The following is an 82001-nucleotide window of genomic DNA, read 5'->3' on the forward strand; positions in this document are numbered from 1 at the left end:
GTGCTGCTGCGCGGCGTCGCTCGCGACGACGTGGAGCGCGGACAGGTGCTGGCCAAGCCGGGCAGCATCAAGCCGCACACCAAGTTCGAGGCCAGTGTGTATGTGCTGAGCAAGGACGAGGGTGGACGTCACAGCGCTTTCTTCGGCGGGTACCGTCCTCAGTTCTACTTCCGCACGACGGACGTGACGGGCGTGGTGGAGCTGCAAGAGGGCGTGGAGATGGTGATGCCCGGGGACAACGTGACCTTCACGGTGGACCTGATCAAGCCCATCGCCATGGAAGAAGGCCTGCGCTTCGCCATCCGTGAAGGCGGACGCACCGTCGGCGCCGGCGTCGTCACCAAGGTCCTGGAGTAAGCTCTAACCCCCACAGGGAGAAGGCCGATTGCGGCCTTCTCCTTCTTTTGTGGCCTGTGGGTGGACACTGCCCCCCGCACTGCCTATAATCCCAATGTTGCCCGCCCCAAGGCGGGCTTTTACCAGCGCCGCTTCCCCCGAGGGGCGGAGGGCTGGGAGCGCCAGTCCCGTAGGGGGCACGCGCGAAAGGAGCAGCATCATGGCGAAAGACGGACCGCGCATCATCGTGAAGATGGAAAGCACCGCTGGCACGGGCTTTTACTACACGACCACCAAGAACCGCCGCAACACGCAGGCCAAGATGGAGCTGCGCAAGTATGACCCCGTGGCGAAAAAGCACGTCGTGTTCAAGGAAAAGAAGGTCTGAGTCCCTGGCCGGGTCTGCCTCTTTCGGGGCAGTGCCCGGCCCTGGCTCTGACCCTTCGCCCCACGTCATGACGGGCAAGGTGAGCGCATGAATCTGATGCAGTATTTGCGGGATTCCCGCGCCGAACTCGCCAAGGTCACCTGGCCGACCCGCCAGGGAGTCATCGAGGGCACGCAGGCCGTGCTGATCTTTGTGGTGGCGCTGACCCTGATTGTGTTCGCGATGGACTCCCTGTTCGGCTTCCTCGTGCGGGCGGCGCTGCCATGAGCATTGAGTGGTACGCCGTTCACACCTACGTGGGTCAGGAAGACCGCGTGCAGCAGCACCTGCTGGAGCGTGCCCGCAAGCTGGGCATGCACCACACCAAGATCTTTCAGGTGCTGCAACCCACCGAAAAGGCTGTCGAGCTTCAGGAAGGCGGCAAAAAGGTCGAGGTCGAGCGTAAACTCTTTCCCGGCTACGTCTTCGTGCAGATGGATGTCGAGGACGACGACGCGCCCGGCGAACTCGGCGAGTCCTGGGAAGTTGTGCGCGGCACGAGCGGCGTGACCGGCTTTGTCGGCACCGCCACCCGCCCGGTGCCCCTTTCCCCCGAGGAAGTGCAGCGCCTGCTGGCCTCGGTCGGCGTGGCGGCCCAGGCCCCGGAAGAGGCGGCCCCCCGCATCAAGGTCGACCTGAAACCCGGCGACATGGTCCGGGTCACGGGCGGTCCTTTCGCCGACTTCAGCGGCGTGGTGAGCGAGGTCAACGCTCCGCAGGCCAAGGTCAAGGTACTGGTCAGCATCTTCGGGCGCGAAACGCCGGTCGAACTCGACTTCGCGCAGGTCAGCAAGTAAGTCCCTGGGGCGCGGGGCTTGGCAGACAAGCCCCGCGCCCTGTACACTGCCAAAGTTGCTGTCCGGCGGCCCCCCAGGGCTGATGAGCAGCGCTTAGCGCCAGCACCCCGCCGATCCGCGTGACCGGCCGGGGGAGCTAAGGAGGACACATGAAGAAAGTCACTGGGCTTGTCAAGCTCCAACTGCCCGCGGGCAAGGCCACTCCGGCCCCCCCCGTCGGCCCTGCGCTGGGTCAGTACGGCGCGAACATCATGGAGTTCACGAAGGCGTTCAACGCGCAGACGGCCGACAAGGGGGACGCGATCATCCCCGTCGAGATCACCATCTACGCCGACCGCTCGTTTACCTTCATCACCAAGACCCCCCCGATGAGCTACCTGATCCGCAAGGCGGCGGGACTCCAGAAGGGCAGCGCGACCCCCAACAAGGCCAAGGTCGGCAAGCTGAACTGGGATCAGGTCCTGGAAATCGCCAAGACCAAGATGCCCGACCTCAATGCGGGCAGCGTGGAAGCTGCCGCGCAGACGGTGGCCGGAACCGCCCGCTCCATGGGCGTGACCATTGAGGGGGCTCCCAATGCCTAAGCACGGCAAGCGCTACCGCGCCCTGGTCGAGAAGGTCGACCGTAACAAGCAGTACACCATCGACGAGGCCGCCGCGCTCGTGAAGGAACTGGCGACTGCCAAGTTCGACGAGACGGTGGAAGTGCACTTCCGCCTCGGCATTGACCCCCGCAAGAGCGACCAGAACGTGCGCGGTACGGTCGCCCTTCCTCACGGCACCGGCCGCAGCGTGCGCGTGGCCGTGATTACCAAGGGGGACAACGTGGCCGCTGCAGAGGCGGCGGGCGCCGACGTGGTCGGCAGCGACGAGCTGATCGAGCGCATCGCGGGCGGCTTCATGGAGTTCGACGCCGTCGTGGCGACGCCCGACATGATGGCGCAGGTCGGCCAGAAGCTCGCGCGTCTGCTGGGGCCGCGGGGCCTCTTGCCCAACCCCAAGAGCGGCACCGTCGGCCCCGACGTGGCGGGCATGGTGCGCGGCCTCAAGGCCGGACGTATCGAGTTCCGCAACGACAAGACCGGCGTGGTGCACGCGCCCATCGGCAAGGCCAGCTTCGAGCCGGGCAACCTCAGCGCCAACTATCAGGCGCTGGTGTCGGCCCTGGAAGCCGCCAAGCCGGGCAGTGCCAAGGGCGTGTACCTCCGCAGCGCGTACCTCACCAGCACGATGGGGCCGAGCATTCCCCTCACGCTGAGCACGCAGGCCCAGGCCTGATTCCCCCTGGGGAGGGGCGCGGTCCTCTCCCCCTGACTTCAGCACCCCGGTGCGCTCCTTGCACCTTCCTAATCTCGGCACCGTAGACAGCGGGGACCCTTGCCAGGTTTAAACATCCCGCCGAGTTGTCAGGGCGCGAGAGTGCGTACCTGGACTTGTTCACCACCAAGGAGGTTCCCAGTGGCGAACGCACGCAATCAGCAGAACCTGAGCAGCCTTCAGGAGAGCCTCACCGGGATCGAGACGTTCTACGTCGTCGATTACCAGGGGCTGACCGCCGGGCAGCTCAGCCGCCTGCGCAAGGACATCCGCGAGCGCGGTGGGCAGCTTATCGTCGCCAAGAACACCCTGATCCACCTCGCCCTGCAGGGCAGCGGTCAGGACTTCAGCGAAACCCTGCGCGGGCCGAGCGCCCTCGTGCTGGCCCAGGATGATCCCGCCGGGGTCGCCAAGGCCCTGAGCGACGCCGCCAAGGGCAACGACCGCGGTATTCCCGCCATGAAGGGCGGCCTCGTCGAGGGGCGCCGCGTGGACGTGGCGGTCATCGAGCGCCTGGCCAGCCTGGGCAGCAAGCAGAGCCTTCAGGGCGAATTCGTGGGTGTGCTCTCCAGCCACCTGTCGAGCTTTGTCGGCATCCTGGAAGCCTACCAGGAGAAGCTGGGCGGCGGCAGTAGCGCCGAAGCCCAGGGCTAAGCGCCCCTTTTTTCCCACCCCTTTTCACCAATCCATCCACCGGAGGACATCACCATGGCTTACGACAAGCAGGCTCTGATCGACCAGCTCAGCACCCTCACCATCATGGAACTCGCCGACCTCATCGACGGCCTCAAGGAAACCTGGGGCGTGACCGCAGCTGTGGCCGTCTCGGGTGGCGGCGCCGCCGCCGCTGCGCCCGTCGAGGAGAAGACCGAGTTTGACGTCGTGCTGATCGATGCGGGCTCCAGCAAGATCAACGTCATCAAGGAAATCCGCGCCATCACGGGCTTGGGGCTGAAGGAAGCCAAGGACCTCAGCGAGAAGGGCGGCGCCCTCAAGGAAGGCGTCAGCAAGGACGACGCCGAGAAGATGAAGGCGCAGCTCGAAGCCGCTGGCGCCCGCGTCGAGCTGAAGTAGTCCCTCTTTCCCACCGGGAGTGCAGCCCCCTGCGAGAGCGGGGGGTTTTCCTTTGCCCTCTACGTGATGGACATTACGATTCCTGGCAGGGTTCCGGGGCATAGTGGCCGAGTTGTTTTCCAGGCAGATTCCTCAGCGGGGCGCGGTAAACAGTGCGCGCTTCCGTTTCTGTCGGTTGGAAAGCAGCCAGGAGTCACCATGGCAGTAGGCAGAGTGAAGTGGTTTAACGCGGAAAAGGGTTACGGATTCATCGAGACGGAAGGCAGCGAGGACGTGTTCGCACACTTCAGCGCCATCCAGGCTCAGGGCTTCAAGAAGCTCAACGAGGGCGACGAGGTCGAGTTCGAAATCGAAGCTGGCCAGCGCGGCAAGGGTCCCCAGGCCAAGAACATCGTCGTGACGAAGGCCGCCCCGGCCCCCGCCTACGGCGACCGTCCGGCCCCCCGCCGCGACAACAACCGCTGGTAATTCGAGACTTATCCATTCAAGCCCCCAGCCGTGAGGTTGGGGGTTTTTGTTGCTCTGACCAGTTCCACCGGCCTGTGGGGGCCGTGCGTCCGGAAAGCTCCATTCCTCTCCTGCCCCGCTCGTTATGAGGTAAAACGCTCTCCAGTCCCCTAGTGAAAACCTACTGAGGGCCTGTTCATCCAGCGTTCGGTATGTTTCCGCCGCGTCCCGCACTAGCTCGGGCAGTGAATGGCCGAAGTGCAGTTCCGCGACACCCTCAGTTATACCGGCCGATGCGGGAGGCCTGGTAGAAAAGCGAGAGGATAACCTCGCCTTCGTCGTCGTGCTCGAATTTCAGTCACTCAGGAGCGTGTCCTTCCGTCCGGCGACTGACCGTCCTGCAGCGTCACTGCCTCCGGCTCACCGCAGCTCCCGGCGCAGCCCGGCAGCCATCTGGAACCATTCGCGCTCCTGCCGCTTGTACAGGGGCGTGGCGCGGCGTTCGGTCTTGTCCATCGCGTCGAGAAGGGCTGCGGCCTCCTCTCGTCTCCCCTGCCCCAGCAGGAAAGCGGCGTAGCGGGCGCGGGGTTCCTCGGTGGTCGCGGCGGTCATCGCCTCGCGGTAGGTCGCGTCGGCGTCCTGGGTCTTGCCCTGGGCGGCCTGGGCCTGAGCGAGCAGGGTGAGCGTGCGGGTGCGGGTGGCCGCGCTGGTGCGCAGGTCGACGCGTTCCAGCAGCGCCTCGGCGGCATCGGGTTTCCCACGGGCCAGGTCCAGCTCGGCGCTGGTCAGCAGCACGACCGGATCATCGGCATAGATGCCCGTCAGCAGCGGGTGGAGGGTGGCCTGCGCCTCCTCAGGGCGCCCGGCCCGCGCTTGCAAGGCGGCGAGATCGGTCCGGTGGGCGAGGGTGTCGCTCTCCGAGAGCCGGTCCTGCGCCTCGCGGATGCGGGTGTCGAGCGGCTTGATGGCCTCGACCCCACGGGCGACCGCCTGACCCGCGACCTGACCCCGGCCCCGCAGCCAGGGGATAAAGACCATAAAGGTGTACAGGACCGAGCCGAGCATCCCGAACAGGCTGCCGAACAAGGCCCCGAACGCCAGCAGGAACATCCAGAAGATCGGTTGCCGGGTCATGATGGCGTGGACGAGGCCCACCACCGCCAGGCCGCGAATCACGGTGTAGATCAGGGGAAGATACGGTTGCAGGACGTCCACCCGGCCATCCTAAAGCAGTGGCCCCGGCCAGGCGTCCCTGGTGGGGGGCAAGCGGGCATTGACCCGGTGTGCCCTGCCCCCCTATACTGGCCTGTGGCCGACCACGATGGGTTGGACAGGAGCGCTTTGCCCCGTAGCAGACTCCACAACTGAAGTTTCAACGCGGGAGCGCAGCCGACAAGAGAGGCTGTGGTCCCGGCTGCGCCTTTTACCCGCCCCGGAAGGCCGCAGCGTGCACGACCCAGGGTGCGCGAGGTGTGAATGACCCTGACGAACCAGAAACCGCGCATCGAGCGGTTCGGTGAGATCACCGAAGTGATCCCGCTGCCCGAACTGACCGAGGTGCAGGTCAACTCCTTCAAGGCCTTTTTGCAAGACGACCGCGCCCCCGATGGGCGCGACAACGCGGGGCTCCAGAGCGCTTTCCGCGAGGTCTTTCCCATCGACGAAACCGAGAAGGGCCGCTCGACGGGTCTGGTGCTGGACTTCTTGGAATACCGCCTCGGTGAAGCGCCCTACACCCCCGAGGAATGCCGCGAGAAGGACCTGACCTATCAGGCCCCGATGTACGCCAAGCTCCAGCTGATCCATAAGGACTCCGGGCTGATCAAGGAAGATCAGGTGTTCCTGGGCGACCTGCCGCTGATGACCGACGACGGTTCCTTCGTGATCAACGGGGCCGACCGCGTGGTGATCTCGCAGATCCACCGCTCGCCCGGCGTGTACTTCACGTCCTCCTACAAGGGGATCAAGAAGCTGTACACGGCGGCGATCATCCCCATGCCCAAGCGCGGCCCCTGGATCGAGCTGGAGTTCGCGGGCGGCGTGCTGGAGATGAAGGTCAACAAGCGCAAGTTCCCGGTGGCGATGCTGCTGCGGGTGCTGGGTTACGACGACGCCCAGCTGCGGGCGCTCTTCACCGAGTTCGACGCTGACCTCGAACTGCCCGAGGACAAGAGCGCGGGCATGAGCGCCGACGAGGCGCTGCTGCGCCTGTTCACCGTGCTGCGCCCCGGCGACCCGCCCAAGCGCGACAAGGCGATCCAGTACCTCTACGGCCTGCTGGCCGATCCCAAGCGCTATGACCTGGGCGACCCTGGCCGCTTCAAGATGAACACCAAGCTGGGCACCTCCCGGCAGGAGCGCACGCTGCTGACCTTCCAGGACGGCCGCTTCAGCGACGCCGGGCTGGTGGACACCATCCGCTACCTGATGGCGCTCCAGCACGGCCTGGAAGCGGTGACCATCGGGGCCGATGAGGACGGCGTGGCGAACGAAGTACCCGTTACCGAGGACGACATCGACCACCTCGGCAACCGCCGCGTGCGGACGGTGGGCGAGCTGCTCGCCGACCAGCTGCGCGTGGGCATGGGCCGGATGGCGCGGGGCGTGCGCGAGCGGATGCTGCTCGGGAACCCCGACGCGGCGACCCCCACCAAGCTGGTGAACAACCGCCCCATCGTGGCGGCGATGCGCGAGTTCTTCGGGCGCAGCCAGCTCTCGCAGTTCAAGGACCAGACCAACCCGCTCTCCGACCTGCGCCACAAGCGCCGCATCTCGGCCCTGGGGCCGGGGGGCCTGACGCGTGAACGCGCGGGCTTCGACGTGCGCGACGTGCACCGCACGCACTACGGGCGCATCTGCCCCATCGAGACGCCGGAAGGCGCGAACATCGGCCTGATCTCCTCGCTGTCCTCGTACTCGAAGGTCAACGAGCTGGGCTTTATCGAGGCGCCGTACCGCCGGGTCGAGAACGGGCGCGTCACCGACGACGTGGTCTACATGACCGCCGACATCGAGGACCGCTACACCATCGCGCAGGCGAACTCGCCGCTGAACGCGGACGGCACCTTCGCCGACGAGCGCGTGCTGGCCCGCCGCAAGGGCGACCCCCTCCTGTACACGCCCGACGAAGTGGACTTCATGGACGTGTCGCCCAAGCAGATCGTCTCCATCAACACCAGCCTGATTCCCTTCCTGGAACACGACGACGCCAACCGGGCGCTGATGGGCTCGAACATGCAGTCGCAGGCCGTGCCGCTCATCCGCGCCGACAGCCCCGCCGTGGGCACGGGCGTCGAGGAGCGCGTGGTGAGCGACTCCGGCACCAGCGTGATCAGCGACGTGAACGGTCGCGTGAGCTACGTGGACTCGCGCGTCATCCAGGTGACGCTGACCGAGGACGCGCCGCAGGCCGGAATGGTGACGGGCAACATCCGCACCTTCGAGCTCGTGCGCTTCACGCGGTCGAACCAGGGCACCAACCTCGACCAGCACCCCATCGTGAACGTGGGCGACGAGATCGTGCGCGGGCAGGTCATCGCGGACGGCCCGGCCTCCGACCTTGGGCGCCTCGCGCTCGGGCAGAACATCACCATCGCGATCATGCCCTTCGACGGCTTCAACTTCGAAGACGCGATCTGCATCTCCGAGGGGCTGGTCCGCAAGGACTTCTACACCTCGGTCCACATCGAGAAGGACGAGATCGAGGCCCGCGACACCAAGCTCGGCCCGGAGAAGATCACCCGCGACATCCCCGGCCTCAGTGAAGCGGCGCTGCGTGACCTTGACGAGGACGGCATCGTGCGCGTGGGGGCGGAAGTCAAGCCCGGCGACATCCTCGTCGGCAAGACCAGCTTCAAGGGCGAGTCCGAGCCGACCCCCGAAGAGCGGCTGCTGCGCTCGATCTTCGGCGAGAAGGCCCGCGAGGTGAAGGACACCTCCCTGCGCGTGCAGTCCGGTCAGGGCGGCATCGTGGTGAAGACCGTGCGCTTCCGCCGGGGCGACGAGGGTGTGGACCTCAAGCCCGGCGTGCGCGAGATGGTGCGCGTGTACGTGGCCCAGAAGCGCCAGCTTCAGGTCGGCGACAAGGTGGCGAACCGCCACGGGAACAAGGGCGTGGTCTCCAAGATCCTGCCCCCCGAGGACATGCCCTACCTGGAAGACGGGACCCCGGTGGACCTCGTTTTCAACCCGCTCGGCGTGCCCTCGCGCATGAACCTCGGTCAGATTCTGGAAACGCACCTCGGCGAGGTGGCTCGCCTGACCGGGCAGAAGTTCGTGACGCCCGTGTTCGACTCCGCGACCGAAGTGGCGATCAAGGAGATGCTGGAAGTCGCTGCCGCCGAACGCCTGCAACGGCGCAAGGACGAGGGCTTCGAGGTGGACAAGCGCGAGCAGGAAGTGCTGGAGCGTGCCGGGAAGCTGGGCGTGATCAACGCGCCGGGCGAGGACTACGAGCCTGCCCAGATGCAGCTCGCCCGCACCGGCAAGAGCATCCTGTTCGACGGGCGCACCGGCGAGCCGATCTCCGGCCCGGTCGTGGTGGGCACCATGTACGTCATGAAGCTCTACCACATGGTCGAGGACAAGCTGCACGCCCGCTCGACCGGCCCCTACAGCCTCATCACCCAGCAGCCGCTGGGCGGCAAGGCGCAGTTCGGCGGCCAGCGCTTCGGCGAGATGGAAGTGTGGGCACTCGAGGCCTACGGCGCGGCGCACACCCTGCAGGAGATGCTGACGATCAAGTCCGACGACATCGACGGACGCGACGCCGCCTACCAGAGCATCGTCAAGGGTGAAGAAGTCTCCGGCAGCACCATCCCCGAGTCCTTCAAGGTGCTTGTCAAGGAGCTGCACTCCCTCGGCCTCGATGTCGAGGTGCTCGACAACGGGGACCGTCCGGTGGACATCTTTGAAGGGATGATGCCGAAGCGCTGAGTACCTGATGAAGCGGCAAGTTGGCCTGACCTACCTCATCCTCGGCATCGTCATGCTGGTCGTCTGTTGGAATCAATGGAAGGCCAGCGCTGGATACGACCTTGGAGAAGTGAGCATCCTCCTCGTCCTCGTAACGATTATGGCCGTCGGCATCACATGGCTCGGCTGGCATTACCTAGGACGGGCAAACCAGGAACAGGCCAGCTCGCACAAGGCGACCGCTCTCAAGAAGCAGGAGCATGAATGAAAGATTTCAACAAGGTCCGTATCGCGATCGCCAGCCCCGCCCGCATCCGCGAGTGGAGCTTCGGCGAGGTCGAGAAGCCGGAAACCATCAACTACCGCACCCTGAAGCCTGAGCGCGAGGGCCTCTTCGACGAGCGCATCTTCGGGCCGATGAAGGATTACGAGTGCGCCTGCGGCAAGTACAAGCGCCAGCGCTACGAGGGCAAGGTCTGCGAGCGCTGCGGCGTCGAGGTGACGAGCAGCAAGGTGCGCCGCTACCGCATGGGCCATATCGACCTCGCCACGCCTGCCGCGCACATCTGGTACGTGAAGGACACGCCCAGCAAGATCGGCACTCTGCTCGACCTGTCGGCCGGGCAACTGGAAAAGGTTCTGTACTTCTCCTCCTTCCTGGTGACCGACCCCCGCAACGCGCAAAAGGACGGGCGCCCGCTCAAGCGCGGCGAACTGCTCAGCGACGACGAGTACCGCGAACTGCGCTTCGGGCGGCAGGAGACGTACACCATCCCCAACGGGCAGGAAGCCGTCATCCGTGACGGCGAGTACGTGACGCGTGGGCAGACCCTGGGCGGCAACGTGGTCTCCAAGATGGACGGCCTCGCGCAGTACCGCTTCCCCCGCCGCGCCGAGATCGCCTACGCCGAGCAGGTCGAGGCCTCGCTGCCCCTGCCCGCCGACGTGCTGGTCGAGCAGGAGACGTTCCGTGCGGGCGAGATTCTGGCCGAGCTGGAAGCGGACGTGACGATCACGGCGCCCGTGGACGGGACCGCTTTCCTGCACGACATGGGCGAGGACTCCGTGATGGTGGAGATCCGCGACACCACCACCGCCCCCGACGAGGACACCGCCGCGCCCCAGGGCGACGTGCTGGCCCGCGTGTATGTCCCGCACGGGATGAACGTGGCCGTGGCCGAAGGCGAGATCGTGGAAGCGGGCAGCGTCCTTGCGAGCGCCTCGGCGGGCGACCGCCTGCGCGTGAGCCGCGACAGCCGCCTTTCCGACGTCACCTTCCCCAAGAAGAAGGGGGACGTGAAGGTCACCGCGCACTGGACCCGCCGCGCCGAGTACCGCATCGAGCCGCAGATGCACGTGCTCGTCGGGGACGGCTCGGAGGTCCGCGCCGGGCAGAAGGTCGTCGGCGCGATCGACAAGGAAGAAGAGGTCATCGCGGAAGCCGACGGCGTGATCACCCTGCACGCCCCCGCTAGCATCATCGTCTCCAAGGCGAAGGTGTACGCCTACCAGGACGAGCCCCTCGTCGTGAACGGCGACCGGGTGGAGCCCGGCGATGAGCTGGCCGACTCCGGCAACCTGCGGAGCGAGATCAGCGGGCGCATCGAGATCGACCTCGTGCGCAAGCAGGTGCGGGTCATCGAGTCCTACGACTTCGAGGCCAAGATGGGCGCCGAGGCCGTCAAGGAGCTGCTCGACGACCTCGACCTCGACCAGCTTGAGGCCGAACTCGGCGAGGCGATGAAGGACAACAGCCGTCACAAGCGGGCCAAGGCCCGCAAGCGGCTGGAAGTCACCCGCGCATTCAAGCGCAGCGGCAACCACCCCTCGTGGATGGTGCTGGAGACGGTGCCGGTTATGCCGCCCGACCTCCGGCCGATGGTGCAGGTGGACGGTGGGCGCTTCGCCACCTCCGACCTCAACGACCTGTACCGCCGCCTGATCAACCGCAACAACCGCCTCAAGAAGCTGATGAGCCAGGGGGCGCCCGACATGATCATCCGCAACGAGAAGCGGATGCTTCAGGAAGCGGTAGACGCGCTGATCGACAACGGACGGCGCGGCTCTCCCGTCACCAACCCCGGCTCGGACCGCAGCCTGCGCTCGCTGACCGACCTGCTGGGCGGCAAGCAGGGCCGCTTCCGGCAGAACCTGCTGGGCAAGCGCGTGGACTACTCGGGCCGCTCGGTGATCGTGGTCGGGCCGCAGCTCAAGCTGCACCAGTGCGGGGTGCCCAAGCGCATGGCGCTGGAACTCTTCAAGCCCTTCCTCTTCAAGGTGCTGGAGGAAAAGGGCGAGGTCACCAACATCAAGCAGGCCCGCAAGATGCTGGAGCGCTACCGCGACACCCGCGACTCTGTCTGGGACGCGCTGGAAGAGGTCATCGAGGACAAGGTCGTGCTGCTCAACCGCGCCCCGACCCTGCACCGCCTCGGCATCCAGGCGTTCGAGCCGGTGCTGGTGGAAGGCCAGTCCATCCAGCTTCACCCGCTGGTCTGTGAGGCCTTCAACGCCGACTTCGACGGCGACCAGATGGCGATTCACGTGCCGCTGTCGGCCTACGCGCAGGCGGAAGCCCGTATCCAGATGCTCTCGGCGCACAACCTGCTCTCGCCCGCGAACGGCGAGCCCAACGTCAAGCCCAGCCGCGACATCATTCTCGGCATCTTCACGCTGACGCAACTCCGGCGCGACAACCTCGGCGCGGGCACGGAGTTCGGCAGCGAGCAGGACGCCCTGAGTGCGCTCAACGAGGGCCGGGTCGCGCTGAACACGCCGATCACGGTGAATGGGCAGGAAACCAGTCCCGGCCGCCTGAAGTACGTCTTCTCCAACCCCGACGAGGCGATCATGGCCGTCGAGCGCGGCGAGATCGACCACCAGGACCACGTGCGGATCATGCTGAACGGCACCCTGCACGAGACCTCGGCCGGGCGCGTGATGTTCCGCCGCCTGGTGCAGGAGGCGCTGGGGGCGCAGGCGCACCTCGTGGACACGCTGGTGAACCTGGAGACGGCCTACGAGAAGGACCACCTCAAGGACATGGTGATGGCCTGCTACAAGGAGCTGGGCGTGGAGGCCACCGCCGGGCTGCTGGACGCCTTGAAGGACAGCGGCTTCAAGCTGTCCACGACCTCGGGCATCACCATCGGCATCGACGACATCGTGCTGCCGCCCAACAAGGCGGAGCTGCTGGCCGAGGCGGACGGCAAGCTGCGCGAGATCGAGCAGAACTACGAGTTCGGCTTCATGACCGAAGAGGAGCGCTACAAGCAGGTCGTGCAGCTGTGGAACGACACCACCGACGAGGTGAAGAACGCGGTCTTCGAGAACTTCTCGCAGAATTACCCCTTCAACCCCCTCTGGATCATGTCGCAGTCGGGTGCTCGCGGGAACCCGCAGCAGATTCGCCAGCTCGCGGGGATGCGCGGTCTGATGGCCCGCCCCGACGGCTCGACCATCGAGGTGCCCATCAAGGCGTCCTTCCGCGAGGGCCTGACGGTGCTGGAGTACTTCATCTCCACCCACGGCGCCCGTAAGGGGGGTGCGGACACGGCGCTCCGTACCGCTGACTCGGGGTACCTCACCCGCAAGCTGGTCGACGTGGCCCACGAGGTCGTCGTGCGCGACGTGGACTGCGGCACCACCGACTACACGGTCATGCCCCTGGGCGCGACCGACGAGCGGACGGGCGAATGGCGTTCGCGCAAGGGCAGCGAGATCGAGACCTCAATCTATGGCCGCACGCTGACCGCTGACGTGGACCTCTCGGATGGCCGCGTGATCGAGGCGGGCGCGATGCTCAGCCTGGAGGACGTGAAGGCGATCACCCGCGACGCCAAGGCGCTGGGCGAGGTGTTTGTCCGCACCCCGCTGAACTGCCGCGTGAAGGCGGGCGTGTGCCAGAAGTGCTACGGCTACGACCTGTCGCAGGCCAAGCCCGTCAGCATGGGCGAAGCGGTCGGCGTGGTGGCCGCCGAGTCCATCGGCGAACCCGGCACGCAGCTCACCATGCGCACCTTCCACACCGGCGGCGTGGCGGGTGGCGGCGACATCACGATGGGTCTGCCCCGCGTGATCGAGCTGTTCGAGGCCCGCAAGCCCAAGACCCAGGCCGTGGTCGCCGACCGTGACGGCGTGGTCCGCATTGAGGAGGAGGAGGAACGGTACCTCGTCCGCATCGAGGCGGAAGACGAGCAGTACTCCTCCAAGACCGCGACCAAGATCAGCAAGGGCCTGCGCCTGATCGTGCGCGACGGCGACCGGGTGGAAGCCGGGCAGCCGCTCACGCGCGGGGCGATCAACCCGCACGACCTGCTGCTGTACAAGGACACCGACGCGGCCCAGCGCTACCTCGTGGAAGAAGTGCAGCGCGTGTACCGCTCGCAGGGCGTGAAGGTCCACGACAAGCACATCGAAGTCATCGTGCGGCAGATGCTGCGCTACGTGGAGATCACCGAGGGCGGCGACACCGACCTGCTCGAAGGCCAGACCGTGGAGCGCTGGGAGGTCGATCAGGCCAACGAGGCCCTTGCCGACGGCCAGACGCCCGCGAGCTGGAAGCCGGTGCTGCTGGGCATCACCAAGAGCAGCCTGACCACCAAGTCGTGGCTCTCGGCGGCGAGCTTCCAGCACACGACGCACGTGCTGACCGAGGCCTCCATGCGCGGCCAGGTCGACGAGCTGATCGGCCTCAAGGAAAACGTCATCCTGGGCAAGCTGATTCCGGCGGGCACGGGCCTGACCACCGTCCGCGAGATGCAGGTCGCCGACGACCGCACGCTGGAAAAGTACGGCGAGGCGGGCAGCAGCACCGACTCGGTGACGGGCACGGGCCGCTACGACGACACCCGCCCCGGCAGCGTGACCAACACCCCCAGCTACGGCGACTGAGCCAGGGCTGAGTCTCTCCTCCCCCACCCCGCGACGGGTGGGGGTTTTTTGTGCCTACTCCTCCCGGATGCGGTCGGTTTCGTCCTGATACAAGGTCGCGTAATGCTCGCCCAGCCGCACCAGAAATCCCATCTCCTCGCGGGTGGTGATGCCGCTGAGGGTGGCCTCGAAACTCAGCAGAAGCGCTCCGTAGGCGAGGCTCCCGGCCCCCAGCAGGGCGAGCAGCACCGGGGCCGCCCTGGTCGCCAGCCCCGAGAGTTCGCCCACGCCGATCAGCAGGCTGGTCCCCACCAGCAGCGCGACCGCCACGTAAAAGGCCCGCATCGCTCGCTGGAGGTAGCGGGTGCGGCGGGACAGGCGCGGAAGCTGACGCACGATCATCTGCTTTTCCTCGCGGGCGAGGGGCTCGCGCTGGCCTTCCTCGCCCACCAGGACCTTGAAGCGGGCGGTCAGCACCCGCACCCGGTCGGTGCTGCGGCCGAGGCGGTTGCTGGTGCTGAGCAGCAGGGTGCCCGCACCCGAGATCAGCACGGCGGGCGTGATCATGGCGGTCAGGGCGCCGAGGGTGGGTTCGGCCATAGGTCAGGGTAGGGCGTGGATGGGGCCAGCAGGTCAGGAAGACGTGCGCAGGTCCGCGGGGAACGTCAGCCCTGTTCCAGAGTGGAGGCAAAGAAGTTGCCCCCCCGTTCTTTTCCCGCCAGCCACAAGCGCACGGGCGACGGCATCAGCGCCCGGTCCTCCAGTTCGCTCACCGGGACCCAGGCGAAGGTCAGGTGCGGCTCTCTGGACATGACGGCCTGAAGCCGCGTCAGGCCCGGACTCGCCGCCGCGAAGAGGTGGTTCAGTTCGTGATGGCGGCCCCAGGACCCATCCTGCCACCCCTGCTCAATGACGCCCAGATACGCGCCGATCTCCACATGAAGGCCCATCTCCTCGGCCAGCTCCCGCGCGAGGCAGGTCCGCAACCCTTCCCCCGGTTCGACATGGCCGCCCGGCAGGAAGGTGTGCGCGTGGCCCTGGGCCTGGGCGAGCAGCACATGCCCGTCGTTCTCAATGACGGCGCGGGCGAGGAGATGGAGCTGGGGGGCAGTGGACATCCAAGTACCCTAGCGCGGCCCCAACCGTGCCTCCCTCCCACCCCGCCCACGCCCGACCCGCTAGACTTTTCTGATGCAGCTTCTCCTCGACCTTCACCCCGACGAATACCCGCTGGAGGGCTTCCGGCGGCGGCAACTGCTGGAGTGGGTGTTCGTGCAGGGCGTGGGCGAGTTTGAGGCGATGACCAACCTGCCCGCCCCCCTGCGCTCGGACCTCGCCGCCCGCTTCCGGCTCAACCCCTTCCGCGAAATTGAGACGGTCCGCAGCCACGACGGTTCGGCCAAGTACCTGTTCACGCTGCTGGACGGGCGGCAGATGGAAGCGGTGTACATGCCCTATCTCGACCGCAAGACGGTCTGCGTGTCCACGATGGTGGGCTGCCCGGCCCGCTGCGCCTTTTGCGCGACGGGGGCGATGGGCTTCGGGCGCAACCTGACCCCCGGCGAGATCGTGGGCCAGGTGCTCGCCGTGGCGGGGGGCGAGGGGCTGGAGCCGCGCGAGATTCGCAACCTCGTCTTCATGGGCATGGGCGAGGCGATGCTGAACTACGACCACACCATGAAAGCGGCCCGCATCCTGCTGCACCCGCAGGCACTGGGCATGAGCAAGCGCCGGGTGACCCTCTCAACCGTGGGCATCGCCAAGGGCATCCGGCGGCTGGCCGAGGAAGACGACCTCGGCCTCAAGCTGGCGATCAGCCTGCACGCCCCCGACGAGGAAACCCGGCAGAAGATCATCCCGACCGGGGCCGCCAACTCCATCGAGGAGATCATGGCCGCCGCCCGCGACTACCAGGCCGTGACCGGGCGCCGGGTGACGCTGGAATACACCATGCTGCGCGGCATCAACGATCACCTCTGGCAGGCCGAACTGCTCGCCGAGCGCCTGCGCGGGCTGGTGAGCCACGTCAACCTGATCCCGATGAATCCCTGGGACGGCTCGGGCTTCGAGTCGAGCACCGAGGAGCAGATTCAGGCCTTTTATGACGCGCTGGAGGAACGCGGTGTGGATGTCAGCGTGCGGCGCTCACGCGGGAAGGATGCGGGAGCGGCGTGCGGCCAGCTCGCGCTGCGGCGGCCTGGGGCGGCGACGGGCGCTCCGGCCTGATCCGGCCCTTCCGTCTGGCCTCCCCACTGGGGAGGTCTTTGCATGGAGCGCGGCACCAGATGAGAGAGGGCTTCATACCACCTTGGCCCTGGGGGCGTGAGAGAATCACGGCAGCCCACGCATTCCTTTTCCGCGTCAGGGTTACGCAAGACCTCCCCGCCTACGCTCTACCCACCATTTCCCCCGTTCAGGAGGCTCCTTCCGGTGACCCCAACGAGAACCACAGTGCTGCTCGGCCTGCTGCTGGCCGCCGTGCCCCACGCCGCCGCCCAGACCCTGCTCGACACTTCGGCGGCGGTATCTGTCCAGACCACGCTGCTCCAGACCCAGCCGGGGGGGGTGCCGGTCACCGTGCCCGCGGTGCCGACCCCCTCAGCTGCCCCCGCCGCTCCGGGCACGGCCGCTCCCAGCACCACCGCCGCCCCCACGCCCCCGACCCTTACCCCCGCGCAACAGCAGACGCTGGGGCAAGGCCGTGAGGCGCTGGGCGCGGGCGACCTCGTGCGGGCGCGGCGGCTGTTCGAGTCGCTCGTCGCGGCGCAGTACACGCACCCAGAAGGGCACTTCGGGCTGGGCCTGACGCTGCTGGCGCTGGGGGACCTGCGCGGCGCGGCCTTCGAGTTCAACCGGCTGCTCGAACTGGCCCCCGACCGCTTCGAGGCCCCCTACAACCTCGGCGTGATCGCTAGCCGCGAGGGCCGGTTCGCCGATGCGCGGCGGCTGTACGAGGAAGCGGCGACCCTCTCGCGCGGCAAGGCGGGACCCGCCGCCGAACGGCAGGTGCTCGAGGCGCTGGCGGGCGAGCAGCGGCGGGCGGGCGACTGGACGGCTCTGAGCGCGACACTCGCGCAGGCAGCGGCTCTCGATCCCTCGGACCGCGACCTCGCCTTCCGGCTGGCGCAGGCGCAGGTGCGGGCCGGGCAGGGGGTGGAGGCGCTGCCGGGCCTGTATGCCCTGCTCTCGCGCGAGCCGGGCCGGGTGGACGCGGCGCTGCTGCTCGCGGACATCTACGCGGGGCAGAACTTGCCGGAGCGGGCCGTGCGGGAACTCGACACCGTGCTGCCCCGCGTGACGAAGGCGAGCGACCGCGCCACCCTGAACCTGCGCAAGGCGGACGTGCTGGCCGCCGCCGGGGACACACGCGGAGCCGTCCTGGCCGCGCAGGAGGCCACCCGGCTGGACCCTGCCCGCCCCGCCGCGTTTGCCCGGCTGGGGGAGTTGCGGGCAGTGCGCGGTGACCGCGCAGGGGCGCAGGCCGCCTACGCGCAGGCCGCTCGCCTCGCGCCGAAGGACGCGGCGATTCGCACCGCCCTGGGGGCCACGCGGCTCGCGCTGGGGCTGAATGCCCAGGCGCGGCAGGACGCGGCGCAGGCGCTGGCCCTGAAGCCCGACGCCGCCACCCGTGCCCGCGCCCTGTACGTGCAGGGAGTCGCCGCCTACCGCCTGGGTGACCTCGCGGCGGCCCGCACCGCCCTGCGCCAGAGCACCCAAGCCGCCCCCAGCGCGGACGCCTACCTGTGGCTGGGACTGACCGCCTACGCGCAGAAGGACTACGCGGGCGCCGCCGGGGCGCTGACCACCAGCGTGAAGCTGGACCCCACCCCCACCGCCCGCCAGAACCTCGGCTCGGCGCTGCTGGCCGCCTCACGGTATGCGGAGGCCGAGGCGATCTTGCGCGGGCTGACGGGCGAGCAGCCGCGCAACGCGGAAGCCTGGTACCTGCTGGGCCTGAGCCTGCGCTCGCAGGGGCGTGAAGCCCAGGCCCGTCCTGCCCTGAAGACAGCCGCCGACCTCGGGCACCGCCGCGCGGCGGAGGCGCTGCGATGAGCCGCGCCCAGCGTCCGGGGTCGGCGCCCCGCTGGCCTGACCTGCTGATCGGCCTGCTGGTCGTGCTGCTGCTCGCGGGCTTCGCGGCCCTGCTGATCGGCCAGGGTCGCGGGGCAACCACCGCCGAAGCCCCCCCGCCCGCCGTGGTGGAGGAGGTGCCCGAGATTCCCGTCGCGCCGGGGACCGACCTCGCCCTGGACCCGGTGGAGGAGCCGACTCCCGCGCCGGAGGCCACCACGACGCCGGAGGAGACGGAACCCGCAACGGAGGCGACGGCACCCCGCGAGGAGACGCCTCCCGCACCAGCGGAGCCGGAAGCGGCAACGTCGACGCCCAGCGAACCCGCCGAGCAACCCGGCGAGCAGGCCGCTGAGCCCACCACCCCGGCGCCCGAGGCCAGCACCGCCAGGCCTCCCGCCGCAGGCACTGACCCCAACGTGGTCGCCGCGACGCCTATTCCGGCCGCCCCCCCAGCACCTCCCGTGCCTGAGGTGACGCTGCCCAAACCGGAAACGACCATTCCGCTCAATCCCCCAGCGAGCGCTTCCACCCCGGCGCCCGGCACCGAGGCCCCGGAGGGCACGTCGCCGGATGAAGCCACGGAGACGGCGTCTACCCCAGCGCCCCCGGCCCGGCCTGGGTCGGCCGTCACCCCCAGCGAGGAGCGCACGCCCCTGCGCAGCGACTACCGCATCAGCCTGGGCACCTTCGGGTCGGAGGCGGAAGCCCGCCGCGCCGCCTCGGGCGTGTCGGACGCTGGATACCCGGTCTACGTGATCGACCTCGGCGCCCAGGTCGTGGCCCAGGTCGGCCCCTATGCCGACGAGACGACCGCCCGCCGGGCGCTGGCCGACATCCAGCCCCGTGCTCCCCGCGCCGTCCTGTACGCCCCGCGTGGCCGCAACCTGAGCGGGGGTGGCAGCGAGACGACCGAGGCCCAGGCCCCGGCCGAGGCGCCCACCCCCGCTGCTCCCCCCGAGGCCGTGCCCGCCGAGCCGGACACCGCGCCCGCCGCACAGGCCCCCGCGCCAAGTGGCCCGGTCTACCTGCAAGTCGGGGCCTTCGACCGTCAGGAAAGCGCCGGGCGGCTCGTCGGGATGCTGCGCGACCTAGGCTTCTCGCCCACCGTGAACGCGCCGGAAAACCGCAAGGTGACCGTGCTCGTCGGCCCCTACAGCGGGGACGCGCTGCTGGAAGCCGAGCGCAAACTTGACGCGGGCGGCCACGACCACTTCAGGATTCGCTGATGACCGGCATCCCGACCGCGACCATCAGCCGCCTGGTGACCTACCTGCGCATTCTGGAAGGTCTGGAAGCGCACGAGATCAGCCGCACGAGCAGCAATGACCTCGCCGAGCGGGCCGGGGTGACGGCCTTTCAGGTGCGCAAGGACCTCGCCTACTTCGGGCGCTTCGGCACGCGCGGCATGGGGTACACCGTGCCCATCCTCAAGCGCGAACTCATGCGGGTGCTGGGCTTAAACCAGACCTGGAATGTGGTCGTCGTGGGGATGGGGCGGCTGGGGCAGGCCATCGCCAACTACCCCGGCGCGAGCGACTACCAGTTTCAGTATGTCGGCCTCTTTGACGTCAACCCCGACGTGGTGGGGCGCACGGTGCGCGGCCTGCCCGTCCGTCACATGGACGAGCTGCCCGAGTTCGTGCGCGGGCACAAGGTGGATATGGGCTTTCTGGCTGTGCCGCCCGACCACGCGCAGGACGCGGCGCAGGCACTTGCCGGGGCGGGCGTGCGCGGCATTCTCAACTTCGCGCCCACGGTGATTCAGCCCCGCATGCTGGAGCGGGCGGGACAGCAAGAAATCAGTGACGAGTGGCGTGCTGTGATTGTCGAGAACGTGGACTTCCTGGCCGGAATGAAGCGGCTCGCCTTTTACATCCTGAACCCACACCTGAACGCCGTGGACACGGAGGAGACTGAATGAAGAGACTATCCGCCCTCGCCCTGCTTGCTGGCCTCGCCCTCAGTGCGTGCGGAAGTGCGCCGGGGCAGCCTTCCGGGAACCGTGTTTCGGTGGGTGTCTATGCCGCCGATGCGGGCTCACAGGTGACCGTGACCCGAACCTACACCCCCGAAAAGATTGATGACAAGGGTAATGTTACCCCGGCCAGCGAGTCCTGGGCCGTAAGCGAGGCAGGACCCGTTGAATTTACCTTCATGTCGCGCCCGGGCTCGGACGCGATGTATATCACGGGCTGGCGCATCACCCGCTACGACTACAACGGCGAGGTGTCGGAGGAAGTCTCGGAATCCAACAAGGTGGACATCTTTGTGCCTTCCGGCTGGACCTGCCCGGAACGCGCGACGCTGCCGAGTTACCAGTCATGCCAGATGTACACGACAGACGGCAAGATTCGCAGTGACGTGCAACCCGCCAACGGCCTGCCAACCTCTCCCCTACGCCTGAACTTCGCTGGGGCGCTGGTAGGTGAGGTGCAGCGGACTCTGGCCGGAGCCTACAGCGAGGTCAATATCGAGTTCACTGGCTACAGCAGCAACAATGAACCCGTGGTCGTCAAAGCCCAGCCTGTGCTGAGCCGCGCTTACAAGGCAGGGAACTGATCAGACAGACGACAATATAAGGAGGCGGAGGCTGGCTTAGCCTCCGCCTCCTTTTGTTCTTCCCTCAGAACTTGATCGTGTACTCCGCGAACCCGTCCTCCCGCGTCCGCAGCAGCGTGGCTCCGGCGGGCAGCTCCTTTTGCGCGTTGGGGCTGCTGACGTACAGCAGGGTCGCGCCGGGGACAGGCGTGAGCTTCCAGTTGCCGTCGGCGGTGGGGTTCACCGTCTTTTGCTCGTTGAAGTACTTGACCAGCGCCTCGCGGGTCTCGTCGGGCGACTGGAGGACGATGTTCTTGCCGTCCAGACCGGGGAAGGAGCCGCCACCCGAGGCGCGGTAGTTGTTCGTGGCGATCACGAACTGCTGCGCGGGGTCGATGGGTTTGCCCCCGAACTGGAGGTTTTTGATGCGGCGGGCCTCCGGGTTCACCAGCTTGCCTGCGCGGTCGTAGCGGGCGGGCTGGGTCACGTCGATCTCGTAGGTCACGCCGTCCAGCACGTCGAAGTTGTAGGTGGGGAAGGTCTCGTCCACCAGGGCCTGCGGCTCGGTCTTGCTGGGGTCGATGCGGTTGAACTGCCCGGCGCTGCGCTCCAGCCACTCCTGCACCTGCGCCCCGTTCACGAGGACGGCCTGCACGGTGTTGGGGTAGACGTAGAGGTCGGCCACGTTCTTGATGGCGAGGGTCCCGGCAGGGATGTCGGTGTAGTAGCTCGCCCCGGCGCGGCCCCCGGCCTTGAAGGGCGCGGCGGCGGAGAGGACGGGCAGGTCCTTGTACTGGCCCCCGGCAAGCGCCGCCTTCACGTAGGCGAGCTGCGCGTTGGAGACGAGCTGCACGCTGGGATCGTCCTGCACCAGCGACCAGTAGGAGGTCACCGGGGCCGTCAGGTCGGCCACCTTGCCGCGCACGTAGGCCAGGGTGCCCTCGTGGGCCTGTTTCACCGCCGCGGCGATCACGGGGTCGGGCGTGACGAGGCTCTTTTTCGCCGTCTTGTCCCAGATGGGGCGGATGCTGCCCTGCGCGTCGGCGATGGTCCACTTCTGGGTCGCGCGGTTGTAGTTGAGCTTCAGGTCGGCCACGCCGAGGTTATTGCCCCAGAAGCCGGGCATCAGCACGACCTTGCCGTTGATGGTGCCCTTCTGGAGATTCACGCCCGCCACGTCCTTGTAGCCGGTGCCGGGGAACTCGAGGTGGCTGTGCCCGGTCAGCACCACGTCGATGCCCTCCACGTCGGTCAGGGCCGCGCCCGCCTGCTCGCCGCCGGGGGCGTAGGCGCCCTGGTTGATGCCGGTGTGCGCGAGCGCGACCACGATGTCGGCGCCCTGGGCCTTCATCTGAGGCACGAACCGGCGGGCGGCCTCCACGATGTCGAGCGCCTGCACCTTGCCGTCGAGGTGGGCGCGGTCCCAGTTCAGAATCTGGGGCGGCGTAAAGCCGATCACGCCGACGTTGATGAAGTACGGGCGGCCATCGGTGGAGTACACCAGCTTGCGCTGAATCACGTAGGGCGTGTACTTGTTCGTGCCGTCCATGTTCAGCACGTTGGCGTTCACGTAGGGCATCGGCGCCGAGGCGAGCACCCGGTCGAGGTAGTCCAGCCCGTAGTTGAACTCGTGGTTGCCCAGGGTCGCGCCGTCGTAGCGCAGGGTCCGCATGACCTGGTGCATGGGGTGCATCTGGCCGTCTTTCAGCGGCTGCACGCGGGCCGTGAAGTCGCCCAGCGGGTTGCCCTGAATCAGGTCACCGTTGTCAAAGAGCAGCGTGTTGCGCTTTTCCTCGCGGGCCTGCTTGATCAGGGTGGCGGTGTACTCCAGCCCGAACTCGCCGGTGGGCTTGTCCTGGTAGTAGTCGTAGCCCAGGGCGTTGGTGTGGAGGTCGGTCGTTTCGAGAATCCGCAGCTCGACGGTCTGGGCACTCGCTGCACCCAGCAGCAGGGCCATGGTCAGGGCAAATTTAGTCCGCACGCTCTCCAGAATACGGCGAAGGGTCAGGGGCGTGTGAAGGCGCCAGCGCCCCCGGTCCAAGATCGCGGGCCGCCCCCAGCCCCAGCAGGCCCAGCGTGAGGTCAAACTCGGCCAGCACGTTCCCCACGACCTCACGCACGCCCGCCTCTCCCGCTATGGCGAGCCCGTACACGTAGGGCCGCCCCAGCAGCACCGCCCGTGCCCCCAGCGCGAGGGCCTTCGCCACGTCCGACCCGGTGCGGACCCCGCTGTCGAGGAGCACCGGGAGGCCCCCCGCCGCCGCGACCACGCCGGGCAGGGCGTCCAGCGCCGCGACCTCGCCGTCAATCTGCCGCCCGCCGTGGTTGGACACGATCAGGCCGTCTACCCCGCGCCGGACGGCCTCCCGCGCGTCGTCGGGGTGAAGGATGCCCTTGAGGAGGATGGGCAGCCGGGTCCACTCGCGCAGGCGGCCCACGTCGTCCCAGGACAGGTCCGGGCGGGTGTAGGTGGCGGTGAAGCGGGCGGCGGCCGAGCGCATCTGGGCGGCACTCAGCCCGAAGGCGCGGCCCTTCGCGGCGAGGTCGGCCCCGGTACGCAGGAGCGCCGGGGTGCGCGGGGGCTGCACGGCGGGGGCGGGAAGCGGCGTGTCCAGCCGCGAGCGAAACACCGGGTCGCTGAGGTACTGCGCCAGTCCGCGCCCGCGCAGGAAGGGCAGGCTGCCGAGGTCCAGGTCGCGGGGCCGCCACCCCAGCAGCGTGGTATCCAGCGTGAGGACGACGGCCGCTGCCCCGCACGCCTCGGCCCGGCGCACGAAGGAGCGGGTCACCTCGTCGTCGGTGCCCCAGTAGAGCTGGAAGAAGCGGGGCGCGTCACCCATCGCCTTCGCGCACGTCTCCATCGGGACCGAGGCCTGCGACGAGAAGACGAAGGGGACGCGCTCGGCGGCGGCGGCGCGGGCGACGGCGAGGTCCGCCTGCGGGTGCGCGGCCTCCAGCACGCCGATGGGGGCGAGCAGCAGCGGCGAGGGGAGCGAGAGGCCCAGCAATTCCACCCCGAGGTCGCGTTCGCGGGTTCCACTGAGACGCCGGGGCATCAGCCGCACCCGCTCGAAGGCGGCGAGGTTGGCTCGCATGGTCCGCTCGGCCCCGGCGCCGCCCGCGACATAGGCGAAGTCGGCCGCGCTCATCTTGGCCTTGGCCGCCGCCTGAAGGCGTTCGGGAATCACGGGGACGGCGGGGCGCTCGCCGCCGAGGCCGCGGACATAGAGGCGCGTCTGCCGGGTGCGGCCCGGTCCGGCTGGGGGGTTCGTCGTCATGGGAGTGCCTCCGGGGGGATGTAGGGCAAAGCATAGCCGCCGGTGAAGGTGAGACGGGCCGACAATCCCTTCGCCCTGCCTATGCTGGGCCAAGTTCCCCACATCCCTGCCCCATCTCCCGGAGGCCCCATGCCCCCCAAGACCCCCCAGACCCGCCGCCCCGACCCCTCCCCCGCTACCTCCGTGCAGACCCTGGGCCTGGCCGCCGTGCTGACCATGCTGGGCGCGGTCGTGGTGGCCCGCTCCCGCGTGCGCCCCAGCGAGGAGGTGCTGCTGGGGGCGGCCCGGCGGGTGCTGAGCGCCGTTCTGCCCCCCGAGCGCCCCTTTGCCGTGCAGTTTTGGAACGGGGAGGACCTACCCGCCGGGGTGCCCGACCCCACCGCCTGCCTGATCCTGAACTCGCCCGAGGCGCTGGGGCGGATGCTGAACCTACCGCTCGATGTGGCGCTGGGGGAGGCGTACCTGCGCGGCGACTTCGACATCGAGGGGGACTTCGGGGCGGTCGTGGGGCTGGCGGACACGCTGAATCCGCAGTTCACGCCCGCGCAGGTGGCTGGGCTGCTGCGCGACGTGGCCCTGCTGCGCCGGGGGGTGGGGGCAAGGCCGCCCAAGCCGCTCGCCCAACTGCACGGCGAGACGCACAGCCGCGAGCGCGACAAACAGGCGGTGCAGGCCCACTACGACGTGTCCAACGACTTCTACAAGCTGTGGCTGGACGAGCGGATGGTGTACTCCTGCGCCTACTTCCCCACGGGCGCGGAGACGCTGGACGCGGCGCAGGAGGCCAAACTGGAGCTGATCTGCCGCAAGCTGCGGCTGAGGCCGGGGGAGCGCCTGCTGGACATCGGCTGCGGTTGGGGTGGGCTGGCGATCTACGCGGCGCAGAACTACGGCGTCTCGGTGCTGGGGGTGACCCTCTCGGAGGCGCAGTTGCACGAGGGGCAGGCGCGGGTGAGGGCCGCCGGGCTGGAGCACCTCGTCACGCTGGAGCTGCGGGACTACCGGGACGTGACGGGCGAGTTTGACAAGATCAGCAGCGTCGGCATGGCCGAGCACGTGGGCCGCCGCAACATGGCCGAGTATTTCGCCACCGCCCACCGGGTGCTGAAGCCGGGCGGCCTCATGATGAACCACGCGATCAGCGACGGGCTGGGGCAGGCGCGGGTGCCGATGGTGATCCAGTCGGGCAATTTCGCCCGGCGCTACGTCTTTCCCGACGGCGAGTTGCTGCCGATCTGGGAAACACTGAAATACGCCGACGCCGCCCTTTTTGAAGTGCGCGACGTGGAGAACCTGCGCGAGCACTACGCCCGCACGACGGCCGAGTGGGCGCGGGGGCTGGAGGCGCGGGAGGATGAGGCCCTGGCCGCACTGGGCGAGGAACGTTACCGCCTGTGGCGCATCTACCTCAACGCCTGCGGGTACTACTTCGCGCACGGGCACCTGAGCATCTTCCAGACGCTGCTCGCCAAACCGGACGGGCAGCGTCGGGTGCCGATTCCGCCGAGCCGGGCGGACATCTACGCGGACGGGCGGGTCTAGCTAGAGCGCCGCCACCAGCTGGGCGAACAGGGCGGGCATCGGCGGCACGCCAGTCCCATTCACCCACCCGAAGCGGCGGTCCCGCAGGGTCGCCCCCTCCCCCACCCCCATCCCACCGGGGAAACGGGGGCGGAGGTCGCTGAAGCCGGAAAGCTCGCGGGCACCGGGCAGCACCGCGAGCGCCCGCTCGACCTCCCGCGCGTGGCCGAAATGGAAGAGGTGGACCTCGCCGCCGTCCTCCCAGGCGAACCGGGCGGTCAGGTGGCTCAACGTGTCCAGCGAGCCGGGGGCCGCCACGTGGCGGGCCACCAGGCCGGGCCGCAGCCGCAGCGTGACCTCCAACGCCTCGCCCAGCGCCCCGAAACTGCCCACAAAGGGGCGGGTCAGGTCGTAGCCCTGCACGTTCTTGACGGTGCGTCCGCCCGCCCGCACCACCCGGCCGGAGGGTGCCCGGAAGGTCACGCCCAGCACGTCGGAGGCGAAGGGGAAGGTCTGTCCGAATCCCCCACGTGAGACGAGGCCACCCACGCCGCCGGGCAGCTCCACCGGGGGGAACGGCGGATAGAGGCCGGGGGGCAGAGCGGCATAGACCTCCAGCAGCCCCGTGTCGCCGCTCACTGTGACCGTCTGGTCGCCGGGCGAGAGGTCAAGGATGGGCATGGGTCTCCCTTTCCTCGTCGGGGAGAATCTTGCCGGGGTTGAGACGGCCCGCCGGGTCCAGCGCCCGCTTCACGTCCCGCAGTGCTCCCAGCGTCACGGAGTCCAGCGCCTCGCGCATGAAGGGCCGTTTTATGGTGCCGATGCCGTGCTCGCCGCTCAGGACGCCGCCGTGCCGCAGGGCGACGAGGGCGATGGCGTGCGCGAGGGCGTGCACCGCCTCCGGCGACTCGCGGCGGGGGTCGTAGAGGATGTTGGGGTGCAGGTTGCCGTCCCCGATGTGCCCGAACTGCACGACGGGCAGCCCGGAGGCGTCCCCCAGCGTCCGGATCTCGCGCACGACCTCCGGCAGCACCGAGCGCGGCACCACGATGTCCTCGTTCATGCGCTGCGGGCGGATGCGGCCCAGCGCGGGGCTGACGCTGCGGCGGGCCTGCCACAGGGCGGCGGCTTCGGCATCGGTGGCGGCCCGGCGCACGGTGCCCCCGGCCTCCCGGCAGGCGGCCTCCACCAGCGTCCGCTCCTCCTCCACCGTGTCCAGGTCGTCGCCGTCGGTGTCCACCAGCAGCACGGCCCCGGCATCACGCGGCAGTCCCAGGGCGAGGTAATCCTCCACCGCGTTCGTGCAGGCCTGATCCATGAATTCCAGCTTGGCGGGCACGGCCCCGGCAGCGATCGCCCGACTCACCGCCTCGGCGCACTCGCCCACCTCCGCGAAGCTCGCCAGCAAGGTGCGGGTGTACTTCGGTGGCGGGCTGAGGCGCAGGGTGGCTTCCGTGATGAGGCCCAGCGTCCCCTCCGAGCCGATCAGCAGCCCGGCGAGGTCGTAGGCGTCGCGGGTGAGGTCATGCACCTCGCCGTCGGCGTCCACGAACTGCAAGCCGCGCACGTAATCGCCCGTCACCCCGTACTTGAAGCACAGCGGCCCGCCCGCGTTCTCGCCCAGGTTGCCGCCGATGGTGCTGGTGCGGAAGCTGGCCGGGTCGGGGGGGTAGATCAGGCCGTGGGGCCGCGCCGCCTCGGTCACGCTGAGGGTGACCACGCCCGCCTGCGCCCGCGCCTCGCGCCACTCGGGAAACACTTCCAGCCGGGTCATCCGGGTGAAGGAGAGGACGAGGCCAGTTTGCATCGGCACCGCCCCGCCACTCAATCCACTCGCCGCCCCACGCCCCACGATGGGCACGCCCGCCGCCCGCGCCGCCCGCACCGCCATCACCACGTCCGCCGTGCTCTCGGGCAGGACGACGGCCAGCGGCGTTTCCCCGAATTGAATGGCGTCGTAGCGGTAGTTCCGGCGCTCGGAGAGGGTGGAGAGGACCTTCGTGGGGCCGAGGACGCGGGTTAGCTCAGCGGCCAGAGGATTGTCCGGCGTGCCGCCAGAGCGCGGCTTGGGAGCGCGGGAACCGGGGGTGAAGGCGGTTTTGCGGGGCGAGAAGCTCACAGCTCCCCCCGATAAGCCAAGTCCAGCACTTCCACCGTATGCAGCACCGGCACCCGACTTCCCTGCCGCCGGGTATGACTCCCAACCTGCGTATGGCAGCCGATATTCCCGCTGGCGATCAGGTCGGGAGTGGTGGACAGGATGTTCCGCGCCTTGCGGACGCCGAGTTCGTTCGCCAGTTCCGGCTGTTCGAGGTTATACGTCCCCGCCGACCCGCAGCACAGGTCACCCTCGGGGACCTCCACGACCGTCACGCCGGGAATGGCCCGCAGCAACTCGCGGGGCGCGGCGCGGACGCCCTGCGCGTGGGCGAGGTGGCAGGCATCGTGATAGGTCACCGTGAGGGGGCGGGACGTGGGGAGGAACGGCTCCAGTTCCCCGGCGTGCAGCAGCCCCGCCAGGAACTCGGAAATGTCCTGCACCTTCGCCGCGAAGGCCCGCGCCTGCACCTCGTCCGGGAGGCCGTGCAGCACCACCGGGTACTCCTTGAGGCCCGCCCCGCACCCCGCCGCGTTGGAGAGAATGGCGTCGTAGTCGTCGGGATTGAAGGCGGCGAGGTTCTGGCGAACCAGCCGCAGCGCCTCGTCCCGCGCCCCGGTGTGCAGGGCAGCGGCCCCGCAACAGCCCTGCCCCTCGGGGATCACGACCTCGAAGCCGTTGCGGGCCAGGACTCGGAGTGTGGCGGCGTTGAAATTGGGGGTCAGCGCCTGCTGAGCGCACCCCGCGAGAAAGGCGACCCGGCCCCGCCGCTTTCCTCGGGCCGGGGTGACCGGAGGCTGCGGCCGCATGGCGGGCACCCGCTCCGGCAGCAGGTCAAGGGGCGCACGCAGGGCGGCAGGCAGCAGCGGCGCGAACGGTTTGGCGTACTGGCCCACCCTCGCGGCCACACTGAAGACCTTTGGCGCCGGGAGAATCTTCAGGATGCCCGCCCGCTTTGCCCGGTCGAGCGGCGAGCGCTCCCGCCCCGGCTCGGACCAGCCGCGAAAGCTGGTGATGAGTTCGCCGTAGGGCACCCCGCTGGGGCAGGCGGTCACGCACGCCTGGCACCCCAGGCAGCGGTCGAGGTGAGGGGCGGCGTCCGCGAGGGACAGCGTGCCTTCCAGCACTTCTTTCATCAGCACGATGCGCCCGCGCGGGGAGTCCATCTCGTCCCCGAGTAGCGCGTAGGTGGGGCAGGCGGGCAGGCAGAAGCCGCAATGCACGCAGGCGTCCACCGCGTGCGCCATCACCTCGCCCTGCGGCCCCAGGGCGGGGACGGGGATGTCGTGCTGCATGGAGGGAAGGTAGCAGCTTTCAGCCGTCAGCACTCAGCCCCAGAACGCCCAAGCGTACCGCCTGAGCTGCTCAGGGCTGACTGCGCAACGCTGACGGCTGGCCCCTCCCCTACCCCCGCCGCACCTGCGCCAGAATCCCCGCCGCGATCTCCTCCACGCTGGCGGAGGTGGTGTCGCGCACCGGAATGCCCACGCGGGAAAAGAGGCGCTCTGCCCGCCGGACCTCGTGCTCGCACTGCTCGAGGCTGGCGTAGCGGCTCCCGGCCTTGCGCTGGGTGCGGATGGCGTGCAGGCGGCGGGGGTCGATGGTCAGGCCGTGCAGCTTGGCGCGGTGGGCTTCCAGCGGCCGGGGCAGCGACTCGCGCTCGAAGTCGTCTTCCGCGAGGGGGTAATTACTCGCGCGGACTCCGTGCTGGAGGGCCAGGAAGAGGCTGGTGGGCGTCTTTCCGGCCCGCGAGACGCCGACCAGAATCACGTCCGAGAGGCCGTACTGCTTGTCGCCCACCCCGTCGTCGGTGGCGAGGGCGAAGTCGAGGGCGTCCATCCGGGCGAGGTAGCTCGTCTGATCGTGCATGTCGTGGTAGCGGCCCACGCTGCGGGCGGCGTTCACGCCGAATTCCTCCTCCAGCGCTGTAAGGCCCGGCCCCAGCAGGTCGAACAGCCGGGCGGGTGCGGCCTCCAGTTCGCGCAGCACGGCGGCCTCGGTGATGGTGGTGAAGATCAGCGGGCGCTCGCCCCGCTCGGCCAGGGCCGCCACCTCCCGCGTGACCTCCCGTGCCAGCGCCAGGGTAGAGACGAAGGAGCGCTGCACGTACCGCAGCGGCTGGTCCGGAAAGTGGGCCAGCAGCGCCCGCGCGGTGGTCTCGGCAGTCAGTCCGGTGTGGTCGGAAACGATCAGGACGGTTCGGGAGGAGGTCATGGGGGCAGCGTGACACGCCGGGCGGGGGACCGTGTCACCCCAGATGGAACGCCCCGCCGGGGGCGGGCGGGGTAAGCTGGGAAGGTTCCACAACACCAACCCCCGCCGCTTCCACGCCGGGGCGCCCTACCAGAACGGAGAACGCGCATGGACATGATTCGCTGGTTCCAGACACTAAGGATGACCGACGTGGAGGTCGTGGGCGGCAAGAACGCCTCTATCGGCGAGATGATTCAGGGCCTCGCGGGGGCCGGGGTGCGGGTGCCCGGCGGCTTTGCCACCACCGCCGACGCCTTCCGCGCCTTCCTGACGCAGAACGGGATAGAGGAGCGCATCAACGCCCGCCTCTCCGCGCTGGACGTGAACGACGTGGTCGCCCTCGCGGACGCCGGGCGCGAGATTCGCGGCTGGGTGGAGGGCGGCGAACTGCCCGCCGAGCTGGAAGCGGCGATCCGCGACGGTTACGCGCAGATGACCGCCGAAGCGGGCGGCACCGAACCCGACGTGGCCGTGCGGTCCAGCGCGACGGCGGAGGACCTGCCGGAAGCCAGCTTCGCCGGGCAGCAGGAAACCTTCCTGAATGTGCGCGGCATCGACTCGGTGCTGCACCACGTCCGGCTCGTCTTCGCCAGCCTGTACAACGACCGAGCGATCTCCTACCGCGTTCACCACAACTTCGAGCACGCGGACGTGGCGCTCTCAGCGGGCGTGCAGCGGATGGTGCGGACCGACCTGGGCGTGTCGGGCGTGGCCTTTACCCTGGACACCGAGAGCGGCTACCGGGACGCGGTGCTGGTGACGGCGGCGTACGGCCTGGGCGAACTCGTCGTGCAGGGGGCCGTGAACCCCGACGAGTACTTCGTGTACAAGCCCGCGCTGAAGGCCGGAAAGCGGGCGGTCCTCCGGCGGACGCTGGGCAGCAAGGCCCGCAAAATGATCTACGCCGAGGGCGGCGGTGTGGCATCGGTGGACGTGCCCGAGGCCGAGCAGCGGCGCTTCTGCCTTAGCGACGACGACCTCACCGAACTCGCCCGGCAGTGCGTGACCATCGAGGAACACTACGGCCGCCCGATGGACATCGAGTGGGGCAAGGACGGGCGCGACGGGCAGATTTACATCCTCCAGGCGCGGCCCGAGACCGTGCAGAGCCGCACCGGGCGCACGCTGGAGCGCTTCGAGCTGGGCGGGACGGGCGACGTGCTCGTCGAGGGCCGCGCGGTCGGCAACCGCATCGGCGCGGGCGTGGTGCGGGTGGTGCGCGACGTGGCGCAGATGGACCAGGTGCGCGACGGCGACATTCTCGTCGCGGACATGACCGACCCTGACTGGGAACCGGTCATGAAGCGGGCCTCGGCCATCGTGACCAACCGGGGCGGGCGCACCTGCCACGCGGCGATCATCGCGCGGGAGCTGGGAATTCCGGCGGTTGTGGGCACCGGCAACGCGACCCGCGAGCTGGAGAGCGGCGCCCAGGTCACCGTCTCCTGCGCCGAGGGCGATACCGGCTACGTCTACGCGGGCGAGTTGCCCTACCGGGTCAACCGCGTCGAGCTGGACGCTATGCCCCCCGTCGCCATGAAGATCATGATGAACGTGGCCTCGCCCGACCGCGCCTTCTCCTTTGCCGCGCTGCCGAACGAGGGCGTGGGGCTGGCCCGCGTCGAGTTCGTGATCTCCAACGTGATCGGGATTCACCCCCGCGCCCTGCTGGATTATCCGAACGTGCCCGACGACGTGCGGGCGCAGATCGAGGCGAAGACGGCCGGGTACGCCACCCCCCGCGACTTCTTCCGCGAGAAGCTGGCCGAGGGCGTGGCGACCATCGCGGCGGCCTTCGCGCCCAAGCCGGTGATCGTGCGTCTCTCGGATTTCAAGAGCAACGAATACGCCCACCTGATCGGCGGCCCGGCGTACGAACCGCACGAGGAAAACCCGATGATCGGCTTCCGGGGCGCCTCCCGCTACCGCTCGCCCGACTTCGCCGCCGCCTTCGCGCTGGAGTGCGAGGCGATTCGGGAGGTGCGCGACGGCATGGGCCTGACCAACGTGCAGGTCATGATCCCCTTCGTCCGCACGGTGGGCGAGGCACAGGCCGTGACCGAGGTGCTGGAGCGCAACGGCCTGAGGCGTGGCGAGAACGGCCTCAAGGTCATCATGATGTGCGAGATCCCCTCGAACGCGATCCTGGCAGAGCAGTTCCTCGAACACTTCGACGGCTTCTCCATCGGGTCGAACGACCTGACGCAGCTCACGCTGGCGCTCGACCGCGACTCCGGGCTGGTGGCCGACCTCTTCGACGAGCAGAACGAGGCGGTGCTCGCGCTGATGAGCCAGGCCATCGCCGCCGCGAAGCGGGCCGGGAAGTACATCGGCATCTGCGGACAGGGACCGAGCGACCACCCGGCGCTGGCGCAGTGGTTGATGGATCAGGGCATCGACTCGGTGAGCCTGAACCCGGACTCGGTGCTGTCCACCTGGCTCTCGCTGGCGGGCGAGCCGGAGGCGGCGCGGGCCTGAGCACGGCCGCCTGAACCGCACTCTTGAGCCGAGGCCCTACCAGAGATGACGGGGCCTCGAACTACGTCACAAGTAGAGGCGGCTTGGCAAGGACGCGCCCCGCCTACTTCAGGTTCTCGGCGTTCACAATCTGAACCTTGGCGACCCGGGGCTGGAGCACGTCGTCGAAGCGCATGATCAGCACGCGCGAGTTCATCCGTTCGCCGGTGTCCGAAAAGGCCACCGCGCCGGTGATGGTCGCGCAGCGGTCCTTGTCTGCCGCGAAGCACGCCGGGAGGTTGACCTTGCGGACGGCGGCGCTGACCTGTGCCCGGGTCGGGAGGGTCCGGGACGTGGAGGTCGCCTTGATCGCGTCCAGTAGCGCATTTGTCGCGTCATAGGCGTAGAGGGCCACGCCGCTCGGCTTGGTCTTGTAGGCCGTCTGGTAGCGGCCAGCGAAGGTCGGCGCATTGGAAAAGGCGCTGAGCGGTCCAAAGACGGTGCTGTACACGACGCCCGCGCCCGCGATGCCGGTGCGCTGAAGGAAACTCGGCGAGTCGAGGCCGTCGCCACCCATGAACGTCGCCGTGACACCTGCCGCCCGCAGCGCCTTGACGAGTTGCGATCCGGTATCGTCGGTGCCCCCGAAGTACACGACGGGGGCTCCACTGGCCTTGACCCTCTTGACCACCTCGGCAATCTGGGTAGGGGTCGAGGCCCCGGCGTAGGCGGCCACGTTCACCTTGCGCTTCTTGAGGTTGCTCATCAGCGCCCGCGTCAGGCCGTTGCCGTAAGCCGTGTTGTCGGAGATCACGTACACCGACCCAGCCTTCAGCTCGTCGTCGATAAAGGCCGCCGCTGCGACGCCCTGCGCGGCATCCGGGGCCACCACCCGGTTGAAATGGGTCCAGGCATTCTGGGTGAGTTGATCGCCCGTGCTCGCGGGCGAGATCATCGCCAGCCGCGCGGGGCCGAACGCCTGCGCGACCACGTTGGTCACGCTGGAATTCAGTGCCCCGACCACCCCCAGCACGCTCCGGTCGGCCACGATGCTCCGGGCGATCTGCGGGGCGAGCGACGCTGACGCCTGATCGTCGTAGGGCACCAGCACGAGGTTGTGTCCCAGCGCCTGAAACGCCTTAACCTGCTCCTGCACGGCCAGTTCTGCCCCGCGCTTGACCTCGGTGCCGATGGGAGTGAGACTGCCACTCAGCGGGCTGATGGTCGCGATCTTGATGGTCGCGGCCTCCGCCCCTCCAACCAGCAGCATCCCAGAAACGAAGGCGACTTCGAACCGCTTCCTGCTCCTTGCTTTGGGCATGTCTCACAGTAAGTCCCCCGGATCACACCGCTCTTACACCGGGACACCCCCCGTCAGGGTGCCTCTCCTGCACCCAACTCCCCGAACAGCGTCGGGGGCGGCTCGGTGGGCGGCCCCAGCCCGGAAGCAGTAATGCCCACGAGCCGCACGCCCCGCCCACCGATCAGCTCAGCGGTCACGAGGCGAGCGGCGGTGCGGGCGAGCGTGGCCCCGTCGCGCACCGCATAGGGCAGGGTCACCCGGCGGGTCACCACCGAGCGGTCGTCGAGCTTGAGCTTGAGGACGACGACCCGCCCGGCTAGGCCCGCCCGCGCGAGCCGCTCCTCGACCGCCCGCGCCAGGGGCGGCAGGACGGCGCGGACGGCCTCGACGCCGCGCAGGTCGTCCGCGTAGGTTTCCTCGGTGCCGACCGACACCGGGGCGCGGTCCGGCTCGACCGGGCGGTCGTCCTCGCCCCGGGCGATGCGGGCGAAGTGTTCCCCCACCCGCCCGAACCACGCGGCGAGGTGGGCAGGAGGCGTGCGCCGCAGGTCGGCCCCGGTGTGGATGCCGTGGGCGGCGAGTTTGGCGGCGGTGGCCGGGCCGATGCCGTGGAAGGCGGAGGTCGGCAGCGAGGCCAGCAGTGTGTCCGCCTGCGCGGGCAGCAGCACAGTCAGGCCGTCGGGCTTGTTCAGGCCGCTCGCGAGCTTGGCGAGGAACTTGTTCACGCTGACACCCGCCGTGGCGGTCAACCCGGTGGCCGCCCGAATCTCGGCGCGGATGCCCTGGGCGATGCGGGTCGCACTCGGTCCACCCCGCAGCGGCGCGGTCACGTCGAGGTAAGCCTCGTCCAGCGCGAGCGGCTCGACTAGGGGGGTGTAGCCCCGGAACACCTCACGGACCTGGGCGCTCACCTCGCGGTAGGCGTCGAACCTCGGCTCCACGACGACCAGCCCCGGACAGCGTTCCAGCGCCCGGTACAGCGGCATCGCGCTGCGGACCCCGAAGGGGCGTGCCTCGTAGCTCGCCGTCAGGACCACGCTGCGTTTGCCGCCCCAGGCGACCGCGACGGGTTGAGCACGCAGCCGGGGATCGTCACGCTGCTCCACGGACGCGTAAAAGGCGTCCATGTCCACGTGGATGATCTTGCGCGGCGGCTCTCCCACGCCCCCGAGTCTAGGCTCAGGGTTCAAGCTGGAGGAAGATCGCCTTGAGGTACTCGGCCTCCGGGAAGGAAGCGTGGTGGTCGGGCGCGTGGCGGCTGGTCCGCAACTCGCGCCAGCGGCGGCCACTGTGCCGCGCCGCACCCCGCACCGCCTCGAAGAATTCCTCGGCGCTGACGTGGGCCGAGCACGACGCGCTGACCAGAATCCCGCCGGGCGCGAGGCGGCGTATCCCGTCCCCGGCGAGCTTCCCGTAAGCGCGGATCGCCCCCTCCCGCTCCGCCTCCCGCCGCGCCAGCGAGGGCGGGTCGAGGATGGTCAGGTCGAACTCGCGCCGCGTTTCTTTCAACCACTCGAACACGTCGGCCTGCACCGTCTCATGCTTGGCGCCCAGGCCAGGATTGAGGGCGAAGTTCCGCTCCGCACCCGCCAGCGCGTGGGCGCTGATATCCAGGCTGACCACCTCCCGCGCCCCACCTCTGGCCGCGTACAGCGAAAAGCCCCCGGAGAAGGAAAAGGCGTTCAGCACCCGCCGTCCCCTGGCGAGCCCCTCCACCCGGCGGCGGTTCTCGCGCTGGTCGAGGAAAAAGCCCGTCTTCTGGCCCCTCACCACATCGGCCTCGAACTTCAGCCCTGTCTCCCGGAAGATGACCGGGCCGCCGGGCTCGGTGCCCACCACGATCAGGCCGTCGCCCAGTCCGACCCCCTCTGCCAATTCCCCGATGTTGCGGCTGAGGCGCAGGACCACCCGGAAGCCGGGGAAGCGGTCCTCCAGCAACTTCAGCAGCAGCGGCAGGTGGGGAAACCACGCCGCCGTGTACAGCTTCAGGACCAGCGTGTCCGCGTAGCGGTCGATCACCGCACCCGCAAACCCGTCCGACTCGCCGTTCACGACCCGGTAGCCGTCGGTGTCGGGGCCGAAGAGGGCCGCGCGGCGGTGCAGAGCGGCGTCGAGCCGGGCCGCCCACCACGCCTCGTCCACGGTGACGGGTAGCCCCGTGTGCAACACCCGCAACCGCAGCGGCGAATGCGGGTCGTACAGGCCGATGGCGAGAAAGCGGTCGCGGCGGTCGTAGATCACGGCGAGTTCCCCGGCCTCGCCCTCGCGGTTTTGCTCGCGCACGCTGCCCTCGTAGAGCCAGGGATGCCCGGCCCGCAGGTGCGCCTCGGCGGGGGCCGAGACACGCAGGCGGAGGCGCGGGCGTGGGGAGACAGGGGGCTGCGACATCGGGAGGCAGGGTAGCGCAGGGGGGGTGAGGGGAATGGGAGCGCCCCACCACCCCGCGCAAATGCGCCACATGAGAGCGGGCTTTCCCCTAGGCTCGGGGGGTGAAGACCAACTTCTGTCTGCCTCTCCTGGGTTCTGCCCTGCTGCTTGCCTCGTGCGGCGGAGGAACTCCGCAACCTGCCACAGACCGCACGGCGCCCACCGTCAGCCTCAATGCCGCCCAGAGCGGCACGACCGTCAATCTCACGGCCAGCGCCAGCGATAACGTCGGCGTGACGCGGGTGGAGTTCTACCGGGGCGAGACCCTGATTTACACGGACACCGACGCGCCATACACCTCTAGCTTCGCTGTCACCAGCAGCGACAACGGCCAGCTCAACGTGAGTGCGCGGGCCTACGACGCGGCCGGTAACCAGGGCTGGGCCGTGGCAGATAGCAGCACCGGGCAGATCATTCAGGGGGGAGCCATGATCCTCTTTGACGAGTTGCAAAACTCGGGCCGCACGGTGGCGATTGGCGCCTACACCAACGACGCGCAGACCCAGACGGGAGCGAGCCTACTCGGCCCCATCACGGCAGCGGGCGAACTGGAGACCTTCTTCTCCTACGATCTGAATGCCGATGATCCGCGTGCCTATCTGGTGGCGAGCGACGACGACGGGCGCCTGGAAAACTACGAGGGCGACCCCACCTTCTTCGGCGCAGGTGCCCTTGTTGACCGGGTCACCCAGCAGCCTAACCGAGCAGTCTATGTCGCCCTCGTGCAGGTGAGCAGCGATGTACCCAACGAGCTGACCGCACAGGCTGCCGCCAAGACGGACGCCCGCGCCCTGGCCGCCCAGACTGTTCAGCGCCAGTTCCGCACTGGGGCGAACCTCCAGGCCCAGGCTTTGGAGGTGTCCGGCATCCGGCAGCAAGCCCTGAACCTCCTCGAACGCCGCTAAGTTTCAGCGAAGAGGGCGACTCCGTGCGTGGAGTCGCCCTCTTGCCATTCTCCAACCTCAGTCGGCCGCCTGCTCGCCTTCCGCCCCCTCCGGATAGACCTCGATCACGCCCGCCGCGCCCATGCCGCCGCCGATGCACATGGTGATCAACGCCTTGCCGCCGCCCCGGCGCCGCAGCTCGTAGATCGCGGTCGCCGTGAGCTTGGCGCCCGAGCAGCCCAGCGGGTGCCCCAGCGCGATGGCGCCGCCGTTCACGTTCATCTTCTCCTCGTCGAAGCCCAGCTCGCGGGCCACGGCGAGGCTCTGGGCCGCAAACGCCTCGTTCAGCTCGATCAGGTCGATGTCGTCCAGGGTCAGGCCCGTCTGCGCGAGCACCTTCGGCACGGCCTTCACGGGGCCGATGCCCATGAGTTCCGGCTCCACGCCCGCCACCGCGAAGCCGAGGAACTTCGCCAGCGGCTTCACGCCGAGTTCCTGCGCCTTTTCCGCGCTCATCACGAGGACGGCGGCGGCCCCGTCGCTGAAGGGGCTGGAGTTGGCGGCACTCACCGAGCCGGTCGCCTTGAAGGCCGGGCGGACTTTTGCCATGTCCTCCAGGTTGGCGTCGCGGCGGATCAGCTCGTCCTTGTCGAAGGTAACGGTCTCGGACTTGATCTTGGTGCCCTTCACCCTGTCTACCTGCACGGGCACGGGGATGATCTCGGCGTCGAACCGGCCGGAGTCCTGCGCGGCGGCGGCCCGCTGGTGGCTGCGGAGGGCAAAGGCGTCCTGGTCCTCGCGGCTCACGCCGTATTTGGCGGCCACGTTCTCGGCGGTCAGGCCCATGCCGATGTAGGCGCCGGGGCGCTCGTCCACGAGGTCGGGGTTGGGGCTGGGGTTGTGGCCGGTCATGGGCACCATGCTCATGCTCTCCACGCCGCCTGCGAGCATCACGTCCGCCTGCCCGGTCTGGATCGCCGCCGCCGCCATGGCGATGGTCTGGAGGCCGCTGGAGCAGAAGCGGTTGATCGTCACGCCGCCCACCGAGTCGGGCATTCCGGCCCGCAGCGCGGCCATGCGGGCCACGTTCAGGCCCTGCTCGGCCTCGGGGATGGCGCAGCCCATGTACACGTCCTCCACGATGGAGGGGTCCACGCCCGCACGCTTCACGGCCTCGGAGAGCACGAGGGCGGCGAGGTCGTCGGGGCGGGTGTTGGCGAGGGTGCCTTTGACGCCGCGCCCCACGGGGGTACGAACGGCAGAAACGATAACAGCATCACGCATAGGCATAGTTATTACTCCTTACTTCGGTTACTCTAGCTCTCCGGCAGGTGTTTCGATAGGACTTGGCTCATATTCAGGATTGAATGCGACGGAACAACAACGTCAAATTCAACAAACTTAGTACTTTCAATGTGTTCTGATCCTATATCTGCATCGTCATCAATAAGAACTAAAGCTCCGTAGAAGTCAAATATTCTTACGTAGATAGCCTTGGCTGGTTGCCCTATGATGGCTATCAGATGGTCGGATTTCACGAAGTCGAAGATGTCCCTAAACTTGCTTAAAAAGTCCATCTGCCCTCGCAGCTTGAGTTCAGCAAGGTCGCTTAAGTTAGCTGAGGGATTCATAATAAATTTTCTGAGGCGCTTACTGCTTTCCGATTGTATGTAATCGCTACCAAGTTCCTCAGAAGCGATTTCGTACACTATTTTGAGAACCGCTTGGTCTATACCTATCAAATTTATGGTGTGGGTAAAACTAACCTCGGGATTCTCCGTCGATCTGTGTATAGGTGTGACACTTGCTGGGTCCATTTCAAGACCCTTTTTCAGCATTCTAGCGGCAATCTTTTCCAGAATTTCGGGAAGCTCAACTTCTTTGGTTGCATCAAGAGATATGGCAACACGCTGAGCGCCATTTTCATCTGTGTAGTATTTGACGTTTGTATCGAGAATAAGCTTCCCTGGCGCCTCTTCCCCAATCTCCCACTTGATACCTACGTTTGGATCACTCACTAACTTTCCATATGAGAGGGGGTGCTTCAGGTTTTTTCTTCTGCCGGTCAAACCTTTCTGGAAGCGAACGATCTCCACCAGAAAGTTTGAGACAAGGTGGACATCAACCTTTGAACCAAGATAGCTGTTACAATCTTTGCAAACACGCCTAATCACCAAGCTGCCACCAATAGCATCAGGAATTATATGCTCATCAGTAAGTTCTTGGAAAAAGTTTAGGCAAAAAATGCACTGCTGCCCAGGTGGGGAATCTGTCATACCTTCACCTCCTCCAACACAAGCGCCACAAACCTCTCCAACGCCGCGTCGTACCCCGCCGGGTCGAGGTTCCAGCAGCGGATGTGCTTGGCTCCCTCGACCCGGTGGTACTCCACCAGATCGGGGCGGGCGGCGGCGAGGGCGTCGGCCTGCCCCACCGGAATGGTGCGGTCGCGGGTGCCGTGCCACAGGAGGATGGGCACCTTGAAACCAGGGGCGGCCCTGATCTGGTCCACCGCGTCGAAGTCCTGCCCGGAGCGGCGGGTGACGACGTACTGCACGAAGGTCGCCACATGCCGCGCCACGAAGGGCGGCAGGCCGTACCGCTGCCCCTGCCAGCGGATGGTCGCTCGCCAGTCGAGCACCGGGCAGTCGAGCATCACGCCCAGGACGGGGAGGGGGAACGGCTCGTGCTTGTCACGCAACACGCTCAGGACGATGTTGCCGCCCATCGAAAAGCCGTACAGCACCGCCCGCCGGTAGCCCGCTTCCTTCGCCCACTCCAGGGCAGCGAGCACGTCCTCGGCCTCCTCGTCGCCCAGGGTGTGATAGCCGTTCCCGGAGCGCGGGGCACCGAAGGCATTGCGGAAGGTGACGAAGAGGGACCCCGCGCCTGTGCGCCGCAACGCCGGAAGCATCCTGAGCGCCTGCGAACGCTGGCCGCCGTGCCCGTGGACGACGATCACGATGGCGTCGCGCTCGCCCGAGACAGGCGGGATGTGCCAGGCGGGCATGTCTCCCAGCGGCGTGCTGATGGCCGTGTTCTCGTACTCCACGCCCAGTTGCGCCGGGGTGCCGTTGTAGACGAAGGAGGACACCCACGCGAGGGCGCCGTTCGGCAGCACGCCGCGCTCCTCCTGAACCTCGCGCCGCACGAGCGTCCCCGCGATCTTCGCCGGACCCAGGATCGCGTGCCCCCGGTTGGGCCGCAGCGGCACGATGCCGATGACCCCGCGTGAGAGGGTTTCCGGCGAGGCGGGCAGGTAGACCGAGTTCCCCCGCCGCCCCACCGGCACGAACGCCCCCTTCACCCAGCGCGTCTTGGACCGCAGGGTGATCTCGGCGCCGACGAAGGCCCCGACCGCCAGCAGGGCGGCGTAGCCCAGGGCGGCCCAGGCGGCGACACGGCGCTTGCGGACGTGGCGCAGACGGTCAGGGATAGAGAAACGTCGTTGCATCACTGGTCCTGTAGACAGGCGAATGGGGGAAGGGGCATGAGTTCTCTCGATATTCCCCTCCTTGTGGGGGACTCGCAGAGCTGCTTGCAGAGGGACGGGGAGGGGCCGGACGCCAGAGGCAACCACGCTGTTTTACCGAGGAAGTGGCCTTCGACGCCGTGCCCGTTCACCCCCTCCCAGCCTCCCCCCTCGAGGGGGAGGAGCAAAAGACCTCGACCTCCCTCTGCCCGACCATCAGTTCCTCAGCGGCTTGCCGGTCTTGAGCATGTGCTCGATGCGCTGCTGGGTGCCCTTCTTGCCCAGCAGGGTCAGGAACGCCTCGCGCTCCAGGTCGAGGAGATGCCCCTCGCTGACCTTCGCATTCCGGTTGTTGCCGGTGCCGCCGGAGAGGACGCGGGCGAGTTGCGTGCCCACCTCGGCATCGTACTTGGAGGCGTACCCACCCTCGGTCATCCCGTAAAGGGCCAGCTTGACGGCGGCGATGGCGGCGTCACCCATCACGGGAATGTCCTGGCGCGGCGTGGGCTGGATGTAGCCGGGGGCGAGGGCCAGCACCATCCGCTTGGCCTCCTCGATGATGTGGTTCCTGTTCATGACCACCGTGTCGTGGTCGCGCAGGAAGCCGAGCTTGCGGGCGTCGAGAGCGCTGGTGGACACCTTCGCCGTGGCGATCAGCTCGAAGGCACGTTGAACGGCGGGCAGCAGAGGCTGATTGGGCTGAAGCTGGTCGGTGAAGCGCAGCAGCATTTCCTTGGTGCCGCCGCCGCCGGGGATGAGGCCGACGCCCACCTCCACCAGCCCCATGTACGTCTCCGCGCTGGCGACGATGTGGTCGGCGTGGATGGAGAACTCGCACCCGCCGCCCAGCGCCATGCCGAAGGGGGCCGCGACCGTGGGGTGAGGCGAGAAGCGCATGGAGGTCGAGACCTGCTGGAACTGCTTGATCGCGTCGTCCAGCTCGTCCCACTCCTCCGCCTGCGCCTGCGAGAGGATCAGCGGGAGGTTGGCCCCGGCCGAGAAGTTCTCGCCCTGGTTGCCGAGGACGAGGCCCGCGTAACCCATCTCCCCCACCAGCTTGTGCGCGTCCTGCACGGCGCGGAGCTGGTCTTCCCCGAGCGCGTTCATCTTGGCGTGCCACTCAACGAGCAGCACCCCGTCGCCCAGGTCCACGATGCTCGCGCCCGCCCGCTTCTTGACGACCTTCGTGGCGTCCTTTTTCAGGTCCGCGATGATGAAATACGGCGCCTCGTACTTCGTCGGCTCGCCCGTCGGCGTGACGGTCGTGTCGCCCTCGTAGAAGCGCTCGCGGCCTGATTCCTTCATCGCCTGTAACAGGGGCGGGAGGGTGCGGCCCTCGGCCTCCAGGTTGGCGATCACAGTCTGGACGCCCAGGGTGTCCATCGTCTCGAAGGGGCCTTCCTCCCAGCCGAAGCCCCACTTCAGCGCGTTGTCGATGTTTTGAAGGCGGTTCGAGACGTGCCCGGCCATCTTCGCCGCGTACCAGAAGCCGTCGTTCATCACGCCGCGCAGGAAGTCGCCCTCCTTGCCCTCGGCGCCGTACAGCGCCTTCACGCGGGCGGCAAGGGGCTGGCTCTTGACCGCTTCCACGGCGGGCACCTTGACCTTGCCCCGGTCCTCGTACTCCAGCGTGTCGAGGTTCAGGCTCAGAATCTTGGTCTTGCCCTTCTCGTCCTTGGTCTTCTTGTAGAAGCCGCTGCCGGTCTTGTCGCCCAGGAACTTCTTCTCCTCGACGATCCGCCTGAAGGTGTCCGTGAGGGTGAAGTCCTCGTCGTCCGGCGTGGCCTTCCCGAGGTCGTTGGCGACGTGGTAAATGATGTCGAGGCCGCTCAGGTCGGCGGTGCGGAAGGTCGCACTCTTGGCGCGGCCCAGCGCGGGGCCGGTGAGCTGATCCACCTCGTCAGGGGTCAGGCCGGTGCGCTCCATGTGCTGCATCGCGCGGATGATGCCGTAGACGCCGATGCGGTTGGCGACGAAGCCCGGCACGTCGTTGGCGACCACGATGCCCTTGCCCAGCACGTTCTCGCCGAACTCGGAAAAGGCCTCCAGCACGGCGGGGTCGGTCTTGGGCGTGGGGATGACTTCGAGGAGGTGCAGGTAGCGCGGCGGGTTGAAGAAGTGGGCGCCCACGAAGCGGCGCTGGAAGTCCTCCGAGCGGCCCTCGATCTGGAGGTGCATGGGGATACCGGAAGAGTTCGACGAGATGATCGCCGTCTTCTTGGCGACGCCCTCCACCCGCGCCCACAGGTCGCGCTTGGCGTCCAGTTTCTCGATGATCGCTTCCAGAATCCAGTCGGCGTCCTTGAGCTTCTTCAGGTCGTCTTCGAGGTTGCCCGGCGTGATGAGGGCGGCGCGGGCCGGGTCCATGAAGGCGGCGGGGCGGGCCTTGAGCGCCCGCTGGATGCCCTGCTTGGCGAGGAAGTTGCGGTCGGGGTTGTCCGGCAGCACGATGTCGAGCAGCGTGACGGGAATCCCGGCGTTGGCGAGCTGCGCGGCGATGGCGGCGCCCATCACGCCCGCGCCGATCACGGCGGCCTTCTGAATACGGTAGGGCTGAGTCTGCATGTGACCTCCTGCGGTGAGGCTCGAAATTCTTGAACTCGGTCCAAAGGTTAGGGGCCGCCGGGGCGTTTGTCCACCGCCGGGGCCACAGAGCGAAAGGTGGGTTAACGCGCCGCCAGCCACGCCCGCGCCGCCGTCTCCAACGCGGCGAAGGAGGCGAAGCCCACAGCACGGGCCGCCCGGTCCCGGTCCCCCGTCTGAGCGAGGGCCTGCGCGAGCCGCCAGGGAGCGTCCCCGCCCTGCCGCGCCGCCAGGAACTCCACCACGCCGAGGCCCTGACGGTAGGCGTTGTCCCAGCGGTTTTCGGGCACAGCGGGAAAGTCGGCCAGCTCGGCCAGGGGCACCCACCCGGCGCGGGCGTAGGCGTTCACGCGGGCCTGCCCAGACTGCCAGCTCGACTCGGCGGTAAAGGTGCGGGCGGCGAAGTTCGCCAGCCCCTCGTGCAGCCACCAGGGAATGCGCTTGTCCCCGGCGGCTCCCCCGGCCTGGGCCGCCGCCACCCCCACGGCGAGGTGGGTGAACTCGTGCGTCAGCACCCGCAGCGCGGACGCCTCGGCCTGGGCCGGGGAGCCGCCGGGCAGCACCAGCTTGATCGCCTCGCCGGGTTCGTTCCAGCCGGAGACAGGTTGCAGCGAGGGGTAGACGGTGGCGCTGAGGCGTTCGGCGTCGGGGTAGACCTTGACCACGGCCCCCGGCGGGACGGTCAGGCCCAGCACCCGCTCGACCTCGCGGGCGGCGCGGGGCAGCAGGGGCGCGAGGAACGTGGCCTTCTGCGCCAGCTCCGGCACGCTCAGGGCGAGGAGGCTATCCGTCCCGGTTTTCACGGGGGTCAGGGCCTCGCCCGCGTAGCGCCAGACCTCGCCCACCCGGACCAGTTGCACGGGGAGGCTAACCCGGCGCACCTCGCCCGGCACCCGCGTCCAGACGAGGTCGAGGGTGGCCGTCGCTCCGGCTCCCTCTTGCCGCACGTCGCTGAAGCGGTAGGTCACGTCGGCAGGCACTCTGCGGGCGAGGTCGGCGGCGAAGTTGGCCCCCTCCACCGTGAAGGTGCCGCCGGGAGCGAGCAGGGCGCGGTAGGCGGCGGCGTCGCCCGCACGGGCCGCCGTCTGAAGGGCCGCCGCCAGCTCCGGCGGCGTGCGCTGGGCCAGGGCGGGGGAACACAGCATCAGTCCCGCGAGGAGGGCGGCGCGAAGGGTCATGGCTCAGCTTAAGGGCCGCCTGTGGTCGGCGCAGGACCGGAAGCCACTCTTCCCACTTCGCCTAGCAGAAGAAGGGCGACATGAAGCGCAGCGCCGCCGCCACGCCCACCAGAAACAGGGCCAGGGGTGTCCAGAACGAGCGGCGCGGGGAGTCCAGCAGCGCGAGCAGAAGGGAGAGGGCCGCGAGCCCGATGGCGAACAGCGCCCGCCTGTCGAAGGCCCGCAGCGTCTCACCACAGTTGTGCAGGGGGTGTGCCCAGTGCAGGCTGAACAGCAGCAGGCCGAGCAAGGAGGCCAGCAATAGGGCGAGGAGTACCCTCTGTCCGCGTTGTTCAGCGTTCCCAGTCGTCACGGCACCTCGCCTGGCCTCGGGCGACCCTTTAACCCGGCAGGAACTCTTTGACCACGAACACGACAACCAGCCCCGCGAGCGCCGAGAGCGCGGCGACACTCAGGCGGCGGTCCCGGTTCCACGCAGTCACGGCGACCCACACGGCCGCCAGCACGGGCACCAGCCCCACCCAGCCCACCGCGAGGGCGGCCAGTCGGGGGAACAGCACGCCCAGCGCCAGCAGGCCAACGGCCACCCAAAAGCCCAGCGGATAGAGCCACTCCGGCAGGCCCGCGAGTTCGGTGTCGGGCTTCTTCTCCGGCGTCATGCCTGCCCCCAGTATTTCCACAGCAGTTGCCCCGCCGTGAAGATCAGGAGCACGCTGAAAAAGAGCTTGAGTTGCGCGGCCGGAATGCGGCTTTGCAGCCCCGCGCCCGCCCGCGCCCCGATTAGCACGCCCAGGGCAACCCCGGCGGCCAGCCGCAGGTCCAGCAGCCCTCCCGCGTGGTACACCAGCGCGTTCCCCACGGCGGTCAGGCCCATGATGAAGGTCGAGGTGGCGATGGCCTGCCGGATGGGCACCCCTGCGAGGAGGTTCAGCACCGGCACCTGCACCGTCCCGCCGCCGATGCCCAGCAGGCCGCTCATGATGCCCGCGAAGGTCATCGCGGGGGGCACCAGGCGGCTGGGGGGGCGCTCGACCTCCACCCGCTTGAGGCCGCGCAACAGGTTGTAGGCCGAGTACAGCAGCAGGGCCGCGAACACCGTCGCCACCGCGCGGGCGGGCAGCACCAGCCCCAGGAAGGAGCCGACCGCCCCGCCCAGGATGGTGAAGGGAGAGAGCAGGTAGCCCGTCCGCGCCCGCACCAGCCCCTGTTGCAGATAACTCGCCGCCCCGCTCAGGCCCACCGCGAGCACCCCGATCTGCGACACGGCGACCGCCTGCGCGATGGTAATGTCGCGCCCGAACAGTGGCAGCACGAACTCCAGCGCGGGCACGACGACCACGCCGCCACCGAGGCCCAGGATCGCGCCCAGCACTCCGGCGAGCAGACCGACGGCAATCACGGCGAGGGTCAAGGTTGGATCACGGCAAGGAGGCTAACACGGCTCTCCCTCACCGCACGTAGGAGGCTCCGTTCAGGTCCAGCGTCGCCCCGGTCATGTGGCGGGCCAGCCCGGAGGCGAGAAAAGCGATGGTATGCGCGACCTCCTCGGGCGGGACCACGTCGCCCATCGGGATGTCGCGGGCAATATCGGCGGCGTGCTCGCGCAGGTAGCCCTCCGCCATGTCGGTGCGGACCCAGCCCGGCGCGACCGCGTAGGCCAGGATGCCCTCTCGGGCGTACCCCCGCGCGATGGAACGGGTCAGGGCGATCACGCCCCCCTTGGAGGCCGCATAGTGCATCGCGTCCGGATTGTCGCCCCGGAAGGCCGCCCGGCTCGCCACGTTGATAATGGTCCCGCCGCCCCGCGTCCGGAAGTGCAGGATCGCCTCCCGGCACAGGTCGGCCACCGCGACCAGATTGACCTGGAGGGTCTGCGCCCAGGTGTCCGCCCAGGCGTCGTCCGGGGCGTCCACCGTCACCGTCGGAGCGATCCCCGCATTGTTCACCAGCACGTCCACCCGCCCGCGCCACGTCAGCGCCTCCCGGAAGATGACCGCTCCCGCCTCCGGCTGGGCCAGGTCAGCGCCCAATGCGGTGGCCCGCTCCTCCCCCACCTCGGCCACCAGCGAGCGGGCCTCGTCCTCTCCGCGTCCGTAGTGCACGAGCACGTCGGCCCCCGCCGCCGCCAGCGTGCGTACCGTCGCCGCGCCGATGCCGCGCGAGCCGCCGGTCACCAGCACCACCTTGCCTGTCAGGTCGAGCATGGGGGCATTAGACCGCCTGGGGAGGGTCCGGGAGAGGCCGAGGCCCCGCGTGAAGCAACTCTCTAGCCCCACCGGACGAAAAGGCCGGGGGTCTTCTGCGACGCTGGGAACTGTTCGCAGGGCTTGACCGACAAAGGAGGCAGACATATGGATGCACAGCAAGTGGCGAGGGGACTCGGCTGGTTCAGCCTGGGGCTGGGCGTCGCCGAGCTTCTGATGCCGGGCCAGATCAGCCGTCTGGTGGGCGTGCGCGACGGCGAGCAGGACGGGCTGGTGCGCTCCTACGGGGTGCGGGAAGTGGTGGCCGGGGTCGGCCTGCTGACCCACCCGGCCGCCGCCGCGACCTGGGTGTGGGGCCGGGCCGTCGGGGACGTGCTGGACATTGCCACGGTGGGCCACGCGGGGCCGAACGACCCGCACGGGCGCAAGCGCATGGCGAACAGCCTGCTGATGCTCTCGGGCGTGCTGGTCGTGGACGTGCTGACCGCGCGGGCGCTGAGCATGAACCCGCCCCGCCGCATGAAAGGAGGGCGACCATGACCCGCAAGGACTACGAGGAACGGCCCCAGAGCGGCCGGAATTCCAGCCCCGCCGAGCGCGTGCTGTTCGGCAGCATCGGCGCGGGGCTGATCGCCCTGAGCCTGGGCCAACGCGGACAGGTGGGGACCCTGCTCGCCACCGGGGGCGCCCTCCTCGTCGCGGGCGCGGCGATGGGCCAGGGCCTCGGCGAGACGGTCACGGGCGTGCGCCGCACCGAAGACGACCAGATCAAGGTGGAAAAGGCGATCACGGTCGGGATGGGCGCCGACGAGCTGTACACCTTCTGGCGCAACTTTGAGAACCTGCCGCGCTTTATGGACCACCTGGAATCGGTAAAGGTGCAGGATGGGGACGGCCAGCGCTCGCACTGGGTCGCCAAGGCTCCGGCGGGCACGAGCGTCGAGTGGGACGCCGAGATCACCGCTGACGAGCCGGGACGCCGCATCGCGTGGCGTTCGCTGGAGGGGGCGACGGTGCCCAACGAGGGTGCAGTAGAGTTCCGCCCCGCGCCCGGTGACCGGGGCACCGAGATCCACGTCTCGCTGACCTACCGCCCGCCGGGGGGCACCCTGGGGGCGACGGTCGCCCGGCTGCTGGGCGAGGACCCCAACGTGCAGATTGAACATGACCTGCGGCGGCTCAAGCGGCTGCTGGAGGTTGGGCATATTCCCACCACCGAGGGCCAGTCCAGTGGCCGCAAGGGTGCGCTGAAGGCGGAGGCCAGGATGTACGACAACCGGAGGACCTCGTGAAGGCCGTCGTGTGGCAGGGTGTCAACCGCGTCAGCGTGGAGACGGTTCCTGATCCTCAGATTCTGCAGCCCACTGACGCCATCGTGCGGGTGACCAAGACCGCGATTTGCGGCTCGGACCTGCACCTCCTCGACGGCTACGTGCCCTCCATGGTCCACGGCGACATCGTGGGGCACGAGTTCATGGGCGAGGTCGTGGAGGTCGGCTCCGAGGTCCGCAAGGTCAAGGTGGGCGACCGGGTGATCGTGCCCTTCCCCATCGCCTGCGGCAAGTGCTGGTACTGCCAGAAGGGGCTGACCTCGCTGTGCGACAACTCCAACCCCAATCCGGGGCTGGCCGAGAAGTTCTGGGGCTACTCGCCCGCCGGACTCTACGGCTACTCGCACATTACCGGCGGATACGCGGGCGGGCAGGCGCAGTTCGCCCGCACGGTCTACGCCGACGCCAACCTGTTCAAGGTGCCTGACGGCCTGACCGACGAACAGGTGCTGTTCCTCACCGACATCTTCCCGACCGGCTTCATGGGTGCCGAGAACTGCCAGATCGAGCCGGGCGACGTGGTGGCCGTGTTCGGGGCGGGGCCAGTGGGCCTGTTCGGCATTGCCAGCGCCTTCCTGCTGGGCGCCGAGCGCGTGATCGCCATTGACCGCTTTCCCGAGCGGCTGGAGATGGCCCGGACCTACGGCGCGGAGACGATCAACTACGAGGAGGAGAACGTCTTTGAACTCCTCAAGGAGATGACCGGCGGACGCGGCCCAGACAGCGTGATGGACGCGGTGGGGCTCGAAGCGCAGGCGCACGGCCTGCTGGGCGTGGCCGACGCGGTCAAGCAGACCACCCGCGTGCTGGAGAGTGACCGCCCCCACGCGCTGCGGGCCGCGATCATGGCCTGCCGCAAGGGCGGAACCGTCAGCGTGCCCGGCGTGTACGGCGGCCTGGCGGACAAGATTCCGCTGGGGGCCTTCATGAACAAGGGCCTGACCATGAAGACCGGGCAGACCCACGTCCACCGCTACCTCGACCGGCTGACCGGCTACATCCAGCGCGGCGAGATCGATCCGACCCGGATCATCACCCACCGCCTGACGCTGGACGAGGCGCCGCACGCCTACCACATCTTCAAGCACAAGCACGACGGCTGCATCAAGTGCGTCCTCGACCCCTGGGCCGACCCCAAGGATCACGAGCCGACGCCCGCGCCCCAGCCACAGGGCTGAGGAAGGGCGAGCACGGCGGGCCGGAGGGAAAAGTCCTCCGGCCCGCCGCTGTGGAGCGAGTCTCCGTTAACCGTGCCCCACCACCAGCCAGCGCCGTTCCGCTCCCGTCACCCGCCTGCCGTCCAGCCACACCAGCGCCGCCCGTGCACCGTCGCCCCACAGCACGGCGGCTTGCCCGAACGCGCTGCCCCACTCCGCCGCCTGCCAAAGCCGAGCCCCATGAATCAGCAGCGCGGCCTCGGCCCATTCGCCCTTGCCGTTGATGACAAGCATGGGGGTGAACCCGCCGTCCTGCACGAGGGTAAGGAGGGCCGCGTGGGCCTGCGCATTCGCCAGGTCGGACGCCCGCTTTCCAGCCGGATTCCACGCGGTGACGATGGCCCACGGTCCGTAAGCCCAGCTTGGTGGGCGGCCGGGCATGGGCGACAGGACACCCTGTTCCCCGGCGGGGCCGTAGCCTGTCCCCAGGAAGGCGGCCCGCAACCCTGCCCTCAAGGGCGCAGCATGACGGCCTCGGCGTTGAGCAGCGGCGCCTGCCGGAAGCGCAGGGCCACCCGCACGCGCTGACCTGGCCGGAAGTCCCCGGCGAGGACCACCCGGTAGGGCGTGCTCTCGCCCAGCAGCAGGGTGCCCGGCACTGGAATGCTCTCCACCATTTCGCAGCGGGGGGTGCAGCGCAGCAGCCGGGCGCGGCCTGCGCCGCTCCACACGCCCGTCAGCGCGTCGCCCCCGCCCACCGTCACCCGTCCCTGCAAGACCGCGCCGCCGAACGCAGGCCGCAGTCCCAGGTCGGCGGCGGGTAGCCGGGCGGCGAGGGCCACCCCCAGCCCGGCCAGCAGGAGGACCGCGCCGCGTCTCATTCCTCCTCCTCGGCCGCGTCCGGCTCGTCAGGGGCGTCCACGGCCGTCTTGGTCAGCTCACGCAGGACGCTGGTGGCGAAGCTGCCCTTCGGGAGCGTGAAGGCCACCGTGTACCCGTCCTCCTCGGGGCGCACCTCGGCCCCCTCGGGGAAAATGCGGGTGAGGCGGCGGTCGCCCCGGCGGGAGGCGAAGACCTCGGGCGTGAGGCCGAAGGCGGCCAAAGCCTCAGCCTCCAGCGCCCCTGCGTCCAGGGTCAGCGGCTTGACCTTGCGGCCAAACAGCGTGCCCGTGGCGCTGACCTCGCCGCGTTCGGCGCGGGGGGACTCGGCCGCCGCGTCCTCGACCAGAAAGACGCCCCCGGTATCGTGCTTTTTCGCCATATCCCCGGCGATCAGGCGGTCGAACAGACCGCGTGAGAGCCGCAGGTTCAGGAAGTGGTTGAACAGCAGGCTCTGCACGCTGGTCGTCAGGAAGCGCCGCACGCGGGGGTCGCGCACCCGCGACTCGCCGCGCAGGACGCGCAGGCCTTCTTCGGCATTCAGCCCGTGCAGGCCGAAGCGCTGCGGCCCGAAGTAGTTGGGCACGCCCCCCGCCGTCAGCAGGGCGAGGGTCGCCGCTGCCGTGTCGGCCATGCCCTCAGCGCCGCGCGCCCGCACCACGAAGCGGTTGCCGCGCAGGTGGCCCAGCCCCAGCTTGTTGCCGTGGCGAGTCACCTCCAGCACCCGCACGCCGTCCAGCGCGAATCCCTCCAGTCGGGCCTCGTACTTGGCGGGGAGGCTGATCCACTGGGTCGTGACGGCGTGGCGGTCCTTGAGCCCAGCGACCCCCACGTCGCGGTCGCGCACACCGAGTTGGGTGGTCAGTTCGCGCAGGACGTGGGCGGTGGTGTGCCCGGTCTTTTCCAGCCGCAGGTAGAGGTGCTCGCCCTCACCGGAAAGGGGATAGGCGGGGACCTCCTCCACCCGGAAATCCTCGGGCACGGTCCGCAGTCGGCCCCCCGTTCCGGGCGTCTCCGTCCGCGTGGCGAGCGCCGTCCAATCAAACACCAGACTCACGATCCGTCCACCCTACGCCCTGCGGCGGGCCTGCGGGGTGAGAGGGCGCCGGGGGGGAGTGGGCACGCTCCCTCAGTTCAGCACCCGTTCGCCTCCGCCCGGCGGCGTCCAGTCGGCCCGGAAGAGCTGCGACGGCCCCGGCCCCAGCTCCCGCACGTACCACACCCGCACGCCGCGCTCCCAGCCGCGCAGGGGCAGGACGGCGTGCCCGCCGCTGGGCAGCACGTTGAGCGGAGCGCCGCCCTCGTCACGCACCCGCAGCCAGGCGTTCGTGCCGCTGGGCGACCACCCGGCCAGCCACAGGGGGCCATCCGAGACGTTGGTGAGCCGGGCGCCGCGCCCGGTCAGCGCGAGGCTGAGGTCGGGCCACTCGGGAAGCTGGGTGGGGCCGAATCGCACCTCCAGCCCCGGCAGGCGCCGGGCCGGGGGGAGGGGACGAAACAGGGTGCGGGCGATCAGTCCTCCGGCCCCCGCCAGCAGCAGCCCCAGCGCGGCGGCCAGCGGCACGGCCAGGTCGCGCACCCGCCCGTCTCCCTGCGCGGCGAGCAGGGCCAGCAGCGCGAGGCCCAGCAGCACGCCCACCAGCGGCCACGCCCCACCGGGCCGGGTGCGGGTGGGCCGGAACGCCCCCGGCCAGAACTCGGCCAGCAGCAGCGCCGCCGCCCCCAGCCCGAAGAGGGCCGGAACCTCCAGCAGCGGCGCGAGCAGCAGCACGAGCCACCCCAGCACCGCCCACCACGCCACGCGCGGTTCGTGGCGGAGACGGGCCTCCCGCCCCACCCGCCACAGCCAGTAGCCCGCGATCAGGGCGAGGCACAGGGCGTAGAGGGGCGTCACGTAGGCGGCGAAGGTCACGCTTCCCTCTCCTCCGCCCCGCCCGGTTGCCCGTGCCGCCGGACCTCAAAGACGAGGTGACCGAGTTCGTCCCGCAAGAGGCCCTCCCAGGCGGTCTGCACCGCGCCCCGGCTGCCGGGGAGGGCGAACAGCAGCGTCTCTCCCGCCAGGCCGCCCACCGCCCGCGAGAGCATGGCGGCGGCGCCCACGTTGCGGTAGCTCAGCATCCGGAACAGTTCCCCGAAGCCAGGGAGCGGCTTGGTGAGCAGCGACTCCACGACTGGGACCGTCACGTCGCGCCCGGTGATCCCGGTGCCCCCGCTGGTGAGGACCACGTCGGCCCCCGCCATCAGCTCGGCCAGCGCTGCGCGGATCGCCCCTTCCTCGTCGCGGACGATGCGGGAGGCGGTGACCTCGTGGCCCGCCGCCCCCAACTCGGCCCGCAGGTAGGCGCCGCTGGTGTCGGTCGCCTGGGTACGGGTGTCGCTGATGGTGAGGACGGCGGCCCGCACCGCTTTGGGCGCGGCGGCGCGGTGTCCGGTGGGGCCAGAGGGCGGGGGGGCAGGGTCGGCCATGACGCCCGCACCATACGCCGGAGCGTGACCCGGCGGGCGGGGGCAGGCTCACGGTCAGGCGATGCTGGAGCGGGCGACGGCGGCCCTCCCCTATACTGGCCCGCGATGAAGCCCATCGGCCCCTACGTGGCCGCGCGTGACCTCGGCGGCGACCCCACGGCGGCGGTGCGGACGCTCCGCGCGACCGACCGCCTGACCGGGATGCCGGTGCTGCTGCACGTGCTGCCCCACGCGGCCCCGTTGCCCGAACTGCCCGACTCGCCCGCCCTGCTGCGCCCCTCCGAGGGCGGGATGGATGGCGAGACCGCCTATATCGTCACCGAGCTGCCGCCCCACGCGCACCCGGCCCGCGATCCCCTTCTCGCCGCACGGGGGGGGCTGGAGGGCCTCGCGGCGCTGCACGCGGCGGGCCTGACCCACGGGGGCGTGAGCGCCGCGCAACTGTGGAGCGTGGACGGGCAGGTCGCGCTGGCGGGGGCCGCGCTGCCCTGGGGGGGTGACCCCACGCCGGAGGAAGACGTGCGGACGCTGCTGGGGGCGCTGGAAACGTTGGGCGAGCTTCCGGCTTCCCTGCGGAACCTGCCCGAGGGCGCGACCGCCCAGGAACTCCTCGCCCGGCTGGACGCGCCCCAGGAGGCGCCGCCGCTGCGGACGAACTCTCCGGCCGAAGCCGAGGCGGAACCGGCGCCGGACCCTGCGCCCGCCGACGAGCCGGACGCCCGCTCATCCATCATCGTGACCGCCGCTCCGGCGGAGGTTGACCCGGAGCCTGCCCCCAAGAGCACTCCCGAGCCGTCCAGGGTCGCGCCCTCCCCCACCTCGCGGCGGCGGCTGGGTGAGGAGGTCCGCATCACCTGGAACCCGGACGGCACCCGGCGGGTGGTCAAGCCGGGGCAGGAGGCCACGCCCGCCCCCCGACGCGAGACCAGCCGCCCCGCGTGGCTGTGGCCCCTGCTGGCGCTGCTCGCGGTGCTGGCACTGGCAGCGGCGGTGTGGGCGTGGCGCTCGGGCAGTGGGGCGGACGCGCCGACCGCCACCCGGACAGCAGCTTCGGCCTCCGCCTGCTGCACCCTGACCTTTGCCGTGAATGGCGAGGCTCCCGGCCCGGTCCACCTCAGCGTGGTGCGGGCGCCCGCCGGAGCGAACCTGAAGGCGGGCACCGAGGTCGGCACCGCCCCCGGCGCAGTTCCCCTGCCCACGCCCGGCGAGTACGTGCTGCGGGTGGCCGCCGACGGGTACGCCCCCGCCCAGGTCACCGTGACGGCCCCCAGCGCGGTGCCGGTCACCATAGACCTCGCCCCGTAGGGCAGGAGCGGGGCGAGCGGCGTGGCTGGACACCCCCTCCCCGCCTCAGCGGGCGGCTGTGCCACAATCACGCCCGTGAGCCTCGTCATTCTGGACTTCGGCAGCCAGTTCACCCGCCTCATCGCGCGGCGCTTCCGCGAACTGGGGGCGTACAGCGTGATCCTGCCGGGCACCGCGAGCCTGGAGCGCATCGCGCAGGAGAACCCTCAGGGGATCGTCCTGTCGGGCGGCCCCAGCAGCGTCTACGATGCCGGAGCGCCGCGCCCCGCGCCCGGCGTGCTGGAGCTGGACGTGCCCATGCTGGGCGTGTGCTACGGCATGCAGTTTCTCGCGCACGAGGCAGGCGGCGAGGTCGCGCGGGCGGGCAAGCACGAGTACGGCAAGGCCGACCTGACCCGCTACGGGGGGCAACTCTTTCGCGGCATTCAGGGCGAGTTCGTCGCCTGGATGAGCCACGCCGACTCGGTGACCCGATTGCCGGAGGGCTACGAGGTCGTGGCCGAAACCGCCGACACGCCCGTCGCCGCCATCGAGAACCCGCTCACCCGCCGCTACGGGGTGCAATTCCACCCGGAGGTCGTCCACACGCCCAAGGGTGGGCAACTCCTCGCCAACTTCCTGGAGATCTGCGGCGTGGCCCGCGACTGGACCGCCGAGCACATCATCGACGACCTGATCGGGGGCGTGCGGGCACAGGTGGGCGATCAGGGGCGGGTGCTCCTCGCCATCAGTGGCGGGGTGGATTCCTCCACGCTGGGGCTGCTGCTGGCGCGAGCGATTGGGGAGCGGCTCACCGCCGTCTTTATCGACCACGGGCTGCTGCGCCTCGGGGAGCGCGAGCAGGTGGAGGCCGCGCTGAAGCCGCTGGGCGTCAACCTCGTGACGGTGGACGCCCGCGCGGAGTTCATGGGGGCGCTGGCGGGCGTTTCCGACCCCGAGGAGAAGCGCAAGATCATCGGCCGCGAGTTCATCCGGGCCTTCGAGCGCGAGGCCCGCGAGTACGGCCCCTTCGACTTCCTCGCCCAGGGCACCCTCTACCCCGACGTGATCGAGTCGGCGGGCGGCGGGCAAGGCGACAAGTCGGGCGCGGCCAACATCAAGAGCCACCACAACGTGGGCGGTCTGCCCGACGACCTCGCCTTCAAGCTGGTCGAACCGTTCCGCACCCTCTTCAAGGACGAGGTGCGCGAGATCGCCCGGCTGCTGGGCCTCCCCGACCATATCCGGATGCGCCACCCTTTTCCCGGCCCCGGCCTCGCCATCCGCTGCCTGGGGGCAATTTCCGAGGAGAAGCTGGACATCCTGCGGCGGGTGGACGACATCTTCATCTCGGGACTGCGGGAGTTCGGGTTGTATGACGGGTGCAGCCAAGCTCTGGCGGTGCTGACGCCCATCCAGTCGGTCGGCGTGATGGGCGACGGGCGCACCTACTCCTACACGGCAGCGCTGCGGGCCGTGACCACCGACGACTTCATGACGGCAGAATGGGCACGCCTGCCCTACGAGTTCCTGGCGACCATGAGCAACCGCATCGTGAACCAGGTCCACGAGGTCAACCGCGTGGTGTACGACATCACCGGGAAGCCGCCCGCGACGATCGAGTGGGAGTGAGAGGAGGCGGAGGTCAGGCCGGGCGTTGCTGTCCGGCCATGAGTCGGCCGTAGCCCAGCGACATCACGGCCCACAGCGCGATCAGCAGGAACACGGCGAGGGGTGTCACGGCCTCGTCTACGAGGTTGCCCCCGGTCATCATCGTGGCAGTGGGTAGCCCCCAACCCGCCGCCAGGAGCAGCGTCCGATCTGACAAGGGCTTTTCGGGCGTGGCTTGCCCCGTCAACCACCCGCCCAGAACGCCCAACGCTCCCGCCAGCACCGCCACTCCCCAGAACCACAGCGGCAACGCCTCCACCTTCCAGTCCACCTGCCAGAGGCCGAGGACCACCGTAATCAGCGCAAGAGCGAAGAAAGCCGCGAGGAAGGCGAGGGGCGAACGCTTCATCCCCCGAGGCTAGAGCATTTGACAGAAGAATGCGTGCTGTTCTGACCCTCTCCCCTCGTGGGAGAGGGCCTTGCGAAGCAAGGGGTCAGGGGGCGCCCAGACCAATTCGACGAACATCTTCTTTCGTCAAATGCTCTAGGCGGCAGGGCGGCCCGGCAAGGTGCCCACCGCCGCCTTCTGCACCTGCACCGCAAAAACCCCCCGCCCATCACATGCAGGGGGTCTTTCATTCAGGCTTCTGGGGTTCAGCGTCCGGCGGGCACGAACTCGCGGTCGGCGAAGTCCTCGCGGCGGGCCTCGCCCCGGTCACTGCCCCGGTCGTCGCGGCTCCAGCGGCCCTGACCGCCCCGGCCACCGCCCTGGTAGCCGCCGCCGTCACGCGAGCCGTAGCCCCCGCGTCCGCCGCCCTGGTAGCCGCCGCGCCCGCCGCGGGAGCCGCCCTCGTCGCGGTCGCGGTAGCCCCGGCCGCCGCCGTAACCGCCGCCCTGGCGGCCCTCACGGGCAGGCGCCTCGAACAGTTCGGGCAGCTCCTGGGCGACCTCAATCTGCACTTCGCCCTCCAGCGGGGAGGCGGCGAGCAGCTTGGCGATGAACTCGCTGGGCACGTCCGCCACGGTGCCGCCGCGCCACTGCCGGACCTTGCCCAGGCGGCGGGTGTCGAGGTCGCTGGCACGGGCCAGCAGCGCCACCGTGCGCGGCACGCTGAGGCGCTCGCCGTGCAGCACGACCGTGGTCAGGCCTTCCTCGCCGCTCAGCAGGCTGGCCGCCTTGGCAGGCTCGGTCACGCCGCTGATCTTGGCGAGGGCACGGGCCAGGGCTTCGAGGCCCAGTTCGCTGAACAGGCGCTCGGCCTCAGCCTGGAAGGTCCCAGCCACCGCTGCGTCCACCCGGCGCACCATCTCGGCGCTGGAGCGGGCGCTGGCCTCCTGCACTTCCCTGGGGGTGGGCAGGGGGCGTTCCTTGAACTGCACGCCAGTCCGGTATTCGAGGTTGCGCATCTCGCGGCCGTCGCGGTCGCCGTACATCACGATGGCGGTGCCGGTGCGTCCGGCGCGGCCGGTGCGGCCCGAGCGGTGCACGTAGCTTTCGGGGTCCTGCGGCAGGTGGTACTGCACCACGAGGTCCACCTCGGGGATGTCGAGGCCACGGGCGGCCACGTCAGTCGCCACCAGCACGCCCACGCGCCCGCTGCGGAAGGCCCCCAGCGCCCGCTCGCGCTGCGTCTGGGCGAGGTCGCCGTGCAGCGCCTCACTCTCGATGCCGCGGTGAATCAGCTCGTTCGCCAGTTCGTCGGCCTCGCGCTTGGTACGCGTGAAGACGATGGCCTTTTCGGGGTTGTAGACGGTCAGCAGGTCGGCCAGCACGCGGGTGCGGGTACGCCCCACCTTCACCTTGAGGTGCTCGACAGTCTGCGCGGCCTGGCTTTTGCCCTCGCCCACCATGTCCACGGTGACGGGCTCCTTGAGGTAGTTGCGGGCCAGGCGCTTGATGTCGGGGGTCAGGGTGGCGCTGAACAGCATGGTCTGCCGCTCGGCGGGCGTCTTCTGGAGAATCGTCTCGATGGCGTCCGCGAAGCCCACGCTGAGCATCTCGTCGGCCTCGTCGAGCACCGCGTACTCCACCGCGCTCAGGTCAAGGTTGCCGCGCTCGAGGTGGTCGATAATGCGGCCGGGCGTCCCCACGACCACGTCCACACCCCGGCGCAGGGCGTTTTCCTGCGGGCTGTAGGCGGCCCCGCCGTACACGGTGACGGTGGTCAGGTGCGCCCCGCTCTTGGAAAACTCCTCCGCGACCTGCTTGGCGAGTTCGCGGGTGGGGGCCAGCACGATGGCGCGGGGCAGGCGGCCGCGCTCGCGGCTGGGTTCGAGGTTCTGCACGATGGGCAGCGCAAAGGCGAGCGTCTTGCCCGTCCCGGTGCGGGCGCGGCCGATCAGGTCCTTCCCGGCGAGGGTCTGGGGCAGGCTCCCCTCCTGAATGGGGCTGGCTTCGGTGATGCCGCGCTCGGCAAGACGCGCCGCGAGTTCGGGCGCGATCAGTTGATCAAAGTTCATTTGTAGTCCTTTCGGGAGATTTCCCCTAAGAACTCCAAACGCCTTCAACCCTGAAAGCTCGTCCTTTGAGTGAGGGGCACTCTCCAGCCGCCGGGGGCATCCCGGTCGGCGCACGAAGAGAAAGTGTACACCACAGGCCGACGAAAGGCAAGGGGTTAGGCCCGCTCCGACGGCAGACTTTCCAGAGTGGCCGGAAGGATTCCCCCCAGCGCCACCCACGCCGAGAGCAGGTCGTCGGGCGCGGGGGCGTGAAGGTGCAGCGCCTCGCCCGTCGCGGGGTGGGGCAGCGTCAGGAAATGGGCGTGCAGGGCGTGTCGCCCGATGGCCTGACTCTCCCGCCCATAGACGGGGTCGCCCAGAATCGGACTGCCGAGGTGCGCGAGGTGGACGCGAATCTGATGGGTGCGGCCGGTGCGCGGCTGGGCACGGACGAGCGCCAGCGTGCGCCCGTGCCCGTCCGGATGGGCCTCCAGCGGGGTAAATCGGGTCTGCGCCTCGCGGGGATTGGCCCCGCCCACCGTCATCCGCTGCCGGGCGGTGGGATGGCGGCCGATGGGCGCACTCACGTTGACCGGCCCGTCCGCCTTCCACGTTCCGGCGGCAATCGCCAGGTAGGTCTTGCGGGTGTCGCGGTCCTTGAAGGCCGCCGCGAGCCGGGCGTGGGCCTCCACCGTCTTGGCGACCACGATCACGCCGCTGGTGTCTCTGTCCAGCCGGTGCACGATGCCGGGGCGGTAACCGTCGGGTCCCTCGGCGCCGGGCTGCTCGGGGAGGGTCATGCGGCCCAGCAGCGCGTTCACGAGCGTGCCAGAGGTGACGCCGGGGGCCGGGTGGGTCACCATGCCGGGTGGCTTGTTCACGGCGATGAGGAAGTCGTCCTCGTACAGCACGTCGAGGGGCACCGCTTCGGGGGCGACGGTCGCGTCGGGTGGAGGGGGTGGGCGCACGGTCAGGGCCTCGCCGCCCCTGAGCTTGAGGCTGGCTTTGGTCGCAGGTTGCCCCCCCACCGCCACATGCCCACCCGCGATCCACCCGGCGACCTGCGAGCGGCTGACCCCGGTGAGGTCGGCGAGCACCGCGTCGAGGCGGCCCGGCGCGGCGGTGAAGGAAAGCGGCTCGGTCACGCGGGGCAGTGTAAATCCTGGGGGAGCTAACCCTCGCGGGCCAGCGCCAGGGCTTCCAGCGCGTCGGCCAGCTCCGCGACAGACAGGCGGCCCGAATCCAGTTCGAGGTTGGCCCCGGCCCGCAGGAGGGGTTCGACCGTCTCCAGGTAGCCCAGCACCTCCGCCTGCTCCGCTTCGGTCTTGCCATAGGGATTGTCCGTGCGCGTCCGCAGCCGGGCGAGCAGCACGTCGGCCGGGGCGCTGAGAAGGACCACACGGTCGAAGCTGTCGTAAAAGGCGCCCTGATTGGACTTGCAGCCGCACACGAACAGGGGACGCGCCTCTTCAGCGAGCAGCGCCCGCATCGGCCCTTCGCGCCAGATCCAGTCGGGCTGGCCCTCGGCGTCGGTCGTCCACTCCGACCAGTCGTCGGTATCGGTGTCCACGGCTCGGAAGCCGCGCCGGGCGAGTTCGCGGACCACCGACGACTTGCCGGTGCCCGACATGCCCGTGATCAGGACGCGCCGCATGTGCCCGGCCACAAGGCAGCGAAGGAGACGCCCTTCACCGAGACTCGGCCTTGAGGGGCGGTACCCGCAGCCCGCCGCGCCCGTCCCAGCCCTTGAAAGCGTAGAAGCGGCCCGGCTCGCCCGTGCGGAGGTAGTCCAGCAGCGGCTCGCGCATGGGCGGGGACTCCAGCAGTTCCATCGCCTCGTCGGGGGTGCAGAAACGGGCCTCCACGATGAAGCCGTCGGGGTCGGCGGGGTTGAGAAGGCCCTCCCAGGTGGCCTCGAAGGCGACCGCAATGGCCCGCTCGCCCCGGCGCTCGTCCTCGATATGCACCGTGTAGACCATGTGCTTGATGCCGGTAAGCTTGAGGCCCGTCTCCTCCACGATCTCGCGGTAGAGGGCTTCGAGCAGCGTCTCGCCGGGTTCGACCACCCCGCCGGGCAGGGTGTGGCGCACCCGTCCGAGGCCCTGCCAGTCGTTGCCGACGAGCAGCACCCGCCCGAAGCGGTCTCGCAGCACCCCGGCGGCGACGAGGAGGTCACGCCGCGCCATCGGGGGCCTCCGCGAGGTCGAGCAACTGCCGCTCGCGCTCCTGCCGGGCCAGGGCCGCCACGACGGGTGCGAGCCCCCCCGCGACCACGCTGTCGAGGGCGAAATTCTTGACCTCCCCCTCCAGGCGGTGGTCGGTCACGCGGTTTTGCGGGTAGTTGTAGGTGCGAATCTTCTCGCTTCTCTCGCCCGTGCCGACCTGCGCGGCGCGGGTCTGACGTTCTTCCGCCTCACGCGCGGCCCGCTCACGCTCAGCGAGGCGAGCCGAGAGGACTTGCAGCGCCTTTTCGCGGTTCTTGATCTGCGAGCGGCCGTCCTGGCAGACGACCACGATCTCGTCGGGCGTTCCGGCACGGTACACCGCCCGCACCGCCGAGTCGGTGGTGTTCACGCCCTGCCCGCCCGCCCCCTGCGAGCGGAACACGTCGATGCGGACCTCCGAGAGGTCGAGGGTGACCTCGCCCGTTTCCACCTGTGGCAGCACGGCGACCGTCACCGTGCTCGTATGGATGCGGCCCTGCGACTCGGTGGCGGGGACGCGCTGGACCCGGTGGACACCGCGCTCCCACTTCAGGGCGCGGAAGGCGAACTCGCCCGTCACCTCCGCGACCACCCGGCTCGCCCCGCCCAGGTCGCTCTCGGAGGCCTCCAGCACGTTGAGTTTCAGACCCGCTCCCTCGGCGTAGCGGGTGTACATCCGCAGCAGGTCGACCGCGAAGAGGCCCGCCTCCGCGCCCCCGGCCCCGGCCCGCAGCTCCAGAATCACGTCGCGGGCGTCGTCGGGGTCGGTGGGAAGGAGGAGCACTTCCAGCTCGGCGTCCAGCTCGATCAGCCGCGCGGTGAGGCTCTCGACCTCCCCGGCGGCGAGTTCGCGCAGTTCGGGGTCGGCCAGCAGCTCGCGGGCCTGGGCGAGCGCCCCCGCCACTTCCGCCCGCTCGCGGTGCAGGGTCACGACCGGAGTCAGTTCGCGGTGACGGCGGGTCAGGCGGGTGTACTCGGCGGGGTTGGCGAGGACAGAGGGGTCGCCCATCGCCCGCTCGATATGAGAGAACTCGGCCGCCAGTTCCTCCAGGCGGCCGCCCTGGGCACCGCTTACCACGGCGGCCCAGCGCAGAACAGAACAGGGGTGGACACAGGCTTCATGGGGGCAGTCTACTGTCCGGCCCCCCGCGCGACCGGAAGGCAGGCAACAGGCCCGCAGCGTGCACACTGAAGCGGTGCAGACTGAAACAGCGAACAACGGGGGAACGCGGCGGGTGACGGTAGGGCTGCTGGGCTGCGGCACGGTGGGGCAAAACGTGCTGCGCCTGCTGGAGCGGCGGCGGGGCGTCTTCGCCTCCATGGGTGTGGAGGTCGAGGTCGCGGGCGTGCTCGTGCGCGACCTGACCCGAGAGCGGGACGTGCCGCCAGGAACGCCCCTGCGCGACGACCCCGCCTTCTTGCAGGAGTGCGCGGTCGTCATCGAGGCGCTGGGAGGCATCGAGGCGCCGCTGGCGCTGCTCTCACCCTACCTGCGAAGCGGGCGGCCCGTCATCACCGCGAACAAGGCGCTGCTCGCCGAACGCTGGGACGACCTCCGCGAGCACGCCCTCGCCGGACGGCTCTACTACGAGGCGGCGGTGATGGCCGGAACGCCCGTCATCGGCCCGATGAGCACGGTGCTGCGGGCGAGTACCTTCATCCGCCTTCAGGCCGTGCTGAATGGGACCTGCAACTATGTCCTCTCGCAGATGGAGGCCGGGAAGCCCTACGCCGACGCCCTCGCGCAGGCCCAGGCCCTCGGGTACGCGGAGGACCCGCCCACGCTGGATGTCGGCGGCTTTGACACCGCCCACAAGCTGACCGTACTGGCCCGCTTCTGTGCCCACGGGGACTTTCCGTATTCGGCGGTGGACATTCAGGGCATCGAGGGCGTGACGCTGGAGCACGTGCAGGAGGCGAAGGCCGCCGGGCAGCGCATCAAGCTGGTGGCCGAACTGAGCCCGGATGGGGACGGCTGGCACGCCCAGGTCGCGCCCCAGCGCCTGCCCATGACCCACCCCCTGTGCAACGAGGGAGCCAGCCGCAACGCGCTGGTGTACGAGGGCGAGGAATGCGGGCCGCTGATCTTCGCCGGGGGCGGGGCGGGTGGGATGGTCACCGCTTCGGCGATGGTGGGCGACCTGCTGGACTGGGTGATCGGCTTTCCGGGGCACGTGCCGCTGCACTGAGCGCGTGGGAAAGCGAACAGGACGCCGCATCAAAACGGCGTCCTGTTCATGGTGGTGGAGGCTAAGAGATTCGAACTCTTGACCCTCCGCTTGCAAAGTCTAAATAGGGGTGTTTCGGCCTGTTCTCCACTTTTCGTCCTGTCTCGTTTTATGCGTCCTGGCGCGGCTCCCTTGCCCGGTCAACTTTCCGCTTCGTTCATAGAATACCGCTGTATGCTTCCCCGTTTTGGGGATGTTTTGGGGATGAGGCGCAACGCCAGAGACAGAATGAAACGCAGTGGACATTACTGCCCCCTAGCGGGTAGGATGTGCCGCAATGAGCGCCAGGACACGCGGAGATAACACGGGGAACACGCTTGAGGCGTTTTCCCTTTCCGCTATTCCCGTATTCCATAAGGTCCGCCTTATGGAGCGGGGACACATCCGGCGGCGGATTGTGGCGGGGGACGGTCCCGGGAACCTCGAGGAAATCCAGCAGGAAGTCAGGACATTTACTTTCCCCGGTCCGGTGGGGGCCTGTTCCGCCGAGGGACTCGAGTTCCCGGACGCCGAGCAGGACCGGGCGCGAGTGCTGGCGCAGGTGAATGGCCCCACCCAGAGCGATAAGTTTTATTGGACCTGCAAACAGGTACGGGCGGCAATTCCCATTCCGACAAACGCCCGCGTGTGGGGCATGTGGCGTACTTCGCCCCGCCGAGCTGCTCGGAAGTGGAAGGCTCGAGCCTTCCCACTGTTTAACCGCCTCGAGGTGTCCACCGGGCTGCTGTTAGAGGCGGCAGACGCCCTCAAGCTGAGTAAGCAGGACCCCCAGGGGACAAACTCCCCAGCGGCTTATCTGGCCGCCTTCCCCGCAGAAGTCATGAACCGGGTTAGGGGAAACTCCCCCAGGTGGCGGGGGGCGCAGAATCACAAGCGCAGGAACTACGCCTATACGCGCCGCGCTATCAAAACTCCGCCCCGCCCCCGCCCGGTAGTAGTGGGGCGGGCACAGTCGCGGATTCGGCAGATATTGGGATGCGATTCGCCGGGGGCGTATGCCCGGGCGCACCTCACCCTTTCCCGCGCTGCGGTGGGTAAACATCGCACGCTGGCCCACCTTGCCACGGCATTTATCCGCCGGGTTCGGCAGCTTGCCCGAGTTGACCTAAACGCCCTCCGGGTTCTGCTCCGCACACTCCGGGAACTCCGCGCCGAGTTGGGTACGTTTGCTGGATACGTCGGGCAACTGTACGCGGAAACCTTCCGTATCTACCTTGAGGCTCTCTCTAAGCGGGAACCCCCCGCCGAGCAGGTCCCCCGCCCCCCGGACCTGCTCCCGCTCCCGCCCGCTGCTCCCCTAGCTCCCCCCGCCGCATAACTGGCGGTGGGCCTCCCGCCTCGAGCGCCTCCGGCTGCTCGGCGTGGCCCCATTAGCTCCCGGAAACGGGACGCCCTCTATTCCTTGCCCGCATGACGGGGAAGGGGGTCCCCCCTTTTTCTCGGCGCGGCTCAGAGAGGCGCAGTTATGACGATGACCCCCGCGTTTCGGGCCTTTGTTGCCCGCGAGTTTCACACCATTGACGAGGTTGCCGAGTTTGCCGGAATCGGCAGAGGGACCACCTATAAGGCGTTTCACGCCGGGGACCTCAAGGGCAAGCGGTACGGGCGGAGTATCAAAATCCGCACCCTTGACGCCCTGGCGTGGGCGGGGATTGACCCCGCCGAGCTGAGCAAAGTCGAGCGCCAGGACGCCGAGGAGCAGAAATGAAGCGGCCCCCGGTGAGGGGGGCGGCGCGGGATGACGTGGGCAGCGTCCCCGCCAGTGTACGGAACTCCAGCGGCATGCGGCCCCACGTCCGCTCTCGGCTCGGGTCGCTGGCTCGGGAGTGCGTCCGGAGCGCCGAGGCCGGGGAGCTGACCGGCGCGGCCCTGGCGTTGCTCTCCGCCCTGTCTGACCTCGGGGTGAGGTCGGGCGGGGTGGGCGCATGACCGGCGCGGGTGACGCGCTCCGGGCGGCGTATGGTGCCCCCGCAAACGCCCCCGCCGAGCTGCTCCGGCTGGCCTTCCCCGGGTGCGAGCCGAGGCCCGCCGGGGACGGTTCCGGGGTGATGTGTGACCCCCGGGGCGGGGAGCACGCCGAGCGCACGCCCTCCTTTACGTTCTGGCGCGGGGAGCAGGACGGCGGAGCCATGTTCCAGCGGAAGGGGACCGGCGAAACCTGGAACGCCCTGCAACTGCTCGAGCAGTTCGGAAACGGCGGCGCGGGCATGAGCCGGGCGGACGCGGCGGCCCTGCTGATTTCCCGGGCGGGCCTCGAGCGCCAGGACGCCGAGCAGGGAAACAGCTTCCGCCCCGGGGTCCGGGTGGGAGCGCCGAGCCTCGGGAAGCGCCTCCGGGAGCGCCAGGGGCAAGCGGTCCCCGTAGACGCACATAAGGCCCTGGTGGGGTGGGAACCGCTCAAGCGGTGGCACGCCGGGGAGGATGACCCCGGCCCCGCATGGAAGGCACTCGAGGGCCGGGGGCTGCTCCCCGCCCTGGCGCTCGGGTTCCTCGAGGCATTCCGCCGGGACCCCCGGGGGCGCGGGCAGGGTTCCCGCTTGCTGACCCCGGAGGCCCTGGCGTTTAAGATCCGGGGACCGGAGGCGGGCACGGTGGCCGCCGTGAAGTACCGGAATCACGGGAGCGCCGAGCAGCTCGGGGCGGCGGGCCTAGACCGCTACGTGTACGCCAAAGGCCACAAGGGGACCCCCGCCCACACGTCCCCAGGCCTGACGGCTCCCGGGACTTCCGCCGAGGTATGGACGGAAGGGGAGCTAAACGGCGTGGCCTTCATGCTGGCGCTCGAGGCGGCGGGCCTGTCCGGGAGTGTGGGCGTTCAGGGCATGGCGGGAGCAACCGGAAACCCTCACGTCCTGCATGACCTCACGGGCCGCCGGGTGTTCATTTATGCGGACCCGGACCCCGCCGGGGAGCAGGCCCGGACCCGGTGGGCGCGGCTGGCCGTCGAGGTGGGCGCGGTGCCGTACATGCTCCCACCCTTTACCCCCGGGGACCCGGGGGCGGACGCGGCGGACTTCCTCGGGCGGCTGTGGGACCCCGGAACACCGGAGGGGGAGCGGGCCGGAGCCGAGGTGCTCGGGGAATGGCTCTCCGCCCACATGCGGGACGCCGAGCCGTGGCAGGACCCCGAGGCGGGAGCCGGGAGCGGAGCCGAGTACGGGGAAGGGTTTCAGTCCTGGCCCTACAAAATCGAGGGCGGACAGGTCGGGAAGCTCAAGCGCAGTCAGGACAGCCCGGAGGACGCTTTTGAGTTCCGGCCCCTGCTCGGCTTCACGGCGCGGATTGTGGCGGAGGTGCTCCGGGACTCCGGGGACGGGAACCCCCTCCGGGTGTTTCAAATCGAGGGCCGGACCCCCGAGGGCCGCCCCCTCCCGGCGGTGGAAGTCCCCACGGGGAAGTTTTCCGCGATGGCGTGGCCTCTCGAGCATTGGGGCGCAGACGGTTTCGTTTACCCCGGCTCGAGCGTGAAGGATGAGGCGCGGGCGGCGCTGCTGAGCCTGTCGCGGGCCGCCGGGATGGACCGCCGGACCGTCTACACGCACACGGGATGGATCCACCTTCCGGAGCATGGCCCGGTGTTCCTGACCGCCGGGGCCTGTATCGGCTCGGCGGGCACGGTGCCCGGGGTGGGGGTGTCCCTGCTCGGGAAGTTGCGCCACTACGCCCTCCCGGACCCGCCGGAGGGGGACGCCGAGCGGGAAGCGGTCCGCTCCGCCCTTGAGCTGCTCGAGCTGGGGCCGCCCTTCCTGCTGTTCCCGCTGCTCGGCGGGGTGTTCCGCGCCCCGCTCGGGAACGTCCGGTTTTCCGAGTGGCTCGAGAGCCGGACCGGGTGGGGAAAGTCCACCCTGGCGGCGGTCCTCCAGAGTTTCTACGGGACCGCATGGATAGAGCACTTTCCCCCGGCGGACTTTCAGAGCACAGACAACGCCCTGACACTCGGCGCATTCCTGGCGCGGGACGTGCTGTATGTGGCCGATGATTTCAAGCCCGAGGGGAGCCGCTCCGATGTGGACCGGGCACACGCGGCCCTGTCGCGCTTCCTGTCCTCGGCGGGGAACGGCGCGGGCCGGGACCGTATGACGGCGGACGCCCTCACGGTCCGCCAGGGCTACTACCCCCGGGGACTGGTGCTGGCGACGGCGGAGCAGGGACCCCGCAAGCATTCCGACGTGGCCCGGACCGTGGCCCTCACGGTGCCCGGTCCCCTGTTTGGTCCCGGCGGACCGGCGGACGGCTCGGCGCGATTCGACGAGGCCCGGAGGAACGCCGAGGGAGGAACGTATGCCCGGGCTATGGCGGGGTTCCTCCGGTACGTGGCCGCCCACTTCCCGGCGGTCACGGGCGCGGCCCTGGCGGAGCGCGTGGCGCGGGCGGCGCGGGACTTTCCCGGCACCCACGGGCGGACCGCTCAGAATGCCGCCGAGCTGCTCGAGGGCTGGCGCGTGTTCCTGTCCTATGCCCGGGACTGCGGGGCGGTGTCGGAAGCGGAGGCGCTCTCCCTCGGGGAACAGGCGGCGGAGGCCCTCCGGGATACCTCGGCGGGGCAGGCGGCGGCCCTCGAGCATGTGGACCCCGTGACCCGCTTCCTCCCGCTGCTCTCGGGGCTGCTCCGCTCGGGAGCGGTGTTCCTCCGGGATGCGGACACGGGGGAAGCTCCTGGGTCGGACCTCGGGGCGGAGAGTCCGGACGCTCCGTCGGCGGGCTGGCGCTGGCGGCCCTACGGGGACCCCGCCGAGGGGAAAGGCACATGGGAGACACGCCCCGGCGCGGTTCCGGTGGGGTTCCTCGGGGAGTACGGCGGGCAGACATACGCGCTGCTCGAGGCGTCCGCCTATGCCCAGGTCAACCGGGCCGCCGAGGGGGAAGGTCACGGCCTCCCGGCTCCCCGGTCACTGTGGCAGGGCCTCCGGGACCGGCACGCGCCGAGCGGGGACATGGTGGCGGAGTCCGGGAAGGCCACTTACCGGCGGGGCGTGTATGGGTGCGGGCCAAAGGAACGCATTCCCTTTTATAACTTTCTGTGGCCCCTCCCACTCCAGAAAAGGGACGAAAGGGACACCGAGCAGGAAACGCCCTCCCACACGGGGAAAAGTGGTGTCCCTTTTCATCTCTTAGATAAGGGACACTTCTCTAGAAAAGGGACACCACTCCCGGATTCTCCCTCTAGCACGGCCTTTTCTGGTGTCCCTTTTCTCCCCTCGGCGGAAACAGCCGTCCCTGACGCGGAAACTTCCGAGGAAGCGGACGCCCTCGAGGTGTTCAGCGTATGAGGGCCGCCGAGGTTCCCGGCTTCCTGGCGGAGCTGGCGGCGCTCGGGGTGGCGGTTGAGCCGGACGGCCCGGACTCCCTCCGGGTCAAGGTCCCCCGGGCGGTGGTGAGTTCCGCCGAGATAGCGCGGCGGGTGCGGGCCGCTAAACCGGCCCTGCTCGAGCATTTTGCCCGGGCCGCTGCTCCCGCCGAGGGAGAAACGGGTGGGCGTGGCCTCTCCCCTGCTCGGCGTCCTGGCATTCCGGAGTGGGAAGGCTCCCCCGAGGTGTACGGCCCTGACGCCCTCCCCCGGAAGCACGCCCCACCCCCTGAGCAGGCCCCGGAGGACCGGCCCCACGTCTCTCCGGTGAAGCTGTGCGGCGGCTGCGCTAGGTGGTCCCCGGACGTTCCCGGAGCGGAGGGCGGGAGCTGCTCGGCGGGGTGGGCGGCGCATGACCTCCCGCCCATGCCGGAACTCGGGCCGCTTCCCGTGACCTCGAGGGGGTCCCGCTGTTGGGCATGGGGCGGGAAGGGCTGGCGGAAGGCGGTCCGGGCATGAGGGCGGCACGCTCCCGCCGAGCAGCTCCGGCAGTGGTCAAAACTGGTCATTTCCCGGACGCCCCCTCCCCCGCCGGGTACGTCCTGGCCCTGGCGCTGGCCCGCTCCCTCCCCATGCTGGCGGCCCTGCCGGTCCTGGCCTTCCTCCGCTCGGCGGAACCGGGTCCCCGGGAAGTCCGGGAGGCGCGGGCGGCCCTCGAGGGCGCGGGGTTGCTGCTTCCGGGCGGCAGTCTGACCGCCGAGGGAAGGGAAGCGGCGCGGGAGGCCCTTGCAACCCTGCTCCCGTAAACGGCAGTTTCGGGGAAGGTTTGGGCACGTTTGGGAAGGTTTTGGCACACGTCACACGCCCCGGAAGGCGTCCCCGAGCGGTCCGGGCAGCTCCCGGCCCCCGGGACCCCCCCCGGGTCAGAAAGGAAGGTGGGCAGAGTGAGCGGAAGGAAGCGCCGGAAGGCGGGCACAGTGGAGGAAGCGCGGCGGATTCTGTGGCGAGCACTCGAGCGGGCCGGGGCGCTGGCGGACGCCGAGGAACAGACGCCCGGAGACACGCTCCGGGTGCTTCATGCCGTGTCTCAGGGAGTGGCCGCTTACGTCCGGGTGTGTGAAGTGGCGGACCTCGAGGCCCGGCTAGAGGCTCTCGAGCGGGCCGCCGAACGGGAGCCGGAGGGCCAGGGCGGGGAGAAAACAGGTCCCCGGCTCGGGAAGGGGGCCGCGTGACTGCCTCCCGCCGGAAGCGGCTCGGGGTGCTTGAGCAGGCCCACGCCGAGCGGGAGGAAGCGCGGATAGAGGCCCTGTCCTCCCGAGCGGCTCAGTCCATGACCCCAGCGGAGCTGACGGCCCTGCTCGGGCACATGGACTGTATGGACACGCGGGAAGGGCGGGCGGCAGTGAGGCGGCTCCGGGCATGGGGTGAGACGGTCCCGGAGATACGGGACGCCCCGGACCTCGGGGAAGCGGGGCGGGCATGGTGGGAGAGGAACGTGAAGGCCCGCACCCCCCCGGACCTTCCTCCCTCGGCGGACGCCCTGGCGGACCTCGAGCGGTACGCGGGCCAGTGGCGGGAGGTGGCCGCCCGGGGGGACTGCCCCGAGCAGGACGCGGCGGAAGGGCTGGCGGCGCTATGGGCATGGTGGGCGGCCCTGGCCCGGGCGCTGCTCGGGGACCTGACGGCCCATGAGCAGACCGGGAAGGGTGGGGGATTGAATGACCTCGAGTGTTAACCCTAGAGTAAACAGTGTGCCGAGGGTGTTACAGGCCAAACGGTCCGGAGACACCTCAAGCATGGTGGTCCGGGACCTGCTAGAGATGCGCCGAAAGGGGCAACGGGAAGCGGTCACGGCAATCATTCGCATGGTGCGGGACCTGAAAGAGCACGGCAGAGAAAGCCGCTACGCGCTCCCCCTCAAGGGCACACCTGTGTGGGAACTCAAGACCCGCTCGAGGGGCGGAGAGAAGGGAGGGGCGCGGGTGTATTTCTTTTGGACACAGGACGGGGTGCCCACGCTCTGCGGCGCGGAGGTCAAGGAAGGCGATACCCCAAGCGCCGGACTGCTGAAAGAGGCCCTCCGCGCCGCCCTCGGCAACAGGAAGGGGGAGACATGAAAACGGCTCAGGAATGGAAAGACACCCTCAACCTTGATGACCTCCCAGACGCGGAACTGCTGGCCCTACTGAATGAGGCGGAGGGCATGGAAGCGGCCCCCCACACGGCAGATGAGGCGCTGGCGGCGGGGCTTGCCACTGAACTTGACCCCCACACCCTCGAGCAGCACATAGAGGAACTGCACACGGCGGAGACAGTGGGCGCGGCCCTGTCTGCCGCCCGGGGTGCTCGGCACCTCGCGGCCCGGGAAGTGGGGCGGCGGCTCGGGGTCAGTGGGGCGCGGATTGTCAAACTCGAGCGGGGCATCAACGCCGAGCTATTCACCGTGGGGCGCTACGCCGAGGCGGTGGGCTACCGGGCCTGCCTGACCCTGAAACCCCAGGAAGGCGGCGGTCCTGTCATCAGTGTTCCGCTAACTGCCCCCGGGGGGGTCAAAAAGCCCCCGCACCTCTGACCCACCCCGCTCCTCAACACTTTTCAACAGTTGCCCCCGCCCCCCCGGGCGGGTTTCGGCTTTTTTCGGCCTCCCGTCTCCTCTCGGCGGAGGGTGTCGGGAAACTCCCCGAGCAGGACCGGGGGACGCCCTCCCCGTGGGGGCCTTCCGGCACGGCGGGAGTGTCGGGAAACTGCCGGAAGAAACCCCCGCCGGGTGCCGTCAGAAACCCCACGCCCATCCGGGCGGCGAGCCGCTCCCACACGGCCCGGAGGCCGGGGTCTCCCTTCCGCCAGAAAGTTCCCGGGAGGTCCGGAAGAAACTCCCCCACGTCCTCCCTGACGCGGGCACGGTCCCGGCAGCACTTCACTCTCTGGCGTTTTTAGGGCCGCCGGACGCTCTCCCCATCCCTGACCCCGCTCCGGCCTCCGCTGGCCCATCCTGACCCCTTTCCGGAGCGGCGCGGGCTTGTCCCTCCCCCAGCAGTCCGCCGAGGGGGAAGGCGGCCCGAGTTTCCCCCCTTTTATGGGTGTCAATTCTGTCAGGTGCGCGGAGCGGTTTTTCTGTCCTGCTCGGCGTTCCCCGGTTTCTGACCGGAACACTTACGGAATACTGTTCAGCATGAGCAGAGGGCCGGGGCGGGTCATGGTGGCGTTACTCGAGACGCTCGAGCAGGATTGCTCCGGCATCTCCGGGGAGCTGGCGGCGCGGGTGGGGAGCAGCTCGGAAAGTACGCGCCGGGCGCTGCGGAAGCTGCGGGCTTCCGGGCGGGTTGCCCTGCTCGGCGTACAGGCGGACGGGGCGCGGGTGTGGTTTGTGCCGAGCGCGGCGCGGTTCCTGGCGCTGCTGTACCGGGACCGGCTCCGGCAACCCTGAGCGCGGCCCGGAACAGGCGAAAAGATACGAAAGTTTGCCCCCCATTCCGGGCAGTCGGGAGGTCGCGGAAGGCGTCCCCGTGGGGGTTCCCGGCCCCCGTTCAAGCTTTCACCCCCGGCCCCCTGAAACTGGCGACAGCTCGAGCACCCTCCCGCCCCCGCGTCCCCGTCCTGGCGCATGTCCCCACCCTCCGGAAGCTGTCGCGCCGGATTCTGCAAGGGGTTCCCGCCCGGGCGGATTCTGCAAGGGGTTCCCCGGCGGGGCGCTGAACTGTCATGGGGTCCCGCCGAGGTGTAGAACCTCCCCGGACGGTTCCCCCGGTTCCGGGACCTCCATAGGGTTCCGGGCGCTCTGGTTTCTTCATGGGGTCCCGCCGAGAGAGGGAAGGCCCTCCCCACCCCGGCCCCCGCCTGGGCTGCTCCCCCGTGGGCGGAAACCTTAGCCACTCTTAGCCACCTTCCGCCGGTCCCCCTCCCGGTGTCCTGGCGCTGCTCGGCAGTCCGGCCCCTACACGCGGGGAACCTCACTTTTCTCTAGCACCCGGAAGCAGGCACGGGGCGGGAGGGCTGCCGCGCCCACACGCGGGCGGTCTGAGGTTTGTCTAGTTTTTTCACCCTGGCACGGGTTAACACCCCGGGCACTTTTTGCCCCTAGCGCGGGCTAGCGTTCCGGGTATACGCCGAGCAGCAGAAGGCCCGCCGCACATGCTGCCCGCTTTGGGGCACGGGCGCGACATACTGACCCGCGTGACCCCCGAGCAGTTTGTCAAGACTTACGGCGCTCTGAGCGTGAATGAGCGGAGCGCGGCCCAATCGCACTTCATAGACCTCTGCGCCCTGCTCGGCGTCCCTAACCCAGTTCAGGGGGACCCGAGCGGGGAGACGTACCGCTTTGAAAAGCCCGTCAGCAAGATCACGGGGAAAAAGGGCTTTGCGGACGTGTGGAAGGCGGGCGCGTTCGGGTGGGAGTACAAGGGCAAGGGGGCGGACCTGAAACGGGCCTATGAGCAGCTCGTTTCCTACCGGGAGGACCTGCAAAACCCGCCCCTGCTTGTGGTGTCTGACATGCACACGGTAGAGGTCCATACCAACTTCACGGGGACCCTGAAGGCAGTCCGGCGGTACACGCTCGAGGACCTGTTAGACGAAAGCAAGCGGCTCGAGCTGCGGAAGGTGTGGACCGAGCCGGAAGCGTTTAACCCCTCGGCGCAAGCGGCGGACGTGACCGAGGCCGTTATGCGCGAGCTGGTACAGGTGGGGGACGCGCTCAAGGAACGCGGGGAGCAGCCGGACGACGTGGCGCATTTTCTGGTGAAGTGCGTGTTTACCCTGTTTGCCGAGGACGTGGGCCTGCTTCCCCGGAAAACATTCGCGCTGCTCCTCGAGGCCGCCGAGGAACGCCCGGAGGACTTCCGGGAGATGGCCGGGGAGCTGTTCCGGCTGATGAAGGGCGGCGGCTTGAGCGTGGTCGGGCGTATTCCCCACATCAACGGCGGCGTGTTCACGAATCCTGCCGCGCCGGACCTCCGGCTCCCGGATGTTCAGACCCTCCAGCGGGCCGCCCGGCGGGACTGGCGCAAGCTCGAGCCTGCCATTTTCGGGACCCTCTTTGAGCGCGTCATTGACCCGGACAAGCGGAGTCAACTCGGGGCGCACTACACGCCCCTGGCGGACATTGTGGACGTGGTAGAGCCGGTCATGCTGGCCCCGCTGCGGGCCGAGTGGGAGGCCCTCCGCGCCGAGCTGGTCCCGCTTATGGAGCTGGCGGAGGCTGCCGAGGCTGCCGCCGGGGGACTGTGGGAGGCCGCCGAGGGGAAGGAACGGGCGGCGGTGGTGGAAAAGCTCCGGGCCTTTCAGGACCGCCTGGCAGCGGTGACGGTGCTGGACCCCGCGTGTGGGAGCGGAAACTTTCTCTATACGGCGCTGCGGCTGCTGCTGGACCTCGAGGCGGAAGTCAGGGCCACCCTCCGGGGCCTGACCGGGCAGGCGCAGCCCGTGAAGGTGTCGCCCCGGCAGATGCGCGGCCTCGAGCGCTCCGAGTACGCGCATGAAATCGCGGGCATGGTGCTGTGGATTGGCTACCTTCAGTGGCTCTCAGAACATGGGGAGAACCTCCGGGACCGCTCCCCGGTGCTGGACGCCCTCCCCGGCCTCGAGAACCGGGACGCGGTGCTAGACGGGGACCGGGCGGCGGCGTGGCCTCCCGCCGAGTTCATCACGGGAAACCCGCCCTTCCTCGGCAATTACAAGATGCGGGAGGAACTCGGGGGCGAGTATGCCGAGACACTCCGGGCGGCCTACGCGGGCCGGGTGCCAGGGTTTGCGGACCTTGTGGCGTACTGGTTTGAAAAGGCCCGGGAGCAGATAGAGCAGGGGCACACGCGGCGGGCGGGCCTGATCGCTACGAATAGCATCCGGGGTGGGAAAAACCGGGTGGTGTTGGAACGGATCGCGGAAACGGGCAGCATTTTCCGGGCGTGGCCGGACCGGGTATGGATTCAGGACGGCGCGGCGGTCCGGACAAGCATTGTCTGTTTTGATGACGGCTCCGAGCAGGCGCGGGTGCTGCTGAGGCACACGGGGGATGAGGACCGGCCCGAGCAGCGCGGCACCGAGGCGCGGGAGGTGGCCGTGATTCACCCGGACCTGACCTCGGCGGCAGACTTGACGGCGGCGCGGCGGCTGAGGGAGAACGCCGGGAAATCCTTTGAGGGCGTGAAACCCGCCGGAAAGTTTGACCTTCCGGGCAGCGTGGCGCGGGAGTGGCTGGACCTTCCAAACCCCAGCGGCTTGAGCAATGCGGACGTGCTGAGGCCGTATGTGGGCGGGGATGACCTGACGGACCGGAATAAGGACCGCTACACGGTGGACTTTAATCAGATGCCGTTCGAGGTAGCGGAGCAGTACCGGCGGCCCATGCGCTATTTATCGGAAGAAGCAAAAGACAAGAACGGGAAGACGCCGAAAGATTCCAAGCGGGAGAAATGGTGGCTCTATGACCGGGCGCGGCCTGAGCTGAGGGCCGCCCTCGAGCCGCTTTCTCGATTCATCGCCACCCCACGCCATATGAAGCACCGTTCCTTTTCGTGGCTGACCCCCGGCTGCATTCCCGGTGATGCCCTGACGGTCATCGCCGCTGAGGATGACCTGACTTTCGGCGTCCTGAACAGTTCCCCGCATACGGCGTGGGCGCTCCGTATGGGAACCTCTCTCGAAGACCGCCCGCGCTACACGCCCACAACCTGTTTTGAAACCTTCCCCTTCCCCCGCCCCAGCCCCGAGCAGGCGGAGGCCATAGCGCAGGTGGCGCGGTTCCTTGAGACGGCGCGGGCCTTTCTGCGGACCAAACGGGACCCCAAACAGAAAGCGAACGCGGGGACCTCGGAACAGGACAAGACCCTGACCCTGACCGGGATGTATAACCTCCTCTCCGATTACCGGCAGACGGGGCAGGAAGTGGTGACGGGGCTGGCGACCCTGGCGGACGCCCACGACACCCTAGACCGGGCCGTGAGCGCGGCCTACGGGTGGGAGTGGCCTCTAGACGAGGATGAGATGCTCTCCCGGCTGCTGGCCCTGAACCTCGAGCGGCACGCGGCGGAGACGGCGGGGAGTGCCGAGGCAGGGCAGGCACGGGAGACGGCTCCCGCCTGAGCCACAAAAGGCCCCGCCTCCGGAGGGGGAAGCGGGGCCGCCGAGGGAAAGGGCTACGCTTCCGCTCTGCTCGGCGTGACCTGCCGGACCTCCCGCCGCATGACCGCCAGGGCCTCCCGGAGCCGCTCCCGGGAGCGGGTATCTGCCGGGTCCGCCAGGGCCTCTACCGCCAGAGAGAAGGCATGGTGAGCGCCGAGGAAGCAGGTCAGGGCGTGCAAGCTCGGGAAGCTGTTCAGCGCGGCCCCGGCGGTTTCCGGGGTCAGGGTCCCCGCGTCCGCCCCCTCGAGGAAGCTCCGGGCCTCGGGGGTTCCTTCCGCCATGTGGTCCCGCTGCGCGGCGGCGTAGGTGATGAACAGGACGGCGGCGCGGTGGGGGTCCTCCGGCTCATGCTCGAGCAGGAACAGCAACAGGACCCGGGACAGGCTGGCGCACGCGGCCCCGTACAGGAAGGCGGGGGACTCGGGCGCGTCCCGGGCGTCCCTGACTTCTCCCAGCGCGGCCCCGAGTAAATCGAGGGCGGCGTGTACCTCGGCGGGACTTCCGGCAGAAATGGGCATGTCCCGGAGCATGTTCCCAATGGTGGGCGCGTACCGCTCGGCGTGCTCCCGGGCGGCGCGGCGGTGGGCGGTGTCGGCTTGCTGCTCGGCGGTCAGGTAGGGGACGGTGTCTGTCTCGAGTGGGGTCATGGTGGGGCCGTCCTTTTTGGAGGGGAGTGCTGCCGAGTTCTGGAGCCGGAAAGGGGCCGCCGCGTTCCCAGCATTTTCCCGGCGGGAGGGTGAAAAGTCGCTCCCCGTGGGCCTTCCTTTCCCGGGAGTGTTCCCGGGTGAGGTCACGCCGAGGGAAGGAAGGCGGCCCTTTTTTAAGGGGGGATTTCTGTTTCCCCCCTGGCGGGGAGCGGCTCCGGCGGGCGGCAGTCACGCGGGCCGCCCGAGCGGGACGGGGAGCGGGACCCCCTCGAGCTGCTCGAGCGCCTCGAGCACTTCCCGCAGGACGCGCACCGTCCGGACCGGGAGCACGGCGGGCCTATACCCCTCGGCGGTCAGGGTGAGGGTGCTTCCCTCGAGAAAGGACGCCCCGGCGCGGCGCTCGAGCTGCTCGGCGTCCCGGAGGGAGAGGTCCGGCGCGTTCAGTTGCCAGTGTGTCCCCGGCGGGACCGCGTACACGCCCACCCGCCCCGCGTGGTACGCGCCGAGCATCAGGAAGCGCGGGAGGCCAGGGAGGGCCGCCGTTTTCACGGTGGACAGGTCCGCCCCGGTGGGGAGCAGGGCCGGGAGGCGTTTCGGGTTACGGACCCGGAGCAGCTCGGCAGGGGCGCTCATGCCTGCCCCCGGGTGCGGGAGAGCAGGACGCCGAGGGAGAGAAAGGCCAGGGCCGGACCGCACACAGCAGCGGCATACGCGGCGGGGGACTCGCTTCCCGCCAGGACGTAACAGGCGGCGGTGAGGGTGAGCAGCAACAGGGGGAACAGGTTCCGCATGGTATGACCTCGGCGCGACCTTCCGGAAGCAGGGGGAGGGACAGACCTCCCCCCTGCCCGGTCAGGCGCTCATTCCCCACTGGCCCCGGGCGTAGCTGCGGACCGTGTGGGCGTCTTCGGCGGAGAGCAAGGCCAGGGAGGGGACGGGGCGCTCGAGCACCTCGGCGGCGGTCGCGTAGTGATTCCGGAACCCGAGGCGGCCCAATTCCCGGTGAAGCTCCCGGGCGGCGGCCTTCCCGATGACCGGGGGCAGGGTGCGGGCAGCCTGTTGCATGGCCTCCCACGCGCTCACCCCCTCGGCGGTCAGGCGGGCAACCTCGGCGCGGCGCTCGGCACGGCGGGTCAGCAAGGGGGCGGTGGGGTCAGTGGCAGGGACTTCCGCCAGGACGGTCACGCGGTCCGCCCGCTTGAGGATGGCGAGCGCGTCCGCCAGGGGAGCCGCTTCCCCGTCCACTGCCGCCAGGATTCCGGCGGGGGTACGGGTGAGGGTTACGGTCCGGGTGACGGTGCCCCAGTTCTCCCCGTAGGGGCGGAGGTCGGCGGCGGCCTCGAGGGTGCGGGAGGCCAGGGGACGGGCGGGGCGTAGGGTGCTAGCGTGCATGGTGCTTCCTTTCGACTGCTCGGGGGGAGTCAGGGGGCGCTTTCTCTTGGCCGGGTGAGCGCCCTTCCTGCTATGAATATAGTAGGTGATTCATCTACTGGAAGTCAATAGATGAATCACCTACTATAAAACTATGACCACTCTTAACCCCACGGAGCAGAGGCTCAGAGAGCAGCTTGAGAAAGCACGCCAGCAACGGGGACTAACTCACGCGGCCATAGCAGAGAAATTGGGTATTAGACCGCCCTCAGTAACAGTCATCCTCACTCGTCGTAGTGGGAAAATTCCTCAGAGTCTTATAGACGTTTTGGATGCTCTAGGTCTGGAGTTAATCGCACAGCCGAAGGAGCGCGATGCGTAATGATGAATCGAGTACTTGTTGCAAGCTTTAAACAGGTGACTGATAATGCATGATGCGGAAAACCCAAATCAAGTGTTCTTGAGGCTAAATGGACTGCCTTCAGATCACGAACCCCCTCCCGATGAAACGTTTTTCTTTTTAGATGGCATGGGCCAATGGAAAATTCATGGCACAAACTTGGATGATCGTTTACAGTCAGTAGCCTCTGATATTCATATAGCTTTGGAAGCTATATTTTTAAATGATGCAAAAGCGTACCTAGTGTGGTCGAGTCTGCCGACATTCATTTTAGGTGGCGGCTTCCATGCAGACGTTGCTATATCAAGGGACTCTTTTACCAAAATGATAAATATCTACTTTGATTCCATTAACGATAACGAACAAATGAAATCATTTATTAACAGCTTTATGTATCTATCAGACCTCCAACGTTTAGTGTCGAACATTCAAGAATGCAACGATGAGATATCACAACTACGGGGAGAGTTTTACAGATCTTTAAACTTGGATGATTTGAGAACTGCCGCCAAAGACGGTGTTGTTTGGTTGAGAAATCCCACAACCACTAGAATACATGCTAATTTAGGTTTTATCTATATAAGAATGTATAGCTTGCTTGACTATATAACAAAGCTTATGTATGAAGTACAACACTTCCACAGTGACTTCTCAACTTATCCCGTAATGAAATCTACCAAAATACAATTTGGTGACAAGAAAAAGGTCGATATTGATCAAAAATATGGGACAGTGTTTGGCAAATCTGACACAATATCGGAAATAGAAACGTTGAGGCATCATCTCATACATGATGGTTTTTTTGATGAATTCCCAAGAGTCTATATAAGATTCGATAATTCGATACAGATAGAAAAGTTCATCTTAATGCCTGATATGATATCTGGCCGTTTGACCAAATTTAAGAATAGACGATTGTTTTACGGCTCAGAAGTGAAATGGAATCTTCGCTTACCAGCCCTAATCGCAGACTTTCAACTCTTACAAGTCAACACTCTCCTAATCATTCTAGAGAATTTACGTAATCTAGAGCAGACACTAGCTAGATCATCTAAATAATCGGAGAGACGTAGGCCCTTCCCGGTCCCCAGTCCACCCGCCCCCGGCCTTCCCGGGGGCCTTTCCATACCGGCGGGAATGTCAGGTTTTATCAGGTTTTGGCCCGCTCCCGCCTCGGCGTTTTTCCCGTGTGGGCGCGGCCCGGGGAGTCTCCGGAGCTGCGGGGGCTGCGTAGGGCCTGACCCTTTCGGAAAATAGAGAAACTAGCTCCGGGACCGCTCCGGAAATCCGGAAACCCTCCGCCGAGGGGAAAGCATGGTCCGCCTAGGATGCGGTCATGATGCGAGCCGCAGACTTTACCCCGGGGCGTTCTCCGGAGCCGGACGCCGAGGCGCAGGAATGGGAGGCGGCGGACCTGTCGCCCACGCTGGCCCCCTATGACTGGGGCGCGGCAGGGGAGCCGGACGGGGAAACGGTGCGGTACGTCCCCGGGGTGGGATTCGTGGGCGCTGACCCTTAGCGTTCCTGAGTGCTGTTCCCCCGGTCGGGACCCGGTTTTCTGTCCCTGGCCCGGGGGCCTCCGGGGTCCCGCTCCCGGCCATTTCGAGCTGTGTCCCGTTTCTTTTTGGCGGGTGTCCCTTTTCTCGGCAGCTTAGAAAAGGGACACCTGTTTTCCCTCTCCCATACGGCGAAAAGTGGCATTTTCGGGCCTTTCTGCTTCGGGAGAAACGGGACACCGTTTTTTGCCGTCCCACACGATGAAAAAGGGTCGGGTGTCCCGTTCGTCCCGTTTCTTTTGCGAAAAACAGGACCCCGATATTTTTTTGCCTCGTTTCGTTTCGCTTCCCCCCCCGGACCTGGGCACCCGGGGGTCGGGAGGGGCAGGGGCTAGTACGCTCAAGGCATGACTATGGAAGCGGGGAAGTACACGGCGCGGGTGACGTTCCGGGAGCTGCTCGAGGCGCGGGGGCTGACCGCGTACCGGGTCGCCACTGAGGGCCGGGGGACGGTTTCGCGGAATGCCGTGTATGCCCTGGCCCGGGGGGAGGCGGACCGGGTAGACCTCGGGACGCTCGGGAAGCTGGCGGACGTGCTCGAGCGGCTGACCGGGGACCGGGTGACGGTGGGGGACCTGCTGACCCTCGAGCGGACCCCATGACGGGGGGCAAGCCCCGCCGGAAGCACGGGGACGGGAGTTACCGGGTCCTCCCCTCCGGGCGGGTGGAGTGGCGCATTTCCGCCAAAGTGGGCGGGAAATCTAAGACGCTGACCGGCACGGCAGACACGGAACCCAAAGCGCGGGCGGTGGCTCGGAAGGCCAAAGTAGACGCCGAGGCGGGGAGGCTGGCCCTAAACCGGACCGTGACCCTCGGGGCGTACCTCGAGGGGTGGCTTAAGGGCCGGGATGGGATTTCCGAGAGCACCCGGCGGAAATACGATGACCTCTTACGGCTGCATGTTCTCCCGGAAGCGGGGGCGCTGAAACTGGCGGCAGTGAACGCGGCCACGCTCCGGGAGTTTTACGGGCTGCTCCGGGAGGGGGACCCGGCCCGGAAGCGGGGGGCGCTCGGGTATTCCTCCCGGCGGCAGATACACAACATTCTTCACGCGGCGCTCGGGCAGGCAGCGGCGGACGGCCTGATTCCCGGGAACCCGGCGGCGGTGCCCGGAGTGCGGCCCACTCAGGCGGCGCGGGAAGTGGAGCCGGTCCGGGCCTTCACGCCCCTTCAGGCGGCCCGCTTCCTGGCGGTAGCAGACGCCGAGGGGGAAAGGACCGGGCAAGTTCTGGCCTTCCTGCTGCTGACCGGCATGAGGCGCGGGGAGGTGCTCGGGCTGCGGTGGGAGCATGTCACCCTCGGCGGGAAGGTCCCGGCGCTCCGGGTGGTGATACAGCGGACCGTGAGCGGGTCCCGGGTTTTCGAGGGGCCGCCCAAAACGCGGCACGCTCGGCGGATGGTCCCCCTCTCCCCGGAGGCCGTGACACTGCTCGAGCGGGTCCGGGCCAGGACTGCCGAGGAACACGCGGCCCTGTACCCGGACGCCCCGGCGTCCCCTTACGTGTTCCCGTCCCTCCGGGGCGGCCCGTATGACCCCAGCAACTTCACGCGGGTCATGAAGCGGGTGTGTCAGGCGGCAAAGGTCCCCGTCCTGGCGGTGCATGACCTCCGGCATACCTTCGCGTCCCTGGCGGCCTTCCGGGGGATACGGGTGGAAGTCCTGTCCCGGATTCTCGGGCACAGTGACCCGGCCTTCACGCTCCGCCAGTACCGGCACCTCTACCCGGAGGAACTGGCCCCGGTGTCCCTCGAGCTGCCGCCGGTCCCGGAGGACGCCGAGGGGGAAGGCGGGGAGGCGCTCGGGGCGCTGCTTCCGCCGGAGGCCCCGGCCCTCGCGTCCCCAGCCCGGCGGAAACGGAAGGGCCTCGAGGCGTGAAGGGCGTCCCGGAGCGGCCCGAGCAGCTTCCGGAGCGTCCGCCCCGTCCCGTCCCGTTCACTGCATAACGCCCTGTTTTGGGGACGTTTTGGGGACGCGGGCCTTTTTTGGGGTGCGGGAGCGCGGGAGCCAAAAGAAGAAACGCCGTACTAGACGGCGTTTCTGTTGGTGGAGGCTAAGAGATTCGAACTCTTGACCCTCCGCTTGCAAAGCGGATGCTCTCCCGCTGAGCTAAGCCCCCTAGCGGACTTGAGGACTATAGCGTGGAGTGCTCCAGAGCGCAACTTTCCAGAGAACAGGCCTCTCACACGAATGGGAGGCCTGTGTCCAACGGGGATTTTGTCCAACGCCGTGTCCAATGGCTACGCCGCGTCACCCCCGACAGGCTTTTCTATTGGCAAAAGATCAGACAAGTTGACCGCTGCCTGCCGCCGCTCCTCGCTATGTACCGTCCGGTAGATGTACAGGGTGGTCGAGAGCTTGGAGTGCCCCAGATTTTTGGAGATGGCGTCCGCCTGATCCCGATTCCGCGCCAATGCCAGTGAAGCGAGGGTATGCCGGAGCCCGTGGACAGGTATGCGTCGAATCTGGGCCTCGTCGCAGTAGGCATCAAGGTAGCGCTTCAGGTTCTCCAAGTTCAGGCGGACACCTGACAAGCCCGTGAACACATGTCCCGTCTCCACCCACTTCCCTGCTCTTTCAGGGCCTGCTGCTGGGCCTAATGTTCCTCCAGAAACTTCCAGGATTCTTCGGACAGGGGTAGCACGCGGGCACCGGCGGTGGTCTTGGGCGGGCTCACGTGCAGCTTGCCCTTGATCGCTACTAAGGACTCCTCAACGACGATGTGAGGGTGATCCCCCTCCAAAACCACCTTGGCCCAGCGCAGCCCGCAAGCCTCGCCCCGGCGCAACCCGGTCTGAAGGATGAACAGGAAGATTTGACCGAAAGGGTGACGGCGCCACAGGCAGTAGGCGGGTTACCTCCTGTGGGGTGAGTGCCTTGCCCTGGGGGTGAGTCTTAGGCTTACGAATCGGCTCGGGCTTGATGATGTCGCATGGGTTCTGCCGGATGACCTACATGTACAGCGCCTCCTTTAACGCGCCGTTCAGAACGCAGTGAATCTGCCGCTGGAGCGACGCACCTACGTCCTTGGCATTCAAGAGCCTGTAGAAGACATGGAGGTCAAGGCGACGCACCTCTTGGAGTTGTTTCCGGGCCAGCGGTGCCGGACGAATGTGCTTCTCGAGCAGACCTCGCCAATTGGACACGCCGTTTAGGGATTGAGCGACACGGCCTCGGGCAGCGTGGAGACGCGAAAAAATGGAGATGGTATGGCTAGATACCGTCTCCGCCACAGTTTAGGTCGACGGACCGTCATCCGTCAGCTCCACCGCTGGGCCAAACGGCATTTCAGTGACCACAAGCGGTTCAAGCACCAGAAGCTCAGTGATGCGCTGCTGGTGGCCTTGCTGCTCAGCCGTCTCGTCTTCAAGCATCCGTTCCCGTCGATTTGGTGGCAGATGCTGAGGGAAGACCGCTGCGGTCTTCCCTCGTATACCCAGGCGTACACCCGTGGCCTCCGTCTCCTGGACCGCCTCGAAGCGGTCGTCAGCCCAGCCAGACGCTGCACAGAGGTCATCATCGACTCGATGCCGCTTCCGGTCTGCCGTCCTAAACGGGGGAAACGCTGCG

The 82001-nt window shown here is 68.6% G+C and carries 77 protein-coding genes, 1 tRNA gene and 1 pseudogene; 41 read left to right on the top strand and 38 right to left on the bottom strand.

Features of this window, described 5'->3' with window-relative positions; all coding sequences use genetic code 11:
* The 9 genes from F8S09_RS13840 to F8S09_RS13880 all read left to right on the top strand — a co-directional run.
* Window positions 1-357, top strand: a 357-nt coding sequence (locus F8S09_RS13840; RefSeq protein ID WP_456318707.1) for an EF-Tu C-terminal domain-related protein, incomplete at its 5' end; no start/stop codon positions are given.
* Between the two features lie 199 nt (window positions 358-556).
* Complete coding sequence (gene rpmG, locus F8S09_RS13845) at window positions 557-724, top strand: 50S ribosomal protein L33 (protein WP_012692576.1); 168 nt, start codon at window positions 557-559, stop codon at window positions 722-724.
* 87 nt (window positions 725-811) lie between these two features.
* The gene (gene secE, locus F8S09_RS13850) at window positions 812-991 is read left to right on the top strand and encodes a preprotein translocase subunit SecE (RefSeq protein WP_027459996.1); all 180 of its coding nucleotides are present in this window, start codon (window positions 812-814) and stop codon (window positions 989-991) included.
* The gene (nusG, locus tag F8S09_RS13855; protein WP_152872076.1) at window positions 988-1560 is read left to right on the top strand and encodes a transcription termination/antitermination protein NusG; all 573 of its coding nucleotides are present in this window, start codon (window positions 988-990) and stop codon (window positions 1558-1560) included. Before secE ends, nusG begins: the two co-directional genes overlap by 4 nt.
* Window positions 1561-1709: 149 nt before the next feature.
* The gene (rplK, locus tag F8S09_RS13860; protein WP_152872077.1) at window positions 1710-2144 is read left to right on the top strand and encodes a 50S ribosomal protein L11; all 435 of its coding nucleotides are present in this window, start codon (window positions 1710-1712) and stop codon (window positions 2142-2144) included.
* Entirely contained in the window at window positions 2137-2838 is a 702-nt protein-coding gene (gene rplA, locus F8S09_RS13865) for a 50S ribosomal protein L1 (RefSeq protein WP_152872078.1), read from the top strand. Before rplK ends, rplA begins: the two co-directional genes overlap by 8 nt.
* 180 nt (window positions 2839-3018) lie before the next feature.
* Window positions 3019-3531, top strand: coding sequence for a 50S ribosomal protein L10 (gene rplJ / locus F8S09_RS13870; RefSeq protein WP_322618836.1), 513 nt, complete (start codon window positions 3019-3021; stop codon window positions 3529-3531).
* Window positions 3532-3585: 54 nt separating this feature from the next.
* The gene (gene rplL / locus F8S09_RS13875; protein ID WP_152872080.1) at window positions 3586-3951 is read left to right on the top strand and encodes a 50S ribosomal protein L7/L12; all 366 of its coding nucleotides are present in this window, start codon (window positions 3586-3588) and stop codon (window positions 3949-3951) included.
* Between the two features lie 198 nt (window positions 3952-4149).
* Window positions 4150-4419 carry a cold-shock protein gene (locus F8S09_RS13880; protein ID WP_152872081.1) on the top strand — a complete coding sequence of 90 codons (270 nt, stop codon included), beginning with the start codon at window positions 4150-4152 and terminating at the stop codon, window positions 4417-4419.
* A 399-nt stretch (window positions 4420-4818) separates the two neighbouring features.
* Here F8S09_RS13880 and F8S09_RS13885 read toward each other — a convergent pair whose 3' ends face one another.
* A complete protein-coding gene (locus F8S09_RS13885) occupies window positions 4819-5613 on the bottom strand; it encodes a hypothetical protein (RefSeq protein WP_322618837.1) in 795 nt (264 codons plus the stop codon).
* 261 nt (window positions 5614-5874) lie between these two features.
* Between F8S09_RS13885 and rpoB the strand changes: the two genes are divergently transcribed.
* Genes rpoB through F8S09_RS13900 form a run of 3 tightly spaced genes read left to right on the top strand, consistent with a single transcriptional unit; the run spans window position 5875 to window position 14205 of the window.
* A complete protein-coding gene (gene rpoB, locus F8S09_RS13890; protein WP_152872082.1) occupies window positions 5875-9333 on the top strand; it encodes a DNA-directed RNA polymerase subunit beta in 3459 nt (1152 codons plus the stop codon).
* 7 nt (window positions 9334-9340) lie between these two features.
* Window positions 9341-9580 carry a hypothetical protein gene (locus tag F8S09_RS13895; RefSeq protein WP_152872083.1) on the top strand — a complete coding sequence of 80 codons (240 nt, stop codon included), beginning with the start codon at window positions 9341-9343 and terminating at the stop codon, window positions 9578-9580.
* Entirely contained in the window at window positions 9577-14205 is a 4629-nt protein-coding gene (locus F8S09_RS13900; RefSeq protein WP_152872084.1) for a DNA-directed RNA polymerase subunit beta', read from the top strand. The genes F8S09_RS13895 and F8S09_RS13900 overlap by 4 nt, the downstream gene beginning before the upstream one ends.
* 54 nt (window positions 14206-14259) lie before the next feature.
* Here the strand turns inward: F8S09_RS13900 and F8S09_RS13905 are convergent, their stop codons facing one another.
* Together F8S09_RS13905 and F8S09_RS13910 are read right to left on the bottom strand one after the other, a co-directional pair.
* The gene (locus F8S09_RS13905) at window positions 14260-14784 is read right to left on the bottom strand and encodes a DUF2721 domain-containing protein (protein WP_152872085.1); all 525 of its coding nucleotides are present in this window, start codon (window positions 14782-14784) and stop codon (window positions 14260-14262) included.
* A gap of 65 nt (window positions 14785-14849) precedes the next feature.
* Window positions 14850-15302: an NUDIX domain-containing protein gene (locus F8S09_RS13910; protein ID WP_152872086.1), complete on the bottom strand. Its 453-nt coding sequence runs from the start codon at window positions 15300-15302 to the stop codon at window positions 14850-14852.
* Window positions 15303-15375: 73 nt separating this feature from the next.
* On the opposite strand from F8S09_RS13910, the gene rlmN reads away from it, so the two are divergent.
* From rlmN to F8S09_RS13935, 5 genes are all read left to right on the top strand, one after another.
* Window positions 15376-16410: a 23S rRNA (adenine(2503)-C(2))-methyltransferase RlmN gene (gene rlmN / locus F8S09_RS13915; RefSeq protein WP_152872087.1), complete on the top strand. Its 1035-nt coding sequence runs from the start codon at window positions 15376-15378 to the stop codon at window positions 16408-16410.
* Between the two features lie 204 nt (window positions 16411-16614).
* The gene (locus F8S09_RS13920) at window positions 16615-18237 is read left to right on the top strand and encodes a tetratricopeptide repeat protein (protein ID WP_322618838.1); all 1623 of its coding nucleotides are present in this window, start codon (window positions 16615-16617) and stop codon (window positions 18235-18237) included.
* Window positions 18234-19484 (top strand): SPOR domain-containing protein, encoded by a 1251-nt coding sequence (locus F8S09_RS13925; RefSeq protein ID WP_152872088.1) that lies wholly within the window; start codon window positions 18234-18236, stop codon window positions 19482-19484. Before F8S09_RS13920 ends, F8S09_RS13925 begins: the two co-directional genes overlap by 4 nt.
* Window positions 19484-20179 (top strand): redox-sensing transcriptional repressor Rex, encoded by a 696-nt coding sequence (locus F8S09_RS13930; protein ID WP_152872089.1) that lies wholly within the window; start codon window positions 19484-19486, stop codon window positions 20177-20179. The genes F8S09_RS13925 and F8S09_RS13930 overlap by 1 nt, the downstream gene beginning before the upstream one ends.
* Window positions 20180-20412: 233 nt before the next feature.
* Window positions 20413-20817: a hypothetical protein gene (locus tag F8S09_RS13935; protein ID WP_152872090.1), complete on the top strand. Its 405-nt coding sequence runs from the start codon at window positions 20413-20415 to the stop codon at window positions 20815-20817.
* Window positions 20818-20881: 64 nt separating this feature from the next.
* Here the strand turns inward: F8S09_RS13935 and cpdB are convergent, their stop codons facing one another.
* Window positions 20882-22753 carry a 2',3'-cyclic-nucleotide 2'-phosphodiesterase gene (cpdB, locus tag F8S09_RS13940; protein ID WP_152872139.1) on the bottom strand — a complete coding sequence of 624 codons (1872 nt, stop codon included), beginning with the start codon at window positions 22751-22753 and terminating at the stop codon, window positions 20882-20884.
* Between the two features lie 13 nt (window positions 22754-22766).
* Window positions 22767-24074: an alpha-hydroxy-acid oxidizing protein gene (locus tag F8S09_RS13945; protein WP_152872091.1), complete on the bottom strand. Its 1308-nt coding sequence runs from the start codon at window positions 24072-24074 to the stop codon at window positions 22767-22769.
* Window positions 24075-24203: 129 nt separating this feature from the next.
* Here F8S09_RS13945 and F8S09_RS13950 point away from each other — a divergent pair, with 129 nt between their 5' ends.
* Window positions 24204-25616, top strand: a complete 1413-nt coding sequence (locus F8S09_RS13950; RefSeq protein ID WP_227978705.1) for an SAM-dependent methyltransferase — start codon at window positions 24204-24206, stop codon at window positions 25614-25616.
* Here the strand turns inward: F8S09_RS13950 and F8S09_RS13955 are convergent, their stop codons facing one another.
* The 4 genes from F8S09_RS13955 to F8S09_RS13970 form a co-directional block, all read right to left on the bottom strand.
* Window positions 25617-26276 carry an FAD-binding oxidoreductase gene (locus F8S09_RS13955; RefSeq protein WP_152872092.1) on the bottom strand — a complete coding sequence of 220 codons (660 nt, stop codon included), beginning with the start codon at window positions 26274-26276 and terminating at the stop codon, window positions 25617-25619. It lies immediately after the preceding gene.
* Complete coding sequence (locus F8S09_RS13960; RefSeq protein WP_322618839.1) at window positions 26263-27714, bottom strand: FAD-binding oxidoreductase; 1452 nt, start codon at window positions 27712-27714, stop codon at window positions 26263-26265. The genes F8S09_RS13955 and F8S09_RS13960 overlap by 14 nt, the downstream gene beginning before the upstream one ends.
* Window positions 27711-28988, bottom strand: a complete 1278-nt coding sequence (gene glcF, locus F8S09_RS13965) for a glycolate oxidase subunit GlcF (RefSeq protein ID WP_152872094.1) — start codon at window positions 28986-28988, stop codon at window positions 27711-27713. Before glcF ends, F8S09_RS13960 begins: the two co-directional genes overlap by 4 nt.
* Before the next feature lie 109 nt (window positions 28989-29097).
* Window positions 29098-29907 (bottom strand): pyruvate, water dikinase regulatory protein, encoded by an 810-nt coding sequence (locus F8S09_RS13970; RefSeq protein ID WP_152872095.1) that lies wholly within the window; start codon window positions 29905-29907, stop codon window positions 29098-29100.
* A 147-nt stretch (window positions 29908-30054) separates the two neighbouring features.
* On the opposite strand from F8S09_RS13970, the gene ppsA reads away from it, so the two are divergent.
* Window positions 30055-32424, top strand: a complete 2370-nt coding sequence (gene ppsA / locus F8S09_RS13975) for a phosphoenolpyruvate synthase (RefSeq protein ID WP_152872096.1) — start codon at window positions 30055-30057, stop codon at window positions 32422-32424.
* Window positions 32425-32527: 103 nt separating this feature from the next.
* On the opposite strand, the gene F8S09_RS13980 is transcribed toward ppsA, so the two are convergent.
* From F8S09_RS13980 to F8S09_RS13990, 3 genes are read right to left on the bottom strand one after another with little or no spacing between them, the layout of a single operon-like run.
* Entirely contained in the window at window positions 32528-33724 is a 1197-nt protein-coding gene (locus F8S09_RS13980) for a branched-chain amino acid ABC transporter substrate-binding protein (RefSeq protein ID WP_152872097.1), read from the bottom strand.
* 53 nt (window positions 33725-33777) lie between these two features.
* The gene (dinB, locus tag F8S09_RS13985) at window positions 33778-34869 is read right to left on the bottom strand and encodes a DNA polymerase IV (protein WP_322618840.1); all 1092 of its coding nucleotides are present in this window, start codon (window positions 34867-34869) and stop codon (window positions 33778-33780) included.
* A gap of 16 nt (window positions 34870-34885) precedes the next feature.
* The gene (locus tag F8S09_RS13990; RefSeq protein WP_152872098.1) at window positions 34886-36094 is read right to left on the bottom strand and encodes a 23S rRNA (cytosine(2499)-C(5))-methyltransferase; all 1209 of its coding nucleotides are present in this window, start codon (window positions 36092-36094) and stop codon (window positions 34886-34888) included.
* Between the two features lie 101 nt (window positions 36095-36195).
* Between F8S09_RS13990 and F8S09_RS13995 the strand changes: the two genes are divergently transcribed.
* Entirely contained in the window at window positions 36196-37038 is an 843-nt protein-coding gene (locus F8S09_RS13995; protein WP_152872099.1) for an Ig-like domain-containing protein, read from the top strand.
* Between the two features lie 57 nt (window positions 37039-37095).
* On the opposite strand, the gene F8S09_RS14000 is transcribed toward F8S09_RS13995, so the two are convergent.
* The 9 genes from F8S09_RS14000 to F8S09_RS14040 form a co-directional block, all read right to left on the bottom strand.
* Window positions 37096-38301 carry a thiolase family protein gene (locus F8S09_RS14000; RefSeq protein ID WP_152872100.1) on the bottom strand — a complete coding sequence of 402 codons (1206 nt, stop codon included), beginning with the start codon at window positions 38299-38301 and terminating at the stop codon, window positions 37096-37098.
* Window positions 38302-38333: 32 nt separating this feature from the next.
* Complete coding sequence (locus F8S09_RS14005) at window positions 38334-39293, bottom strand: HNH endonuclease (protein WP_152872101.1); 960 nt, start codon at window positions 39291-39293, stop codon at window positions 38334-38336.
* A complete protein-coding gene (locus F8S09_RS14010; RefSeq protein WP_152872102.1) occupies window positions 39290-40471 on the bottom strand; it encodes an alpha/beta hydrolase family protein in 1182 nt (393 codons plus the stop codon). The genes F8S09_RS14005 and F8S09_RS14010 overlap by 4 nt, the downstream gene beginning before the upstream one ends.
* Before the next feature lie 234 nt (window positions 40472-40705).
* Window positions 40706-43054, bottom strand: coding sequence for a 3-hydroxyacyl-CoA dehydrogenase/enoyl-CoA hydratase family protein (locus tag F8S09_RS14015; RefSeq protein ID WP_152872103.1), 2349 nt, complete (start codon window positions 43052-43054; stop codon window positions 40706-40708).
* Window positions 43055-43155: 101 nt separating this feature from the next.
* A complete protein-coding gene (locus F8S09_RS14020; protein WP_152872104.1) occupies window positions 43156-44250 on the bottom strand; it encodes a hypothetical protein in 1095 nt (364 codons plus the stop codon).
* Between the two features lie 61 nt (window positions 44251-44311).
* Window positions 44312-44602, bottom strand: a complete 291-nt coding sequence (locus F8S09_RS14025; RefSeq protein WP_152872105.1) for a hypothetical protein — start codon at window positions 44600-44602, stop codon at window positions 44312-44314.
* A 28-nt stretch (window positions 44603-44630) separates the two neighbouring features.
* Window positions 44631-44909: a hypothetical protein gene (locus F8S09_RS14030; protein ID WP_152872106.1), complete on the bottom strand. Its 279-nt coding sequence runs from the start codon at window positions 44907-44909 to the stop codon at window positions 44631-44633.
* A complete protein-coding gene (locus F8S09_RS14035) occupies window positions 44906-45661 on the bottom strand; it encodes a sulfite exporter TauE/SafE family protein (RefSeq protein ID WP_152872107.1) in 756 nt (251 codons plus the stop codon). Before F8S09_RS14035 ends, F8S09_RS14030 begins: the two co-directional genes overlap by 4 nt.
* Window positions 45662-45698: 37 nt before the next feature.
* The gene (locus F8S09_RS14040) at window positions 45699-46454 is read right to left on the bottom strand and encodes an SDR family NAD(P)-dependent oxidoreductase (RefSeq protein WP_152872108.1); all 756 of its coding nucleotides are present in this window, start codon (window positions 46452-46454) and stop codon (window positions 45699-45701) included.
* A 147-nt stretch (window positions 46455-46601) separates the two neighbouring features.
* Between F8S09_RS14040 and F8S09_RS14045 the strand changes: the two genes are divergently transcribed.
* The 3 genes from F8S09_RS14045 to F8S09_RS14055 are packed head-to-tail and all read left to right on the top strand — an operon-like array spanning window position 46602 to window position 48963.
* The gene (locus F8S09_RS14045) at window positions 46602-46994 is read left to right on the top strand and encodes a hypothetical protein (RefSeq protein ID WP_152872109.1); all 393 of its coding nucleotides are present in this window, start codon (window positions 46602-46604) and stop codon (window positions 46992-46994) included.
* Window positions 46991-47746: an SRPBCC family protein gene (locus F8S09_RS14050; protein WP_152872110.1), complete on the top strand. Its 756-nt coding sequence runs from the start codon at window positions 46991-46993 to the stop codon at window positions 47744-47746. The genes F8S09_RS14045 and F8S09_RS14050 overlap by 4 nt, the downstream gene beginning before the upstream one ends.
* Entirely contained in the window at window positions 47743-48963 is a 1221-nt protein-coding gene (locus F8S09_RS14055; RefSeq protein WP_322618841.1) for a zinc-dependent alcohol dehydrogenase, read from the top strand. The genes F8S09_RS14050 and F8S09_RS14055 overlap by 4 nt, the downstream gene beginning before the upstream one ends.
* A 66-nt stretch (window positions 48964-49029) precedes the next feature.
* On the opposite strand, the gene F8S09_RS14060 is transcribed toward F8S09_RS14055, so the two are convergent.
* The 5 genes from F8S09_RS14060 to F8S09_RS14080 all read right to left on the bottom strand — a co-directional run bounded on the left by F8S09_RS14060 (window position 49030) and on the right by F8S09_RS14080 (window position 52287).
* The gene (locus F8S09_RS14060) at window positions 49030-49446 is read right to left on the bottom strand and encodes a DUF3293 domain-containing protein (protein WP_227978706.1); all 417 of its coding nucleotides are present in this window, start codon (window positions 49444-49446) and stop codon (window positions 49030-49032) included.
* An 8-nt stretch (window positions 49447-49454) separates the two neighbouring features.
* Window positions 49455-49823, bottom strand: a complete 369-nt coding sequence (locus F8S09_RS14065) for a hypothetical protein (RefSeq protein WP_152872111.1) — start codon at window positions 49821-49823, stop codon at window positions 49455-49457.
* Window positions 49820-50878 (bottom strand): tRNA pseudouridine(13) synthase TruD, encoded by a 1059-nt coding sequence (gene truD / locus F8S09_RS14070; RefSeq protein WP_322618842.1) that lies wholly within the window; start codon window positions 50876-50878, stop codon window positions 49820-49822. The genes F8S09_RS14065 and truD overlap by 4 nt, the downstream gene beginning before the upstream one ends.
* A gap of 72 nt (window positions 50879-50950) precedes the next feature.
* Entirely contained in the window at window positions 50951-51733 is a 783-nt protein-coding gene (locus tag F8S09_RS14075) for a hypothetical protein (protein WP_322618843.1), read from the bottom strand.
* Window positions 51730-52287, bottom strand: coding sequence for a MogA/MoaB family molybdenum cofactor biosynthesis protein (locus tag F8S09_RS14080; protein WP_152872112.1), 558 nt, complete (start codon window positions 52285-52287; stop codon window positions 51730-51732). Before F8S09_RS14080 ends, F8S09_RS14075 begins: the two co-directional genes overlap by 4 nt.
* A gap of 105 nt (window positions 52288-52392) precedes the next feature.
* Here F8S09_RS14080 and F8S09_RS14085 point away from each other — a divergent pair, with 105 nt between their 5' ends.
* Together F8S09_RS14085 and guaA are read left to right on the top strand one after the other, a co-directional pair.
* Complete coding sequence (locus F8S09_RS14085; RefSeq protein ID WP_152872113.1) at window positions 52393-53592, top strand: hypothetical protein; 1200 nt, start codon at window positions 52393-52395, stop codon at window positions 53590-53592.
* Between the two features lie 75 nt (window positions 53593-53667).
* Window positions 53668-55203 (top strand): glutamine-hydrolyzing GMP synthase, encoded by a 1536-nt coding sequence (gene guaA / locus F8S09_RS14090; protein ID WP_322618844.1) that lies wholly within the window; start codon window positions 53668-53670, stop codon window positions 55201-55203.
* Between the two features lie 13 nt (window positions 55204-55216).
* Here guaA and F8S09_RS14095 read toward each other — a convergent pair whose 3' ends face one another.
* From F8S09_RS14095 to prfA, 6 genes are all read right to left on the bottom strand, one after another.
* Complete coding sequence (locus F8S09_RS14095) at window positions 55217-55591, bottom strand: hypothetical protein (protein ID WP_152872114.1); 375 nt, start codon at window positions 55589-55591, stop codon at window positions 55217-55219.
* A gap of 245 nt (window positions 55592-55836) precedes the next feature.
* Window positions 55837-57642, bottom strand: a complete 1806-nt coding sequence (locus tag F8S09_RS14100; protein ID WP_152872115.1) for a DEAD/DEAH box helicase — start codon at window positions 57640-57642, stop codon at window positions 55837-55839.
* A gap of 155 nt (window positions 57643-57797) precedes the next feature.
* The gene (locus tag F8S09_RS14105; protein WP_322618845.1) at window positions 57798-58766 is read right to left on the bottom strand and encodes an RluA family pseudouridine synthase; all 969 of its coding nucleotides are present in this window, start codon (window positions 58764-58766) and stop codon (window positions 57798-57800) included.
* Window positions 58767-58792: 26 nt separating this feature from the next.
* Window positions 58793-59275: an AAA family ATPase gene (locus tag F8S09_RS14110; RefSeq protein WP_152872116.1), complete on the bottom strand. Its 483-nt coding sequence runs from the start codon at window positions 59273-59275 to the stop codon at window positions 58793-58795.
* A gap of 34 nt (window positions 59276-59309) precedes the next feature.
* Window positions 59310-59807, bottom strand: a complete 498-nt coding sequence (locus F8S09_RS14115; protein ID WP_152872117.1) for an NUDIX hydrolase — start codon at window positions 59805-59807, stop codon at window positions 59310-59312.
* Window positions 59794-60903: a peptide chain release factor 1 gene (gene prfA / locus F8S09_RS14120; protein WP_322618846.1), complete on the bottom strand. Its 1110-nt coding sequence runs from the start codon at window positions 60901-60903 to the stop codon at window positions 59794-59796. The genes F8S09_RS14115 and prfA overlap by 14 nt, the downstream gene beginning before the upstream one ends.
* 157 nt (window positions 60904-61060) lie before the next feature.
* Here prfA and F8S09_RS14125 point away from each other — a divergent pair, with 157 nt between their 5' ends.
* The 11 genes from F8S09_RS14125 to F8S09_RS14175 all read left to right on the top strand — a co-directional run bounded on the left by F8S09_RS14125 (window position 61061) and on the right by F8S09_RS14175 (window position 74420).
* Window positions 61061-62014 (top strand): homoserine dehydrogenase, encoded by a 954-nt coding sequence (locus F8S09_RS14125; protein WP_322618847.1) that lies wholly within the window; start codon window positions 61061-61063, stop codon window positions 62012-62014.
* Between the two features lie 1504 nt (window positions 62015-63518).
* Window positions 63519-63761, top strand: a complete 243-nt coding sequence (locus F8S09_RS14130; RefSeq protein ID WP_152872118.1) for a helix-turn-helix domain-containing protein — start codon at window positions 63519-63521, stop codon at window positions 63759-63761.
* Window positions 63758-63982 (top strand): hypothetical protein, encoded by a 225-nt coding sequence (locus F8S09_RS14135; protein WP_152872119.1) that lies wholly within the window; start codon window positions 63758-63760, stop codon window positions 63980-63982. Before F8S09_RS14130 ends, F8S09_RS14135 begins: the two co-directional genes overlap by 4 nt.
* Window positions 63979-67323 carry a hypothetical protein gene (locus tag F8S09_RS14140; protein WP_152872120.1) on the top strand — a complete coding sequence of 1115 codons (3345 nt, stop codon included), beginning with the start codon at window positions 63979-63981 and terminating at the stop codon, window positions 67321-67323. Before F8S09_RS14135 ends, F8S09_RS14140 begins: the two co-directional genes overlap by 4 nt.
* Window positions 67324-67855: 532 nt before the next feature.
* Window positions 67856-68146 (top strand): hypothetical protein, encoded by a 291-nt coding sequence (locus tag F8S09_RS14145; RefSeq protein WP_194165361.1) that lies wholly within the window; start codon window positions 67856-67858, stop codon window positions 68144-68146.
* 138 nt (window positions 68147-68284) lie between these two features.
* Window positions 68285-68572, top strand: coding sequence for a hypothetical protein (locus F8S09_RS14150; RefSeq protein WP_152872122.1), 288 nt, complete (start codon window positions 68285-68287; stop codon window positions 68570-68572).
* Complete coding sequence (locus F8S09_RS14155) at window positions 68569-69075, top strand: hypothetical protein (protein WP_152872123.1); 507 nt, start codon at window positions 68569-68571, stop codon at window positions 69073-69075. The genes F8S09_RS14150 and F8S09_RS14155 overlap by 4 nt, the downstream gene beginning before the upstream one ends.
* 61 nt (window positions 69076-69136) lie before the next feature.
* Entirely contained in the window at window positions 69137-69457 is a 321-nt protein-coding gene (locus F8S09_RS14160; RefSeq protein WP_152872124.1) for a hypothetical protein, read from the top strand.
* On the top strand, window positions 69454-69912 hold the full coding sequence (locus F8S09_RS14165) for a helix-turn-helix domain-containing protein (protein ID WP_152872125.1): 459 nt from the start codon (window positions 69454-69456) through the stop codon (window positions 69910-69912). The genes F8S09_RS14160 and F8S09_RS14165 overlap by 4 nt, the downstream gene beginning before the upstream one ends.
* A 600-nt stretch (window positions 69913-70512) precedes the next feature.
* The gene (locus tag F8S09_RS14170) at window positions 70513-70767 is read left to right on the top strand and encodes a hypothetical protein (RefSeq protein WP_152872126.1); all 255 of its coding nucleotides are present in this window, start codon (window positions 70513-70515) and stop codon (window positions 70765-70767) included.
* A 746-nt stretch (window positions 70768-71513) separates the two neighbouring features.
* Window positions 71514-74420, top strand: coding sequence for a class I SAM-dependent DNA methyltransferase (locus F8S09_RS14175; protein WP_152872127.1), 2907 nt, complete (start codon window positions 71514-71516; stop codon window positions 74418-74420).
* Window positions 74421-74473: 53 nt separating this feature from the next.
* Here the strand turns inward: F8S09_RS14175 and F8S09_RS14180 are convergent, their stop codons facing one another.
* From F8S09_RS14180 to F8S09_RS14190, 4 genes are all read right to left on the bottom strand, one after another.
* Window positions 74474-75106 carry a hypothetical protein gene (locus F8S09_RS14180; RefSeq protein ID WP_152872128.1) on the bottom strand — a complete coding sequence of 211 codons (633 nt, stop codon included), beginning with the start codon at window positions 75104-75106 and terminating at the stop codon, window positions 74474-74476.
* A 228-nt stretch (window positions 75107-75334) separates the two neighbouring features.
* A complete protein-coding gene (locus F8S09_RS14185; protein WP_152872129.1) occupies window positions 75335-75739 on the bottom strand; it encodes a hypothetical protein in 405 nt (134 codons plus the stop codon).
* Window positions 75736-75897 carry a hypothetical protein gene (locus tag F8S09_RS17725; RefSeq protein ID WP_194165362.1) on the bottom strand — a complete coding sequence of 54 codons (162 nt, stop codon included), beginning with the start codon at window positions 75895-75897 and terminating at the stop codon, window positions 75736-75738. Before F8S09_RS17725 ends, F8S09_RS14185 begins: the two co-directional genes overlap by 4 nt.
* Window positions 75898-75958: 61 nt before the next feature.
* Window positions 75959-76498, bottom strand: a complete 540-nt coding sequence (locus F8S09_RS14190) for a hypothetical protein (protein WP_152872130.1) — start codon at window positions 76496-76498, stop codon at window positions 75959-75961.
* 406 nt (window positions 76499-76904) lie between these two features.
* Here F8S09_RS14190 and F8S09_RS14200 point away from each other — a divergent pair, with 406 nt between their 5' ends.
* The 4 genes from F8S09_RS14200 to F8S09_RS14215 all read left to right on the top strand — a co-directional run bounded on the left by F8S09_RS14200 (window position 76905) and on the right by F8S09_RS14215 (window position 80309).
* Entirely contained in the window at window positions 76905-77936 is a 1032-nt protein-coding gene (locus F8S09_RS14200) for a hypothetical protein (RefSeq protein ID WP_152872132.1), read from the top strand.
* 277 nt (window positions 77937-78213) lie between these two features.
* The gene (locus tag F8S09_RS14205; RefSeq protein ID WP_152872133.1) at window positions 78214-78396 is read left to right on the top strand and encodes a hypothetical protein; all 183 of its coding nucleotides are present in this window, start codon (window positions 78214-78216) and stop codon (window positions 78394-78396) included.
* 384 nt (window positions 78397-78780) lie between these two features.
* Entirely contained in the window at window positions 78781-79035 is a 255-nt protein-coding gene (locus F8S09_RS14210) for a helix-turn-helix domain-containing protein (RefSeq protein WP_152872134.1), read from the top strand.
* Window positions 79032-80309, top strand: a complete 1278-nt coding sequence (locus F8S09_RS14215; RefSeq protein ID WP_152872135.1) for a tyrosine-type recombinase/integrase — start codon at window positions 79032-79034, stop codon at window positions 80307-80309. Before F8S09_RS14210 ends, F8S09_RS14215 begins: the two co-directional genes overlap by 4 nt.
* 166 nt (window positions 80310-80475) lie before the next feature.
* Here the strand turns inward: F8S09_RS14215 and F8S09_RS14220 are convergent.
* A tRNA-Ala gene (locus F8S09_RS14220) sits at window positions 80476-80550 on the bottom strand.
* 121 nt (window positions 80551-80671) lie between these two features.
* Window positions 80672-80977, bottom strand: coding sequence for a tyrosine-type recombinase/integrase (locus tag F8S09_RS14225; RefSeq protein WP_194165363.1), 306 nt, complete (start codon window positions 80975-80977; stop codon window positions 80672-80674).
* A 663-nt stretch (window positions 80978-81640) separates the two neighbouring features.
* Between F8S09_RS14225 and F8S09_RS14235 the strand changes: the two are divergent.
* A pseudogene (locus tag F8S09_RS14235) lies at window positions 81641-82001 on the top strand (IS982 family transposase); the annotation flags it as partial.

The sequence above is a fragment of the Deinococcus terrestris genome (genome assembly GCF_009377345.1).
GTDB lineage: Bacteria > Deinococcota > Deinococci > Deinococcales > Deinococcaceae > Deinococcus > Deinococcus terrestris.

What these genes read in the sequence shown, in the direction of transcription:
- F8S09_RS14110 (WP_152872116.1), bottom strand. Translation starts at nt 59,275, where the DNA reads ATGCGGCGCGTCCTGATCACGGGCATGTCGGGCACCGGCAAGTCGTCG.
- F8S09_RS14100 (WP_152872115.1), bottom strand. Translation starts at nt 57,642, where the DNA reads ATGAACTTTGATCAACTGATCGCGCCCGAACTCGCGGCGCGTCTTGCC.
- F8S09_RS14095 (WP_152872114.1), bottom strand. Translation starts at nt 55,591, where the DNA reads ATGAAGCGTTCGCCCCTCGCCTTCCTCGCGGCTTTCTTCGCTCTTGCG.
- F8S09_RS17725 (WP_194165362.1), bottom strand. Translation starts at nt 75,897, where the DNA reads ATGCGGAACCTGTTCCCCCTGTTGCTGCTCACCCTCACCGCCGCCTGT.
- F8S09_RS13955 (WP_152872092.1), bottom strand. Translation starts at nt 26,276, where the DNA reads ATGCCCATCCTTGACCTCTCGCCCGGCGACCAGACGGTCACAGTGAGC.
- rpoB (WP_152872082.1), top strand. Translation starts at nt 5,875, where the DNA reads ATGACCCTGACGAACCAGAAACCGCGCATCGAGCGGTTCGGTGAGATC.
- F8S09_RS14160 (WP_152872124.1), top strand. Translation starts at nt 69,137, where the DNA reads ATGGTGGTCCGGGACCTGCTAGAGATGCGCCGAAAGGGGCAACGGGAA.
- F8S09_RS14010 (WP_152872102.1), bottom strand. Translation starts at nt 40,471, where the DNA reads ATGCAACGACGTTTCTCTATCCCTGACCGTCTGCGCCACGTCCGCAAG.
- cpdB (WP_152872139.1), bottom strand. Translation starts at nt 22,753, where the DNA reads ATGGCCCTGCTGCTGGGTGCAGCGAGTGCCCAGACCGTCGAGCTGCGG.
- F8S09_RS14080 (WP_152872112.1), bottom strand. Translation starts at nt 52,287, where the DNA reads ATGGCCGACCCTGCCCCCCCGCCCTCTGGCCCCACCGGACACCGCGCC.
- F8S09_RS13970 (WP_152872095.1), bottom strand. Translation starts at nt 29,907, where the DNA reads ATGACCTCCTCCCGAACCGTCCTGATCGTTTCCGACCACACCGGACTG.
- F8S09_RS14185 (WP_152872129.1), bottom strand. Translation starts at nt 75,739, where the DNA reads ATGAGCGCCCCTGCCGAGCTGCTCCGGGTCCGTAACCCGAAACGCCTC.
- F8S09_RS13925 (WP_152872088.1), top strand. Translation starts at nt 18,234, where the DNA reads ATGAGCCGCGCCCAGCGTCCGGGGTCGGCGCCCCGCTGGCCTGACCTG.
- F8S09_RS14205 (WP_152872133.1), top strand. Translation starts at nt 78,214, where the DNA reads ATGATGCGAGCCGCAGACTTTACCCCGGGGCGTTCTCCGGAGCCGGAC.
- F8S09_RS14005 (WP_152872101.1), bottom strand. Translation starts at nt 39,293, where the DNA reads ATGACAGATTCCCCACCTGGGCAGCAGTGCATTTTTTGCCTAAACTTT.
- F8S09_RS14165 (WP_152872125.1), top strand. Translation starts at nt 69,454, where the DNA reads ATGAAAACGGCTCAGGAATGGAAAGACACCCTCAACCTTGATGACCTC.
- F8S09_RS14115 (WP_152872117.1), bottom strand. Translation starts at nt 59,807, where the DNA reads ATGGCGCGGCGTGACCTCCTCGTCGCCGCCGGGGTGCTGCGAGACCGC.
- F8S09_RS14190 (WP_152872130.1), bottom strand. Translation starts at nt 76,498, where the DNA reads ATGCACGCTAGCACCCTACGCCCCGCCCGTCCCCTGGCCTCCCGCACC.
- secE (WP_027459996.1), top strand. Translation starts at nt 812, where the DNA reads ATGAATCTGATGCAGTATTTGCGGGATTCCCGCGCCGAACTCGCCAAG.
- F8S09_RS14215 (WP_152872135.1), top strand. Translation starts at nt 79,032, where the DNA reads ATGACGGGGGGCAAGCCCCGCCGGAAGCACGGGGACGGGAGTTACCGG.
- F8S09_RS13895 (WP_152872083.1), top strand. Translation starts at nt 9,341, where the DNA reads ATGAAGCGGCAAGTTGGCCTGACCTACCTCATCCTCGGCATCGTCATG.
- glcF (WP_152872094.1), bottom strand. Translation starts at nt 28,988, where the DNA reads ATGCAGCACGACATCCCCGTCCCCGCCCTGGGGCCGCAGGGCGAGGTG.
- F8S09_RS14200 (WP_152872132.1), top strand. Translation starts at nt 76,905, where the DNA reads ATGCATGATGCGGAAAACCCAAATCAAGTGTTCTTGAGGCTAAATGGA.
- F8S09_RS14045 (WP_152872109.1), top strand. Translation starts at nt 46,602, where the DNA reads ATGGATGCACAGCAAGTGGCGAGGGGACTCGGCTGGTTCAGCCTGGGG.
- F8S09_RS14020 (WP_152872104.1), bottom strand. Translation starts at nt 44,250, where the DNA reads ATGACCCTTCGCGCCGCCCTCCTCGCGGGACTGATGCTGTGTTCCCCC.
- F8S09_RS14040 (WP_152872108.1), bottom strand. Translation starts at nt 46,454, where the DNA reads ATGCTCGACCTGACAGGCAAGGTGGTGCTGGTGACCGGCGGCTCGCGC.
- F8S09_RS14145 (WP_194165361.1), top strand. Translation starts at nt 67,856, where the DNA reads ATGAGGGCGGCACGCTCCCGCCGAGCAGCTCCGGCAGTGGTCAAAACT.
- F8S09_RS14170 (WP_152872126.1), top strand. Translation starts at nt 70,513, where the DNA reads ATGAGCAGAGGGCCGGGGCGGGTCATGGTGGCGTTACTCGAGACGCTC.
- F8S09_RS14180 (WP_152872128.1), bottom strand. Translation starts at nt 75,106, where the DNA reads ATGACCCCACTCGAGACAGACACCGTCCCCTACCTGACCGCCGAGCAG.
- rplA (WP_152872078.1), top strand. Translation starts at nt 2,137, where the DNA reads ATGCCTAAGCACGGCAAGCGCTACCGCGCCCTGGTCGAGAAGGTCGAC.
- F8S09_RS13930 (WP_152872089.1), top strand. Translation starts at nt 19,484, where the DNA reads ATGACCGGCATCCCGACCGCGACCATCAGCCGCCTGGTGACCTACCTG.
- F8S09_RS14030 (WP_152872106.1), bottom strand. Translation starts at nt 44,909, where the DNA reads ATGACGCCGGAGAAGAAGCCCGACACCGAACTCGCGGGCCTGCCGGAG.
- ppsA (WP_152872096.1), top strand. Translation starts at nt 30,055, where the DNA reads ATGGACATGATTCGCTGGTTCCAGACACTAAGGATGACCGACGTGGAG.
- rplL (WP_152872080.1), top strand. Translation starts at nt 3,586, where the DNA reads ATGGCTTACGACAAGCAGGCTCTGATCGACCAGCTCAGCACCCTCACC.
- F8S09_RS13910 (WP_152872086.1), bottom strand. Translation starts at nt 15,302, where the DNA reads ATGTCCACTGCCCCCCAGCTCCATCTCCTCGCCCGCGCCGTCATTGAG.
- F8S09_RS13945 (WP_152872091.1), bottom strand. Translation starts at nt 24,074, where the DNA reads ATGACGACGAACCCCCCAGCCGGACCGGGCCGCACCCGGCAGACGCGC.
- F8S09_RS14135 (WP_152872119.1), top strand. Translation starts at nt 63,758, where the DNA reads ATGAAGCGGCCCCCGGTGAGGGGGGCGGCGCGGGATGACGTGGGCAGC.
- F8S09_RS13900 (WP_152872084.1), top strand. Translation starts at nt 9,577, where the DNA reads ATGAAAGATTTCAACAAGGTCCGTATCGCGATCGCCAGCCCCGCCCGC.
- F8S09_RS14210 (WP_152872134.1), top strand. Translation starts at nt 78,781, where the DNA reads ATGACTATGGAAGCGGGGAAGTACACGGCGCGGGTGACGTTCCGGGAG.
- rlmN (WP_152872087.1), top strand. Translation starts at nt 15,376, where the DNA reads ATGCAGCTTCTCCTCGACCTTCACCCCGACGAATACCCGCTGGAGGGC.
- F8S09_RS13935 (WP_152872090.1), top strand. Translation starts at nt 20,413, where the DNA reads ATGTCGCGCCCGGGCTCGGACGCGATGTATATCACGGGCTGGCGCATC.
- F8S09_RS14065 (WP_152872111.1), bottom strand. Translation starts at nt 49,823, where the DNA reads ATGAGACGCGGCGCGGTCCTCCTGCTGGCCGGGCTGGGGGTGGCCCTC.
- F8S09_RS13905 (WP_152872085.1), bottom strand. Translation starts at nt 14,784, where the DNA reads ATGGCCGAACCCACCCTCGGCGCCCTGACCGCCATGATCACGCCCGCC.
- rplK (WP_152872077.1), top strand. Translation starts at nt 1,710, where the DNA reads ATGAAGAAAGTCACTGGGCTTGTCAAGCTCCAACTGCCCGCGGGCAAG.
- nusG (WP_152872076.1), top strand. Translation starts at nt 988, where the DNA reads ATGAGCATTGAGTGGTACGCCGTTCACACCTACGTGGGTCAGGAAGAC.
- F8S09_RS14130 (WP_152872118.1), top strand. Translation starts at nt 63,519, where the DNA reads ATGACGATGACCCCCGCGTTTCGGGCCTTTGTTGCCCGCGAGTTTCAC.
- F8S09_RS14000 (WP_152872100.1), bottom strand. Translation starts at nt 38,301, where the DNA reads ATGCGTGATGCTGTTATCGTTTCTGCCGTTCGTACCCCCGTGGGGCGC.
- F8S09_RS13880 (WP_152872081.1), top strand. Translation starts at nt 4,150, where the DNA reads ATGGCAGTAGGCAGAGTGAAGTGGTTTAACGCGGAAAAGGGTTACGGA.
- F8S09_RS13980 (WP_152872097.1), bottom strand. Translation starts at nt 33,724, where the DNA reads ATGCCCAAAGCAAGGAGCAGGAAGCGGTTCGAAGTCGCCTTCGTTTCT.
- F8S09_RS13950 (WP_227978705.1), top strand. Translation starts at nt 24,204, where the DNA reads ATGCCCCCCAAGACCCCCCAGACCCGCCGCCCCGACCCCTCCCCCGCT.
- F8S09_RS14015 (WP_152872103.1), bottom strand. Translation starts at nt 43,054, where the DNA reads ATGCAGACTCAGCCCTACCGTATTCAGAAGGCCGCCGTGATCGGCGCG.
- F8S09_RS14050 (WP_152872110.1), top strand. Translation starts at nt 46,991, where the DNA reads ATGACCCGCAAGGACTACGAGGAACGGCCCCAGAGCGGCCGGAATTCC.
- rpmG (WP_012692576.1), top strand. Translation starts at nt 557, where the DNA reads ATGGCGAAAGACGGACCGCGCATCATCGTGAAGATGGAAAGCACCGCT.
- F8S09_RS14085 (WP_152872113.1), top strand. Translation starts at nt 52,393, where the DNA reads ATGAAGCCCATCGGCCCCTACGTGGCCGCGCGTGACCTCGGCGGCGAC.
- F8S09_RS14140 (WP_152872120.1), top strand. Translation starts at nt 63,979, where the DNA reads ATGACCGGCGCGGGTGACGCGCTCCGGGCGGCGTATGGTGCCCCCGCA.
- F8S09_RS13990 (WP_152872098.1), bottom strand. Translation starts at nt 36,094, where the DNA reads ATGTCGCAGCCCCCTGTCTCCCCACGCCCGCGCCTCCGCCTGCGTGTC.